The following is a 100,571-nucleotide window of genomic DNA, read 5'->3' as shown; positions in this document are numbered from 1 at the left end:
AGATCCGTACGACAATGCCGTAATAGAAAGCTTCTACAAAACGTTAAAACGTGAACTGATGCCGGAAACAAGGAGGTTTTCCAGTGAAAAGGAAGCACGAAATGCAATCTTTGAGTACATTGAAATGTTTTATAATACGAAAAGAATGCATTCAACACTAGGCTATATGAGCCCAGTGGAATATGAAAAAATCCATTCATAATGAATTGGTCTTAACTTCGTGTCAAGCAAACTGTGGAAAGTCCAAAGCGTCAGCTGCATCGGGAGATCGAGCTCATGCGGGGAATTCATGGGCTGCAATCTGTCGTGGTCGTGGATGAAGCTCACTTATTGGATCGTGAGATGCTGGAGGAAGTTCGCTTTCTACTGAATTTCAAGATGGATGCACAAAGCCCAATGGCTCTCATCCTTGTCGGACAAAGCGAACTTTGGGATCGCATTAACCTACAAGCTTATGCTGCAATTCGTCAACGCATCGATCTGCAATGCAAACTTCCGCATTACGACCGTGCCCAAACAGGAGCCTACATCGAGAGACACATGACTTATGCCGGTGCGGAACGGGACATCTTCACCGACGGAGCCATTGATGACATCTATCGTTTTTCTAGTGGAGCAGCTAGGCTAATCAACAAAGTATGCACTCATTGTTTGCTCTACGGAGCTCAAAACAAACACCGGATCATTGACGATCACATGGTCAAACGCGTCATTCAGGGAGAATTATCATAATTCTCCCTCTCGTATTCCAGAAGTGGTCAGATTAACCGTCAATAGCAGGACAACTCACGCCATCAACCCCCGGACATTATGCATTAACAGTAACACTATTACTTCTTAGGGTTTCATAAGTTTGTTCTAATCTATTAACTGTTTCAAGATTACTTATGAATTTCACGTATGAATTTGATGGCAAAACAATTACCTCCAAAGAGTGCGAAGATTTATTTATGGAAAGTATTATAAAAAGCAGGGGAAGCTATTAGGAACAGCATCCATAAGCAGTGTATGGTCAAACGGTTATCACTTAATAAAATGCGGATACTGTTCAGGTGCTTTGCGAATCTCCTGGGCTAATTGTTCATACTCACTTGTCAGTTTTATCGACCGAACTCTTTTGGCCTCTTGGTCACGAGGTTCGATAAAGCCTTCTTCCCGCCAACGGTTCACTTTCTCTCTGATGGATCGATCTGACATGCGTAGCAGTTCCCGCAATTCGCTGGTGGTCATGCTGTCTTGTTTAAAAGTGAGTTGGGCAAATACCATCCTCTGCTGCGGATCCAGCTTACGGATCAGTTCCGGTTCCACTTTCATCAACTGGGCTGATTTTTCCTGAACAATCGCAGCAGCTTCCTGAAATACTTCTGCCAAACCTTCAATAAAAAACTCCAGCCACGGAGTTAAATCAGCATCATGCCGGCCGAAGTAATAGTTGTGGTGAAGCCCTAATTGGAGTCTGCGATAATATTCTGCCAAATTCCTGTCATAAAAATTTTCAAGCACAAACAACCCCTTCAATCCAAATCCTCCACGGCGAAGAAGATACGTTGCCAACATTCGGGCAGTGCGGCCATTCCCGTCCATATATGGGTGGATAGTAAGAAATTGCCACATAAAAATACCTGCTTTGATTGGAACGGGGATTGCATAGCTTTCGGGAGAGTTCACCCATGCCACCAGATCTTCCATCAATGAAGGGACATCCTGCCATTCCGGAGGCAGATAAAATCCAGGAGCGTTTCGCCTGCCGACCTGATTTTGCTCTTTTCTGTATTCACTAATGCGGGGTCTGCGGCCATGCGAAATGCGAATGATGGCATGCAATTTTTTAATGAATTCTTCTGTAACAGGCAGCTGTCGCCTTTCCGCTTCATCTAGATATTCCAATGCCTTCATTAAGTTGTAAACTTCCAGTTCCTCATCTTGATTGCTGTTTTTATAAAGATACTTTCGCTTTTCCGCTTCATCGAGTGTATTCCCCTCGATCTTTGTTGAAAGAATAACTGTCTTTTCCATCGATTCTTTCTTTAATAAATCCAGTATGGATGCGGGTAATGGGAGCAGATCAACAACTGTGCAAGCACGTTGTATGTCCATAAGTTTACAAGCAATATGATTTGTAATGGAATATTTGGGTTTGAGCATCAAATCACCGCCCTTTTCTTAAATTATAACATTGCCGCTATTTTGCCGCAAATATATTTTATTCACTGTATCGCAGATGGAACGATAATGGGTTGACTAAATTGTAATTCCCATAAGCGGCAGAAAACCGTCCCGGCCGAACCGGTTATCGAACCGGATTGCTTGTCCACCCTCACCGCACAAACCGCCCGCTGCACACAAATCGCCCCGTTTCCTGACATCGGTTCGTGTTCACAACGTGTTAGCATTTTATACACCTATCCGACCAAACGGTCACAATATGGATAACGCTTTCCCGTCCGTCCGGCTACAATGTGAAGCAGAGCTATCCTTCAAAACGTATAGCGATGGAGGTCGGATTTTATGGCGTTCAAGATTGCCGATCCGCATTCAGGCGTCGACGGACCGCAGGGAGGCGCTGCGGAATGCGAAGTACGTATTTTGCACGATTCGCGTAGGCGGCCTGGAGGCGTTTGCGACCGACATTGACATTCCGCTGAAATACGGGGTCGACCAGTGCGTCGGGGATACGCTGGGCGCGGGCGGAATCATGTACGGACAGCGCGGCATCGCCGAGATGCTGAACATTTGCCGGGATATCCGCGAGGCGGCGGCCAAGGACGCGCTGCTGCTCAACTACGCGAATCCGATGGCGGTGCTGACGTGGGCGTGCAACCGGTACGGCGGCGTGCGCATGGTCGGGCTGTGCCACGACGTTCAGCACGGACACCGGCAGATCGCGGAAGTATACGGCCTAAGGCCCGAAGAAGTGGACATCGTCTGCGCGGGCATTAACCATCAGACATGGTATATTCAAATCCGCCACAACGGCGAGATTTGACGGAAGGGCCGCTCAAGGCGTTCGAAAAGCACAAGGACTTTAGCCGGACGGAAAAAGTGCGCATCGACATGCTTCGCCGCTTCGGCTATTACAGCACGGAGTCAAACGGGCACCTCAGCGAATACGTTCCGTGGTACCGCAAACGAGCGGACGAGATCCACGACTGGATCGATCCGGGCAGATGGATCAACGGGGAAACGGGCGGATACCTGCGCGTCTGCACGGAAGGACGCAACTGGTTCGAGACGGAGTTTCCGAATTGGCTGAACGATCCCGCGCTCAAGTACGAGGCTTCGCAGCGGAGCCATGAGCACGGCTCCTACATGATTGAAGCTTTGGAGACCGGACGCGTGTACCGCGGCCACTCCAATGTCGTCAACAACGGCGTCATCTCGAACTTGCCGGACGATGCCGTTATCGAAGCGCCGGGGTATGTCGACCGCAACGGCATTTCGATGCCGCTTGTCGGAGACTTGCCGCTCGGTCCGGCCGCCGTCTGCAACGCGAGCATTTCGGTGCAGCGCCTTGCGGTCGAAGCGGCGGTGCGGGGGGACGACAAGCTGCTGCGTCAGGCCTTTATGATGGACCCGCTTGTCGGCGCGGTCTGCAATCCGAAGGAAATTTGGCAAATGGTCAACGAGATGCTGGTCGCTCAGGAGGCGTGGCTGCCGCAATACGGCGAAGCGATCGCGGCCGCGAAGAAGCGGCTGGCCGAAGGGCCGCTGCTGCCGACGCGGGAAGGCTATCGGGGGGCGGCCAGACAGCAGGTCAAAACCGTCGAGGAAATGCGGGCCGACCGCAAGGCGGCGAACCGGAACGCGGGCGCATCGGACAAAGGCCAGGACCGCGCGAAAGCGCCCGCGCCCTGAATGGGTTTGCGTTGAAGCTTTGGGACGCTGCCGCAGGGCCTTGCCTTTGGCGGCGCCGGAAAGCCGGCCGCTTGCGCCGCCCGCACGGATCGCCCGGCAGCGCGATGCTTGGGGGCAAGAATGGTCAAGGACCGCTTACGTCCCGGGCGTGAAGTCGGTCCAACTGCCGCCCCCGTCCTTCGTGCCGAGGAGCAAGGCGGATTCGGGGCGCTCGGGATTAAGGGCGATGATCCATCCGGTCCGCGGGTCATGGAAATCGGCGTCCTGAACGCTGACAAGGCGCGGGTCCTGCAGTTTCGCAAAGTGGGTTCCGCCGTTGACCGTCTTCAACAAGCCGCCTTCGACGGGACCCGCGCCGACGCTCAACGGAACGTAACCGACGCGCGGATTGACGAATTCCAGCTTCACCGGATAGGGGCGGATGCCCGGAATCTTGTCGTTGCGCAGCTTCCACTTGCCGCCGCCGTTGTCCGTCGCATACAGCAGGGAGCCGTGCGTATCGGGATTCACAAACAGAACGAAGCCGTGCTTCCGATCCGGAAACCGGATGGCCGCAGGCGACCAGTCGCCGCTGAGGCGCGGCGCGTTGGCAAGCTTGACCCAGTGGCGGCCGCCGTCTTTCGTTTTCCATACGGCGGCCCGGCAGTCCGCATTCGCATCGGAAGGCACAAGTCCCGGATCGGGGCACTCGGTGCCGAGCCGGCCCGCGGCGTAGCCCGTCAAGGCGTCGACGAACGAAATGCGGTAAGGCGCCGCCTCCCCGGAATCCGAAACGGAGGCGTCCAGCCAGGTTTGTCCGCCGTCCGTCGTCTTGCCGATCGCGGACCGGACGCGGACGAAAGCCGTGTTTTCGTCGATCGCCTGGATTTCGTTGTTGGCCCCGGCTCTCCGGTCCGCAATCGACCACTGGCTCTTCCACGTTTTCCCGCCGTCGCTTGTATGCAAGATCGTCGTTCTTCCGCACAAGGCCGTCCCTGCGGCCATATTGCATTCGCTCGATCCGATCGCCCAGCCGTGCTTGCCGTCCGCAAAGGAAAATACCGCTTCCTGCAAGCCGGATTCGATCGGCGCGGAAGCCCACCGCTTGCCGCCGTCGGACGTACGCCATATTTGAGTGGTCGGGTCGTCCCCGATGGAGCCGGCAACCCAACCGTGCGCGGAATCGGCGAACTGGAGCTGCGTCAGCCGCACCGCCGGCGCAGCCGGGCGCTCCGGGGCGGAAGGCGCGGGCGAAGGCGTTTTGCCGGCCGCTTCGGCCGGGTTCCACATAAGCGCAAACGCGGTCAGCAACGAGCATAAACGTTGAATCATTTTTCATTTCCCCCTTCAGCAGAACGCTGGATTGGTTCGAAACGTATTCCAAGGTAGCATTTCCAATTTCTTCGTCATCTTCCCTTTTTTCGTTCTGGAAGGATTGACCGTTTTTAGAAGACGTGGTACATTGTAGTTACATCAATCAACGTTTTGCGGAAGCACCGCAATTTCCGATGAATCCTCGTCGGAGATTGCGGTTTTTTGCGTTTTCCGCGGGTTGAAGGGAGGGGCTGTTTTGCTGCGGTTGGTGATGGCTGTGCCCGACTCGCAATATGCGTCCAAGCTGTCGCGTTTTCTGCGCGAGAGCGAGCCGAGCTGGCGGATCGCGGCGTTTACGCAGGAGATTGCGCTCCTTCGGCATCTGGAGGAGGCGCCGGGAACGGAGCTGCTGCTTCTTCATTCCTCGTTTCTTCCGGCCATTCGGGCAAAAGCGGATGCCGGAGCCCTGCGCGGCCGGATCGTAGCGCTCGCGGAGCGGCCGGGCGAGGGCGAAGGGCTTCCGGAGGTGGCGATGTATCAGCCCATGTCCCGTCTGCTGACCGAACTGACGGAACACATGCACGGAGACGCCCGGAAGAGCGGCGAAGCTGCCGGAGGCGCGCCGTTGCTGACCGTGTTTTCGGCGGCCGGCGGCTGCGGGAAGACGGCGCTTGCCTTGAATATCGCACGGCAGGCCGGGGAACGGGGATACCGGGTTTTCTATTTGAACTTGGAGGCGCTGAACGCGACGGATTTGCTGCTTGGAACAGGGGAAGCGGACAGCCTGTCCCGTCTGCTGTACGCGCTGCGTACCCGTCCGGAGGATCGGGCGGCCGAGGAGCTGGAACGGCTCCGAAGAAGCGAAGGGCGGCTTCGGGCGGAATATTTCGACGCTCCCGACCATCCGGGCGAACGCCTTGCGATGACGGCGGAGCAGCTGCGGGAACTCATCGGCGCTCTGCGCGCGGACGGGCGTTACGATCTCATCGTAGCCGATACCGACAGCGGGTGCGGAGATTGGCATCTGGAGCTTCTGAACCTGAGCGCCCGGGTCGTCTGGATGGTCATGGACGATGCCCAGAGCCTGCGGAAGGCGGAGAAGCTGGCGCGGTACTGGATGGGCAAGCTTCCGATGGATGCGGGCTCCGTGTCGTTCGTGCTGAACAAGTTCTCCGGAGCGATGAAGAACGAATGGCGGCTGCCGGGGAAGGGGCCTGCGGGCGTATTGCCTTATGTTCCGCAGTGGAAGGCAATGGCCGGTCTTGAAGGGTGGTTCGCTTCCCCGGCGTTCAGCGGATCGGTCGACCGGCTGCTGGACGAATGGGGCTGGCCGCACCGCTTTTCATCCGAACTGCCTGCGGAAGGCGGTGGGCCTTATGCAAGCTTCGCCGCTGTCGGCCGCCGAGCTCGCTGAGCTTCGCGAAGCGGTGCGTTCCCGGCTTGCCTGGGACGCCGCCGTATCGGACGGCGAGCTGCGGGCGCTGATCGAACAGGAGCTGTTCCGCCATGCGCGCGCAAGAGAGATGACGTCGGCGGAAAGGGCGTCCGCGGTCAGCCGGCTTTTTCATTCGTTCCGGGGACTGGACGCGTTGCAGCCGCTGCTCGACGATCCGGACATTACGGAGATTATGATCAACGGGCACAGGGATATTTTCGTGGAGCGTTTCGGCGAGCTGAAGCCCGCCGGAATCGAATTCGAAAGCCGGGAAAGGCTGGAAGATCTCATCCAGGCGATGGTCGGCAGTGTCAACCGGATCGTCAACGAAGCGTCGCCGATCGTGGATGCCCGTCTGCCCGACGGTTCGAGGGTGCATGTCGTGCTGCCGCCGGTCTCGCTCACAGGTCCGATCGTCACGATCCGCCGTTTTCCCCGGCATCCTCCGTCGATGGACGAGCTGGTCGCGCGGGGCTCCGTTACGGAGGAGGCTGCGAAGCTGCTCCGGCAGCTGGTGGAAGCGAAATACAACATCTTCATCAGCGGCGGGACCGGCTCGGGGAAGACGACGTTTCTGAACGCGCTCGCCCAGTGGATTCCCGCGGACGAGCGGATTATTACGATCGAGGATGCGGCCGAGCTGCAGATTCGCGGCGTGCCCAATCTGGTCTCGCTGGAGACCCGCAACGCCAATACCGAAGGCAAAGGAAAGATCAGCATGCGGGAGTTGATCCGGGCTTCGCTGCGGATGCGACCGAACCGCATCATCGTGGGCGAGGTTCGCGGCGAGGAGGCGCTCGACATGCTGCAGGCGATGAATACCGGACATGAGGGAAGCTTGTCCACCGGCCACAGTAACGGCGCGCGCGACATGCTGTCGCGTCTGGAAACGATGGTGCTGGGCGGCGCGGATCTTCCGGTTCCGGTCGTTCGCCGCCAGATTGCGTCCGCGATCGATATCATGATCCATTTAAGCCGTTTTCGCGACCGTTCCCGCCGGGTAGCGGAAATCTGCGAGGTGGCGGGAATGGAGGATGGGGAGGTGCGGCTGCGCACGCTGTTTCGGCACGAGGAAGGAAAGGAGGGAAGCGGCGCCGCGGGAGGACGGCTGGAGCGGGTTTCTTCGCTGCAAAACGTGCGCAAGTTGCGTTTTGCCGGATTCGTGGAAGGAGGTTGACGGATGACCGATTACCGGGTTTACGTTCTGAGCCGTTCGCAGCGGCTCGCCGCGATTTGCTTCTGCGGCCTCTTCTGCTTTGCGGCCGTCTGGATGCTGTATCGTCAGCCGTATGTGGCGATCGCGGCTTCGGCAGCCGGGGCGTGGGGGCCGCGGCTTCTGCGGGAGCGGCTGCGAAGGCGGCGGCTGGAGCAGCTGCGCCGGCACTTCAAGGAAGCGTTGCACGCGCTTTCTTCGCTGCTGTCAGCGGGCCGTTCGGTCGAGAACGCATTTGCGGTGCTGGAGGAGGATGTGGCAATGCTGATCGGCAACCCGAATGCCGATATCCTGCGCGAGATCCGGACAATTGTCGTCCGCTTCCGCAACGGGGAGCCGCTTGAAGCCGCCTTTGCCGACTTCGCCGGGAGAAGCGGCTTGGAGGAGGTTCGCAACTTTGCGGAGGCTTTCCTGATCTGCAAGCGGTCGGGCGGCAATCTCGTGGAGGTCGTTCGCAAAACGGCCGGTTTGATCGGCGAAAAGATGGAAGTCGAACAGGAAATTTCGGTGCTTCTTGCGCAGAAGAAATTTGAGTCGAAGCTGATGATCGCGATGCCGTTCGCCTTTGTCGGCCTGCTTCATCTCATCGCGGGCGATTATATGTCCGCTCTTCATCAAGGAATCGGCTGGGTCGTGCTTACGGTTTGCCTGCTTCTCCTCGGTCTGGTCGGTTGGTGGATGCTGCGCATCGTGGATATCCGGATATGATGAAGGCGGCTGTTGGCGCAGGTTGGTTCGCGTTGGCCATCGGGTATCTCTGGATGTTCCGGCAAGCCTGGAAAACCAGAAACCGCAGCCTTAAATGGCATCCGCTCTTCAGCCCGATGAGCTGGCTGATGGAGCGCCCGGGCATATACCGGCGGCTGCGGGCCGTATTGCTGCGGCCGCAGGCGGCGCTTGCCGCGCTCCATGGCGGAATTTGCACAAGGGAGCGCTTGATCGGCTGGACGGCTGAAGCGTTGGGCCTGTCTTACGCGGTTTTGCTGTCCGCAGGTCTGCTTGGCCTCGTATCCGGGAGTCCCGAGCTGTTTCCGTTCGGAGCAGTTATCGCGTTATTGGTGCCGCTGCTTCGCTGGCAAGAGCTGCAAAAAAAGCTGGACCGGCATCGGCAGACAATTGTGCTGGAACTGCCGGAGCTGCTGAACCGGTTGCTGCTGATGGTCAACGCCGGAGAGAACGTCATGCGGGCGCTGGAGCGCTGCCTGCAGCGCCGGCAGGGCCCGGGGCAGATGCAGCATCCGCTGTACACGGAACTAAAGGCGGCGCTCGATGCGATCGGCCGCGGGGAGACGCTGGCGGCGGCGATGGAGGAATTCGGGCGGCGCTGCGCCGTTCCCGAAGCCAAGATGTTCGCTTCGACGCTGCTGGTCAACGCCCGGCGGGGAGGGGAGACGTTCGTCGCGTCGCTTCAAGAATTGTCCCGAACGCTATGGGAGAGGCGAAAGGCCGTCGCGCGAACGCTGGGCGAGCAGGCTTCCTCGCGCATGGCGTTTCCGCTGGTGCTCGTTTTTTTGCTGATTATGGTGCTGGTCGGAACGCCGGCCATGCTGTCGATGACCATTTAATCCATTATAGGAGGTTAAAAAGATGAATCTTACCCGACGCATGCAGCGCCTTGGCGCCAAGTGGTTTACGGCTTTTTGGAGAAACCAGGAAGGTCTGGGAACATTGGAAATCGTGCTTATTGCCGCGGTCATCATCGTGATCGTCGTTTTGTTCAGGGACCGAATTACGGATTTTCTCAACTCGCTATTCGACAAAGTGGAGACCAAGTCGGAAGATGTCTTCTCTTAAGCTCCGATTTGCTCCGTTGATCCGCCGTCTGCGGGACAATTCCGGCAGCTTCGCGCTGGAATCGTCCATGGTCATGCCCATCGTGCTGATGATGACGTTCCTTCTGTTGTTTTTCGCCATTTATATCGCCCAGGGCGCCATTATGTACTACAACGTCTCCATAGCGGGAGAACGGGCGGCATATAATTGGCCGAATTCGGCCAAAGACGTGCGGACGGGCGCATATCCGGCCGGACAATACGACGGGTTGTACTGGAGGCTTACGGATGACCGCGTTCTCTCCGGACTCTTCGGACTCGCCCTCGAATCGCCGGGCGCCGCTGTGGCGATTCCGGCAGCCGGCGGAGCGGAAGCGGGCGATCTTGCGGACCGCAAGCTGCTGGCGGCCGCCGGCACGATCGTCACCGCCTCCGCGGGCGAAATGCGGTACCGCCATTCCCTGGTCTGGAGGGAGATCGGCACCGAAGCGGCCAGCTCCGATGTTCCGGAGCCGCTTCGCCGCTTTAACGGTACGACAATCTTATCGGCGAAGGCCTCCGCCATCGTCGTCGAGCCGGCGGAATTTCTGCGGAATATCGATTTGCTGCGCTATTATGCGGCGAAGATGCGCAGCGCGGATGGCGGCGAGGCCGCTTACCGCGAGCAGGCCGCCGCCGTGCTGACCGGCGGGGCCGGCCGTTAACGGAAGGAGGATGCGGAAGTGGGTGACGAACGCAGGGGAAAGCGCGCCTTAAGGAGAAAACGCGCCGTAAGGCGAAAGCGCGCGGAGGGGGCCGTATCGATTTACTTTATCGCCGCGACGGCGGCCTTCGTGCTGCTGAACGGTCTGTTGATCGATTTTGCCAGAGTGGCGGCGTTCCGCAAGCAGGCGGAGCTCGCGGTGAAATCGGGCGCCCGTTCCGTTCTCTCTTCGTTCGATCCGGAAGTTTACGCCGGGTACGGTTTGTTCGTTCGCGGAGGCGACCGGGCCGACGCCTTGTTCCGCGAGACGCTGGAAGGCAATCTTGAGCAGGAAGGGCCGGGAGTTTTCCGGTTTCTGGACGTCAGATGGGAAAGCGCGGAGGTTACGGAAAGCCGGCCGCTTGCCTCGCATGAAGTGTTCAGGCGGCAGGTGCTGGAAGAGATGAAATACAAGGCTCCGATCGACTTGACGATCGAGCTCGCATCCCGTTTTCGCGGCATTGATGCCGCCATGGCGGAAACGAAGAAGACGGCGGACCTTCTCGAGCGGATGCGTCAAGCTTATGAACGCAGGGAAGCGGCGCTGGACGAAGTTCTGAAACGTCAGGCGGAGGCCGGAAGCAAGCTGGTAAACGCCATGGCAGGCTATGTTCCGGACCCTCCCGCCGCCTTGACGGGAACGAGGCCGGCCGGCGACGTGCGGGACATTGCCGATGCGGCGCTGATGTATCCCGATTATGTCGGCAAACGGCTGGAGGACGAGGCGCGAAGCCGGGCGCTTGCCGACGCCGTGGCGCAGTGGAACAGCCGCCAGGCTCAAGCCCGGCAGGAGGGCAAACCTTTTACCGAACCTTATCCGACCGGGGGGCCGATCCATTCGGCGGCGATCGGCGCTTACGAATCGGGGATGAGCAGGTTGGCCGCCTCGCTTCCGGATCGGATCCGTGACGGAGCCGACCAAGCGGCCGAAGCCTTGGCGGCCGCCCGAGAGGCGCTTGGCGAAGCGGAGGAAGCGAACCGGCAGATGCGGGAGATGGCGGCCGGCGCGCAGAACTCCGGGGACGAAGGAGATGCCGGACAGGGTTCGGTCGATGGCGGAATCGGAAAGGAACGCGAGCAAATGCTCCGGGATCTTCGCGAGTCCGCGAACGATTTGGTGCTGGACGGCGCTTTCTTCGGCGAATATGGGGCGGAGCTCGACAGGCAGTCCGAAGAGGCGGCGGAGACGGCGGATGCGGCGTCGCAATTCGGTCGTTCGGCCGCGGCGGCTTCGGGTTCGACCGGACTTGAAGAAGAGCTTCGAAGCGGGGCCGAACGTCTGCAGCGCGCCGGAGATTTGTATCGGAACCGGTACGGCGCTTCGGGATCCGTTCTTGAGGACAGGCGCGGAAAGCTTGGCGAGCATCGCGCCGCGGACGAGGAGCGCAAACGTCTGGAAAAGGAGGCCGAAACCGAGTGGTCGTCCGCAAACTCGTTGCTGCAGGCTTTGTCCGCAGCGGAAGGGACGGACGAAGAGAGGGAGGCGTTCCGGGAGCTTGATCGCCTTTACCAGGAAAATCTCGCCTGGAACAAAGCGGCGGATGAACAAACGGCGCCGCCGCGTCCGGATCGCGCGTCCCGGGGCCGGGACGAGGCGGTCGCCGCCTCAAAGGATTGGCTTGACGCTCTTGCCGTTGCGTCGGCGAATTGGCGGGATTCGCTCTACTTTGCCGAATACGCGGTTTCTCGCTTCTCCTATAGCGACCCCGCTGAAATCAAGGCATGGCTGAGCGGCGAGGCGGGAAGCGCGACGAGTCCCGATAAGCAGCAAGCCGAGTATATTTTGTATGGCTTGACCCATCCGAGCGGAAACATCGCGGCGGCTTACGGCGAAATTTTTATGTTTCGGCTGGCGATTCGAACAATGGAAGGATTGATCGAGTCCCGTTCGCTCGGGTCTCCGCTGCTTGTGCTGGCCGGAGCGCTGCTTTACGCGGTCAAACATGCGGTTGCCGATCTGCGGCATTTGTTGGATCAGGGGAAGATCGAACTGTCCAAATACGTGAAGGCGGACACGGTTTATTCCGATTATTTGCGCTTGTTTTTCCTGCTTCACGGCGGCTCTTCCGGCCAAACCGCCCGCACGATCGCCGTGATTGAGCATAATACGGGCATATCGCTGCAGGAGGCGTACACATATGTCAGCGGGGAGGGCGTTGCGTCGCTAAGGTTGTGGTTTTTTCCGGGATTGATCAAGGCGCTCGGGAAAACCGGAAGGCTGGGCGGAGAGGTGGCAGGGAACCGCTATGAAGCTGTTTTTACGGCGGATAACGCCTACCAGTGAACGGGCCTCGCGCGTGCGCGCTGCGGGGAGCATCACGCTGGAAGCCGCTCTCGTTATGCCGATCTTTATGCTGACGGTTGTGTTTCTCGTGTTTCTCATTCGGACCTCGGTCACGGCGATGGCGCTTCACGGAGCGCTGTCCCAGACCGTGAGGCAGGCCGCCGCGGCGTGGTACCCGATATCCCTGGCCGCCGACAAGGTGCGGTCCGAGCCCGTCTACAAACAAACGGAGACATGGTCCGCCAAGCTCGAGGACATCGGCCGGACGCTGTCCGAATACGGGGATCTTCTCCCTTCGCCGTTGTCGGAATGGGCCCGGCAGGCCGCTGACGGCTCGTGGTCGATCGAACAAACGGCCGCAAGAGCGGCGTTCGAAGAGTGGCTGAAAACGAGGCTGGACGGCGGCTTGCTGGACGAAGACCGCCTGCGGGTGGTCAAAGCGGAAATCCCTTCGGCCGAGCAACCGTCCGGCGCATTCATTACGGTGGAGGCGGAATACCGTCTTCCGTTCAAGGTTCCGTTTGTCGGCAGGACCCTTGTGCTGCGCCAATCGGCCAGGGAGCGGGCGTGGGTCGGCGGACAGCCGTCCGCCGCGAAGCTTGCCGAGGACGGTGAGCAGCCGAGCGCCTTGTCGTTCGTTTCGCTTTCGCCCAATCCGGTGGCAAGGGGTCGAAAGGCGACGCTGACGCTGCGGGCGGAACCGGGACAGACGGTCTATCTGACCGTGGTCTACAAGAGCGGGGAAAGCCAGGCGAGGAATCTTGGAATGGCAACGGCGGACGAGAGGGGCATCGTTTCATGGACCTGGCACGTTTCGGGCAACACGACGCCGGGCACATGGTTTTGGGAGGCAAAGTCCGAAGGCAGAGAGCCATTGACGCAGACGTTCGAGGTTGCGGCCAAATCGCAAGCGAACGGGGGCGGTTAGGCTTCCACGCCGCGAACGAGACGGAACGTACGAAAGGAGAGAATCGACGGTTGACGGGCTTCGAAATGATCACGATATCCGCGGCTGCGGCGCTTACCCTGATCGCCTGCTGGACCGACATTCGGCGCATGGAAATTCCGAACGGCCTGACCGTTCCGGCTGCCGTCTCCGGCCTGGTTTGCCATGGTCTGCTGCAAGGCTGGGAGGGTCTGGGTCGCTCCGCCGCAGGAGCGGCATTCGGCATGGCGCCGCTTTTGATCCTGTTTCTGCTGCGGGGGATCGGCGGGGGAGACGTCAAATGGTTTGCCGCTTACGGCGCTTGGATGGGATCGGTTCGCGCGCTGGAACTGGCCGTATGGTCGATTTTGTTCGCCGGAGGGATTGCGCTGCTGCTGATTCTGCTGAGGGCGCCCGGCTTGCGCAAAGGGTTCGGCGCCATCGCTTGGCCGTGGGGAAAGCACCCGCTTGAAGCGGGCAAAGGCGGGGCGAAGTTTCCGTTTATGCTGGCGGTGGGGCCCGCTTTTGCCGCCCTCATGTGGGGAGGATTCGGCTGAGCATGAGAAGGAGGGAAAGGCATGAACGGTTATAAGGTGAAATTCGAACAGGGACGCGGCCATCGGATGGTGCTGGAGGGCGATCCGCTGATCGGCGGGAAAGAGTTGGACTTGCTCCAAACGGATATGCTCCGCGCCTGCGATGTTCCCGGTTTGCTGAAGCTGGAAACGGAAGAGCTCGACGGAAAGATTGCCCTGCGCTATTCCCTGTTGGGGCGCCGCATGCTGTCGCAGGCCGTCCGGGCTTCCCGCTGGACGATGGCCGAGGCCGTATCCGCCCTGTGCCGCCTGGCCGACGTGCTGGAAAACGGCCGGGATTATATGCTGGATCAGGAGCGCTTCGTTTTGGACGACGATTTTATTTTTGTCGGCGAGGATTGGCATGATCTGTATTTTACCTATTTGCCGGTCTCAAGAAAGCCGGCAGGGGAAAGTTTCGCGTTTGCGCTTGAGCGGTTAATCGTGCGCTGGATGATGTACGTCGACGAACCGGACGGCTTGGCCATGCGGCACCTGTTGCGCATCGCGGGATCGGAGGATTTCTCGCCTGCGGCGCTTCGGCATTACGCCCGGGCGTACGCGGCGGCAGCCAACCCGATTGCAGGGCGTGAAGCGGGCGGATCGCGGGAAACGTCGTCCTCCCGATTCCGTTCGGCAGGCGGGAAGGAAGCCCGGGGATCCGGGATTGACGGTTCGCCGAAGACGGCGGTGCGATCTTCGGGGATGGGGAGCGCAGCAAGCAGACCGGAAGCCGCCTCCGATCCGTCTCCTCGTTCGGAAGCCGGCATCGAGCCGAAAAAGGCGATTCCGGCAAGGGCGTTTTCAAGGCCGAACGGGATCGAAAAAGAGGTTCCGGCCGATGGCGCGAGGACGGAAGGCGGCCTGCTGAGACGGATTCAGACGCCGGCAAACGATCCGCAAAGCCTGTCCGGTTTGTTGGGAGACGGCCGGGAGGAATGGGCCGTTCGGACAACGGAAAAGCCTCCGCTGTCTCTCGGAAGGCTGAGGACCTGCGTTGCGGCGGGCGCTTCGCTGCTGGCCGCCGCGGCCTGGCGGTTCGTCTATTTGCCTTCGCCGGATTCGCGCAACCTGGCGCTTTCGGCCGGAATTTCGCTCTGTATGGCCGGAGCCTGCGCGTATATGTGGAATGGAGGTTTTCTAGGGAAGAACAAGAACGCCCTGGCGCCGGAAGCTCCGGCTTCGTCAGGCCTTCCGGAGTACGATAAAGAGCTCGGCGTAAAGCCCGAACGCGAACGCGAGTTTTCTGCGCCGGAGGCCAAACCACGGTTTGCCGCTTTTTCGCCCGTATCGCCTGCACTGCCCATATCGCCTGCGTCGCCTATATCGTCTGCATCGTCCGTATCCGATCCGGATACGTCCTATTCGCATCGCGAAGCGGCGGACTATGGCTGGAGGAACGCTGCCAATAAGGAGGGAGAAGAATGGGGGGCGGAGAGCGCCGAAGCGTCCGGGCTGCGGACAAGCTGGCTGCCCGGAAGCGGAGCGGAGACCGCGTTGCTGTCCGATGCCGTCCGTCCGAACGACTCGAAGCCTTATTTGGAGACGGACAGCGGCGGACGCAAGGTCCGCATCGCGCTTCAAGGCTCTTCCCTGATCATCGGGAGGTCCGCCGAGATCGCGCAGCACGTGGACGAAACGCAAGGCGTATCGAGAGCCCACCTGGAACTGATCCGGCAGGCGGACGGATGGCGGGCGAAGGATCTGGGCTCGCGCAACGGCAGCTGGATCAACGGCAAGCCGATGGCGCCGTATGAACTGTACCCGCTAAAGAGCGGCGACAGCCTGCAAATCGCTTCGTCCGTCTACCGATACAACGAAATGTAGCCAACAATGAAATGCCTGGTATCCCCGGTACTTCTATTTGCTCCGTCAGCGCTCCGTCAGCGCTCCGTCAGCGTGTCAAATCGCGAAGCGCTTCGTCCAGACGCGGATAGGCGAACTGGAACCCGTGTTCGAGCGCCTTCAGCGGATAGGCGAGCTGTCCCGTGAGCACCAGATCCGCCCTTTCGCCGAGGAAGGCCCGCAGCAGTCCGGATGGAACGGGCAGCCAATGCGGACGGCGCATCACTTCGCCAAGCGTGCGGCCGAACGCGTCGTTGGTGACCGGGTCCGGGGCGACGGCGTTGACCGGCCCTTCGATCTCGGGCGTGTCGAGACAGAACAGGATGAGCGAAACGGCATCCTGCAGGTGAATCCATGGGAACCCTTGGGTTCCGTCGCCGATTCTGCCGCCGACGAGCAGCCGGTATGGCAGCCGAAGCAGCGGGAACGGGCCGCCCTTGCGGGCCAACACGAGACCGAGGCGAAGCTTTACGATTCGGTCCACGGGAATTTGGTCCGCCGCCTCCTCCCAGGCAACGACGACGCGTCCAAGATAATCCGCCGGATCGGCAGGGGAATTTTCGTCGAACAATTCTTCCTCGAACGATTCCGCCAATCGGGAGCCGGGCTGGCCGGACGTCCCCGTTGCCGTATGCGTTGCCGGCGTATACGCCGCCGTATGCGCCGCATTCCCCGTTGTTTCGGAAGCGGCCGGTTCGGCGTCCAGCGGGGAATCCGGCCGTGCCGCACGTTCGGCCCAAAGGTTCGAATCCGCAGGCCCGGTTTGGGCGTTCGAGCCCACAGGGCCGGATGCGAACCCAGCTTCTTGAGTGCGCCAGTCGTCCTGTCCGGCGCTATACACGGCATCCTCTGCGTTCGGATCGAAATCATCCGATACGGGATAGCTGTGTTCCCGCTCCGGAACGGAACCTCCGGCTGCCGGGCGGTTCGGCAGCCGCCCGTCCGTTTCCCCCGGAACGCTTCGGGTAAAGCCTTTCAGCCCGTTAGGGTAAACATGGCGGGTCGGTTCGGATTCGGCATGCGCCCGGGTACGGACCGAAGCCGATTCCGGGCTCGACGCCAGCGCCGAACGGGCGTCCCGAGCTTCGAAGGAGAACGGTTCCGGCGCTTCCGCCGCCGGCGAATCCGCCTTCCATGCTGCCGAATCGGCCTCGCCTCGGTCCGCTGCTCCGCGCGAAGCCCGTTCGGCCATCGCTTCGGCGCCGCCGCCGGCCGAAGGCGAATCCGGGACGGCGCTTGCCGCAGAAGTCGGTATGTAAGGCGTGGTCTTTCGTTTTGTCATCTTGCTGAACGAATGTCCGTACAGGGCGACAGCCGACGCGTTCACGACGACCTTCGGGGGAACGGTCATCTGTTTGACGATATCGGCAAGATGCATGGCCGTCTGCGTGCGCGAAACGAGAATCCGCCTTTTGGACTCTTCGTTCCAGCGCTGATTGATCGATTCCCCGGCCAAATTCACGATACCGTCCAATCCGTTCCAACGGGCGGGGTTTTTGGACAATTCTTCCCATGTTACATAGAGAAAGCCCGCGGCCGGGGCCGCAGGCATTTTTCGCGTTACAATCCAAACTTCGTCGCCGCGGGCCAGCATCGCGTCCGCGAGCGCCTTTCCGATAAAACCGGTACCGCCGCAAATCATGAACCGCATGACATGCGCTCCTTTGCTGTTATTGCTTGTCGATGGAGACGATCACGTTTTGCTTCACCTGTTCGCCGTTTGCATCCAACTTTTCTTCTTTATATTGGAATTTTACGGGAGTTCCTTGTTCCCAATCGGACAGCTTTTCCGCCGTTGCGGCGTCGATTTGGAACGGAGTCGGGCCGTTTTCCGTTTTGATTTCGATCGAGTGGCTGTCCATCAGCCCGATATATTCGCCGGTCGATTCGATCACTTCCGGGGTTTCCGCAGAAGGAGAAGCGCTCGGGCTCTCGGGAGCCGGCGTCACGCTTGCGGACGGGCTCGCAGACGGAGACTCGCTTGCCCCGGGGGCTCCGTTATTGTCTTTGCTGCACGCCGTCGCCAAAACCAAAGAAAGGACAGCTACACATAAAGCCAAATGTTTACCGAAACGTTTCATGCAAAAGCACCTCCAAAGTTAGTCAAAAGCCTGAGCTGTCATATTGCCCTCAAGAGGTTAGACGGCGGCAAAGCGCAAAGGTTTCGATATTTGTTTCATTACGTTCAGCCAACCGCCGGAATTACCGAAATTATTCCAAGAGGTGCTTGTAAGGCGAGTAGTCGATTTGGTTTTTTTCGAGAAATTTGATCAGGAACGAATGGTCCCGCTTGGGCGTGGCCAATATGTATCCTTCGATGCAGTGCGCTACCGTCACGCTCGAGGCGCCGCTTTCGACAGCCAACTGCCCGATGCGGGCGGCGATGGAATGCTTGGCGATATCGCGGAACGGGGCGGGTACCGGCTCGGTCAGCTTGTCCAGCAGGGCTTTCGTTTCCTCGGTCCAGAGCGGCCGGCTTTTTTCCACCCAGTAATTTTGCCAGTCCAGCTTCGACTTCCCGTCCTGCTTGGGCAGAACCTTGAGAAATTTGCGAAACATAAAAAATCCGCCTATGCTGATGAACACGACCAGCACGATCGTCCAAAATCCGATAAAATACATAAACCAATCGGGCGTGCCTTTCAATGCTCCTCACCTCTACGTAAACGCTCATCAAATCTTCATTTTGAAATTATAGCTCATTCCTAGATTTATTTCGACGTTCGCGCTACAATAGGGGATGATCCAAACGGACGCGCCCCGGCCGGATCGGGAACCCCGTTCCTTAAGGCACGGAGGCGGAGAGGAGCAACTCCATGCTTAAAATCGGTTCCCATGTATCTTTTTCGGACAAGGGCCTGCTGACCGCAGCCAAGGAGGCCATATCCTACGGCTCCAGCACATTTATGATTTATACCGGCGCTCCGCAGAACACGCGACGCAAGCCGATTGACAGCCTGTACATTCCCGAGGGCAAGAAGCTGATGGCGGAGGCCGACATCGGCGAAATCGTCGTTCACGCCCCCTACATCATCAACCTCGGTTCCTATAAGAACGAAACGTTCGAACTTGCGGTCAATTTCCTGCAAGAGGAAATTCGCCGCACGCACCACATCGGCGTCCGCAACATCGTCCTTCATCCGGGCGCTTATACCGACAAAGATCCGGAATACGGCATCCAACGCATCGCCGAAGGGTTGAACGAGGTGCTCGGCGCCACCAAGGATACGGACGTAAGCATCGCGCTGGAGACGATGGCCGGCAAAGGATCGGAGATCGGACGCACCTTCGAGGAGATCGCCGCCATTATCGAGCGCGTGGAGGACAACCGCCGGCTCGCCGTCTGCATGGACACTTGCCACATGCACGATGCGGGTTACGACGTCGTGAACGATTTTGACGGCGTGCTGCGCCAATTCGACGATATCGTCGGCCTGGACCGGCTGGCCGTCGTGCATATCAACGACAGCAAAAATCCGCAAGGATCGGCCAAAGACCGCCACGCTCCGATCGGCTCGGGCTGGATCGGGTTCGAGGCGATCGAAAGGATCGTGCATCACGAGGCGCTGCGGGACAAGCCGTTTATTCTGGAAACGCCCTGGATCGGGAAAATCAAGGACAAGGAGCGCCCGATGTACGAGGCGGAAATCGCGATGCTGCGCGGCAACGCCGAAGAGCGCTTCGGGGGCGCTTTCCTTGAGGACGTCGAGCGGCTTCACCACTTCTACGACAAGGAAGGCATCGTGCCCCGCCAGTATGTGCTCGGTACGTGGGAGCTGCTCAAGTCCGACGCCAAGGCGCGCAAAGCGGACCCGCGCGAACCGATGGAGCGGCTGTACGATTTGGCGGTCGAGCATCGCGTACTGTCGCCCGATTACAGCGAGGAAGAAATCAACCACCGCATCACCGTCAGCCTCGCGGGCAAAGAATGGTTGGCGAAAGTGTAACGGCAAGGTTGTAACGGCGAGGGTGTAAAGGCGAAGGCCCGTTCTACCCGTTTTAGGTGAAGGTTGGGTTTCAGCGAAGATCGAGCGAAGAGCGAGTTTCAACGAACCCGAGCGAAAATCGGGTTTCAGCAAATCTAAGCAATGATCGAGTTCTAGCGAAGCTCAAGCGAAGATTGAGTTTAGGCGAAGGCCAAGTTAACGGCGGAAGACCGGAACCGTTCGCCGTTCGACGGCATGTTTGGCAGAAAGGAAGCGAATGCATGAGTCTTAACGTCTATAAAGCGCAGGAGGCGCTGCGCAAGGAAGATAAGAACAACCGCGCGCGCATGCTGATCTCCTGTCCCGACCGCCCCGGCATCGTGGCGGCCGTCTCCCAATTTCTGTACGAGCAGGGCGCGAACATTGTTCAGTCCGACCAGTACACGATGAACCCCGAGGGCGGGATGTTTTTCATGCGGATCGAGTTCGACCTGAACGATCTGGAGCAAAAGCTTCCGTCGCTTCAGGAGGACTTTACCCGCGTCGCCGACCGCTTTGACATGCGCTGGAGCGTGTACCGCGCCAGCCGCCGCAAGCGCATCGCCGTGATGGTGTCCAAGGAAGACCACTGCCTGTTGGAATTGCTCTGGCAATGGCAAGCCGGCGATCTGGACGCCGACATCAGCATGGTGATCAGCAATCACGACATTATGCGGGGGCTGGTCGAGTCCTACGGCATTCCTTACCACCATATTCCGGTGACGCCGGAGACGAAGGAAGAAGCCGAGCGCAAGCAGCTGGAATTGACGGCCGCGGGCAAAATCGATCTGGTCGTGCTGGCCCGCTACATGCAAATCGTCACGCCGAAGTTTATCGAGCATTTCCCGAACCGGATCATCAACATTCACCATTCCTTCCTTCCGGCTTTCGTCGGCGGCAAGCCGTACCATCAGGCGTACGAGCGGGGCGTCAAGCTGATCGGAGCGACGGCGCACTACGTCACCGCCGAGCTGGACGCAGGGCCGATCATCGAGCAGGACGTTCAGCGGGTCAGCCACCGCAACGATGTCGACGAATTGAAGCGGATCGGCCGCCACATCGAGCGCATCGTACTGGCCCGCGCCGTCAAGTGGCATACGGAGGACCGTCTGGTCGTGTACCAGAACAAGACGGTCGCCTTCGTCTGAGCGCAAACGCCCATGTCCTCCCGCAGGCAGCAGACGGTCATCGAAGGCCGCGTGGCCTACGATGTGGAAAACGACGAATGGGTAATGTATATCGGCGACCGGTTCGTTTATATGGGAGACTTGTATGCCGCGGTCAACCGCCGGCTCGCGGAGCAGGGCCAGGTGCCGCTTCAAGCGGGCGACGAGCTGGAAGTGAGGCTCAGGCGGTAGCCGCCGCCCCAAGAATCCCGGGCCCAAGCGGGCCGCAAAGCCGGGCTTGTACGTACAACCCGTGGTAAAACCCGGAAACCCGTGGTACAATATGTGGGATTAACGTTCCCGCGCCCGGTTTGGGAATTTTGGTTTGCGTTTTATTTATCCATCGCGGACGAACAACGTCTTTGCGATATATAGAAGGAGGTCCATCCACAAGATGACTGCAAGCACCAAATCGATTGAACAATTATCCATTACGACCATCCGGACCTTGGCCATCGACGCGATCGAGAAAGCCAAATCCGGCCACCCGGGCATGCCGATGGGCGCGGCGCCGATGGGTTACCAATTGTTCGCCAAAACGATGACCCACAATCCGTCCAATCCGGAATGGATCAACCGGGACCGCTTCGTTCTGTCCGCAGGACACGGTTCGATGCTGCTTTATGCGCTGCTTCACCTGAGCGGCTACGACCTGCCGCTGGAAGAACTGAAAAATTTCCGCCAATGGGGCTCCCTCACGCCGGGGCATCCGGAATACGGCCATACGGCGGGCGTTGACGCGACGACGGGGCCGCTCGGCCAAGGGATTGCGATGGCGGTCGGCATGGCGATGGCCGAAGCTCAGCTTGCGGCTACATACAACCGCGACGGCTTCGAGCTGATCAACCACTGCACGTATTCCATTTGCGGCGACGGCGACCTGATGGAAGGCATCTCCTCCGAGGCCGCATCGCTGGCGGGCCACCTGAAGCTGGGCAAATTGATCGTGCTTTACGATTCCAACGACATCTCCCTTGACGGCGAGCTGAGCTTGTCGTTCTCGGAAAACGTCGCCAAACGCTTCGAAGGCTACAACTGGCAAGTGCTGCGCGTCGAAGACGGCAACGATCTGGACGCGCTGGCCAAGGCGATCGCCGCCGCGCAAGCGGAAAAGGACAAGCCGACGCTGATCGAAGTGAAGACGATTATCGGCTACGGTTCCCCGAACAAAGGCGGCAAAGGCGGCCACGCCGGCCCGCACGGCTCTCCGCTCGGCGCCGAGGAAGCGAAGCTGACGAAACAGTTCTACGGATGGGATCACGAAGAATTCCACGTGCCGGACGAAGTGCGCGCTCATTTCGCGGAAGTGAAGGCGCGCGGCGAGAAGGCGAACGCGGAATGGAACGAACTGTTCGCCAAATATAAATCGGCTTATCCGGAGCTGGCCGCTCAATTCGAGCGCGCGGTCAACCGCAAGCTGCCGGAAGGCTGGGACAAGGACCTGCCGGTGTACTCGCCGGAAGACAAGCCGCTCTCGACCCGCGTCGCATCGGGCAACGCGCTGAACGGCCTGGCGAAAAACGTTCCGCATCTCGTAGGCGGCTCCGCCGACCTGGAGAGCTCGACGATGACGCACCTGAAAGGTCTGCCCGTATACAAGGCAGGCCAATACGACGGCCGCAACATTTACTTTGGCGTACGGGAATTCGGCATGGCTGCGGCCATGAACGGCATCTCCCTGCACGGCGGCCTCAAGGTGTACGGCGGCACGTTCTTCGTCTTCACCGACTACCTGCGTCCTGCCGTCCGTCTCGCTGCGCTCATGAAGCAGCCGGTCGTCTACGTCCTGACGCACGACTCGATCGCGGTCGGCGAAGACGGTCCGACGCACGAGCCGATCGAGCAGCTCGCTTCGATCCGCGCGATGCCGGGCCTTACGGTCATCCGTCCGGCCGACGGCAACGAAACGTCCGCCGCATGGGCATATGCCGTGCAAAACAACGCCAACCCGGTTGCGCTTGTGCTCACCCGCCAAAACGTGCCGATTCTTGCAGGTACGGCGGAAAAAGCGCGCGAAGGCGTCGCCAAAGGCGGATACGTGTTGTCCGAAGCCGCTAACGGCAACCCGCAAGGCATCCTGATCGCGACGGGTTCGGAAGTGCAGCTGGCCGTCGCCGCGCAAAAAGCGCTTGCCGAACAAGGGGTGCATGTTCGCGTCGTCAGCCTGCCGAGCTGGGATCTGTTCGACAAGCAGCCGCAGGAATACAAGGACAGCGTTCTTCCGAAGTCGGTCAAAGCCCGTCTTGCGATCGAAATGGCTTCCCCGTTCGGTTGGGAACGTTATGTCGGAGATGGCGGCGCGATTCTCGGCATCTCCACCTTCGGCGCATCCGCGCCGGGAGACCGCGTGATCAAGGAATTCGGCTTCACCGTCGACAACGTGATCGCGCAATTCAAGAAGCTGCTGTAAGATCGGACAGCGCTGGAATTCCGGCCCCTGCACAGATCGTCAATCCGGCACAGCCGATCGCATGCGGAACGGTATGTGCACCGATGCGTGAACTGGCTGTACGCACCGATGCGCGGACTGGCTGGGCGGATTGGGTGCAGGGGCGATGTACAGACGGGTGAACCGCTAAGTTGGGACGGGTGAACGGTTTAGTTCCGTTTTTCGTTTAGTTGCAGGCGGCGGTTATGCGGACCGTCGTTCCGCTATTCGGCCGATTTGGGCTAATGAGCGAGAGTGTACGGACAGTGGTTCCGCTATTTGCTCATTCATCGGCCAATTTTGCGGATTTGCCCCCCATTAGCGGATCGTCTGTCCGGAAACCGGCGAAAATCGGGAAATTTGGGCAAATAGCGGATCGCAGGTCCGGCTTGATGGCCGGACCTGGGTTCTATCTAGCGGGGAGCGGGGCCTAACGGGAGAGCAGGTTCGGTTGGCGGCCCGGCCGATGGAAACGCCGGACCAACCCCCGTGCTTTGGCGGCCAACGAAATGGGAGTTCGGCCCGCCCGCGATTACACGAACAGGGAGACGATTATGTCGCAATTCGATAACGTAAGTGTCGTCAAGAAAGCCAATATTTACTTTGACGGCAAAGTCACGAGCCGCACCGTCAAGTTTGCGGACGGAAGCCACAAAACGCTGGGCATCATGCTGCCGGGCGAGTACGAATTCGGCACTTCGCAAACCGAAGTGATGGAGATTTTGGCCGGAGAGCTGAGCGTTCAGCTTCCGGGCAGCGAGGAATGGATTTCCATCTCGGGCAGCGGGGAGTTCACGGTTCCGGCCAATGCCAAATTCAAATTGAAGGTCGCGCAAACGACCGATTATATTTGCTCTTATCTGTAAGCTGGAAAATATGCAAGCTGAAAAAACCGTCCTCGAGGGGCAAAAACGCCTCCGGGACGGTTTTTTTGTTGCACTACTTGACGACTTTCGGAAGCTCGATCGTCACGGCGGTGCCTTCGTGCACCCGGCTTTCGATGCGCAGCGCCGCCTGTCTGTCGAACAGATGCTCCAGCCGTTTTTTCGTATTGGCCAGCCCGATGTGGCGCAGCCCGCTGTTTTTGCGCGTTTCGACTCTGTCCCAAATCGTGGCGAGCTGCTCCGGTTCGATGCCGACTCCGTCATCCTCGATCCGGATGACAAGGGTCCGCTCGCGCGCGGAAACGGACAGGCGGATGGTGCCGAACGCATCTTTCGGGCATATGCCGTGAAAAATCGCGTTTTCGATAAACGGCTGAATCAAATGGCGGGGAACGAGGCAATCGAGCGCTTCTTCGTCCACGTCCCGGACGACCTCGAACATGCCGGCGTACCGGTACGACTGGATTTCGATATAGTCCTGCAGCAGGCGCAATTCGTCGCGAAGCGGAATGAGCGACCCCGCCTCGCCGATTTTGCCGGCGTCCTGCAAAAGCCGGATAAGCGCGCCGGTCATGCGGACGATGTCGCGGTTGCCCTGCTTTTCGGCCATATACATGACGGCATTGAGCGTGTTGTAGACAAAATGCGGGTTCAACTGCGACAAGAGCAGCTCCAACTCCATCTCCCGCTTGTTTTTCTCGTAACGGATCGATTCCTCAAGGTGCGAACGAAGCTGATGCGTCATCCGGTTAAATCCCTGCCCCAGCTTTTCCAACTCGTCCCCCGTCCGGATCTCGACGGAAGCCTGCAGGTTGCCGCTCGAGACGATATTCATCGCATGGTACAGCCGCATGATCGGACGCGTAATGCGAAGAATCGCCGGCATCATGAGCAGCAGCGTCATAATGGTGCTTGTGACCGAAAAAACGCCGAGCAAATAAAGCACGAATTGGCCCCGTTCCATCAGCTTTTTTTGCGAGATGAAGGTTACAAGCTTCCAATGATTCGCGTTCGAGCGTTCGACCAGCAGATAGCCGTTCCGGACTTTGACGGCGCCTTCGCCCGGCTTTTCGCCGACGGCCCGGATCAACTCGTCCGAGGACATCGCCCCGGAGTCGTCCGGCTCTTTTTCGTACAGCACGGCTCCTCCCTCATGCAGCCAGATAAACCCTTCAAAGTCGCGGCTGCCGAAGTCGAGCAGGCTTTTGAAGTTTTCATAGTCGAGATTGACGATCAGCTCGCCGATTTTTTTCTCGGGCTGCTCGATGTCTCTTACGGAGACGATAAAGCTGATCATGGCGCCCGTTTGCGAGGCGTTGTTGGATACAAGCAAATCGTGAGGCTCGGAAAACGCATGATCTTGACCGGACCGCTTGTAATTCTGGTACCAGTCTTCCTTTAACCGCTCGGAGAAATAAAGATCGTTGACCGATTCGCTCCAGAACGCCCGTCCGTCCGGCAAAATAAGCGCAAAGCTGTGCACTTCCTTGCGGAGCCCCTTGTTGTTGTCCAAATAGTCCAGCGTATGCTTGAGAATGGCGAATTGATCGTACGTGTCCAAACGGTTGAACGTTTTGTAGAACGATTGCACCTGCCCGGAAATGATCAAATAAAAGGAAAACTTGGCGATATCGTCCGACATGTATTCGAGCTGTCTCATCGTCTGGGCGAGCCTGGTCTCGTCTTCGCGAAGCATCTGGCCGATGAGAATCGTGCGATAGTAATAATAGGTGAAGCCGGCCGACAACAGAAAGCTGACGGCTGCGACGACGGCAATCCGCTGCAAAATGACGGAACGAAGCCTTCTCATCAGGCGCGGACTCCATGCCGGTACTGGTGGGGAAGCAGACCGGTCACTTTTTTGAACACCTGGCTGAAATGCTGGGGCGAGCGGTAGCCGACCCTTGCGCACACATCCGTCATTTTGGCGTCCTCCCGGCTTAATATGCGCTTGGCCTGTTCGATTCGGATTTCGGTCAAATAGTCGTGAAACGTGCGGTCCATCTCCCGCTTGAACAGCTGATGCAGATAGGACGCGCTGATGCCGAGCGAATACGCCACGTCCTCGATGTTGATGTCCTCGTGATAGTGGTCCCCGATATAGCGGACCGCCTTCAGCAGCTTGCCGGACAGGTTGCGGTACGGGCTTGCGGCGGAGCAAACCCCGATGATCCAATCCGTCAGCCGGCTTCGGATTTCGTCGATATGGTACGCCGGTCCTCCGCGGCGCGGGTCCAGCGGATCTTCCGCGGGCAGCCCCTTGGCGGCCAACAGCTCGCTTGCGGCGGCGGTTGCGGTGCGAATCGTTTCGTGCAGGAGGGGCAGGTCCCAATACGGGCGGACGGACGAATCGAACAGCCTGTTGATAGCGCTTTCGATTTGGCCGGCGTCAAGCTGCCGGATCGTTTCGGCCAGTCGGGCCAGTTCGGCCAGCCGCGCTCCGCGCAGCGGCAGAGAGGAGCCATCCGCGTCGTTCAGCGGGAGATCGTCCGCGCACAGCAGCGCGTCTTTGCCGCAAAACACCGCATGGCGGGCGGCCGTTTCGACCCGATGCAAGGATCGGGACAGGGTGGAGAGGCCGTCATCGTGAAAAGAGTAAAAAAGCGAGAACGGGCGCCCGAAACGGCGTTTTAGCCGGGCTTGCAGCTTGGCGGCGAGCTCGCGGAACGATTCGCGCCTTGGGGCGGCGGTTTTCGCTTTCCGGGCGTACACGGCGATAAACCGGGCGCGATCGAGGGCGAATTCGCCGACCGGCGTCCATTCGGGATGATCGGCCAGCGGCAGAAGATCTTCCTCGGGCCAACTGAAGGCCGGCCCGTTCGCGGTTCCGCCGCCGGCGGGAGGAACCGGGGCGAAGGGCAAATCCTCCTGCATCAGCGCCACCGCAAACGGAGGGCGAAATTCGCCTTCGCTTTCGGCCAACGCCAACGCTTCGCTCTCCGCGAGCGCCTGTTTAAGCTGCCGGGCGCGCTCGATCCGGCGCTGCTTTTCATCCGTCTGCCAGGCTTCCTTCGCCTTTTGCAGCGCTTGCAGCAAATGGTCCCGGTCCATTTCGTGCTTGATCAGATAGCCGGACACGTTCCCCAGGGCAATCGCTTGCCGCGCGCAGTCGAAGTCTTCATACGCGCTCATAATGATGAATTTGACGCCAAGCTTGCGTTCGGACGCGGCGCGGATCAAATCAAGTCCGTCCATAACCGGCATGCGGATATCCGCGATCACGATTTGCGGCCGGATTTCCTCGCACAGCCGCAAAGCGCTTTTTCCGTTCGTCGCCGTCGCCGCGATCTCGTACCCGTGACGGCTCCATTCGAGCAGGTTGCCGACACGCTCCAACGCGATGCGTTCGTCGTCCACCAGCATGACCTTCATGCGGTTCCCCCTCCCGCGCGTTCATGGTGTGTGTAGTCCAAATTATAACGCAGCGGGGGGGAAAGGAATCAAGCGTCTGTGCAGAAAGCCGACCAAAAGTGCAGAATTCCGTTATTTACGGGAGGATGCAAGCAGCGATATGCTTTGAAAGCGGATACATCAAAATGGTGGAAAGCGAGGGTTTACGATGAGCAAATCCGGTGGAACCAAACGAATCGTTGTCGCGCTCGTCCTTTGCCTGCTGGCCGCGCTGATCGCGGCTTGCGGAGGAGGAAATTCGGGAGGCGCAAACCCGAGCGCATCCGGGGGGACCGGACCGAACGCGTCCGGGGGAGGCGCCGATACCGGAGGGACGGGCGGCGGAAGCGGAGCGGAAGCCGGCTCCGGCGGGGACGAACAATTAAAGGGCGAATTCGTGCTGTGGACCTGGGAGCCCGAGCACCCGACGGCATTGGCCGCTTTCAACAAGAAATACCCGAACATCAAGATGAAGCGGGTGAATGTGGCGGCGGAGGACGTTCCGAAAAAGCTGCAGACGACGATCGCCTCCGGAGGCGAACTGCCGGATGTCATCCGGATCGAGAGAGGGCAGAAAGCGAAAATCTTCGATATGGGCATTCTGGAAGATTTGAGCGCGGCGCCGTACAACGCGGACACATCGCTGCTGTTCGATTACGACATCCCGGCCTTTTCCGTAGACGGCAAGCTGGTCGCGATCCCGGACGATATGAGCGTTGCCGGACTTGCCTTTATCAAGCCGCTGGCCAAAGAATACTTCGGAACGGACGATCCGGAAGAAATGGAGAAGATGTTTACAAGCTGGGACGTCTTCATCGAGAAGGGGAAAGAGGTCGTTCAGAAAAGCGGCGGCAAGGTCAAAATGTTCCCGAGCCTCGGCGATGTGAACGATATTTTGAAAGGGCAGCGTCCCGAGCCGTACTTCGACGGAAACAAGCTGAACGTGTCCGCGCTCGAAAGCGTCTTGTCCGCGCTGGTGAAGTTCCGCGATGCCGGCATCGTGGATAAGCTCGACCAATGGACGCCGGCATGGAACGCTGCGTTCGGCGGAGACAAATACATCTTTGCCGAGTGCCCGGTCTGGATGCCGCAATACGTCATCGGCCCGAACGACAAAAAAGACGACCGGTGGGCGCTGATGGTTCCGCCCGGCGGCGGCATCGTCAGAGGCGGGTCCTCGCACGGCATTCCGAAGGGCGCCAAAAACGCCGAACTGGCCTGGAAATGGATCGAGTTCACCTCCATGTCGCAGGAGGGCGCCGAAGCGCAGAAAACGGACGGGGTATTTACGCACTACAAAAAAGCGTACGAGGATCCGTCCTTTACGAACTGGACGTGGCGGAACTTCGGCAGCCAAGATATCGGCGAGAAATTCTTCGTGGACATCTCCGCGACGACGAAGGATATGCCGGAGAACATCAACGACACGTATCTCGACGAGGCGATGAGCATCGTGCTGCAGACGCTGGCGAAGGACAGCTCCTTCGGCCTCGAGCAGGCGATGGACCGGATCAAAAAAGAATTGAAGGCAAAAGCGCCTGACATTACCTGGTGAGCATCATGAATGCCGCAAAAAAAAGATGGGTGCCGTATGCGTTTCTCTCGCCGTACCTGCTGTTTTATTTGGCCTTCGGCCTGTTCCCGATCGTGTTCTCGTTTTATGTCAGCCTGACGAGCTGGGACGGCATCGGCGACAAAACGTTTGTCGGCCTGGACAATTACAAATTTCTCTTTAACCCGGATTCGTACTTCTTCAAATCGGTCGGCAATACGCTGCTGTTTGTCGTCCTGACGCTGCCTGTGCAAATCGCGCTCGGCCTGGTCATCGCAACGCTGCTGTACAGCCGCTGGGTGAAATGGAGAGGCTTGTTTCAGCTGATCAATTTTTTGCCGTACATCGTGACGCCGGTTGCGGTCGGGTTGATGTTCAATCTGCTGTTCGACTGGCAGGCCGGCTTCGTGAACAAAGTGCTGCTGAAGCTGGGCCTCGTCGACGAAGGCATCTACTGGCTCGGCGAGCCGCTGTATGCGCGTATGGTCATCGTGCTGATGCTCATTTGGAAAGGCTTCGGCTATACGATGGTCTTTTACCTGGCGGGCCTGGCCAACGTTCCGAAGGATCTGCACGAGGCGGCGCAGGTGGACGGAGCGAGCGGGCTGCGCACCTTTTTCTCGATCACGCTCCCGCTTCTGAAGCCGGTGACGGTGTTTATCGTCATCACGGGCATCATCGGCGGCTTTCAGCTGCTGGAGGAGCCGATGCTGCTGCTGACCGGCTCGGGCATGGGCTCCAGCGTCGCGGTGATCGGCGGACCGGAACGCTGCTGCCTCACGACCGTGTGGAACATGTACGACACTGCGTACGGCAGCACGACCCGCTACGGGCTCGGCGCGGCGATCGCCTACGGGCTCTGCGTGATCATCGCCGTTTTCTCCTTTGTCGGCGCCCGATTTTACAGGGGGGATTCCGAATGAGCCCTGCGCTGAAAAAGACGCTCGCCACGCTGGCGATTGCGGTGCTGTCGATCTTTTCGCTGCTGCCCTTTTACATTATGACGATCATGGGCACGTACCAAAACGAGGATTTGTTTACGAAAATCGTGCTCGTTCCCGGGTCGTATCTGCTCGAAAATCTCAAGACGGTCGCGGCAAGCCGGTTCGATCTCGTCTACTTGAACAGCCTGATCGTGTCGCTTTCCAGCACGGTGCTGTCCGTGTTCGTGAGCGCGTGCGCCGGTTTCGCCTTTGCGAAGCATGAGTTCAAGCACAAAAACAAAATTTTCTCGTTCGTGCTGCTGACGATGATGATTCCGGGCCAGCTCGGGATCGTCGCTTACGTCATCGAGATGCGTTACCTGCAGCTGTCCGGCACGCTGCTTCCGCTCATTTTGCCCTGGGTGGCCAACGCGTTCGGGGTGTACTGGATGACGCAGTTTATCCGCTCGGCCGTGCCGACGGAAGTGCTGGAAAGCGCGAAGATCGACGGCTGCTCGGATATCGGGATTTTCTTCCGGATGGTGATTCCCTTCATCTATCCGGCCATCACGACGCTTTCGCTGCTGGTGTTTCTGTGGTCCTGGAACAATTACCTGCTGCCGCTCATTATCATCAACAAGCCGGAGCTGTATACGATCCCGCTCGGCATCACCTCGCTCGGCGACGCGTACCGGACGGATTTGGCCGCGCAGATTCTCGGCCTTACGCTGGGCACGCTGCCGGTGCTCGTGCTGTTCGCGTTCGGGTCCAAAAGCTTTATTCGCGGCTTGACGGCGGGGTCGGTCAAAGGTTAAGGCGCAGGCTTCGGCGGCGAGAGCGTCCGAAATTGGAAGCGTCCGCGCGGCGGGGTGCCGCATCTCGCCGCGCGGTTTGAGGAGCGATCATATGGCAAAATCGATTCGGCTCGAACGTTTGAGACTCGGCGTCTGTTATTATCCCGAGCATTGGCCGGAGCGCATGTGGGAAGACGACTTCCGCCGCATGCGCGAAATGAACCTGTCGGTGATCCGCGTGGGCGAATTCGCCTGGTCGATTTTCGAACCGGAGGAAGGCCGCTTTCAATTCGGCCTGTTCGACCGGGCGCTCGATCTGGCGTACAAGCACGGCTTGCAGGTCATCATGGGCACGCCGACCGCAACGCCGCCGGCGTGGCTGACGCACCGCTATCCCGAGACGCTGAACGTGTCGCAGCAGGGCGTCGTCTACCGGCACGGCGCGCGCCGGCACTACAACTACAGCAGCCCGAAGTACCGCGAGCTGTCGGCCCGGATCGTAAGGCGGTTGGCGGAGCGTTACGGCCGCCATCCCGCCGTCATCGGCTGGCAGATCGACAACGAGCTGAACTGCGAAATCGACGTCTTCTATTCCGAGGCCGACCACGCCGCGTTCCGCTCCTGGCTGAAGGCGAAATACGGGAGTCTGGAGGCGCTGAACCGGGCGTGGGGAACGGTGTTCTGGAACCAAACCTATACGGAATGGGAACAGGTTCATCTGACCCGTCCGACCGTTTCCGACAGTCCGAATCCGCACCAGGCGCTGGACGAGAAGCGGTTTATTTCCGACAATGCGATTTCGTTTGCGAAGCTGCAGGCGGATATCATCCGCGAGCTTGCGCCGGACCATTGGGTGACGACGAACGGGGTGTTCGGCCATCTGGACAGCCATGCGATGACCGACGCGCTGCTGGATTTTATGTCCTACGATTCCTACCCCCAGTTCGCCTCGATTTTTCCGGACGACGGCGATGAGCCGCTGCTGCTGGAGCGGGCGTGGAGCCTGAATTTGGCGGGCGTGCGCTCGATTTCTCCGAACTTCTGCGTGATGGAGCAGCAATCGGGGCCGGGCGGCTGGGTGAACCGGATCGAAATGCCCGCGCCGCGCCCGGGACAAATGCGGCTGTGGACGTACCAGTCGATCCTGCACGGCGCCGACATGCTGCTCTTCTTCCGGTGGCGGACGGCGACGGTCGGGACGGAAATCTATTGGCACGGCATCAACGACTGGCACAACCGGCCGAACCGCAGGGTGCGCGAAGCCGAACAAATCGGCCGGGAACTGGCTTCGATCGGCGGGGCGATCGCCGGCACGAAATACGCGGCGGAGGTCGCGATCATCCGCGATTACGACAACCTGTGGGACGGCGAGCTCGACAGATGGCACGGGCCGCTAAGCCGGATGAGCGTCCGCTCGTGGTTCAAGCGGCTGCAGTACCGGCACATTCCGGCCGATGTCGTTTATTTGCGCAAGAGCACGACGCTCGAGGATTTGAAGCCGTACAAAGTCCTCATCTATCCCCATCCGGCCATCCTGACGGACGAGACGGGGAGGCTGCTCGCCCGGTACGTCGAACAGGGAGGGCGAATCGTGTTCGGCGCGCGGACCGGGTACAAGAACGAGCACGGCCATTGCGCAATGCGGCCGCTGCCGGGGCCCGCGGCGGAGCTGTGCGGCGTCACGGTGGAGGATTTCACGCTCGTCGCGGGCACCGTGCAGGCGCCGTTGCTGCGCTGGAACGGAGAAGCGGAGCAGCCGTCCATGCGCGCGGAAGGGTTCAACGATATTTTGCAGGTGAACGATCCGGCGGTGAAGGTGGAGGCTTATTACGCCTCCGACTATTACGCGGGCAAGCCTGCGCTGACCGTGCGGAAAGCCGGCAAGGGCGAAGCGTGGTACTTCGGCGCGGCGTTCAGCGAGCAGGCGGCGGACAGGATGATCGACCGTCTGGGCATTCGGTCGCCCGCGGCGGATTGGGCGGAGCTGCCCGCGGGAGTCGAGTTCGGCATCCGCTCGTCGGGCGATACGGATTATGCGTTTCTGCTCAACTACGGCGCGGAAGCGGTCAAGGTGAACGTGCTTCGGCCGGCCGGCGATCTGCTCGAAGGAGGAAGCGTTCAAGGGGAACTGCTTGTTCCGCCGTACGGGGTGAAGATTTTGGCCCGGCGGAAAATATAGGGCGCAACGGCCGGTCGGCGTTCGGGTTTCGACCGGCTCCCCGGTTTCGGGGCGATCCGGGATAAGGCGATGTTGGATTTTGGGAGTTTGCACGTTTCGGTAGGAGATGAATGTTGGGTTTGCGAGTTTTGGGCGATCCGAGATAAAGCCATGTTGGATTTTATGCAGGATATTTGCTTTTTCCATCGCTTGCGGTACCCTATGTTGGAAATGATCCAATGGAATTTCCTCGTCGGATGGCTTATCCCGCTTAAGCGGATCAAAGGATTGGAAATATCCAACATAGGTGTGCTTCAGGCGCCTAAACGCTCGATTCTATTGGATCATTTCCAATGTAGACGCCTATGCCGCTCCAGCATTTCGCCTATATCGCCTCAAGCATAGGAGCCGATGCCGTTTCCCCGGGGCATCCAGATGCCCATAGCATACTTACGGTCCATAGCCCCCATGGCCCTCAGCAAATCCCCGACCCACCGCGTTTAATCTAAACGGGCCTGTCCTGACGAGGTTGTCCCCAAAGTCCGTTTTGGATTTCGAAGCCCCGCTTTGGGTGCAAAAAAATGAACCTCCGACCTGCGCTTTTACAGTGGCTTGGGAGGTTCATTCGTTCTTATGCGGGGGCTAGCTTTTTGGGTATCGCCTTGATGAGCCAGTCCCTTCGTCGGTTACGCTCGCTTATGGGCCGCCCCGTTAGCATACGTACAGCATTATTCCCCGATCCGTCTGCCGATCCACGATTCGTACACGCGCGCGAGCGCGGCGAGGTCCTCATCCCCGTAGCCGGCCGCCTGGCCCGTTTGGAACAGGCTTTTGGCCGCTTCCAGCATCGGCGTCGGCACGCCGAGCCCGTCGGTCAGCGCCGACGACAGCTTCAAATCCTTCAGCATCAGGGCGAGCGAAAACTGGACGCTGAAGTCGTGACCGATTATTTTCCGGCCTTTGAGCTCGGCCTGCTTGCTCGCCGCGCCGCCGCCCTGCACCACCTTCAGGAACGATTCGGCGTCGATGCCCGCTTTGGCGGCGATCGCCATCCCTTCGATCAGGCCGGCGGCGTTGATGCCGACGATCGTATTATGCGCCAGCTTGGCCGCCGCGCCGCTGCCGTTCTCGCCCATGTGCAGCACCTCGCGTCCCATGGCGAGCAGCAGCTCGCGCTGCGCCTCGACCGTTTCCTTGTCGCCCCCGACCATAAACAGCAGCGTGCCGTCGATGGCGGCCGGCTTGCTGCCCGTTACCGGCGCGTCGAGAAACCGGACCGACTTCTCCGCAAGCTCGGATGCGATCCGCCTTGCCAGGCTCGGCGAAATCGTGCTGCTGTCGATGACGGTCGAGCCCGGACGGATGCCGGCCGCGATGCCGTTTTGTCCGAAATAGATCTCTTCGACCGCCTGGTCGTTGCTGACCATCGTGACGACGACGTCGGAGGCTTGCGCAAGTTCCAGCGGCGTCTTTGCAACGAGCGCCCCAAGCGCCGCAAGCTCGTCCGCTTTCCCGGGAGTGCGGTTGTAGACGGTAACCTCGTAGCCTTTGCGCAGCAGGTTCGCCGCCATAGGCTTGCCCATAATCCCCAAACCGATAAAACCGATTTTGCTCATGCACGAAACCTCCATTTCTCTCGTTATCATCTTTGTATCACATTTGGATGAGGATGGGAACTTATACATGAAGAGTTGATGAAACTCGTTCGTACAAGCTTGTGCCGCGGCAGGTTTTTGAGTATTCTAAAGCTACGCGCAAGAGAGCATGCCGATAGTGAGTGAAGGGAGATACGTGAAAAAATGAGCGCTACGATTCGTTTGGACTATTCCAAAGCGCTGCAGTTCGTCGGCCAAAACGAAATCGACAACCTCGCCCCTGCCGTCCGCCTGGCGCATGAGCAGCTACATAACGGCACCGGCGCCGGTTCCGATTTCCTTGGGTGGATCAACCTGCCGTTCGATTACGACAAGGAGGAATTCGCCCGCATTCAAGCGGCCGCGAAGAAAATCCAGTCGGATTCGGACGCGCTGGTCGTCATCGGCATCGGCGGGTCCTATCTGGGCGCGCGCGCCGCGATCGAAATGCTGTCGCATTCGTTCTACAACACGCTCAGCAAAGAGCAGCGCAAGACGCCGCAAATTTTCTTTGCCGGCAACAACATCAGCTCGACCTACGTCGCCCACCTGCTCCAGGTGCTCGAAGGCAAGGATTGGTCGATCAATGTCATCTCCAAATCCGGCACGACGACGGAGCCGGCGATTGCCTTCCGCATTTTCCGCGATGCGCTGGAGAAGAAATACGGCAAGGAAGAGGCGCGGAAACGCATTTACGCCACGACCGACAAGGCGCGCGGCGCCCTGAAGAAGCTGGCGACCGAGGAAGGCTACGAATCGTTCGTCATTCCGGACGACGTGGGCGGACGCTACTCCGTGCTGACGGCTGTCGGACTGCTGCCCATCGCGACCGCCGGCATCGACATCGAAGAGATCATGCAGGGCGCGCAGGAAGCGGCCAAGCTTTACAATAACCCGAATGTGCATGAAAACCCGGCCTACCAATACGCGGCGATCCGCAACGCGCTTTACCGCAAAGGCAAGACGGTCGAGATTCTCGTCAACTACGAGCCGGGCCTGCATTTCGTCTCCGAATGGTGGAAGCAGCTGTACGGGGAAAGCGAAGGCAAAGACTTCAAAGGCATTTACCCGGCATCGGTCGACTTCTCCACGGACTTGCACTCGATGGGGCAGTTCATCCAGGAAGGCAACCGGATCATCTTCGAAACGGTGCTGCAAGTGGGCGAAGTGCCGGAGCAAATTACGATCGAAAGCGATCCGGCCGATCTGGACGGCCTGAACTTCCTGGCGGGCAAAACGCTCGATTTCGTCAACAAGAAAGCGTTCGAAGGCACGCTGCTGGCGCACACGGACGGCCAAGTGCCGAACCTGGTCGTTCATCTTCCGGACATGACCCCGCGCACGTTCGGCAAGCTCGTGTATTTCTTCGAAATCGCGTGCGGCGTGAGCGGCTACCTGCTCGGCGTCAATCCGTTCGACCAGCCGGGCGTCGAAGCTTACAAGAAAAACATGTTCGCGCTGCTCGGCAAGCCGGGCTACGAAGCCGAGAAGAAGGCGCTGGAAGCGCGGCTGTAAAACCGTATCGGTTGATCGTACAACGCAACCGGATTTGTCCGGGCGCTGTCGTTAAGTTCCGTTCGCACCCGTTTTGGGGCGGGCGGAACTTTTTTTTGGCGGAGTCCGATCATGTTATACCTAAAAAAGCGAAAAAAGACCTATTTTGGTTTTTCTATAATTATTTATATTATCCATATACCGTTATTAAACGGAGTGTCCAAAAACGATTAGCATGAGGCATTTTGGCTAAACGCGCTGTCCTTTCTGTTCTCCGCTCTGTTGACCCTAAACATTCAAGTCCCCGTCTCGGAAAAGCGCGCCGTCCAAACGAAAATCAAGCGTCAAATGAGCGAAACGTACGCGATCGTTCGATCCTCTTCATTCGTTAAGGTGATGATCATTCTTTCCGCACTATGGCCTATTGGAGGCGGGGCGGTTAACGTATTGTTAAGCGTCTATTCCTTTGACATTTTTCATGCCGGCAATCAAGGAGTCGGGATTTTATACGCCTCACTGGGATTGGGCTTCATTTTGGGAGGAGGATTGACCCCGTACCTGTCCCGCTGGATATTGCCTGCCGCAGCCGTCGGGTTTGTCGTCGAGGGGATTGCCCATCTGCTTGTAAGCCAGTCGCCCAATTTGACTTTTGCTTCTCTTTTTCTCCTCATAGCCACCGTAGGCGCAAGCGTGGGAAATGCGAGCACCAATACGTTGGTGATGCATACCATCGACCGTAACCTTCATGGACGCATGTTCGGTCTATTTTCGACTTTGCGAAACTCCATCTTAGGCGCCACCATGTTCCTCTCCGGATTGTTGTTGGAAGTGATGTCTCCGCGTTTTTTAGGTTTGATAGCCGGCCTGTTGATCGCTGTTATTGCCGCGGTATTCGGCTTTTTTCTGGTGAAAAGCAAACCCGTAACCCAGCACCGTTCAAGCGCATCGCATCTTCTTTGAAAAAACGGCGGATTTAGGCCGAAACGCCCCGTATTCACGGGATCAGCCCGTACGGCATACGTGCGCTGAAGATGCGCAGCGCTCAGCTCCCGCGACCCGAAGCAGGCGGCGCGGTCGAAGCCCGCAAGACCAGCTCGGGCTCGAGCACGACCGTTTCGGCGCTTCCCGCGTCGTCCTCCCGTCCGCCCGGCCCCGCCTCGATCATGTCGAGCAGCTTGCGGGCGAGCGTCGCGGCCATGGTCGAAATATCGACGCCGACCGCCGTGACCGGCACTTCCAGATTGTCCATCTGCGGGATGTGGTCGAAGGCGACAAGCGACACCTCTTCGGGGATGCGAATATGCAGCTCGGCGGCGGCGCGCAAAATTCCCCTCGTCAGATCGTAGCTTCCTCCGAACAGCGCGGTCGGACGATCCGGAGACTGCAGCAGCGCTTTGGCCGCGAGATAGCCGTCGTGAAACTCCATTCCGGATGTCGTCACGACCGTTTGCTCCGAAGCGGCCTCGCCGATCAGGCTGCGCAGCTCTTCGAGAAAGGCGGACGCCTTTTCCTCCTGGAGCGGGTCGCGGACATTCGGCCTCCCGATATACGCCATGCTGCGGTGGCCCAGTTCGAACAAATGGCGGACGCCAAGCCGCACCGCTTTTTTGCGGTTGATGTCCAGCGTGGGAAAAACCGACCGCACTGCGTTTCCGTAGCAAAGCACCGGGATGCCCCTCGCTACGGCGGAATTGATCTGCGGTTCGGCCCGCTCCGAAAACAGCAGGATCGCGTCGACCTGGAACCGGCGGAACGTCTCGATCGCCGAATCGGCCCGGTTGATGGACAACAGCGTGGCGTACCCGCTTTTCTCCAATTCCGCATTGATCAGCGTGATGAGAGAGGACAGCGTCGTGCGCTCGACGGAAGGCCAGACGACGCCGATGACGCCGCTGCGCTTGGAGACGAGCCGCCGGGCCGCGATATTCGGCTGGTAGCCCATGTCCTTGGCGATCGCGAGAATTTTCGCCTTGGTCTTCTCATGCACGAGCGGGCTGTTCCGGAGCGCTTTGGACACGGTGGAAAAACTTACGCCGGCGCGCTCGGCGATGTCTTTGATCGTAACGGACAAAGGCCGCCACCTCCGCAAACGAATTGAACGACATAAACGAAACGGGAACCGATCCGTCGGGAAGATTTGCCCAAACGGAGCCGGCTATCTCCAAACGGGCTGCCGGCCGCTGCGGTTAACAACGTTGTTATTATCCTTATCTTATACGATCGTATCATGAAAAGGAAGTCGATTTTCATTTTGCGTATCCTATGGACACGGGAGAGGGTTTCGGCTATGATGGCAATAACAACGTTGTTATTTAGTGCTTTTCACCATGCGGCAATTGGGGGATGGACATGAATTTATTTGATCTTCGAGGTACGGTATCGGTCGTGATCGGCGGCAACGGCGTGCTTGGCGGCGCCATGTCGGAAGCGCTTGCGGCAGCCGGTTCGAAAGTCGCCGTCGTCGGACGGGATATGGACAAAGCCGAAGCGGTCCGCAACCGGATCGCCGAAGCCGGCGGGGAAGCGGTCTGCATCCGCGCCGACGCGACGCGCGAGGAAGACCTGCGCGAGACGCTTCGCCGCGTGTTGGAGTGGGGCGGCCGCGTCGATACGGTCGTTCACTGTGCGGGAATGAACAGCTCGACCCCGTTTTTCGAACTGAAGATGGAAGAATGGGACCGGATTATGGACGTCAACCTGAAAAGCGCGGTCCTGACCGCGCAAATATTCGGCAAACGGCTGATCGATCAGGGCGAGGGAGGCTCCATCATCAACATTTCATCGGTGTCGTCCGACCCGCCTCTGTCCAAGGTGTTTACGTATTCCGCTTCCAAGGCGGGCATCAACAGCATCACGAAATTTCTCGCGCGCGAGTTCGCTCCGCACAACGTTCGGGTGAATGCGATTATTCCGGGCTTTTTTCCGGCCGAGCAAAACCGTAAAATCCTGTCTCCCGAACGGGTGCAGTCGATTATGAACCATACGCCGATGGGCCGGTTCGGCAAACCGGAGGAGCTGCAAGGCGCGGTCATTTATCTCGCTTCCGCCAAAGCGTCCTCGTTCGTAACGGGAACGACGCTGCGGGTGGACGGCGGATTTGGAGCGATGACGATATGAGCGATATTTTGACCAAATTGCTGGAAGGCATCCCGATTCCGCGCATGGTGCGCATCCGCCAGAAATTTCCCGACGACAAGCTCGCGGACCCGATCGGCGAATTGGCGGAGAAGCTGCGCGCCGCGCCGTGCGCCGCCGTCAAGCCGGGACAGAAGGTGGCGGTGGCCGTCGGAAGCCGGGGCATCAACCGGATTGACGAGCTGACGAAAGCGGTCATCGACGATTTGAAGCGGCAGGGCGCCGAGCCGTTTATCGTGCCGTGCATGGGCAGCCACGGGGGCGCGACGGCCGAAGGGCAGAAGGAAGTGCTTGCGCATCTCGGCATCGACGAGCAGCGGATGGGCGTTCCCGTTCGCTCCTCGATGGAGGTCGTGCTGCTCGACCGGCTGCCGAACGGACTGCCGGTATACTGCGATGCCATCGCCGCCAAGGAGGCGGACGTCATCGTCGTCATCAACCGGATCAAGCCGCATACGGCATTCCGGGGCAAAGTCGAGAGCGGGCTGCTCAAGATGATCTCGATCGGGCTCGGCAAGCAAAAGGGCGCGGAAGCGTGCCATCAGCTCGGGTTCAAATATATGGCGGAAAACGTGCCCGCGATGGCCCAGGTGATGATCGAAAAGCTGCCGATCCGCTACGGCGTCGCCGTTGTGGAGAACGCGTACGACCAAATCTGCCGGGTCGAAGTCATCGCCGCGGAGGAGATGCTGGAAAAGGAGCCTCCGCTGCTGGAGGAAGCGAAATCCCGGCTTCCGAAAATTCTGTTTCCCCAGATCGACGTGCTGGTGATCGATTATATCGGCAAAAACATCAGCGGCGACGGGGCCGACCCGAACATTACCGGCCGCTATCCGACGCCTTACGCCTATGGCGGGCCCGAGGTGAACAAGATGGTCGTGCTCGATTTGACGCCGGAATCGAAAGGCAATGCGAACGGCGTCGGCACCGCGGACTTTACGACGCAGCGGCTCGTGGACAAAACCGACTGGCCGGGCACGTACGCGAACGGCCTGACCTCGACGGTGTGCGCCCCGACGAAGCAGGCGACGACGCTGCCCAATGACCGGGAGGCGATCAAGGCCGCGGTCAAAACGTGCAACATTCTCGACTACACCCAGTGCAAACTCGTTCGGATCCGCGATACGCTGCACCTCGGCGAAATCGAGATATCGGAAGCGCTGCTGCCCGAGGCGCTGAAGCATCCGCAGATCGAAGTGCTGGAAGGACCGTACGAGTGGAGCTTTGACGAGGAAGGATATTTGCCGAAATGAACGATCGGACATCATGCGTATTAGCCGTCGATATCGGTACGACAAGCACAAAGACGCTGGCCATCGATCCCGAAGGAAGGGTGCTGGCCGGCCGCTCGGCGGAATATCCGCTGCATACGCCGAAGCCCGGATACGCGGAGCAGGACCCGGAGGAAATCTTCGCGGCGGTGCTGCGGACGGTCCGCGGGGTGGTCGACGACGCGGAGCTGAAGCCGGAGCAGGTGCTGTGCGTTTCGTTCAGCTCCGCGATGCACAGCCTCATCGCGATCGATGAGGACGGGCGTCCGCTTACGCCCAGCATCACGTTCGCGGATCAGCGGAGCGCGGAGCAGGCGGAACGGCTGAATGCGGACGGCACGGGGCTGGACGTGTACCTGCGGACCGGAACGCCCGTGCATCCGATGTCTCCGCTCGTCAAGCTGATCTGGATGCGGGAGCGGGAGCCGGAGCTGCTCGCGAAGGCGAAGAAATGGCTGGGCATCAAGGAATATGTGCTGTACCGCCTTTTCGGCCGCTGCGTCGTCGATTATTCGATCGCAAGCGCCACGGGCTTGTTCAACCTGCGGGAGCTGAACTGGGACGAGGGAGCGCTGAAGCTGGCCGGCATCGGCGCCGACCGGCTGCCCGAGCCCGTGCCGACGACGTATAAGCTGACCGGCTTGAAAACGGACTTCGCGGAACGGATGGGGCTGTCGCCCGACACGCCGTTTGTAACCGGCGCATCGGACGGCGTGCTCGCCAACCTCGGCATCGGCGCCGCCGCGCCGGGGCTGTTCGGCGTCACGATCGGCACGAGCAGCGCCGTTCGCGCCATGGTGGACGCGCCGTCGCTTGATCCGAAGGGACGCCTCTTCTGCTACGCCTTGACGGAGAACCGCTGGATCGTCGGCGGCGCGTCCAACAACGGCGGCATCGTAGCGCAGTGGGCGGCCGAGCGCCTGTATCCCGGAAAGCCGATGGAAGCGGTCATTCCGCTGACCGAATCGGTGCCGCCCGGCGCGAACGGCCTGCTGATGATGCCGTTGCTGTCCGGAGAGCGGGCGCCGTTCTGGGACGCGAACGCCAGGGGCATGTGGTTCGGGCTGAAGCTGGCTCACAGGGAGCAGCACATGCTCAAGGCCGGGCTGGAAGGGGTATTGTTCCAAGTCCGCGCCATTCAGTCGCTGCTCGAGGAGCGCGCCGGAAAGCCGACCCGTCTGCTCGCGTCGGGGGGCTTTGCCCGGTCGGCGTCCTGGTGCCAGATGGCGGCCGATCTGCTCGGGACGCCCGTTGCGGTGCCCGAGATCATCGAAAGCTCGGGGCTTGGCGCGGCTCAGCTCGGCTATTATGCGCTGGAGGACGCCAAAGGTCCGCTGCTTCGGTGGGAGAGCGCCAAGGCGCAAGTCTTCGAACCGAATCCGGAGCGGGCCGCGGTTTACAACGAGCTTTTCCCGATTTATCTCGGATTGTATGACAAGCTCAAAGACAGCATGAAGGACCTTTCCGGCTTTGAACGGCGGCAAGCGATCCGTGGCTGATGGAGAAGGGAGCGGTGTCCGGTGTCGCAAGCGGTGGAAAAATACGAAAAGCTTAAGGCCATTCTGACCGAAATGGAATCGGTGGTGGTGGCGTTCTCCGGCGGGGTGGACAGCACCTTTTTGCTCAAAGCGGCGATCGATACGCTTGGCCGCGAGCGGGTGCTGGCGGTCACGGCGGATTCGGAAACGTATCCGTCCGAGGAACTCGCGGAAGCGCGCCGGCTTGCCAAGCTGCTCGACGCTCCGCACGAAGTGATCGAAACGTCGGAACTCGACATTCCCGGGTACAAGGAGAACAACGGGAACCGCTGCTATTTCTGCAAAAAAAGCCTGTTCGAGCATCTGGAGCCGTATGTGCGCGGGGGACGCTACCGATTTATCGCTTACGGGCTGATCGCCGACGACATGAACGAGCACCGTCCCGGCATCCGGGCGGCTCGCGAGTACGGCGCGCGCGGACCGTTGCAGGAAGCGGGGCTTTATAAGGAGGAAATCCGCGAACTGTCCCGGCAAATGGGCTTGCCGACCTGGGATAAGCCGTCGTTTGCCTGCCTGTCCTCCCGGATTGCCTACGGGGAAACGATTACGCTCGAGAAGCTGACCCGCGTCGGCCGGGCGGAGCGTTACATCCGGTCGCTGGGCATCCGGCAGGTGCGGGTACGATCGCACGGCGACGTCGCGCGCATCGAGGTCGAGCCCAAGGATATGGCGCTTCTTGTCGAGCGCGGAGCCGACATCGCCCGAGAGCTCCGGGAGATCGGCTATACGCATGTGGCGATGGATTTGGAGGGCTATGCCAGCGGCAGCATGAACCGGGCATTGGAGCGTGCGAAAGCGTGAACGGCGGATTCGAAGACATGGAGTTCTGCAAGCTGGATGTGGCAAGAGAGCAGCGAACCGGGCATCCCGAGGTCGTGTTTGGACCGGGCAAAACGGCGGAGCAGGCCGCCGCGATCTTCAAGCGGCTTGTGCAGAAGCACGGCCGCGCGCTGCTGACGCGCGCGTCGGCGGAGATGGCGGAAGCGGTTCTTGCGGCCGTGCCCGAAGCGAAGCATGATCCGCGTTCGGGGCTCATCGTGTACGGCGCGGCGGACCGGCGGCTGCCCGGGAAGGTGGCCGTGCTGACCGGAGGCACCGCGGACATTCCCGTCGCGGAGGAAGCGGCGGGCACGGCCGAGTGGATGGGCTGCGAGGTGGACCGCATCTACGATGTCGGCGTTGCGGGCATCGACCGGCTGCTCGCGCATCGCGACCGCGTCCGGGCCGCGAACGTCGTCATCGTCGTGGCCGGGATGGAAGGCGCGCTCGCCAGCGTAGTCGGCGGCATGGTGCGCCGGCCCGTCATCGCCGTGCCGACTTCGGTCGGCTACGGGGCGCATTTTCAGGGGCTGACGCCGCTGCTGTCGATGCTGACTTCCTGCGCGGCGGGGGTGTCGGTCGTCAACATCGACAACGGCTTCGGCGCGGGCTACAACGCGGCGATGATTCAACAACTGGCGGCGGAGGCGGCAACATGACCGAAGCGAAGAAAATACGCAAAACCTTGTATCTGGACTGCTTCTCCGGCATCGCCGGGGACATGACGCTGGCGGCGCTCGTCGATTTGGGCGCCGATCCGGCCTATATCGAGTCGGAGCTGCGGCGGCTGCCGCTCGACCCGTTCCGGATGGCGTTCGTGCCGACCGTCCGCCGGGGAATTTCCGCCAAACTGCTCAAGCTGACGTTCCCGGAACGCGATACCCCCCAAGGGCACGCGGAAGGGCACGTCCATCGGCGCGAGTCCGAACAAGGCCGGCACGAGCGCGGTCATGCGCATCCGAGCCACGATCATCTTCATGTGCACGATCACGCGCATACGCATGAACACCCTCACGCGCATGAACACCCTCACGCGCATGAACACCCTCACGCGCATGACCACGCTCGCGCGCACCAGCACGATCACGAGCACGGCCATGGGCACGCACATACGCATGGCCACCCGCATTCGCACGGCCACGAGCATGATCATCACCACGAGCATCGCAAAGCGGCGGATATTCTCGCCATGATCGAGGCCTCCGACCTGCCGGCCCGCGTGAAGGAGCGCAGCGCGAAGGTGTTCGAACGGATTGCCGAGGCGGAGGGGAAAATCCACGGCATCGCGCCGTCGGAGGTCCATTTCCATGAAGTCGGAGCGATGGACTCGATTATCGACATCATCGGCGTTTGCCTGGCGCTCGAGAATCTGGGCGTCGACGACATCGTCGTCTCCCCGATTCCGACCGGCATGGGCAAGGTGCGGATCGCGCACGGGCTGTACCCGGTTCCGGCTCCGGCTACGGCCGAGCTTCTGCGCGGCATTCCGCTGGCGTCGATGCCGGCCAACGCCGAGCTGACGACGCCGACCGGCGCGGGCATCGCGAAGGCGCTCGCTTCCGGCTTCGGACCGATTCCCGAAGGGACGATCGACCGCATCGGCTATGGAGCCGGGAACAAGGACTTCGAATTCCCGAATGTGCTCCGGGCGATTCTGCTCCATCGCGAGCTTCCGTCCGCGCCGGGAGAGCGGGTCGTCGTGCTGGAAGCGCAAATCGACGATTCGAGCGGCGAAACGATGGGCTATGCGATGGAGCGCCTGCTTGCATCCGGCGCGCTCGACGTATATTACACGCCGGTATATATGAAGAAAAACCGTCCGGGCGTGCTTGCGACCGTCGTTTGCCTGCCTGAGGACGCGGCGGCCTGCGAAGCGACGCTGCTTGCCGAGACATCCACCTTCGGCGTCCGCAGAAGCGAACGAACGCGCCGCATGCTGGACCGCAAATGGCAGACGGTCGAGACGCCCTACGGCCGGGTCCGCGTCAAGCTGGGCTACGAGAACGGAGAGCTGGTCCAGGCTTCGCCGGAATTCGAAGATGCCGCCCAAGCCGCAAGGCTTCACGGCGTGCCGCTTCAAACCGTCTACCGGGAGGCTTTGAGGCGAATCGGCGAGTCTTTTAACCGGGATTAAATATTAAGGATGACGGGCGCAAGGCGGCCGAGAGATCGATAGGGGAAATCCTTCGATCGGCCGCTTTTGCCGCATCAATATAACAACGTTGTTATCATGAAAGGAGCGTAAAGAAAAATGAAAGCGCAATCCATCATCGAACGGCTGGCCGCAGGCCAGGTACACGTTTATCCCCGTTCCAGGCACGAATCCGAAGGAACCCGCGTGCAGATGATCAAGGCGGAGGGACGCAAATATCTCGTCGCGGAGGGAAGCGGCAAGCTGTACGACGAGCTGCGCGGCGAAGAGGCGGACGGCGTCAAGCTGTGCGAGCTTTCGCACGAGAACCGGCTTGTGCTCAACCGCCATTTTCCGTTTACCGTACCGCAGGCTTTCGGCAAGCAGAGCGCGACCATCGGGCTCGGGGATCGCCTCGGCATCGCAGGTCCCGGCCATGTGCAAACGGTGAGAGGACGCGCCATCCATCCCATTTTGGCTCAGCAAAGCATACGCGAACTTGCGCTTACCGGACGCGACTACAAGCAGGTGATCGACGCGGCGGCCTATGCCGTTTTCCAGGAAGGGTATACCGAAGGCTATGGGGCGGACGGCGACCATCTGAAAAAGGAAGAAGACATCCGCATGGCCCTCGATCTCGGGTTTACGATGCTGACGCTGGACTGCTCCGAGCAGATCGACAACGAAGCCGCCCAGGCCGGCGAATCGGAAGTGAAGCGGAAATACGAAGAGTTGCCGGAATCCGTGCGCAGCCACTATGAAGCGAAATATTTGGACAAAACGTTCCAGGTCGGTCCGCACGCCATTCATTTCGACGCCGCAACGCTGATGCGGGATGTGCTCGTCTATCGCGAAGCGATTCAGTTCATGATTTATATTTACGAAAAATATATTCAAACCGCAGGCCGCGCCGTCGACTTCGAAATTTCGATCGACGAGACGCTGACGCCGACCGCGCCGGGCTCGCATTTTCTGGTCGCTTCGGAGCTCATCGGCAAAAACGTCGATATCTTCAGCATGGCCCCGCGGTTTATCGGCGAATTCCAGAAGGGGATCGACTATATCGGCGATATCGCCCAATTCGAGCGCGAACTGGCCGTTCACGCCGCGATTGCGGATCGTTTCGGCTATAAGCTGAGCATCCATTCGGGCAGCGACAAATTCAGCGTGTTCGCGCTTGTCGGCCGCTATACGAACGGGCGGTTCCACGTCAAGACGGCGGGCACGAACTGGCTGGAGGCGGTGCGGATCGTCGCCAAGACGAATCCGGGCCTGTACCGCCGCATGCATCAGTATGCGCTCGAGCATTTTGAAGAGGCGACCGCTTATTACCATGTCACGACCAATCTGAACAACATCCGCCCGCTTGCCGACGTGTCCGACGAGGAGCTGCCTTCGTACATGAACGAGAACGACGCGCGCCAGCTTCTCCATATCACCTACGGCCTGTTGCTGCAGGCGAAAAAGGACGACGGTTCGAGCCTGTTCCGCGACGAGTTTTTCCGGACGCTCAGCGAGCGCGAGGAAGATTACGAGGCCGCGCTGCGAAGCCATATCGGCAAGCATCTGGACCTGCTCGGCGTGAAATAATCAGAAAAAGGAGCCCGAAGCGCCGTTCCGACGGCCGCGGGTTCCTTTTTTAACGGTTCGCCCGACGCCCCCGGCATCGCTCCGTCAACGGGAAGCCGTCCGCTCCGCCAACGCTGGCGGAAGCTTCTTGCCCGGCGCTATGTCGCCGTCCTGCCCCGAGTCTCCCGGAATTGTCCGGGGGTGACGCCTTCCTGCTTGCGGAACGAGCGGATAAAATTTTGCGAATTGTTGTAGCGCAGCCGCGCCGCGATGTCCTTGATCGGCATCTCGGTTTCGGCGAGCCATTTTTTGGCCATCTGAAACCGGTAGGCGGTCAGGTATTCGCTGAACGAACGCCCCGTCTCCTTGCGGAAAACGCTGCTCAGGTAATTGGGATTGTAGTGCAGCTTGGCGGCGCATTCCTCCAGCGTCAGGTCGGTATCGTAGTACCGGTGGACCAGGTCGATGATTTTCTCGGAAATATTGGCGTATTGCGCGTCCTGCCGGTCGCGGAAGATGCGGAGCACCGGGTGAACGACGGAGGTCCAGAACCAGTCCTCGATTTCCGTCGGCGTGTTCAACTCCAGCAGGTCTTCGAAAAGCGAGCCTCGCTCCGGGTGGATCAGGTTGACGGAAATGCCCGATTCCTGCATGACGACAAGCAGGTTGTTCAGCAGCCGCGTGAGCGGAATTTGGCACTCGCGGGGCGAGGTTTCGGCCGCGAACACCTGCGCGAGAAATTGATGCAGCAGCTCTTTCGCCTTGTCCTTGTCCGCCAGCTTCATCGCTTCGATCAGCTCGTTTTCGCTCTGATACGGGTAGTGCAGATGAAGGACATGCTTGCCCGCGTTCAGGTGCTCGTATTGAACGATGATGCCGCCGCCCAGCTTGAGCCGCTGGCGAAGCGCTTCCAATCCTTCACGGTAGGCGTCGGACAGACCTGCGAGCCGGCGAAACGGCAGGCTGATGCCGATGCTGACGGTCAGCTTCAGCACATCGTGGATTTTCCGCTGGAGCTCTTCCGTGAGCGCGTACGTATCGGCTTTGAAATCGTTCGTCGGACCGGGCGCGCCGCCGACCGTCAGCACAACGGTATGCTCGATGGTAACCGGCGCCAGACGCCGCTCGGCCGGGATGATTTCTTCGGTCATGTTTTGAACGGCGAACAGCAGAAGCTCCAAGTCGCGTTTCTCGTAACCGGTCTGCTCCAGCGAGTCGATCTGCAGCGTCAGCACCGCCTTCAGTTCCCAGCTCCGGATGCGTTCGCCGTAGCCGAACCGCTCCAGCTGCTCGCCGAGCTCGCTAAGCTTGACGCCGCCCTGATAGGCCTTCATCAAATAAAAACCGGACACCTGATTCAGATGCCGGTGAACTTCCTGTTCGAGCCGGGACTTGGACTGAAACAAGTTCCGCACCTGTTCGCCGATAACCTGGAATTCGTCGCTGCGCCCTTTTTTTCCGGCTGTCATGCCGGTGTCGAGCTGCCGCAGCAGCTGCTGAACGGGCGTATACATCCGCCGGGAACCGGTCCAGGCAATCGCCAGCATCAGGAGCAGCATAAACAGGCAGACAAACAGCGTGTACATGCCGATTTTGTCCGATTCCTTGGTCAAGCTGCGGATCGACGTGAACGACAGGTAGGTCCAGTTGTTGTAGGGCGAACGGAAGTAAGTGACCGTATACGCCTGCTGTTCCATTTTCGTCCGGAACTGCCCGCTGTCGCCGGTCAATTTGTCCGTTTGCTTCAGCCCTGCCGCTTCCAGCGTCTGCCCGATCATTCCGGGGTCCGGGTGCAGCAGCAGCCGTCCGTCGTCTCCGACGACCATCAGCCGGTCGTCCTGCTCCCCGTCGCTTTGCAGGAAGTCCTGAAGGCTGCAGGCCGGAATATTGGCGAGGGCGAGGCCGCTTTTCTCCAGGCCGCTGACCGGCAGCTTTTTGAGCAGGCTGATGCTGTATCGGCAAGGCGGGCTGCCGGCGTTTTCTTCGCTGTAGAACCAGTCCGAAGGGTTCAGCATCCAGGCGCTGTCGCCGGGAGCGTCGATCAGTTTCGCCAATGCGTCGTGATGAGCGTATTCGTCGAACCGGTAAAGCCCCGAATTTTTGACCATCCAGTTATGATTGCGGTTGATCAGAATCACATCTTCCAGCCGCGTATCGAACGATTGCATATGACGAAGTTCGTTTCTCAGGTTGTCATATAAAATGAAATCGGTTTCAGAAAGCGGGTTGCTCATGGCCCGTTTCAGAACGGTCGAGTTCAGCACCTGATTCAGCGTGTGGTTGACAGTGACCAGGATTTGCTCTACATTGGCATTAATTTGAACCAATAACTGCATTTTCCCTTTGTTGACGTGGCTTTGGATCTCTCCGGACGATGTCGCGTAAGAGAAGATGCCGATGAACAGCACCGGAAGCGTGCTCAGCAGAAAACCGAAAACGGTCAGCCTGGTCAAAAAGCTGTAGGAGCGCATCAGCAGCCACACCTTGCCTCGGATAGATGATAATCTGATTGTACGCCAAGCGATTCCCCTTGAACAATAATCATCTCGTAAGCTCATAATCATTACGTCACATGACGGCCTTACACAACGAATCGGGAGAGGATTTCGGATGATCAAATTTCGGCACCTGGCGGTGATGCCGCTGATCGGCTTGCTGCTTGTCTCCTGCAGCCTTGCGACGACGACCGGCGCCGGTTCGGCGCCGGAGGACCGGACGGCGCTGACGGTGATGGCGCCGCTGCATTTTCCGCAAAAGCCGTCCGAGACCCTGATCAAGGCGATCGAAGAAGGCACCGGAACGGAGCTGGATATCGAGTGGGTGCCGGACGGCATCTATACCGACAAGATGAACACCGCGCTGACGACGGGAACCCTGAAGAAGGCGACGTTTGTCAAATATACGGACTACATGTTTATGAAGAGCGCGATCCGTTCGGGCGCGTTCTGGGAAATCGGTCCTTATCTGGACGGGTATCCGAATCTGAGGCGGCTGAATGCGAACATTTTGAAGCAGACGGCGCTGGACGGCAAAATCTACGGCCTGTACACCGAACGCCCGTCTTCCAGACAAGGGGTGATCCTCCGCGAAGATTGGCTGGAAAACCTCGGCCTGAAGGAACCGCGCACGATCGACGAGCTGTACGAAGTGATGCGCAGGTTCGCGAAGGACGATCCGGACGGCAACGGGATCGACGATACGTACGGCCTTACCGACCGCAACGATCTCGTGTTCGGCGCTTTCAAGACGCTCGGCTCCTACTTCGGCACGCCCAACAACTGGGGCGTCGAGGGGCACCGGCTTGTTCCGGAGTTCGAGACGCAGGCGTACATCGACACGATGAATTTTATGAAACGGTTGTACGACGAGAAAATCGTGAATCCCGATTTCGCCGTGACCAGCAAGGAGGTACAGCGCGATATGCTCATCCGCGGCAAAGCGGGCGTCTACATCGGCAGCATGACCGACGTGCAGCGGCTGTCGGACGAAGCGGCGGCGATCGATCCGTCGGCGCGGTTTACGGTCGTCAACCGGATCGAGGGCCCGTACGGATACCGCATATGGTCCATTCCCAATTATAACGGGCTGTACCTGTTCTCCAAGAAAGCGATCAAAACCGAGGAGGAATTAAAGCGGATTTTGGGCTTTTTCGACCGGACGATGGATGCGGATATCGCCAACCTGATGAAATACGGCCTGGAAGGCCGCCATTATATTCGCAAAGGGCAGCAGGTGGTGCTGCCGAAGGAAAGCACGCGGCTTAGGGTCATGGAAGTGAACGCGCTGTATACGCTGATGATCGCCGATTTGAGCAATCCGAACCTGATGAAGATCGCGGAGCAGGAGCCGCTGACGGAAAAGGCGGAACGGCTCAGCGCCGACAACGAGAAATTCATCGTGAAGGACCCGACGGTCAATCTCGAATCCGTCACCTACGACGAGCGGAATGCCGAGCTGAACAAAATCATCTCCGACGCTACCTACCATTATATATTGGGCAAACTCGACGTGGCGGGCTTTAAGCGCGAGATCGAGCGCTGGAAGCAGAGCGGCGGCAACCGGATCATCGAGGAATTTACGCAAGCCTATTTCGGACCGGCGTCATAAAGTCAAAATAATGGCAAAAAAGGTAGAAATAACATTACGCGGCCTTCTCCCGGATGTGTTACGGTCAAAATGGGAAGGCTGCCCTTCCACTTTTTTAGGAAAGGAAGTGAAAGCGCTTACTGATGGCGGGCTCGCTTTTTTGCGGCGTTGTTCGGAGAAAGTCGCGGAACCTGTTTGTCCCATAACGAGAGGAGGTTCATGACGAATGAAACGCTTGACAAGGAACGTGCTTTTGCTTGTCCTGGCCGTTGTTTTGACCGCAGGTGCGGGAGCCGTCCCCGCCGGCGCCTCGGCGGTCACGATCGACAACGGCATTCAGTTCAAGGACACGAGCGGCAACCCCGTGCAGGCCCACGGCGGCGGCATCATCAAGGTCGGCGGCTATTACTACTGGTTCGGGGAAAATAGGGACGGCGTCAACTACGTGTCCGTCTATCGCTCGGCCGACTTGAAAAACTGGGAATTCCGCGCGCACGTGCTGAGCAAATCGTCGGCTCCGGAGCTGGCGACCGCCAATATCGAACGGCCCAAAGTGCTTTACAATGCCGCGACCGGCAAATACGTCATGTGGATGCACAAGGAAAACGGCTCCGACTATTCCGAGGCGAGAGTCGCCGTCGCCTCGGCCAGCAACGTGGAGGGGCCGTACACGTATCACGGCAGCTTCCGTCCGCTGGGCTACGATTCGCGGGACATGACGGTTTACAACGACGGCGGAACGGCTTATCTGGTCTCGGCCACCAGGGTCAATGCGGATCTCAACATTTACCGGCTGACCTCCGATTTTCTCGGCGTCGACTCGCTCGTCCAGACGCTGTGGACCGGCCAGTACCGCGAAGCGCCGGCGCTGTTCAAGCGCGGCGGCACCTACTTCCTGATCACGTCCGGCGCTACCGGCTGGACGCCCAACCAGGCCAAATACGCCGTCGCAACGAGCATCGAGGGCGCGTGGAGCGGCCTGAGCAATCTGGGGAACGCCAATACGTTCAACTCTCAATCCACATTTGTGCTCCCGATCGAGGGCTCCTCTACGACCTCTTATCTGTACATGGGCGACCGGTGGGCCGGAGCGTGGGGCGGGGCGGTGAACACGTCCGAATACGTCTGGCTGCCGCTGTCGTTTCCGACCGCCACGTCCCTATCGATGAACTGGGCGGACCGGCTTACCGTCGATACCGCAACCGGAACGCTGACCGGCATCGAAAGCCCTCCCGTCAATTCGTCTTCCTGGTACAAGATCATCAACCGCAACAGTTCGAAGCTGCTCGGCGTCGCCGGCGGCTCGACGGACGACGGCGCCCAGATCGAGCAGTGGACCGACGGGTCCTGGACAAGCCAGCATTGGCAGTTTATCGACGCGGGCGGCCGTTATTACAAAATCAAAAACCGCAACAGCGGCAAATTGATGGACATCTCCGGCGGTTCCACGGCCGACGGGGCGAACAACATCCAGTATGCCGACAACGGCGGATACAACCAGCAGTTCCGCATTCTAAGCGCCGGAGGCGGCTACTTCAAGATCATGAACGTCAAGAGCCGGAAGGTGCTGGATATCGTCGACGCTTCAACCGACAACGGCGCCGATTCGATCCAGCGGACGGATACCGGCGCGACGAGCCAACAGTATTCGTTCGTGACCGCCAACTAAGCGCAGGCGGCTGTCCGGGGGAACATCCCGGGCGGTCGTTTTTTTCTGCGCGGCCGCGGCCAACAACTCACCCTCGTTCAAACAAGCTGGCCCGTGGGGCCGCTCGGAGCGATGTAGGGTACTAGGCGGACTACATGGCGGCGGAGCATCGCGGCTGTAGGCGATGTAGGGTACTGGGCGGACTACATGGCGGTGGAGCACCGAGGCTGTGAGCGATGTAGGGTACTGGGCGGACTACATGGCGGTGGAGGATTGCGACTGTAGGCGATGTAGGGTACTGGGCGGATTACATCCCGCGTTTGGCGGAGTCGGCCGACGGGGCGGCTTGCCGCAAGGTGTCATCCAAACCGGGAATAATCCTTTTCTCACAACCGACCAGTCAAAGGCGCAATCTGAGCCTCGGATTGTATACGAAATCGCTTTCAGCGGTGTAGTGTTCAAATTGCAAGCGCTGTAAGCGTCAGAAATTCAATATCCAAATTGGAGGTCAGAGAGGAAAATGAAAAGGAAGTCTTTCCCCACGGCACTAAGCGCCTTGACCGCCCTTGCCTTGCTGCTGTCGGCTTGTTCCGGCGGCGGCAACAACGCTTCGTCGCAGGAGCCGAACGCTTCGCCGCAACCGGGCAGTCCCGGCGCCAGCGCGGAAGCGCCCAAGGACGAGAAGCCGACGGAAATTACGATCATGCTGCCGCTGAACATCGCGGAGACGCCGCCCGACCGCATCAAGAACGAAGTCGAAAAGCTGACCAATACGAAGCTGACGTACCAGTTTTTCCCCGCGGACACCTACGAAGAAAAGCTGAACTCGGCCTTTGCGACCGGATCGCTGCCGCAGGTTACCTATTTGAAGAACGCCACGACTTTCCTGCAGATGAGGGAGGCGATCAAGGACGGACAGTTTTGGGAGATCGGGCCTTATCTCAGCGAGTTTCCGAACCTGAGCAAGCTGAAGCCGGAAATCTTGGACAACACGAAGGTGGAAGGCAAGCTGTATTCGCTCTACGTCGGCCGTCCGCTCGCACGGCAAGGCATCATCTACCGCAAGGACTGGGCGGACAAGTTGAACCTTCAGCCGCCGAAAAACACGGATGAGCTATTTGAAATGGCGAAAGCGTTTACGGAGAAAGACCCGGACGGAAACCATCAAAAGGACACCATCGGCATCGTCGACCGCAACGAGCTGGTATACGGCGCGTTCAAAACCGTCTCGTCCTGGTTCGGGACGCCGAACAATTGGGGCGAAAAAGACGGCCGGCTTCAGCCGGAGTTTATGTTCCCGCAATATATCGATACGATGGATTTCTTCAAAAAGCTGCGCGACAACGGCTACATCAACCAGGACTTCGCGGCGACAAGCAAAACCGACGCGGTCAAGCTGTTTACGAGCGGCAAGGCGGGCATCTACATCGGCGGTTCGATGCAGGATATCGACTCGCTGAACAAGGATTTGATCAAGAACGTGCCGGACGCCGTTCTCGACGCGCACAGCATGGTTGCCGGACCCGACGGCCAGTACCGCCAATGGATGATTCCGGGCTACAACAACGTGGTCCTGTTCCCGAAATCGGCCATCAAGGACGAAGCCGAGCTGAAGAAGATTCTGGCCTTCTTCGACAAGATGATGACGCCGGAAGTCGCCAATCTCATGTTCTGGGGCATCGAAGGCGTTCACTATACGGTGGTCGACGGTAAAGCGAAAGTCGCGGACGACAAGGAACTGGTGGAACGCGAGGTCAAAGGCTACAAAGACAGCGTCATCGGCGAAGCCGAAACGAACGGCATGTACAACAGCCTGAACGAGCTGCCCGGCCGGATTCACGCCGAGGAGCTGATCATCGAGAACGAGAAGGTCGGCGTCAAGGACCCGACGGCCGCGCTCGATTCGCCGACCTACGCGGAGAAAGGCGTCGAGCTTCAGCAAATCGTGACGGACGCGACCTACCAATATATTTACGGGCAAATCGATAAAGCCGGCTTCGAGAAAGCGATCGAGAGGTGGAAAAAAGAAGGCGGCGATAAGATCATCGAAGAATTCAACGCGGCGTATAAGCAGCAGCAGGGCTCCTGATCGACGCAAACGCCCCGCGAAGCATCTCCTTGCTTCGGGCACGCCGAAACGCCGCCCGCAAGGAGATGCTTTTCCTTAACGCCGGTTGCGAAGCTTCGCAGCGGTTCGCGTTAACCTGAACGACACGGAAGGATGTGGAGCTATGGAGGAAACGGCTGCGGTCCGTCCGCAAGAGGTTTCCGTGCACTCGACGAGCGAGCTGCGGAAGCGCTTGTGGAGGAACCGATGGATATACGTCATGCTTCTTCCCGGCATTTTGTATTTTCTCATTTTCAAATATATTCCGATGTTCGGGCTTGTCATCTCCTTTCAGGACTACAAGCCGTTCAAGGGCATCACCGGAAGCGAATGGGTGGGGTTCGCGCATTTCGAGCGCCTTTTTACCCATCCGGATTTCTGGAAAATCCTTTCGAATACGCTGATACTGTTCGGCCTGAACCTGCTGTTCTATTTTCCCGTGCCGATCGTGCTCGCGCTCATGCTGAACGAGGTCAGAAGCGCCTTCTTCAAGCGGCTGTTCCAGACGCTCGTTTACCTTCCCCACTTCATGTCGTGGGTGATCATCGTCTCGATCAGCTATGTCATGCTGACGATGGACGGCGGCATCATCAACGAGCTGCTGGTCAAATTGGGCTTTTCCAAAATCAATTTCCTGCTCTCCCCCGAATGGTTCAGACCCACTTATATCCTTCAGGTGATCTGGCGCGAAGCGGGATGGGGAACGATCATTTATCTGGCGGCCATCGCCTCGATCGATCCCGGATTGTACGAAGCGGCGCGGATGGACGGGGCCGGACGCTTGCGGCAAATCTGGCACATCACGCTGCCCGCGATCCGAAGCGTCATTATCGTCCTCCTGATTCTGAAAATTGGCGATGTGCTGGAGCTTGGCTTCGAGCATGTGTACCTGCTGCTCAATTCTATGAACCGCAACGTCGCTGAAATTATCGATACGTACGTCTACACGACCGGGCTTCGCCAAATGCAATTCAGCTACAGCGCCGCCGTCGGCTTCTTCAAATCGGCGGTCGGGCTGGTGCTTGTCATGCTCGCCAACAGGCTGGCCAAAAAATTCGGCGAGGAAGGCATCTATTAAAGCCAAAGGGAGGGGAAACCGATGGTAGAGGACCGTTCGTTTGCCGGCCGATTGTTTTCGATGGTCAATTTTGCGCTGCTGGCCCTTGTCGCGCTCGTCACCGTGCTCCCGTTCATCCATGTCGTGGCGGGCTCGTTTACGACGAACGCGGAGCTTGCCGCCAAAAAATTCATTCTCATCCCGACCGTGTGGAGCTTGGACGCGTATCGGTTTATTTTTTCGACCAGCACCCTTTTCCGCGCCATGACGGTCTCCATCGGCACCACGCTGGTTGGAACGCTGCTCAGCATGCTCTTGACATCCCTCATGGCGTACGGGCTCTCGCGCCGGGATTTGGACGGACGCCGCGTCCTTATGTTTCTGGTCGTGTTCACGATGCTGTTCAACGGCGGCATGATTCCGACGTTTCTGGTCGTCAAGGAGCTCGGATTGATCGACACCTATGCGGCGCTCATTTTGCCGTCGGCGATCGCCGCGTTTAACCTGATTATTTTGAAAAACTTTTTTCAAAACATTCCCGACGGCCTCGAAGAGTCGGCGAAAATCGACGGCTGCAGCGATTTCGGCATTCTGTTCCGCATCGTGCTGCCGCTTTCGATGCCGGCCATCGCCACCATTTCGCTGTTTTACGCGGTGACGTACTGGAACACCTACATGAGCGCCATCCTTTATTTGAACAAAAGCGAGATGTGGCCGATCCAGGTGCTGCTGCGCCAAATCGTCGTGCTCGCCAGCGGCATGGATTACAGCTCGAGCCTGGACTCCGAGGTGCCGCCTCCGGAACAATCCGTCAAAATGGCGGTGATCGTCGTGGCGACGTTGCCGATATTACTCGTGTATCCGTTTTTGCAAAAACATTTTGCCAAAGGCGCCATGCTGGGTTCGATCAAAGGATAGCGGGGGGATGAAGAATGACGGCGAAAAACGGCGGAGAAGAGCGGACGCCGATCGGGTGGGCCGAGGCGGCCTGCGAGGCGATCATGAGCGAATACGCGCCTGGCGAGCTGCCTCCGGCGCACCGCTGGCACTACCATCAGGGCGTCTTCCTCTGCGGGATGGAAATGCTGCTGGAGGAGACCGGAGACGAACGGTACGAAGCGTATATCCGCGGTTATGCGGACGACTTGATCGACGAATTCGGGAATCTGGTTTTCGCCCGGGACGAGCTGGACGCGATTCAGGCCGGACTGCTGCTGTTCCGGCTGCACAGGCGGACGGGCCTCGACAAGTACCGGATTGCCGCGGGCAAGCTGCGCAGCCTGTTCGACACGCTGAACCGGACGAGCGAAGGCGGCTTCTGGCATAAGGACAAGTATCCTTATCAGATGTGGCTGGACGGGCTGTACATGGGCGGCGTGTTCGCGCTCAAGTACGCGAACGCCTATGGGGACGAAGGGCTGCGCGGCATGGTGCTGCTGCAGGAACGGCTGATGCGGAGGCATATGCGGGACGAGGCGACGGGACTTCTGTTTCATGCCTGGGACGAGAGACGGCGCATGCCTTGGGCCGACGCCGCCACCGGTTGCTCGCCGGAGCTGTGGGGAAGGTCGCTCGGCTGGTATGGCCTGGCGCTGTCCCAGTTTATCGACTTGCTCCCTGCGCATATGCCGGAGCGGAATGAGCTTATGGAGGCGCAGCGGGATTTCCTGCTGGCGCTGCTTCGCTATCAGGACGAGAGCGGATTATGGTACCAGGTCGTGGACAAAGGGGGCAGGCCGGACAATTGGCTGGAAACCTCCTGCACCTGCCTGTTCGTCTACGCGCTGGCCAGCGCCGTTCGCCAAGGCGTGCTGGGCGCAGAACATACGGAAGCGGCGCTCCGGGCCTACCGCGGACTGCTCGCAAGGGTGCGCGAGGATGCGAAAGGGCGGTTCGTGCTCCCCGGCATCTGCATCGGCACTTCGGCGGGGGACTATGAGAACTACGTGACCCGGCCGACGAGCAGCAACGATCTGCACGGCGTGGGCGCGTTCGTCATGGCGTGCGTGGAGCTGCATAAACTCGGCATGCGCAGAGCCGAATAAACTAGGCGTGCGGGGGGCGGACGGACGTGCGGCGCATGCGGCGAACGGACGGGATCGATCCCTCCTTTGCTTGGAAATAGGCGAATCGCAGGCCGAAACGCAGTCCAAGATAAGGAGAGAGACGCAGCCAGACAAATGAAAGGAACCCGTCATGCGCAGAACGCTTTTGTACCGGATTTCGCTGCTTACGCTCGCCCTCATGGTTCTGGCCGGCCTGTCCGCCGCCTGGTGGCATGACCTTTTCGACAACCGATTCGCGAATGCCCGCAAAAGCAGACCGCTCGCGAGGGTGGAGCCGTCGGCCCCTATCGCAAGCGAATACGACCTGATCGTCGCGGGCACCGATCCCGAAGGCATCGCCGCGGCGCTGTCCGCCGCCCGAAGCGGATTGCGCGTGCTGCTGGCGGACGGACGGGGACGCACGATGCTGGGCGGGCTCTTGACCTGCGGCGGGCTGAACATGCTGGACTTGAATTACGCTCCGGAGCAGCCGCGTTTTCTCAAAACCGTCGTCGGTCCCCGGTTTCTGAACAAAGGGATTTTTCAGGAGTGGTACGGCATGGTGGAAGGAAGCTCGTTCGACACGACGACGGCGGCCAACGCCTTCTACAAGCTGGTCCGGGACGAGCCCGGCATCGACTTGCTGATGCGGGTGAAGAATTGGAAGCCGTTGACCCGGCGCGCCGGCGGGCGGATTCAGGTAACGGGCATGGAACTGGTCCGCGAGGACGGTTCGGTGCTTAGGGTGCGCGCCGGCGCCGTGATCGACGCGACCCAGGACGGCGACATTGCCGCCGCCGCAGGAGCCGCCTTCACGTTCGGACGGGAGGATATCGGCGAGAAAAACGGGATGATGGCGTCGACGCTCGTGTTCAACATGAGCGGCGTCACGCAGGAAAGATGGGAGAAGCTGGGCAGCCACCCCGATGCGGGCATGGATCGGATGAGCATATGGGGCTACAAAGACGCCGCCCGCTACAACCCGAGCGACCCCTCCAAGGTGCGGCTGCGCGGCCTGAACATCGGACGGCAGAACGACGGCACGATTCTGATCAATGCGATGCAGCTGTTCGGCGTCAATCCGCTCGATCCCGGTTCCGTCCGGCGCGGGCTTGCCGTCGGGCGGCGCGAGGCTCCGCGCATCGCCGAATTTCTGAAGACGACGTTTCCGGAGTTCAAGGATCTGAAGTACGCCGGAACGGCGTCCGAGCTTTATATCCGCGAGTCCCGCCACCTGATCGGCGAATACCGGTTGACGCTGGCGGACGTGATGGAAAACCGCAGCCATGAAGACGATATCGCGTACGGTTCTTACCCGATCGATATTCAGAGTACGGGACGGGATTCGCAGGGAACGGTGCTGATGAAGCCGGGCCAGTACGGCGTACCTTTCCGCTGCCTCGTTCCGCAAGGAATCGACGGTCTGCTAGTCGTCGGCCGCTCGGCCAGCTACGATACGATCCCGCACGGCAGCGCCAGAGTCGTTCCCCTCGGCATGGCGACCGGACAAGCCGCGGGCGCGGCGGCGAAGGTGGCGCTTGACCGCGGCGTCACCTTCCGGGAACTGTCCCGATCGCCCGCGCTAGTCGCCGAACTGCGGAGGCTGCTCGTCGAGCAGGGCGTGGACTTAACGGTCCCGAAGCTCCCCGTTCCGGACTATATGCGGCATCAGCAGTACAGGGGGCTGTTGGCCGCGGCCAGCATGAACCTCGCGTACGGGGGCGTGCGCAACGACGGCTGGAAGCTGGATAGCAAAACGAACGTCCGGCGCTTCTGCTACGCCATCCGCCGCATCCGGCATCTGCACCCGGAACGCTTCCGCGGCGGCATGCCCGTCCCGCTTAGCGGCATCGCCGAGCCGGCGAAGCAGCCGCTGACGCTTGACGATGCCGCCTGCATCCTCCTCCGGGCGGCGGATGGCGCCGGTGCCGTCGCCTGCGGCGACGCGCTAGGCGAGCTGCTTCGCCGCGGCTGGTTGACCCGGCCGTCGCTGGACACCATCGCCGACCGCAGCAGCCTGACGAACGGCGACACATACATGCTGATTCGGGACTTTGCCGAAAAAGCGTTAGGCCTTCGATTTGGATGAAGCCATTCGGATGACGGCTTCCGCCAAAACGAACAGAAGCGGGATGGCGCCGTAGACGCCGACCGTGTAGCCGGCCGGATACCCGAGCCCGAGCCCGCGATGGAAAACGGAAGCGATGAGATGGATGAAAAGATTCGTGAAGCAAAAAGTGTAGCTTCGGATCATCCATTTCCGGTGCCGGTCCGCTTGCTTCTTCTTGATTTTGACCAACGCGGCAACGGTCATACACGGCCAAATGATATTCAGCGCGTTAAACGCTATGCCGACCGCTTTTCCTCCCGTTGCGTAAGGCGCCATATATCCGGATGTGATGACGACGATCAGGACGGAAATCAGATAGACATAGCCGTTGATCCGATGAAACGTTCGGCGCTGCACGCGAATCCGGCTCGTTGCGGCCCGGCACCGAATCATTGCAGCTCTTCCAGCAGGAAAGCGAGCCGGAACCGAAGGGAATCGTTCGGATCGCGGAGGCTGCGGCCGGTGAGCTTTTCAAATTTGGCCATGCGGTAAGCGACCGTGTTGCGGTGAATAAACATTTGCTTGGCGGTTTCCGCGATCTGGCATTGCGTTTCCAGAAACACCCGGGCCGTATTCAGCAGCTCTTCCCGTTCCCCGGCGTCGATGTCCGCAAGCCCCCGGAACGTTTCCTTGTAAAAGTCGCGGCGCGCTTCCCCGGGAATCATCTGAAGCAGCTCGATCACTTCCTTCGCGCGATAGATCTGGACAAACCGCGTTTGCTTCGACTGGTAGCCCAGGCGCAGGGCGTTCAGCGCCTCCTTAAACGCATTCGGCAGGTGCGTCGGCTGTTCCACCGGGTTGCCGATACCGAATGACAGCGAAATTTGTTCGGACCGGTAAAGCTTCTCCTGGAAATCGGCCAGCAGGCGCGGCAGCGGGACGCCGTCCGGATGCAGCCCGCTCTTCCGCTTCACAAGCAGCACGAACAGCTCTTTTTTGTTAAAAATCGCATACTGCAGCCCGTGCCCGGACAGCGCCGATTTCAGCGATTCGTAGATATCGTCCCGCTTGTTGAACAGGCTGTCTTCGGCTTCCCCGGCGGCGTCGTCCGTTTTCCCCACGATCAAATGGCAAGGAAACAATTCGTGCAGCCCGTAGCGCTTCCCCAAATGCAGCATTTCCTCCGCCGAAGCAAACCGCCCTTCCACCAGATTTTCAAAAAACTCGTTCTTGAACCGGCGCGACCGCTCCTTGACGGCCTGCTGCTTCATCAGCTCGAACCCGATGACGTTGGCGGCTTGCTCGATGGCCAACCGCGGCAGAGGCGACCCGTCGATCCGCGCGTCCACCAAAATCAGAAAAAACGTCATCCTAGGCAGTTGGATACGGTAAAAAAACACTTCGGCGCGTTCGTCCTCGTTGGCGGAAAAAAAGCAGGAGCTGACCGTCTGGTCGTCCGCGCCGTGAAGCCCGGACATCATGGCCTGCGTCTGTTTCCGAAGCTGCTCGCAGACGGGCTCCGCCAGCGGCTTGGAGGAGAAGATCGCTTCGTAGCGGTGGTTCATGAGCAGAACCGTTCCCTCGACGACCCGGGACAGCGAGTCGATGACGGAAGCGATTCCTTTGCCCTGCATAATCATGCGGGAAAAATCGCGGTGCAGGGCGATCGCGTAATTCAGCTCCTCGTTGTGCTTTTCCATAATGCAGCTGAGCGAAGCTTGCAGCAGCTCGCCAAGGGAGGGCTCAAGCGCAAGCTCGATAAGCGGAAAGTCGAGCGCGTCGGCGAGCTCGAATACGCTGTCCGGGATTTTTTGCAAAAACCGCTTGGTTTTGATGCCGAGTCCCGCGCACCCGCTGTCGGCCATTTGCCGGACCAGCTTCAGCAGCTCTTCCGGTTTCTCGCGAATCGCGTAAGCCGTCGTCAGCAGCAGCTCGTTCGGTTTCAAAAAGTGAATGATATCGGGGGCGTCCATCATATTGACCGATTTAACCTGACGAGACAATCCTCTCTTGCCGGCCAGGACGCGAACGTTCCGGTATGCCGGCAGCCGCAGCAGTTCAACCAACTGCATAAGCCCACCCCTTTTTATGTAATAAAAAATTACACGAAATAAACTTTTACAATAAAATTATGCCCGAAAACGTGACGTTGTGCAATAAACACAATACAATATGGCAATTTTGTGCGATGTTTATATTGTAATGAACGCGGTATGTGATAATATGTAACCAACGGTATCTAATGATGTTAAATAAATTGACAAAATTCCATTGGGGGTGGGAGACATGCATTTGGCCGTGGAGAACGTCGAGAAAGGCTACGCCGATAAACGGGTTTTGAAAAACGTCAGCTTCGGCGTCGACGCTCATGAATTCATTTGCATACTCGGCCACAGCGGCTGCGGCAAATCCACATTGCTCAACCTGGTCGCCGGATTTTTGCAGCCGGACAGAGGGTCCGTAACGGTGAACGGAATTCCGGTCAAGGGACCTTCCAAGTCGCGGGGAGTCGTTTTTCAGGACCACGCCCTGTTTCCTTGGTATAACGTGCTCGACAATATCGCCTTCGGCCCCTCCGTGCAGGGCAAAAGCAAAGCGGAGGCGCGGGAGATCGCGCGCAAATATTTGAAGCTGGTCGGATTGGAGGAATACGCGGACAGCTACCCGGACCAGCTCTCCGGAGGCATGAAGCAGCGGGTGGGCATCGCGAGGGCGCTGGCCAGCGAGCCCGATCTGCTGCTGATGGATGAGCCGTTCGGCGCGCTGGACATTCTGACCCGGGAAATGATGCAGAAAGAGCTGCTGCGCATTTGGCTGGAATTAAAGATTTCCATCCTGTTCATCACGCACAGCGTCAGCGAAGCGGTGTACCTGGCCGACCGCATCCTGGTGATGAAGGACGGGTACGTGGCGGAAACGTTCCGGGTGACGATGGACCGTCCGCGCGACATCGCTCATCCCGAGTACGCCGAGCTCGTTCGGCGCATCCAAAAAATGTTGACGGACGATCAAGGAGAGGGGATTCATGACTAGACCGGCATCATCCGCAGCGCCGCAGGGCGCGGCGATCGCCGAGGGCGGGAAAGCGGCGGTCCGCAGGCCGTTTCGCTGGAAGGACCGGATGGGACTCGTTCCGATCGCCGTGTTTCTGCTCGTTTGGGAAATCGTCAGCACCTTGAACGAGTCGTACGAATATTTCAATCCGATTTTTCTGCCGGCCCCGTCCGACGTGGTGAAGGAAATGTGGTACTTGGGGCAGACGGGCCTCATTACGGAAAGCATCGCGGCCAGCACGGTCCGGATTTTGCTGGGCTTTTTGATCGGCTTGGTTTCGGCCATCGCCGTCGGCGTCCTCATGAACAAATATGCCCGGGTCGAATACTGGCTGAGCCCGATTCTGAACCTGCTCGGACCGATTCCCGCGCTGGCTTTGCTGCCGATTTTCATTATCTGGTTCGGCATCGGTGAAGTGCCCAAAGTGCTGCTGATCGCCTGGACGACGTTCGTGCCGGTGCTGACCAACACGCTTGACGGGCTCAAGTCGGTCAATCCGACGCTCATTCGCTCGGCGCTCAGCCTGGGGGCCAAGGAGCGGCACATTTTCTTCAAAGTCGTTTTCCCTTCCGCGATCCCCAGTATTTTCGTCGGCGCGCAAGTCAGCCTGGGATTGGGCTTTTCGTCGCTGATCGTTTCCGAGATGATGGGGGCCAAATCCGGGCTGGGCTATATCATCGTGGACGCCCGCAACTACTTCAAGATGAGCAACATGTTTGTTGCGATCGTGCTGATCGGCCTGGAATTCAGCCTCTTCTCCTATCTGCTGAAGCTGCTTGAAAGGAGGCTGGTGAACTGGCGCCAAAACGGAGTTCGAAGTGCGGTCGAGAAGTAACAGGATAAACGGACGAATGGGATAACACAACATGTTCAAGCGGAGGTCATCCAGATGAAAAAGAGAACGTGGACGAAGTGGACGGGAACGATGCTGCTTGCACTGTCGATGGCATTAGTGTCGGCGTGCGGATCGAATCAAAATGCGGAAAGCGGCGGGGCAAGCGGCGGGTCGGACAGCGCGCCTTCCTCTTCCGCGACGGCGCCGGCATCGGGCGGCGAAGCGGCCGGAGACGGCGGGATCGAACTGAAGAGCTTTACGCTGGTCGGCGTTCGCGACGCCCAAATTTCCTCGCAGCAAATCATCGCGGACAAATTGGGCTACTTCAAAGACGAAGGGCTCGACGTCACGAACCAATTGATCGAAAGCGGGCCGGACATCGGGCCGATGGTGGCGGGAGGCAGCGCGCCGATCAGCATTCAAACGAACTTTATGGACATCATCCTCACGTCCAACAACGTGGGCGTCAAGATCGTCGCGCCGCTGGCGCAAATTGCCGGGACGCAGGCGGTCGTCGGCGCGAAAGACCTGAACCTGACCCGCGCCAAAGATCTGGAAGGCAAAACGATCGGCGTGCCGAGCGGCGCGGACGTGGTCATTGCCATCAACAATATGGCCAAGGAGCTTGGCGTTGACGCGAGCAAGATCAAGTACGTCAATCTCGCGCCGAGCGACGCGGTAACCGCGCTGGAAAAAGGCGACATCGACGCGATGGCGGCTTGGGAACCGTTCATCACGAAGGCGATTCAAGGCGGAGGCAAGTTCCTGTTCAGCGGCACGAAATCCGAGCTGCCGGACAAAAAGGGCGACGTGAACTGGATGAGCGTGCATACGACGCTGCAAGTGACCGACGATTTTCTGGAGAAAAACCCGAATACGATCAAAGCCGTGCTTCGCGCGCTGAAACGGGCGACCGACTACATCAACGAAAACCGCGAGGAAGCGATCAAAATTCTCGCGCCCGAGCTTCATCTGACGGAAGCGGAGCTGACGGAGATCATGAACCGCAACGTGTACAGCATGGAAGTGAACGACAACTACGTGAACGACAGCAACGGCGAGGCGGTCGGCAATTACATGAAGAGCGTCGGCAACATCAAGGCGCTGGTCGATCCGAAAAGCTATCACGATTTGAGCCTGCTGAAAGAGGTCGCGCCGGAGCTTGTCAAGGCGGAATTTTAATCGAGCGGCTGTCCGGTCCCGGGGCGCAGGACCCCGGGATCGCTGTTTACCGGGGCGCGGACGGACCGCACGGGGGAGGAATTCGGAATGGGAGCCACATTCGAGCTGCTGATCCAAGGCGGACGGGTCGTATTCGGCGACCGCGTCGAACAGGCGGACATCGGCATCAGGGAAGGGGTCATCGCGGCGATCGGGAAGCTGCCGGCCGAAGAAGCGGAGTCGGTGCTTCGGGCGGACGGGCATGTCGTCGTTCCCGGCATGATCGATGTCCACGTTCACTTTAACGAGCCGGGATTGGAGGATTGGGAAGGCATCCCGACCGGTTCGGCCGCTTTGGCGGCGGGGGGATGCACCGCTTATTTCGACATGCCGCTCAACGGCCTGCCTCCGACGACGACGTTGGCGGCGGTCGAGCAGAAGAAACGGCTGTTGGCCGGGCGGTCCAACGCGGACTACGCGCTGTGGGGCGGCCTTGTTCCCGGCAACCTGGAGGAGCTGGCCCCGATGGCGGAAGCCGGCGTGATCGGGTTCAAGGCGTTCATGTCGGCTGCCGGCGGCAAGCAGGAAGGGGCTTTCCGCGAAGTGGACGATACGGAGCTGTACCGCGGCATGCAGGAGATCGCCCGGCTCGGCAAAATCCTTGCGCTGCATGCCGAAAGCGAAGCGGTGATCCGGGCGCTTGCCGCGGATAAGGCGCGGCGCGGGCTTTCCGGTCCGGCCGATTATGCGCGGACCCGGCCGGTGTATGCCGAGCTGGAAGCGGTGCGGCGCGCGCTGTTCTTTGCGGAGCAAACCGGATGCGCGCTTCACTTCGTCCACATCAGCAGTCCGGAGGCGGTAAGGGAGATCGGCGCGGCCAAGCGGGCCGGCCTTGACGTTACGCTGGAAACGTGCCCCCACTATCTGACGCTGACGGAAGAGGCGCTGGAGGAGATCGGACCGGTTGCCAAATGCGCTCCGCCCCTGCGTACCCGCAAGGAGCTGGAAGGCTTGTGGCAGGCAATCGCGCAAGGCGAGATCGACATGATCAGTTCCGATCACTCTCCCTGTCCGCCGGATTGGAAAGCGTCGGACGACTGGTTTGAAATTTGGGGCGGCATCGCCGCGGCGCAAAACTCGCTGGAGCTGGTGCTCGGAGAAGGACATAGGGTTCGCGGGCTCGAGCTGCCGCTGCTTTGCAGGCTGCTGTCCGCCAACCCCGCGCGACGGTTCGGGCTCGCTCCCTGCAAAGGGGAAATCGCCGTCGGCGCGGACGCCGACGTGGCGGTCGTCGAATTTGCCCCGTACGTTCTGCGAAGGGAGCATCTGTACGACCGGCACAAGCAAAACGTTTATATCGGAAAAACGATGCACTGCCGCGTACGGCAAACCGTTCTGCGCGGAACCGTCGTGTACGACCTGCGGAAGGGCATTGTCCGGCCGGCGGAAGGCAGGCTGCTTGCGCCCCTGCCGAAGGGCGGTTAAGGCCGGCGGCCGATGCAACGCGAAAGGGAACGCGAAAGGGGGAGATTGGAATGTCCGAAAAACGATTGCCGGCAGTGCCCATTTCCGATTCGGACCGCTCCCGTTTTGCGGCGGACATCGCGGATGCGGTCGAATGGCTGGCCGGGTTCGGCGCGGACGAATCGGGAGGGGTTACGCGGCTTCTGTACGGCAAGGCATGGTGCGCCGCCCAGAAGGCGTTGGCCGACAGGATGGCCGCCGGCGGCCTAAGTCCGTATTATGACGATTGCGGCAATTTGTTCGGCCGTTTGCAGGGACGGGACCCGGACGCGGCGCCGCTTCTGACGGGCTCCCATGTGGACACCGTGGTTTGCGGCGGCAAGCTGGACGGGGCGTACGGCATTTTGGCGGGCATGATTGCGCTCGAGTTCTTGCGTGACAAGTTCGGGCCGCCGCTGCGAACGATTGAAGTCGTGTCGCTGTGCGAAGAAGAAGGCAGCCGGTTCCCGTTAACCTACTGGGGATCGGGCAACATTTGCGGCAAATACGATATTGCGGCCGTGCCGCCCGTTTGCGATAAGGACGGCGTTTCGCTAAAGGAAGCGATGGAAGCCGCCGGATTCGGAAAGGGCGCATACCGCCCACCGCGCAGGGAGAAGCTGGCGGGGTTTATCGAATTGCATATCGAGCAGGGCTCCGTCCTGGAGCGGGAGAAGCTCTCGCTGGGGATCGTGGAGGGCATCGTCGGGCAGCGGCGGTTCACGGTCCGCGTCGGGGGCGTCGCCAACCACGCCGGGACGACGCCGATGGCCGGACGCCAAGACGCCATGGCCGGAGCGGCCGAAATGATCTCGTGGCTGGAGAAGGGAGCGCTGCTCGGCGGCGGCGGCCTGGTCGCCACGACCGGAAAGCTGGAGGTGCTTCCCAATGTGGCGAATGTCATCGCGGGCGAGGTGACGTTTACCGTTGACGTCCGCGACAAGGACGAGGAAGAGCTTGACCGGTTCTGCGGCCTTTTCCGGCGGGCGTTTGCGGAGATTGCAGCGAGGAGGAAGCTCACCGTCGGCTTCGACGAATGGATGAACGCGGCTCCGATCCGGATGGACGCGGACATGAACAGGACGATGGCGTCCATCTGCGACGCGCATGCGTATGCCTACCGCACGATGTACAGCGGGGCGGGCCACGATGCGCAGGTGTTTCAGGCGGTCTGCCCGACGACGATGCTGTTCGTGCCGAGCCGGGCGGGCGTCAGCCATTCCCCGGCCGAGTACAGCGAGCCCGAGCATCTGGCGGACGGCATCGCGGCGCTTGCGGAATGGTTGTTTCTGTACGGGTACAAGGAGGGATTCCGATGAAAAAATATCAAGACCTCGCTCCTTCTCAGCGCACCATCATGACGCCGGGCCCGGTCGAAGCGGACCCGCGCGTGCTGCGGGCGATGGCGACGCCGATTCTCGGCCAGTTCGATCCCGAGTTCACCGGGCTGATGAACGAGACGATGGAGATGCTCCGGGAGGTGTTCCAAACGGCGAACGCGCAGGCTTTTCCGGTGGACGGAACGTCGCGCTCCGGGATCGAGGCGGTAATGGTCAGCCTCATCGCGCCCGGCGATAAGGTGCTGGTGCCGATTTTCGGCCGGTTCGGCCATCTGCTTGTGGAAATCGCGGAGCGGTGCGGCGCGGAAGTGATTACGATGGACCGGGAATGGGGCACCGTCTTCGATCCGGAAGAGGTCATCGCCAAAATCCGGCAGGTGCGCCCGCACGTCGTCGCGATCGTTCACGGCGAAACGTCGACGGGCCGGATGCAGCCGCTTAGGGACATCGGCAAGGCGTGCCGGGAGCACGACGCCTTGTTCGTCGTGGACGTCGTGGCCACGATCGGGGGCGTGGACGTGAAGACGGACGAATGGTACATCGACGCCGCCATCGGCGGAACGCAGAAAAATTTGTCCGTCCCGTCCGGCATGGCTCCGATCACCTTCAATGCGCGGGCGGAGCAAAAGATCAATTCCCGCAAGCGGGTCGAGCGCGGCATCCGCAATCCGGCGATGGACGCCGAGCGGCCGGGACGGACGATTCAAAGCAACTATTTCGACCTGAGCCAACTGATCGACTATTGGGGGCCGCGGCGGCTCAACCATCATACCGAAGCGACCTCGATGCTGTACGCGCTCAGGGAAGGCCTGCGCATCGTATTGGAGGAAGGGCTTGAAGAGCGGTTCGCGCGCCACCGGCTTCACGAGCGGGCGCTTGTCGCCGGCCTTCGGGCGATGGGCCTTACGCTGTTCGGGGATCCCGCCTGCAAGCTGCCCGTCGTTACCTGCGTGAACATCCCCGAGGGGATTGACGGCGAATCGGTCCGGGACATGCTGCTCAGGCAGTTCAGCGTCGAAATCGCCAGCTCCTTCGGTCCGCTCGCCGGCAAAATATGGCGCATCGGCACGATGGGCTACAGCTGCCGAAAAAACAACGTGCTCCATACGCTGGGCGCGCTGGAAGCGGCGCTGATCCGCCACAACGCCAAGATCGACGCCGGCAAAGCCGTGCAGGCCGCTCTGGACGTCTATATGGAAGCTTAGGATGGAAGTTTGGGGAAGTTTAGATGGAATTTTAGGATGGAAGCTTAGGCGGGACCTAAATGAAAAATCCCATCAGGATTCAAAAGGGGGATGCTTGTGGCCGATCGTTTCGGAGCTTATTATGACCGGCATGTGACGGTGCCGCCGAAGGGAGAAGGAGCGTTAAGCGGCCTTACCTTCGCGGTCAAAGACGTTTTTGCCGTCAAGGGACACCGCAATGCCGCAGGGAATCCGGACTGGCTCCGCACCCACGAACCCGCGGCGGCGAATGCGCACGCGATCGACCGGCTGCTGGAGCAAGGCGCGCGGTTGTCCGGCGTTACGCATACGGACGAGCTGATGTACGACCTGAACGGAGTCAACGCCCATTACGGAACGCCGGTCAATCCGAAGGCTCCGGACCGCATACCCGGCGGCTCCTCCAGCGGTTCGGCCGTCGCCGTCGCCGCCGGCGAAGCCGACTTCGCGCTCGGCACCGATACCGGGGGCTCGGTCCGCATTCCGTCGTCGTACTGCGGCATTTACGGCTTTCGTCCGTCCCACGGGGCCGTCTCCGCGGAAGGCGTCATTCCATTGGCGCCGAGCTTTGACACCGTGGGCTGGATGGCGAGGTACCCGGGCACGCTGCTGGCCGTCGGCCGGGCGCTGTTGCCGCGGCAGCCGTCGGAGCCGCCTTTCGGCCGGCTGCTTGTGCCCGAAGACGTCTGGGCGGCCGCCGGCGTCTCCGCCGAAGCGCTGCGTCCGTTCGTTCCGGCGGTCGAGCGGGCGGTCGGCCCGGCGGAACGCGTGATGCTGGCCGGCGAAGGCGGGCCGGAGCGCTGGATGGACGCGTTCCGCATTTTGCAAGGCCGGGAAATCTGGCGTACGCACGGGGAATGGATCGAGCGGACGAAGCCGGAATTCGGCGGCGGCATCGCCGAACGGTTCCGCTGGACCGCCACGCTGACGGAAGACGACCGTAGGCCCGCCGCCGCCGTTCGGGACCGGGTTCGGGAACAGATGATCGAGCTGCTGGGGCGGGACGGCCTGCTCGTCATCCCCACCGCTCCGGGACCGGCGCCGCGGCTGGAACTGGCGCGCGAGCAGCTTGAAGCGTTCCGGTTTAAGACGCTTCTGCTGTGCTGCATCGCCGGCCTTGCCGGACTGCCGCAGGTGACGCTTCCGTTCGGCTCCGCGGACGGCGCGCCCGTCGGGCTTTCCCTGATCGCGGGAAGCGGGCGCGATCTGGCGCTGCTGGAGCTTGCGGAGCGGCTTGGCGCAGCGCGTCCAGGCGCCTGACGGCTCTGCGGCGCAAGCCCGCCGCAGCGGCGGGCTTGCGCCGCAGTGGCGGGTCTGGGGCAAGCTTGCCCTGCAGCGGCGGGCCCGCGTCAGTCATGCGCTGCAGTGTCGGGACTACTGCAGGCGGCCGAGCGGCTGTGCCAGTACACTGCATTGCTCCCAGGCTTGGTGCTCCACCGCCATGTAGTCCGCCCAGCGGTACAGCCCCTTAAATCTGGAGTGCGGCTCTTGATGGATACGGCTCTTGCCGATCCCTTGACGCTCCAACGTGAGCGGGTATCGGCCGGGGCCGTTTTGCGATTGGGGTTCGGCCGTCCGCAACCCCGTCCACAACCTCGTTCGTCCGGGAACATCGGACCACCGTTCCGTTATACGGCCCAAAGACCGCTGAAATCGAGAAACTTCGGACACAGGTTCCGCTAATCACGCAAAACTTGCGCCTTTTTACGGTTTTCCGGGGGTTTAACGGATCTCCTGTCCGCAACCATTCGTTTTTCCTGCTAAATGGCCTTCATAACGGATTGTCTGTCCATTACCTGCCATCTTCCCTGCGCCTGCACCCTCCCGTGCAACCGCCCCTGCCCCATATACTTGCGTTCCTGCACGCCTCATGAACCGTATTTCTAACATACCTGTGCTCCGCATTCCCTGCCCATGCTAACGTCCCGTGCACCCGCACTGGATCGGCCAATCACTCGAACAGGCGAATGAAATCATCGAACCTTTCCGCCTGAAGAGAAGTCTGCCTGCATGAACGCCATTCGGCGTTTTTCCTGTATAATAGAACTTGCGCGCGCACGAGCTTGATGTAGACTTCGTGCTTGATGTAGACTTACATGCTTTGTGTAGACCAACTCGCTATATGACATCTGCACAATTGTGTGTGACAAAACTTTGAGTTAAAACCTGCGCGCACGATTTGGAACTACGCGCTTTGTGCAGACTAGCACACTTTTATGCATATCTTACATGCTTTATAGACTACGCCAGGCAGCAGGATGAAAGGAAGAATCGCATGCTTCTCAAATACGCAACGGTACGAGATTACGGCAGCTCCGAAATCGTGATCAAAAAATCGCGTTTTATCGGCCATGCGCGGCCGGTGGAGAGCGAGGAGGAAGCGGTGGCGTTCATCGAATCGATCAAGAAGCAGCATTGGAATGCCACGCACAACTGCTCCGCCTATGTGGTCGGAGAGCGGGACGAATTTCAGAAGGCGCTGGACGACGGGGAGCCGAGCGGGACGGCCGGCAAGCCGATCCTGGAAGTGATCAAGAACCGGGGGTTGAAAAATACGGCGGTCGTCGTCACCCGCTACTTCGGCGGCATCCTGCTGGGCGCGGGCGGACTGGTGCGGGCGTACACGGACGGCGCGGTGGCCGGCATCGACGCGGCGGGGCCGATCGTGAAGGTGCTCCACCGGGAAGTGGTCGTCGATGTCGATTACACGTGGTACGGCAAGCTGGAAAACGAACTGCGCCAAAGAGGCACCCGGCTCGGCGACATTTCCTTTACCGATCGGGTACGCATCGTTTGTTGGCCGGAAGTTCCCGAAGCGGAGCGCTTCGTGGCCTGGATGACCGACTTGACGCAGGGCCGGGCGCAGATTTCGACCGGGGAGGACCGATACTTCATCGAAGGGGAATAAAGGAGCCGGCTTCGAAAATCCGGCTTTGGCCAATCAGCCTTTGATCCCCTTTATAAAATAATGCCGTTCCCGCGGCCCGTCGAACTCGCAAAAGTAAATCCCTTGCCAGCGGCCGAGCAGCAGCCTGCCTTCGGACACGATAACGGTCTGGGACGTGCCCGTTGTGATCGCCTTCAAATGCGAAGCGGTGTTGCCTTCGGCGTGCCGGTACTTCGGATGTTCCCACGGAAAAACTTCGTCGAGCCGCATCAGCACGTCCCGCTTTACGTCGGGATCGGCATTTTCGTTGATGGCGATGCCGGCGGTGGTGTGCGGGCAATAGACGATCACGATCCCGTCGCTGAGGCCGAAGCGGCTGACGGCGGCGGCAACCGTTCTGGTGATGTCGATCATCTCGTCGCGCCGGGATGTGCGCAGTTGTTCGCGGTGCAGCATTCGGACAATCTCTCCTTCGACATTTTACCCACGATTATAACGGATCGTTTCGGCTCGGCATAGCCCTTTCCGTTCGATCGGCGCCCCTTTTGTCCCATAAACGGTACTTTTTGCTCATAAACGGTACTTATGAAATAAATCAATTTCGCTCATATTTTACGGATTTTTCGCCAAATGACATTGACGGGAGAAGCGCTCATCTGCTACATTAACAATACCTACTATTTTCATAGGAATTATGTTCGGCTCATATCCCGGGAGGTTTCGCATACGTGACTAACATGCTGCGCAGCCGATGGTGGAGCTGGGGTTTCCGCAGCGCCGTCATGCTCTATTTTGTCCTGCTTATCGTTTTTCCGATTTTGGGCATTTACGGACAATCGTTGTCCGATGGCTGGAACGCGTTCGTTCACAACCTGACCGAACCGATCGCCTGGAAGGCCGTGATGCTGACGGTCAAGCTCGCCCTGATCGCCACCGCCGTCAATGTGCTGATCGGGACGATGGCGGCCTGGGTGCTGATCCGTTACCGGTTCCCCGGCAGAAGTTTCCTCAACAGCCTGGTCGATCTGCCGTTCGCGCTTCCGACCGCCGTCGTCGGGCTGATGATCCTGCTGCTGCTCGGTCCGAGAAGCTGGGTCGGCCAAGGCGCGGAGCAGCTCGGCTTTACGATTTTGTTTCACGAGCCGGCCATCGTCGTTGCGATGGTATTTGTCACGTTTCCGTTCGTGATTCGCGCGATCCAGCCGCTGCTCGAGGAGCTGGACCCCTCCGAGGAGGAGGCTTCCTATACGCTTGGCGCGTCGAAGGCCAAGACGTTTTTTCGGGTGATTCTCCCGTCTATGGTGCCGGGCATCGTCAGCGGCGCGATGCTGGTCTTCTCCCGCTCGCTGGCCGAATTCGGCGCCGTCGTCCTTGTGGCGGGCAATATTCCCGCCAAGACGCTTGTGGCGTCGGTCTATATTTTCGGAGAAATCGAAAGCGACAATCCGGCGGGAGCCGCCGCCGTCTCCGTGCTGCTGCTTACCTTTTCCTTTGTCATTCTATGGATCGTAAACTACATGCAGACCCGGAGGACAAACGGATGAGGCGGCTTTGGATCGGATTAACCTATATCGTGTTCGGTTTGCTGCTGATCGTGCCGGTCGTCCGGATCGCCGCGGGCGCCTGGGAAGAAGGCTGGCGCGGCTTCGCGGCGGGATTGACCCGGCCCGAAGCGCTTCACGCGCTGATGATGACCGGCATTATCGCCGTCGCCGTTACGCTGATCAATACGCTGTTCGGCGTCATGCTTGCGGTCTATCTCGTTCGCGCGAAGTGGCTGCGGCCGCAGCTCAAACGGCTGCTCAACAGCATTGTCGACCTTCCGTTTGCCGTATCGCCGATTATCGGCGGCCTCATGATCGTCCTGCTGCTCGGGCCCGAGACGACGCTTGGCGCGCTGCTCGGCCGAATGGGCGTCGACATCGTCTACGCGCTGCCCGGCATGCTCATCGCGACGCTGTTTGTCACCTTCCCGCTCGTCATCCGGGAGGTTATGCCGGTGCTGCAGGAGATCGGAACGCAGCAGGAGGAGGCGGCTCATATGCTCGGCGCTTATCCGTGGACCACGTTTTGGCGGGTCACGTGGCCGTCGATCCGCTGGAGCGTCGTCTACGGCGTCGTGCTGACCGTCTCGCGCTGTTTGGGCGAATTCGGCGCCGTGCTCGTCGTGTCGGGCAATATTTTGTTCAAAACCCAGACGGCGACGACGCTCGTTTACCAGGATGTCGAAAACTTCAATTTGACGGAAGCCAATTCGGTTGCGCTTGTGCTCGCGGCGGCCTCGATCGGCCTGCTGCTGTTTATGGAGTGGGCCAAGTCGCGAAATTCCGCCGGCAGGCACGGATGAGCGCAAGGGAGCAGCCGGCAACGGATCAAAATACCGACGAGAAGATCATCGAAAGGGTGCAAGGGCCATGCATGTGGAGGTTCGCGGGTTAAACAAAAAGTTCGGCGAGTTTCAGGCAGTTACCGATGTCCACTTTACGATTGAAAAAGGGCAGCTGATCGGCTTGCTGGGACCTTCGGGCGGCGGCAAAACGTCCATCCTTCGCATGCTGGCCGGTCTGGAACAGCCGGACTCGGGCGATATTTTGTTTCACGGGCAACGGGTCAACGATTTGCCTCCGCAGGAGCGCGGCATCGGCTTCGTGTTTCAGAACTATGCCCTGTTCAAACATATGACGGTCGCGGAAAACATCGCGTTCGGCCTGCAGGTCAAGAAATGGCCCAAAGCGAAAATCAAAGCCCGCGTGGACGAACTGGTTGAACTGACCGGCCTGGCCGGGTTCGAAAAGCGGTATCCGCACCAGCTTTCGGGCGGCCAGCGGCAGCGGGTGGCGTTCGCGCGCGCGCTCGCCCCGGAGCCGCAGCTGCTGCTGCTTGACGAGCCGTTTGCGGCGATCGACGCCAAAATCCGCCACGAGCTGCGCTCCTGGCTGCGGGAAATGATCGACCGGCTCGGCATCACGTCCATCTTCGTCACGCACGACCAGGACGAGGCGATCGAGGTCGCGGACGAGATCATGATCATCAACAAAGGCCGTCTCGAACAGAAGGGCACGCCCTGGGAAATTTACAAGGACCCGAAGACGCCGTTTGTGGCGAGCTTTATCGGGGAATCCACCGTCATCGAGAACATCGCCTCGCTTCGCGGTTTCGAGGACGTCTCCGCCTGGCCGGGAACGCGGGCGCTTATTCGCCCGGAATACATCGAAGTCGGCTTTAAAGAGGATTTCACCCAACTGCTGTCCGCGACCGAAAAAGGCCGCGTCAGCCATGTCCATTTTCGCGGGAGCGAGTGGCTGGTCGAAGTGGAGGTCGGCGAGAACAAGCTGGTCACCTACCGCTCTCTGGAGAAAGACGTGCTTCGCGAGGGGGACGAGGTGCTGGTGCTCGTGCACAGAGCCTACTTGTTTAACGATAACGACAGCTGGGTCATGGAAAACAAACTGAAGGCAGGCCCGATCGCGTTCGAAATTTGACCGGCGGATCGGCAGCGGGAGCCTACGCAGGCATCGCAGGGAGGAAAAGGAATGAAACCGGGAAGCCGCAAACCTTTACGATACCGGATCACCGGACTTGCGGGTTGGGGCATTTTGCTGCTGCTGGCGGGTACGGTCGCCGGATGCGGCGGAAATGCGCAGCCTTCCGCGGACCATTCATCGTCCGCCAAGGGCTCCGGGACAAGCGTGACGCTTGTGGTGGGCGCCTATTCCGTAGCGAAGGATGCGCTGCAGGAAATTATGCCCCTTTTCCGGGAAGAGTGGAAAGCGAAAACCGGCCAGGACGTCAAGTTCCAGGAGTCGTACGAAGCGTCCGGCACGCAGGCCCGCTCGATCGCAGGGGGCTTCGAGGCCGATGTGGCCGTTCTGTCCATGGAAGGCGATATGGACAAAATCGTAAAGGCGGGATTTCTGCGCTCCGATTGGAAAAACGATACGGACGGCGGCATGATTACGCGATCGATCGTGGTGATGGGGACGCGGCCCGGCAATCCGCTCGGCATCGACGATTTCGACGATTTGGCCCGCCCGGGCGTCAAAGTGCTGTACCCGAATCCGAAAACGTCCGGGGGGGCGCAATGGGACATTAACGCCTTGTACGGCTACGGGCTGAAGGAATCGGAGGCGAAGACGGGCGTCAAAGACCCCGAATACGCGAAGCGGTTTCTTAAGGCTGTGCATCGAAATATCGAATCGATGGACAAGAGCGGCCGCGCATCGATGGCGGCCTTCGAATACGGCGTCGGCGACGTCATCGTCACCTATGAGAACGAGCTGCTCGCCCGGATCGCGCAGGGCGTCGATTACGACGTCGTGACGCCGAGCCGGACGATTCTCATCGAGAATCCGGCGGCTGTCGTCGACGTCAATGCCGACCGCCACGGCGTCCGGGAAGCCGCCGACGCGTTTGTCGCCTTTCTGCACGGCGAGAAGGCGCAGGAAGTGTTCGCCCGGCACGGTTTCCGCCCGGTTCGGCCCGAGGTGGAGGCGAAGTGGCGGGAACGCTTTCCGCAGCCGAAGGACTTGTTCGACATCCATTACCTGGGCGGATGGGAAGAGGTGCGCAAGACGCTCTACTCCAGCCGCGGCGTCTGGTACCAGGTGCTGGCGGGAATTTGAATACGGAACGGACGAGGAGCTGCCGAAGACGGCCGCTCCTTTCTTGGTTTCCCGGACGCCTAATTCGGCCGAACCTCTTCATGGGGGAGGCCTTTTGTTTTTAACCGCACGCTGAGCGACAGCTCGTCCTCTCCCCCGACCGCCAATACCGTTTCGCCGATGGCATATGCCGTCTCTTTTACCTGAACGGAGCTGACCATCCGGAGCAAGAACAGCAATTGCTCGACGTCCGAATACCGGCTCTCGTAAACCGCGCCTTCCGGCAAATGCCAAACGACCTTCATGTTCTCGGCTCCTTTTCGCGGGATTGCCTGCGCCGGTGGCGCATTTCCAAATACAGCGTCACCAAGGGACACGGGGCGATAATGATCCAAAACCAATAGGGAGCGTCTAACATGGAGAAAATCTCTCCTTATTGAAAATATTTCAATATACCCTATTTTAACTTGAAAATATATCATAAAACAACTTCTATTTTGAAAATTCTTCAACATTATATGGACCGGAAATCAAATCTTTTATACTGTGTTTTATAAGGGGGGATACCGATGGCCGACACGTTCGGGAAGCGCTTGAAGCAGGCGCGGCATCAGAAACGATTGACCCAGAACGAGGTGGCGGACAAGCTGGGAATCGATTTTACGACGATTTCGAAATACGAGAACAACAAATCCCAACCGGATAACGATATTTTGCGGGAGATGGCTTCGCTGTACGAGGTTTCGCTGGACTGGCTGCTGCTGGGGGAACAAAACGGCAAAGGCGGCGAAGGAGCCGGCAACCGCATTTATGTGAACGGCGTTCAGGAAAATCTGACCGACGAGGAAGCGAGGTATCTGCTCGACAGTCTGGAGATGTTCCGGCTGCTGAAAGAGAAGCGCAAGCGCGAGGAGAAGCGCAACTCGCAAAGCGAAGGCGAAGCGGACGAATGAGCTTTCCGCGCTTCACGGATACTGAAACGTAAGGCATGCTTCGACGTATTCATGATAGATCGGTCTTAACCCTAACCTTTATTTCCTATCTTCAGGAGGTTGTCCTTTGCCTAAGCCGAATTCGATCCGCGTCGCCCAGCTTCTGCTGGTTTTCAAGCTGGCCATGTTTGCCTTTATTCTGGCCGTCTCCCTGCTTTTGCTCGTCGTCCCCGACGGGGCCTGGAGCGGCTGGACCGATTACAAGACCCGGACGCTGCACTCGATGTTCGGGATTGCGCCGGAGGAGTACGAGGCGAAGCATTTCTGGCTTGTGGCCGTGAACCTTGCGCCTTTGCTGTTGGCGCTTGTCCTGACGCTCGTTTCGATCGCCAAGAAAAAACGGATGCTGTCGATTTTGCTCGCCCTTCTCGTTTTCTGGCTTTCCTCGAGCAATCCGGTCCAACTGCTGTTGTCGCTGGTCATCGTCGTATTGCTCCTGTTGCGCTCGTCCCGCCTTTACTTCGAAGGCGGCCAATCGGCTTCGCCCGCAGCGGCCGCGCCGGTTGAAACCGCGGGCGGGGCTGAGGAGGTCGCGGAGGACGCCAAGACCCGGGAGCCGGAGGAAGCCGGCAGTCAGGACGAGCTGCCGGAGATTCGGCAGACCGCCGATTCCGAGCGGAAGCCGAAGGCGGACCCGGCGATCGAAATTCGCGACGCCGGTCCGGAGGACGCGCAAGCGCTGCATGCCGTCACGCTGGCCGCGTTTGAGGAATACCGGGCTGCCGTTCCGCCCTCGAGCGCGCTTGAGGAAACGGAATCGCAAATTCGCGAAGCGCTGGCCGAACAGCGGGAATTCGCCGGCATCTTGTACGAGGACGGAAATCCGGTCGGCGCGGTCCGGTACCGCTTTGAGGACCATGCGATCGTCTTTTTCCGGCTTGCCGTCGTCCCTTCCCGCCGCAAGCGCGGATATGCCCGCAAGCTGGTCGAATGGGTCGAGCTCAAGGGAAGAACGAAGGGCGTCAGGATCAGCCGATGCAAGGTTCGACAGTCGATACATAAAAAGATGTTTTTGTTTGAAAACATGGGCTACGAGATCGCGGATCAGGAATTGGCCATACGTCCTGCGGGAACCGTCAAATTTTTTACGCTGGAAAAAAATCTCGAGCCGAAATGACCGGATCTTCGCCGGCTTTTCGCCTTATTTGCAAAAAAGCCCTCGCGCGTGCCGCACAGCGGCGCCGCGGGGGCTTTTTTGCGGGCGATTACGCCTTCAACACGAATTTCTCCAGCACGTGCCGGACGCCGTCTTCGTTGTTGCTGAGGGTGACGTAGTCGGCGATTTCCCGAAGAGCGGGCACCGCATTGGCCATCGCTACGCCGAGTCCGGCGGCTTCGATCATCTCGCGGTCGTTCCAGGCGTCGCCGATGGCGATGGTCTGCTCCATCGGGATGCCGTAGTGGCTTGCCAAAAAACGGAGCGCATGGCCTTTGGTGCCTTCGCGGTGGATGAATTCCAAATAATTCGGCTTCGACGTCGTGACGTGAACGTCTTCGCCGACGAGCGGCCGCAGGATGGGGGCGAGCTCTTGCAGCCGCTCCGGCGCGTCAATGATCATCAGTTTGGTATGATGGCCTTCCGGCAAGCGGTCGAACTCCGGCTCAACGTTGTACGGAATGTTCGACTGTTTGGCGTAAGCGACCAGCTTCTCCCCGTCGTCGAAGGCGTACAGCCGGTCGTTGATATACGTTTGCAGATAAAGGCCGTGTTCGCGGGTATATTCATACAGCAGACGCGCCGTCTCCTTCGGCACGAACCGTTCGTAGAGCACCTGCGAATCGAGCAGATTGCGGATCAGCGAACCTTGGTACGTGATAATCGGGACATTGATGCCCACCTGCTCGGCCACCTGCTTCGCGGATGCGAACATGCGTCCCGTCGCGATCGTAAGATGGACGCCCTGGGCGATCGCCTTCGCCATCGCCGCTTTCGTCGCTTCGCTTACGCTTAAATCGTCTCTCAATAGCGTGTCGTCCAAATCCATCGCCACAAGTTTGTATTCCGTCATGTCCGGTTTCTCTCCTTTTCCTTTGTACGTCTGTCCTCCGATTGTAACGAAACGGCCGATTGCGGCACAAGGCTCTTTTGCAACAAAACGGAAGAATATCCGAAAACTATGTAAAATAAGTTCTCCCGTACAGACTCGCCATGGATACGTTAACCGCATCCGCCGCGCCCAAATGATTCGTTAAGCCGATCTGTCAAAGCACGCTGTCCTTGTCGCCATCCAGAACGAGCAAGACATCCTCTTGGACCAGATTGACGATAGTCGGATTAACGAACAAAAAAAGAACGTTTTCATCATTGAAAACGTAGGTATCGAACAAATTTTTAACTGTGTCATGATAAGCGTCAAAGGGGTTGAAGTACGCATAGAGAACCCCGGTATCGATGAGTATGCTCTCCTCCGGCTCGAAGCCGCTAAACCCCGGAGCATAGTTTCGTTTGCCTTATCACTATAATAGCATACTTACGGCAGCGCCATAAGTGTTTTTGCAATCAGAAAATGCTCCGTTTTGCCGCGAAAAATGACTTCGATCACGGCTGCACCGAGCCGGCTTTCCCACCATTGGGTTGCTGAAAATCCCCTTGTTCGCCCGTCCGCCCTCAGCCCGTCCTCTTGTTCAGCCAGGCGAGGATGGTTTCAAACACCCGCTCGCGTTCAGCCTCGTTATGCAGCTCATGCTTGAAGCCGGGCCACTCTTTGAACGTGCACAGAGGTCCGGCCTTGCGCGCAAAGCGGGCGCTGGATTCGAAGGAGGTGACCTTGTCGTCGCCGCCGTGCATGAGCAGCAGCGGCACCGTCAATTCGTCCGCGTGCTCGAGCGCCCACAAGCCGGCTCTGCGCACGCCGAAGAAGAAGCTTGCGGTGATCTGGCCGTGTCCGAGCGGATCCTCGCGCAGTTGGCGGATCATGTCCGGATCGGAGGTGAGCCGCTCGGGAATCAGCGGACGGTTGTTGGTGAAGGTAGGCCGGATCCGTTCCAGCATTCTGCCGACGACGACGTTCAAAGGCGGGGGATTGAACGCAAGCGTCAGCCAAGGGCTCGTGACGATCGCGCCCGCGACCTTCGGCTTGCGGCGGAGCAGATAGTTCAGCACGATGTTTCCGCCCATGCTGTGCCCGTACAGAAACAACGGACGCCCCGGGTACTGCGCTTCGGCATCGCGAAGCATAAAATCCACGCCTTCAAGCAGCGCTTCGTAAGAGGGGGTATGCCCGCGTTGCCCGTCCGAACGGCCGTGTCCGCGCTGATCGAATCCATAAACGGCATACCCCGCCTCCGTCAGCATGCCGGCGACATGCGAGTAGCGCCCCGTGTGCTCGCCCATGCCGTGAACGATGGCGACAACGCCGCGCGCGGCGCCGTCCGGCGTCCACTCGCAGGCGAACAAGCGGACTCCGTCGCTTAGGCGCCACTCGAATGTACGGTAATTCATCGGCTGTTCCTCCTCCCGATCCGTTTCTTTTGCCTGCGGCTTCCGACGGGTCTCTTTCCGTTGTAGCTTACTTTTCCGTTTTTTGCAATTGGCAAGCGGTTGCGCTCGTCCTCCCGGAGATCCTTTACAAAAACAGCCAATCCGTATAAGGAGATGCCAAAATGATGCGCCGGAAAGCCCCTGCAATCATGGTAAAATGGATCATAAACGGTTAGTAAACGCTTCCGCTGCGGAGGGATTCGAGTGGCAAAACTGGTTTTTCCAAGCGATTTCGTATGGGGGACTGCGACGGCGTCCTACCAAATCGAAGGGGCGGTACGCGAAGGGGGAAGAGGACCTTCGATCTGGGACACCTTTTCGCATACGCCGGGCAAAGTGGCGAACAACGACAACGGCGATGTGGCTTGCGACAGCTACCACCGCTACGAGGAGGATGTCGCGCTGCTTAAGAAGCTGGGCGTTAATGCGTACCGGTTCTCGATCGCCTGGCCCCGCATTTTTCCGAAAGGGACGGGCCAAGTCAACCCGGAAGGGCTCGATTATTACCATCGGGTCCTCGACGCGCTGATCGCGTCCGGCATTGAGCCGTGCGTGACGCTGTACCACTGGGATTTGCCGCAGGCGCTTCAGGACAAGGGAGGCTGGGCGAACCGGGAAACGATCGACGCGTTCGTAAACTATGCGGAGACGGTGTTCAAAGCGTTCGACGGGAAAGTGAAACAGTGGATCACGTTCAACGAAACGTGGTGCGTCTCGTTCCTCTCGAACTATTTGGGCGTGCACGCTCCCGGCTATACGGATCTCGGACTTGCCGTCAAGGTCGCCCATCACTGCCTGGTCGCGCACGGCGAGGCGGTGAAGAAGTTCCGCGCCCTCGGCATCCGGGGCGAAATCGGCACGACGCACAACCTGAACTGGATCGAGCCCTATTCGACGCGCAAGGAAGACGTGGAAGCGGCGCGGCGGATGCGGGCATGGAACAACGAATGGTTTATGGAGCCGACGTTCAAAGGCACGTATCCCGCGTTTATGGTCGACTGGTTCCGGGCCAAAGGCGCCGAAATTCCGATTCGGGCGGGCGATATGGAGACGATTGCCCAGCCGATCGATTTCATCGGCGTGAACTACTACAGCGGAGGTTTCGGCCGCTACAAGCAGGGCGCAGGCTTGTTCGACGGGGAAGAGGTGCAGATCGGCTTCGACAAGACGTTTATGGATTGGAACGTCTATCCGGACGGGCTGTACAAGGTGCTGTCCTGGGTGCGGGAGGAGTACGGGGACACGCCGATCTACATTACCGAGAACGGCGCCTGCTACGAGGACGAGCTCACCGAAGACAAACGGGTGCACGACGCGAAGCGTATCGATTATTTCCGCAAGCACTTCATCCAGTGCCATCGTCTGATCGAATCCGGCGTGCCGCTCAAAGGCTATTTTGCCTGGTCCCTGCTCGACAACTTCGAATGGGCGGAAGGGTACCGCAAGCGTTTCGGCATCGTTTACACCGATTACAACACGCTGGAGCGCCATCCGAAAGACAGCTATTATTTCATCCGGGACGTGATCGCAAGCGGCGGTTTGGAGGTTTGATTTCGGCGCAGGAGAAGGGCGGCCGGCGGCGTTTCTTGGTTATCCGCCCCGTTATCCGTTACAATAGAGAAAACGCATCTCTTGAAAAGAGGGTAACGTGATATGAACGTCGTGCTGGCGACGCTGAACGCCAAATATATTCATACTTCCCTGGCCCTGCGGGTGCTCAAAGCCTACTGCCAGGACGAATTCGATATCGGGCTCGCCGAATATACGATCAAAGACCCGCCGATGGCGATCGTCTCCGATCTGTACAGCCGGAAGCCCGACGTGATCGGCTTCTCCTGCTATATTTGGAATATCGAAGAGACGATCACGGTTATCGACATGCTTCGCAAAGTGCTGCCCGATGTCGCGATCGTGCTCGGCGGTCCGGAAGTCTCTTACGACACCGATTACTGGATGCGGAGGCTTCCGGCCGTCGATTTTATCGTCATGGGAGAGGGCGAGGAGACGCTGCGCGATCTGCTGCGGGAGCTGTCGGGCGACCGGAAGTTTCACTTCGTGTTCGGGCTCGCGTACCGCAAAGACGGCGAGGTGGTCATCAACCCGGGCCGTCCGAAGCTCGATTTGAACGCGCTGCCTTCGCCGCACCGTTTTCCCGAGGATTTGCCTTCGCTCGGCAACCGCATCGTGTATTTCGAGACGAGCCGCGGCTGTCCGTTCAGCTGCCAATTTTGTCTTTCCAGCATTGAGGTGGGCGTACGCTATTTCGATATCGAAAAAGTCAAGTCCGATTTGCTGTACCTGATCGAGAACGGGGCGAAGCTGATCAAGTTCGTGGACCGAACATTCAACATCAAGCGCGACTATGCGATGGAGATATTCCGGTTTCTGATCGACCACCACAACGGATGCGTGTTCCAATTCGAGATTACCGCCGACATCATGCGTCCGGAGGTGCTCGATTTTCTTGCGGAGCATGCCCCGCCCGGCATCTTCCGCTTCGAGATCGGGGTGCAGTCGACGAACGATCCGACCAATCTGGCCGTCAAGCGCCGGCAAAACTGGTCCAAGCTCGTGCGCACGGTGACGAAGGTGAAGGAAAGCGGCAAAATCGCCCAGCACCTCGACCTGATCGCCGGACTTCCGCACGAGGACTATGACACGTTCCGCAAAACGTTTAACGACGTATTCGCGCTCCGGCCGGAGGAACTGCAGCTCGGATTCTTGAAAATGCTGCGCGGCACCGGGCTAAGGATCGACGCGGAAAAATACGGTTACGTCTACATGGATCGCGCGCCGTACGAGATATTGGGCAACGACATCCTGCCGTTCTCCGACATCGTCCGGATCAAACGGGTGGAGGACGTGCTGGAGAAATACTGGAATGCGCACCGGATGGACCGCACGATCGAGTATTTGATCGGACAGACCTACCCGTCTCCTTTTGACTTTTTTCAGCGGTTTGGGGATTATTGGGAGGCGCGCGGCTGGCAGCGGATCGGCCATCAGCTGGAGGACCTGTTCCTGCGCCTGTGGTCGTTTCTGAAGGACGACGACAATCCCGCTTTGGACCGCGAAGCGACGCTGGGATTGCTCAAAATCGATTATTTCCTCCAGCACAAATACAAACCCCGCAAAATCTGGTGGGAGAACCGGTTGGACAAGGAAGCATGGTCCTCAGCGCTGAAGAAGGCGGCGGAGCTTTTGGGCATGGATCAACGGGAACTGGCCAAAAAAGCGGTTTTGGAGCATCTTCCGTTCGATTATGCGGTCTGGTCGGAGGAGAAGCGGATCGACCGGAGGAACGGCACGCTGCTCGTGGTCCTGTACGGCGGGGAGGACGGTCCGCCGCAGCTGTTTGCGCTGCCTGAGCGCGCGGAGAAGAGTCTTCCGGCGAAATCCGGAGCGGTGTAACCGGCTGTTTTTCGGGCGCGGCACCCTTGCAGCGGAGCGAGAGCGCGGAGCATTCATCATTTATATGGAAATAGGAGAGGGGCAACGACGCATGGTATACTTGGCGAACGAGAATCGCTACGAAGGCATGAAATACAACCGCTGCGGACGCTCCGGGTTGAAGCTGCCGGCCATTTCGCTTGGCCTGTGGCACAACTTCGGCGGAACGGACAAATTCGAGAACGGGCGCGCCATTGTCAGACGGGCGTTCGATCTGGGCATCACGCATTTCGACCTGGCGAACAACTACGGGCCGCCTCCGGGATCGGCGGAAGAAAATTTCGGCCGCCTGCTGGCCACCGACCTGAAGCCGTATCGCGACGAGCTCGTCATCTCGACGAAGGCCGGCTACTACATGTGGCCCGGACCGTACGGAGATTGGGGTTCCCGCAAATATCTCGTGTCCAGTCTCGACCAAAGCCTGAAGCGGTTGGGGCTGGATTACGTGGATATCTTCTACCATCACCGCCCCGATCCGGAAACGCCGCTTGAGGAGACGATGGCTGCCCTCGATCATATCGTGCGTTCCGGCAAAGCGCTGTACGTCGGCATCTCCAACTACAACGCCGAAGATACGGCAAAAGCGATTCGGATTCTGAAGGATCTGGGCACGCCGCTGCTGATCCACCAGCCGCGCTACAGCATGTTCGACCGGTGGGTCGAGAACGGGCTGCTCGACGTGCTGGAGGAAAACGGCGTCGGCTCCATCGCGTTTTCGCCGTTGGAGCAAGGTCTGCTGACGAACAAATACCTGAAGGGCATTCCGGAAGATTCCCGTGCGGCGGGCGCTTCCGTGTTCCTGAGCAAGGACAGCATTACGCCGGACAAGCTGGACAAGGTCAGACGGCTGAACGATCTGGCGGCGGAAAGAGGCCAGTCGCTGGCGCAGATGGCGCTGGCCTGGGTGCTGCGCGGGGGCCGCGTCACGACGGTGCTGATCGGCGCAAGCCGCGTAGAGCAGATCGACGACAACGTCGCGACGGTCAACCGCCTCGATTTTACGGAAGAGGAACTGCAGCGGATCGAAGAGATTTTGCGCGGATAAAGAAGCGGATAGCTCGCACAATATTCCATCAAATGCGGGAGCTTAGAAGCATCCGGGCCGCCGGACCGGATGAGCGGGGCTGCAGCTGCTATAAAAGCAACTGCAAAGCCCGTTTTCGCCCGTCTCCCCGATTTAATTGCCGAAAAAGCAATAAAATCGGGGAGACGGCCCGCCAGACCGGATGAGCGGGGCTGCAGTTGCTATAAAAGCAACTGCAAAGCCCGTTTTCGTGCGTCTCCCCGATTTAATTGCCGAAAAAGCAATAAAATTAGGCATCCGGGCCGCCGGACCGGATGAGCGGAACTGTGATTTCGATGTATTGCGGTATCGAACAAAACCGAAATGGGATTGTGCAGAAATAACCTCTGCACGATCCCTTTTTGGTTTGTTTAACGGCTTCATCCGGTTGACCGTGCTGCCTCTAAAGCAGAATTCCTTCCTTTAAGACAGCCTCTTTCTTGCCATTCGTTCTTAAGCCCGGCTTCGGTTTCGTCCAGCGCCGGACGGGACCGGATATGCTACCGGTCCTTGTAGATTTCCCGCATCACGTGCCCGAGTTCCGGCACGATCAGCCGGGTCATGGCGAGCTTTACCGCTCCGGTCGAGCCGGGCATCGAGAAGACGGCCTTCCGCCCGATCGTGCCGGCGATGGCGCGCGACAGAATGGCCGCCGGACCGATGTCTTCGGTGAAGCTGAGGAAGCGGAAAATTTCGCCGAATCCCGGCATCTCCTTATCCAGCAGGCTTTGAACCGCTTCGTAGGTCGTGTCGCGCGCAGCGATTCCCGTGCCGCCGTTCAGCAAAATCGCCTCGACCTCCGGATCGTCCGCCGCTTGGCGGATCGCGCTTGCGATGCGGTCGAACTCGTCGGGCACGATGATTCGGCCGGCGACCCGATGGCCGCCGCTTTCGAGCAGGTCGCGAATCAGCGCCCCGCTTTTGTCCGTTTCCAGGGTGCGCGTGTCGGATACGGTAATGATGAGACAGGAGACGGTGGCGGGCGCTTCGCTGCGATGTTGTTCGGTAGACGTGGACATGGGACGGACTCCTTTGGATCCAAAAGAATGCCGACAAGCCTTCGCCATGTCAGGACGGCTTGGCGGACGGGGCCGGCTAGCTGCGGACTTCCCCGGTTTTGGTCTCTCGCTTTTTCACTTTATCGCTTTATCGCAACGCTGCCGGTTCTTCTTCCGCTTGGCCATTCGGGGAGGGCTCTTTCCCATCCCGGGCGCGCGTTCGGATCAGGCGGTCGGTCGCGGCCGGAACAAGCAAAGTCAGCGCGTAGGCCACCGTCATCCAGATCGTGTACGCGATGAGCTGTCCGTCGTCTAGATCGGAAAAGACGAGGCCGCGATTCCAGATGGCGGCGGCATTCAGCGGCAGGCCGATCGCGGCGGCCCAATAGCCGAGCCGGGTGGCCGAGCCCTTTTGGGGGAACAGCCGCAGCCGCACGATCAGCGAAAGGCCGACGAGCACAAACAGCGTCAGCGCCTCGAGCAGAAACAGGGAGGCGCCGAAATGAGGATCGTCCGTTCCGACCAGCACCCAATCCCCGAAAAGCATGAAAAACAGCGTGACGACGACCCACATGGCGAGGCCGATTCCCGGCAACACCAACGCCTTAAGCATCCTTTATCGACTCCCTTCCCGCGCAATCGAGCGAAACCATCCCCTGCAGGCGTTGCGGTCGCCATCGTTTTTCCGGATTAAGGAAGACGGCTGCGCAGCACGGTCATTTTTCCGTCGAGCGTGTACGATCCCAGGTTGGCCGGAAGCAGGAAGCAGTCGCCCGCTTTGGCGGCCAGCGACTCGCCGGACCAGCGGATCGAGCCGGCGCCTTCGGCCACAATCAGGACGACGAAGCTGGACGGATCGGTGGAAAGCGCCCAGGGGCCGTCCACGACGCCCTTGTCCGTCGTAAAATACGGAGAAGTCGCCAGATTCAGCCATTCTCCCGGTTTCGCCCCGCTGGTGTCCATTCTTGTCGCGCCGGCGCCCTCATAGGCGATGACGTTGAGCGAATCCTCGATATGAAGCTCCCGCGGCTTCCCGTCGAGTCCCGGCCGGTTGTAGTCGTACAGACGGTAAGTCGTGTCGGAGTTTTGCTGGATTTCGGCCACCAGCACGCCGGAGCACAGCGCATGCACGGTCCCTGCGGGGATGTAGAACGTGTCGCCCGCTTTGACCGGCACCTCCTGGAGCGTGTCCATGATGCGGTTTTCCGCGATGGCTTGCTCGAGCGCCTTGCGGTCGACGCCGGGCTTCAGGCCGTAGATGATCTTCGCGCCCGGCTTTGCGTCCAGCACGTACCACATTTCCGTTTTGCCCAGCTCCCCTTTCGGCAGCCGTTCATAACTGTCGTTCGGGTGCACCTGAACGGACAAATCGTCGTTGCAGTCCAGCAGCTTGATCAGCAGGGGGAAGCGGCCGTTGGCGGACAAAGCGCCTTGCTTGCCGAACCATTCGGGCCCTACGGTTTCGCGGACTTCGTCCAGCCCCTTCCCGGCCAGCTCGCCGTTGAGCACGTGCGACACGCCGTTCGGATGATCGGCGATCATCCAGCCTTCGCCGATATGGCCTTCCGGCACGTCGAAGCCGAAGCGCTCCAGCGCCCGTCCGCCCCAGACGCGTTCTTTGAATTCGGGCTTAAATTGCAAGGGATACGGTTTAATCGTCATGTTGGTTGTCCTCCTTTGTGTGAAAAAATCCGGAAACGGCCGCAACGGCGCCGCGTTTTTCCAGCGCAAGCAAATACGGCGCAGCCGGTTTCTGAGGCATGCGGTAGAGGGCAAGCTGGGCCCGGGAGGCCGGCAGCGCCGTCATCCAGCGCTCAACCTCCCGCGCTTCCTCGTCGCCGCCTTCATGCCCGGGATACACGACGGCCGTAAGCACGCCGCCGGGCGCCAGAAGCTCGAGCGCCGTTTCCATCGCCGGGATCGTCGTGTCCGGCCGCGTGATGATGGAGCGGTCCGTATCCGCTCCGGGCAGAAAACCGAGGTTAAACATAACGGCGCGGACATGGCCCCGGTGGCGGCTTGCGACCAGTTCGCCCATTCGCTCGTGCCCGGCGCGCAGCAACAGCACCGGGGCCAGACCGTTCTCCTTGGCCGTTAAGCGGGCGGGCTCCCGGCGCGCCGCCGGCATTTGGCCGCCGCCGGAGGCGGCTTCCGCCCGCACGGCATCCCTGCAGCCGCCGTCAGGCGCCCGCGTCAGCACGACCGCGCCTTCGGCCGCGAGTCTGTTCCGCGTGCGCGTAAGCGCGGCTTCCTGGATGTCGAAGGCGTACACGAACCCGCGCGGGCCGACGGTTCGGGCGAGAAACAGCGTGTCGACGCCTCCGCCCGCCGTCGCGTCGACGGCGACGGCGCCCGGTCCCGCGCGTTCCGCGACCCAGCGCTGAGCCATGCCGAGCACGGACAGGAAGCCCATCGCTCAGCGCCCCTTCCAGCGCTTGCCCTGCCAGCTGTTGCGGCGGGCCAGCTCGGCGTCGATCGCGTTCAGCACTTCCCATTTCCGCAAGCTCCACATCGGGCCGATCAGCAGCTCGCGCGGAGCGTCTCCCGTGAGCCGGTGAACGATCATGTCCGGCGGCAGCATTTCCAGCGTGTCGACGACCAAATTGACGTATTCGTCCTGTTCCAGAAACCGCACAAGGCCTTCGCGCCACTGCCGAACCATCGGCGTCTTGCGCATGAGATGAAGCAGGTGGATTTTGATGCCCTGCACGTCCATTTCCGCCACCTGCCGCCCCGTTTCGAGCATCATCTCGCGCGTCTCGCCGGGCAGCCCGTAAATGATATGGGCGCAGACGCGAATGCCCCTCTCGCGCAGCCGCCGGACCGCATCCAGGTAACAGGCGGTGTCGTGGGCGCGGTTAATGAGTTTGGAAGTCGATTCGTGCACCGTCTGGAGCCCCATCTCGAGCCACAAATAAGTTCTTTCGTTCAGCTCCGCCAAATAATTAACCACATCATCCGGCAGACAATCAGGACGCGTGGCGATCGACAAGCCGACGACGCCCGGCTGCTGCAAAATGACTTCGTAATATTCCTTGAGCGTAGCAAGCGGAGCGTACGTGTTCGTATATGCCTGAAAGTAGCCGATGTACTTCGCTTCCGGCCATTTCCGATGCTGGCGGTCCCGCACCGTATTAAACTGCGTGACGAGATCGTCGCGGCGGCTGCCCGCAAAATCGCCGGAGCCGCGCGCGCTGCAGAACGTGCAGCCGCCCGCGGCGATCGTGCCGTCCCGGTTCGGGCATGTAAATCCCGCATCCAGCATAACCTTGAATACTTTCGTTCCGAACGTCTGCCGCATTTCGTAATTCCAGGTGTGAAACCTTTTCCCGGCCCATTCAAGCGGCAAGCCGTAAGATTCCGTTTCGATCGTTTGCATAGGCTTTGCTTCTCCTTGCCTCCATTCGCTTTCTCCATTGTACCGGAAAATCGGTCTCGTGGCGAGAACGGGGAGGACAGGGCGGCCGGGACGGCTCCCGTTTAAGGCCGGCCGGTTCCGGTTCCGCCGCCGAAGTTCGGCAACGGACCGCGGGCTGCGTTGCGGCGGCTGCAGGATTGCTTCGTTTCCGTACTGGTTTGATTTATCTTTTTTAGGAAATACTGATGTCGGGCTCCGAAAATGCAGATGCGGATATTTTGCAAAATAAAGCGATTTCATCTTGATATACCTTACATGATGTGTTATATTAAAAGTGCGCCAAATCAACAAAAATAGCTGACATCGCCCTCTAATTCCAGTACTGCATGCTGCTCCGTCACAAGGGGCATTCGCCCCGCAATGCAATTTGGAGAAAGCGAGAGGTGAGGATCATGACTTCCAACGTGAAGATCCCGCAAGGGGACGATACGGTAAAGGTTGAGCTGACCGTCAAGGAAGTGATGGCGCTTACGGGCATCAAGTTCCACAACAACCACTCCGTGGAAGTGTCCGCCAAGAGAAAGCTTCAAGAGGCGCTCGACATTCAGTACGAAATCGAAGAAGCGAAACCGCTGAATTGAGCCGCCGGTTCGTCCGTTGAGCTTGCCGTCAAATCCGGCGCCGACGGAAGCGCAACCGTACCCGTCAGGCTGCCGACGGGCGCAATCCGGCCGCATGAGAGGAAAGACCGCCGAGTCCGGCAACGGGCGCGGCTTTTTTTTGTTTACCAGATTCGCCGGGACAAATCTGCGGGAATTTGCGGTCGAAGCGCCTAAAAAGCAACCGGATTATGTTGCGGGATCGGCGATAGGTTCAAGCCCGCGCCGGCTCCTTACGATTCTCTTTACAATTGAGTGCGGATTGGGCAAAATAGGTGACGATGCTTGAGGCCGGACAAGGAATGCGGCGGAAGCCGCCGGAGACCCGGACGAAGGGATAGCGGGAGGACAAGGTATGAGACTGCGTGGCAGGAAAAATATAAGAGAGAGTCTGGAGGCGCAGCCGGATTTGGTCGTGCTGGAGCCGCGGGCGCTGAGAGGAAAATGGCGCGAGTTTTTCGGCAACGACCGTCCGATTCACGCCGAACTCGGCATGGGCAAAGGCCGTTTTATCAGCACGATGAGCACGAACCATCCCGAAATCAACTACATCGGAATGGACATGTACGACGAACTGCTCCGGCGCGGGAGCGAAAAGGCGAGGGCGGCCTGGCGGGAAAAGGGTTCGGACCGCGTGCCGAATCTGGCGCTTGTCCGCGGCAACGTGGAATATTTGGAGGAAATGTTCGCGCCCGGCGAGCTGGAGCGGATCTATTTGAATTTCAGCGATCCGTGGCCGAAAAAAAAGCATGCGCGGCGCCGGTTGACGCATCCGCGGATGCTGGAAAAATACAAGGCCGTCCTGAACGAACGCGGCGAGATCCATTTCAAGACCGACTCGCTGACGCTGTTCGAATACTCGCTCAACAGCTTTTCGGATTGCGGGATCCAGATGCGCAACATTTCGCTGCATTTGCACAGGGAAGGTCTCCGCGAAGACTTGGTGCTGACCGAATACGAAGAGAAGTTCGTCGGGCTCGGGCAGCCGATCTACCGGCTGGAAGCGCTGATCGGCGAGCAAGCGATCGCGGACAACGCGGCCCGCGTCGCCGCCGAACGTGCCGCCGAGCGCAAACCGAAGCCCAGGCAAACGGCTTCCGGGGAACAAGAAGCGAACGATTGACATGCCGATACAGGCTGCTCCGGGCGCGGCTTTATGCCGACTGTCCCGAGGGCGGCCTTTTTTTCGCAAAGCACGCCTTACGCACGGAAGCCCTTTCGGGAGAAACGCTTGTTGACTTTCGTCCGCCATGACGTACCATTAAGGTAAAAGAATAATCGAAATATTGAAACGGACGCACAAGTATAAAGAACGACCGATAATCCACACTAACGTCAACCAGCGGCAATACATTTTTTTCTATAGAAAAGGAGGCTGCGCAATGAGAGACGTTTTGAACAAGGCCGTATCATTGGGAATAGGGCTGGCCGTGGCCAGCAAGGAACAGGTGGAAAAGATCGTCGACGAACTGGTCAAAAAAGGAGAAATGAGTCGGCCGGAATCGCTTGCTTTCGTCGATGAATGGTTGAAAAAGGGCGAAGAGTCCCGGCAAAAAATCGAAGCGTTCATTCAGGAACGCGTCCAGGCGGCGCTTGGCGAGCGGAACTGGGCGACGAAGGAGGATATCGAGCGGCTGGAGCGCCGCTTGGACGAACTGCTTGCAAGCCGCGAACAGAACGAAAACCGCGATAAGAACGAAAACGGATAACCACGCGCAAACCTCGACCGGCGGAACGGCGGAAACGCGCCTTGGGGGAGGAAGGGTATGAACGTAGGCAGAAAAATCCGTCATCTCAAGCGCTACCGCGAAATTGTGTCGGCATTTGTGCGCTACGGCTTCGGCTACATCGTCAAAGACCTGGGGCTTGCGCAAGGGCTGCCTTACCAGGAGGTCTGGAGCGGAGAAGGCCGGGACGCGCAAAAACACTCGATAGGGCTCAGGATACGGCTTTTTCTCGAAGAGCTGGGACCGACCTTCGTCAAGCTGGGGCAGCTTGCCAGCACGCGGGCCGATCTTCTGCCGGCCGAAATCATCGCGGAGCTTTCCCGGCTGCAGGACGACGTGCCGGCTTTTTCGTTCTCGGAAGTCAGGAGCATTATCGAACAGGAATTCGGGGCGTCCGTGGAAGACTTGTTTGCGGAGATGAGCGCGACGCCGATCGCCGCCGCTTCGATCGGGCAAGTTCACTATGCCGTGCTGAAGGACGGGACGGCCGTAGCCGTCAAAATTCAGCGTCCGCATATCCGCGCGCGCATCGAAACCGATCTGGAAATATTGAACGGACTTTGCGCGTTGGCGGAAAAACGGCTGGACTGGGCCCGAAGATACCGGGTAAGCGAAATGATGGAAGAACTCGGCTCCGCGCTGCGTGCCGAGCTCAATTACGGCCGCGAAGCGAGCAACGCGGAAAAATTCGCGCTGCTCAGCTCCAGCTTGCCGTACATCCGCATTCCGCGCGTCTACCGGAATTTGTCCTCCGGCAAAGTGCTGACGATGGAATTTCTGGAGGGCATCCGCTTGAACGAGCGGGACAAACTCGACCGGAACGGCATTTCGCGAAAGCAGGTCGCCGAGCGTTTCACAACGGCCATGCTGCATCAGATCTTGGTGGACGGCTTTTTCCACGCCGATCCTCACCCCGGCAACGCGCTCGTGCTGCCGGGAGGGGAACTGGCCTTTTTGGATTTCGGGATGGTCGGCAGGCTGGCGCCGGAGGCGAAGACGCACTTTGCCTCCTTCGTAATCGCTTTGCGCAACCAGAGCACGGACGGCATTATCCGGGCGATCGAGCGGCTTGGCCTCATCCCCGAAGATGCGGATCGGGCTTCCCTTCGCTCGGACGTTGAAGAGCTGCGGGAGGAGTACTACCGGGTGCCGTTCAGCCAGATCAGCATCGCCGACGCGGTCAAAAAGCTGATGGCGCTGGCGTACCGCCACCGCATCCGCATTCCGGCCGATTTGACGCTGCTGGGCAAGGCTCTGATGACGACGGAAGGCGTCGTGTCAGCGCTGGATTCCGACTTCAGCATTATGGACGCCGCCGAACCGTTCGGCCGCAAGCTGGTTGCGGAGCGGCTCAATCCTTGGATCCTCGTCAGGCAATGGGCCCGCAATCTGCCCGAATACGCCGACCTGCTGTCGGATGTTCCCGGCAGGCTCAGGGAACTGCTGACGCTTGCGCGCCAAGGGAAGATCAAGCTCGAGCTGTCGTTGCCGGAAGGGGAATTGGAACGGCTGCTCAGGAAGCTGGACCGCGTCGGCAACCGGCTGTCGTTCAGCATCGTGCTGCTGTCGTTCAGCATTATGATGGCCGGGCTGATCATCGGCTCGTCCATGGGGCACGAGTACACGCTGCTGTGGAAAATCCCGGCCGTGGAAATCGGTTTTACCGTCGCGGCGCTCATGTTTATGTGGCTTATTTATTCGATTTTCCGCTCGGGGCGGTTTTAGCGCGGGGAGGGCGTCTTTGCGCGAACGCCATGGCCGCGGATCGGGAAAGTACGGTTGCCCGAACGGCCGCCCGAGCCGGTCAGCCGATCAGTTTGCACATGAGCAGCGCGGTCGAAGAGCCGAGCAGCGCTCCCGCGGCGGTGTCGCTTGGATAGTGAAGGCCGAAGTAAATACGGGACAGCGCGACGCCGATGCCGACGAGCAGCAGCAGCGGAAACGCGGACGGCAAGGCGATCATCCACGGGGTCAGCATCGCAAACGCCGCGGTCGTATGGCCGGAAGGGAACGAGGGGTCCTGAAGAGGCCGTCTTCCCGTTTTGGCCTGCGGATACACCTGGTACGGCCGAAGACGGGGCATGCTGCGCTTGGCGACGGCAACCGGAAGATGGCTTAACGCGACGGCGGCCAGCGCCTGCCAGCCGGCCGCGCTCCATGGCTGCGGCATGAACAGGCCCGCGATCAGCGATATGCCCAGGCTGAACGTCGCGCCTCCGAGCAACGAGAGAAAGGTAAACAGCAAATTGCACACTCTGCGGTTCCAACGGATATTGACGTACAGGAAAAGGGGACCTTCCCACTCATGGAGCCTGTCGTAAAAACGCATCATGCATTCGTCCCTCCCGTAATCGCGTTCCGGATGCCGCCGGCTTGCGGCAAGCGCCCGAACGTTGTACCCCCATCATAATTCAGAAACGTTACGGTCGTATAAAGCCGCTATAACCTTTCTGTAAACCCGGCGGGAAATCCTGCCGGGTTTTACGTTCCGCTGATTCCCCGCTAACGTTCGCAGGGTACGATACGGAAAAAGAGGAGGCGAAGCGGTTATGGCGGAAATCCGATTGGCCTTGTTCACGGATACCTATGCGCCGGACGTGAACGGCGTGGCCAAAACGCTGGCGCGTTGGGTCGATTATTTGCGGAAGCGGGGCGTACCGGTCCGGGTGTTTGCCCCATCGCCGCCGAGGCGGGCGGAAAGCGCGGCGGGAACGGCGGAACGGCTGGCGAGCATCCCTTTTTTTCTGTATCCCGAATGCCGCGTGAGCGTGCCGATGTCCCCGGCGGCGGAGCGCAAGCTCCTCGAATTCCGGCCGACCGTCGTCCACGTGGCGACGCCGTTCGGCGTCGGATGGGCCGGAAGGCATCTTGCCCTCAAGCACGGCATCCCCCTTGTCGCTTCGCATCATACGCATTTCGTTCGGTATTTGCCGTTTTACAATCTGCAATGGATGGGTAAGCTTTTATGGAGATATTTGCACTGGTTCCATCGGCCATGCCGGAAAATCTACGTTCCGTCCCGGTCGGTACTGGAGGAGTGCCGCGGATACGGATGGAAACGGCTGGAGATTTGGAGCCGGGGCGTCGATACGTCGGTCTTTTTCCGGGACGCGGATCGCGAAAAATTAAGAAAAAAAAGAAACTTTCCGCCTTCCCGTTTCGTCATATTGTATGCGGGAAGAATCGCGCCGGAGAAACAGCCGGACGTTGCGGTCGAGGCGGCCGCCCGTTTCGCCTTGCGTTCCGGAGCCGATGCCGAACTGGTGCTGGCCGGAGACGGGCCGTCCGCCGCCGAAATCGGTCAGCTCGCCGCAAGCCGGGGCGTGCGTGCGCGGATGCTCGGCGCGGTGCCTCAGGCGGAACTGCGAAGATGGATGTCGGCGGCCGACGCCATGCTGTTTCCCTCCCCGACGGAGACGTTCGGCAATGTCGTGCTGGAGGCGATGGCCTGCGGGCTCCCCGTGATCGGAGCGCGCGCGGGCGCGGTTCCGGATCTGCTCCGGGACGGCGAGACCGGTTTGCTGTGCGGGGCGGGGGATGCGGACGCATTTGCCGCCGCGCTGGGCCGGCTGCACGAAAGCCGCGAGCTGCGGGCGAAGCTCGGCGACGCCGCGCTTGCGGAAGCGTCCGGAAGGTCGTGGGACGAGGTGTTCGACCGGCTGTTGGCCAGCGTAACGGACGCCTGCCGGCACACGCCCGGCGCGACGGCGAAAGTTCGTTCCTAAGCGCCGGTTTGGGGTAGAACGGTGTCGCCGAAGCGGGACTGCGGAAACAAAACGCGCGGAAGAAGCCGGATTCGGCTGATTAACGGAGGAAATCTGGCGTAACGGTTTACTGAGCTCGCCAGAGAGCCGCAAGGCGCGGCAGGGGACCGAGAATGGCGGTTATTGCTTTTTGACTAAAGTTTAGGAACCGACGACAATCAGTTTTGTGTTTTTTAGAGAGAGAACAAAAAGCGGCGGCATCATGGCCCACCAAGAGCGCGTCGCGCGTAAAACAAAGAAAGACGCGAAAAAGGAAAACGCGAAGAAAAATGGGGTCTTAGGGGGTCCAACCGAATATGTGGAACACTTTGCTTTTGATCGCTCAAGGGTTGTTTTTCGTGCTTGGCACGTACCAGATTTTTCTGTCCTTGTTTGCCTGGAAACGGAAAAGGGAAAAAATCGAGCACCCGCCCGTCAAGTCCTTTGCGGTTCTGGTCGCCGCCCATAACGAGGAAAAAGTCATCGGAGCGCTTCTGGAAAACCTGCTCAAGATGGACTATCCGCGGGAACTGTACGATATTTTCGTCATTTGCGACAACTGTACGGACAGCACGGCGGATATTGTCCGCAGCTATCCCGGCGTTTACGCCTGCGAACGGGTCAATCCGAACGAGCGAGGCAAAGGCTACGCCATCGAGTGGATGCTGAAGAAGCTCTGGAAGCATCCGCGGCAGTATGACGGAGTCGTCATGTTCGACGCCGACAATCTCGTGGCGACGGACTTCCTGAAGTACATGAACGAGGACCTGATCAACGGCTACCGCGTGATCCAAGGCTACCTCGATACCAAGAATCCGCACGATTCCTGGGTTAGCGCGGCCAACGGCATCAACTACTGGTTCTGCAACCGCCTTTGGCAGCTGCCGCGCTTTAATCTGGGGCTGGCGAACTTCCTCGGCGGCACCGGCATGTGCTTCGAGACGAAACTGCTCAAAGAGATGGGCTGGGGCGCGACGAGTCTGGTCGAAGACCTGGAGTTTACGATTCGCTGCATTCAGCGCAATATTTATCCGAAGTTCAACTTCGACGCGAGAGTATACGACGAGAAGCCGATCACCTTCCGCGCTTCGGCCCGCCAGCGGCTGCGCTGGATGCAGGGGCACTTCGACGTGGCGCGCCATTACATGCTGCCGACGCTGTGGCAGGGCATCAAGGAGCGCAGTTGGACGAAGATCGACGCGGCGATTTATGTTTTTAATGCCTACAACTTCCTGTTCGGGTTTACGCTGACCGGCATCCTGTGGTTCGACCAGCTGCTTCCGGGCGAACCGCATTTCGATTCGATCTATGCCGTCGCTCCGGCGTGGCTGTCGATTCCGGTCGCCCTGTACATGTATCTTCAGGCCCCGATTGCGATGATGCTGGAGAAAGTGCCGTGGAAGCTGTACTTCCGGCTGATCACGTTCCCGATCTTCTCCCTGTCGTGGTGGCCGATTACCGTGTACGCCTTCTTCACGCAAAACAACAAGACGTGGAGCCATACCGAGCATACGCGCGTTCTCCGGCTCGACGAGGTGCAGGGCAAGCAAATGTAAAGCCAGCCATTGACAACATCTAGTCAAGGTGGTATATTATCTAAGCGACAAATGATCATGATGCTCGCTCAAGCAGAAGCGCCCGCTTCTCACCTGACCGATTTCGATCGGCTGGTACGCGTAGCCAACGTCCGGAACGATAACGGATTTTACATCCGCTTTTTGCCGGCATAACGTTTGCAACGGAATGTGGGTCTTCTGGGCCCGCATTTTTTGTTTTGCTCATGACAACCAGTCGAATCTGGAGGTGGAACATATCAGCAGGGATCATCAAATCAATGAGGAAATCCGGGCGAAGGAAGTCCGGCTTATCGGCCCGGACGGCGAGCAGATCGGCATCAAGCCGCTCCGCGAAGCTTTGCAAATCGCTTACGACGCCAATCTCGATCTTGTGAACATCGCTCCGCAGGCAAAGCCGCCGGTTTGCCGCATCATGGACTACGGCAAATTCCGCTACGAGCAGCAGAAGAAAGAGAAGGAAGCTCGGAAGAATCAAAAGATTGTCGACCTGAAAGAGGTTTGGTTCCGCTCGAATATCGAGGAGCACGATTTCCAGACCAAATTCCGCAATGTCGTGAAGTTTTTGAAGGAAGGCGACAAAGTGAAGTGCTCCGTGCGCTTCCGCGGCCGCGAAATCGCCCATGCCAATATCGGCCAGAAAATTCTGGAGCGCGTAGCGAACGAAGCGGGCGACATCTGCGTCGTCGAACGCGTGCCGAAGCTCGAGGGCCGCAGCATGATTATGATCTTGGCTCCGAAGAGCCACTGATGACAGGAGGAACAACCGATGCCTAAGATGAAAACCCACAGCAGTCTGAAAGACCGCTTCAAAATTACCGGTACGGGCAAAGTAAAACGCTTCAAGGCGTACAAAAACCATCTGCTCGCCCACAAGTCCGGCCGTCAAAAACGCGTGCTGTCCACCCAGCCGCTCGTTGCCCAAGGCGACATTCGCCGCATGCAGCAACAACTGGCCAATCTGAAGTAAGCCTGCGATTGGGCTTCAAACGCATTATTCATTCTTACCGGGAGGTAATGGCAAATGGCAAGAGTCAAAGGCGGATTCGTAACGCGCCGCCGTCGCAATAGAGTGTTGAAACTGGCAAAAGGTTACTGGGGCGCGAAGCATCGCCTGTTCAAGAAAGCTAACGAACAGGTTATGAAGTCGCTCCTGTACGCATACCGCGACCGCCGTCAAACGAAACGCAACTTCCGCAAGTTGTGGATCGTGCGGATCAACGCGGCAGCCCGTCAAAACGGCTTGTCCTACAGCAAGCTGATGCACGGCCTGAAGCTCGCGGGCATCGAAGTGAACCGCAAGATGCTGGCCGATCTGGCCGTCAACGACATCAACGCGTTCAACTCGCTTGCAGGCGTCGCAAAATCGAAAATCAACGCGTAATCGCGCGCGATTCTTTTTCGCTTGGAGAGCCATCGTCTCCGGCCGGTTTCGGCTGGGGGCGGTGGCTTTTTGTGTTGGACACGGGCGTTGGCCACGCTCGCGCGTGAGGAGCGACCCGAGCCGCTGGCGCGCCATCTGCTGATGGACCGCAAGGGCGTTATCCACACGCGCGCGTGAGGAGCGACAGCCTAGCTTCAAATCCTTTATGCGGCAAGGGCTTAAGGGCTCGTTTTCGCGAACCCTGATTTTATTATAAAAGGAATAGACGGATATTTATATCCAAAATGCGGAAAACCCAGCCGCGGCAAGGGGTGCGAATCTCCCGGGAAGTTCATGCGCGCTTGGCATTCGCACTCCGTTAAAGTAAGCGTCAAACCCAATACGCTTTCATCATGCCCGGAAGCTGCGGAAAGATGAGTGCAGGACTATAAAAACGGGGATTCCTCTGGTTGGACGGGTGATCGAGAATACAGCTTGAACTGGTGGAGAACTGTCAAGAAGCCCACCCAGTACCCTACATCGCCGCCAGCCGCGGTGCTTAACCATCAAGAAGTCCGCCCAGTACCCTACATCGCCGCCAGCCGCGGTGCTCAACCGTCAAGAAGTCCGCCCAGTACCCTACATCGCCGCCAGCCGCGGTGCTCAACCGTCAAGAAGTCCGCCCAGTACCCTACATCGCCGCCCGTCGCGGTGCTTAGCCATCAAGTAGTCCGCCCAGTACCCTACATCGCCTCTAGTCACGGTGCTCAACCGTCAAGAAGCCCGCCCAGTACCCTACATCGCCGCCAGCCGCGGTGCTTAACCATCAAGAAGTCCGCCCAGTACCCTACATCGCCGCCAGCCGCGGTGCTCAACCGTCAAGAAGTCCGCCCAGTACCCTACATCGCCGCCAGCCGCAATGTTTACCCGCCCATCTCTCTACGGGGATAACGGCGGTAATGCCAACGTCAACAACCCCCGCCTTGTTGTCCAGGTGAGGGCTGTTTCACGCTTATCCATTACACATTCGCGCAAAACGGTAATCCCTTAGCCCTTTTTGGCCGGGCAGGGCAAGGGTACAAGTCGGCCAGGGGTCGTTTACATACGTTGTAGGAAAGCGATAAAGCCATGGGCATAGGCAACGAAGAGACTTCCCTAAGGCTTTTTATCGCGGAAAGGAGGTTTTCCATGTCCCGCGTCACCCGAGAGCAAGCCCTTAAATTGGTGGGTCGGTACGTTTATGCTATGCGGAAGGACGGCTCCGTCGTCAGCGGCAAGCTCGTACGCGTCAGCGGCAACAAGTTGGTGCTTGAAAAACCGAAAGGGAAAGCGGTGCATACGAAGGCGTTTATTCCGCTTGTGCTGTTCGACCTGCTGGCCATCGGAACTCAGCCGTTCGGCTTCGGCGGGTTCGGCCCATTCGGCTTTGGCGGTTTCGGCTTTGACGGGTTTTGGTAATCGCCGACTAGGTCAATGCGTTTGCGAAGCCGGCTCTCACGGGCCGGCTTCGCTTATTTGTACGCCCAGCATGGACGTCATCTTTAGGGTGAAAGTCCCGAGCGGGGGCTGGCGAGCGCCTACCGTAGCCAAGGGCAAGGGTGTCCGTCGTGAGGCGGAATCTGAAGGAAGCCGGAGGCAAATGCACGGGCCAAGGTACACGAACCCAATTGGAGGCAGGGTTAGTCGGATGAGTTGCCAAAACACAACGAAATCCAAAGCCGCCAAGGGCTAGTCCTGTAGACTTGGGTGGTCGCGGGCAGACAGATGACGTTCTTA

Annotated in this window: 87 protein-coding genes and 2 pseudogenes; 66 read left to right on the top strand and 23 right to left on the bottom strand. The window is 59.4% G+C overall.

Going from position 1 to position 100,571, the window contains the following annotated elements; all coding sequences use genetic code 11:
• On the top strand, positions 1 to 202 hold a 202-nt coding region (locus F560_RS25020; protein WP_019005843.1), incomplete at its 5' end, for an IS3 family transposase.
• Positions 203 to 276: 74 nt separating this feature from the next.
• Positions 277 to 732, top strand: coding sequence for an ExeA family protein (locus F560_RS23075; RefSeq protein ID WP_019005842.1), 456 nt, complete (start codon positions 277 to 279; stop codon positions 730 to 732).
• A 291-nt stretch (positions 733 to 1,023) separates the two neighbouring features.
• Here the strand turns inward: F560_RS23075 and F560_RS0111270 are convergent, their stop codons facing one another.
• Complete coding sequence (locus F560_RS0111270) at positions 1,024 to 2,145, bottom strand: Fic family protein (RefSeq protein WP_019005841.1); 1,122 nt, start codon at positions 2,143 to 2,145, stop codon at positions 1,024 to 1,026.
• A gap of 376 nt (positions 2,146 to 2,521) precedes the next feature.
• Between F560_RS0111270 and melA the strand changes: the two are divergent.
• A pseudogene (melA, locus tag F560_RS24190) lies at positions 2,522 to 3,855 on the top strand (alpha-galactosidase); the annotation flags it as partial.
• Between the two features lie 135 nt (positions 3,856 to 3,990).
• Here melA and F560_RS0111260 read toward each other — a convergent pair.
• A complete protein-coding gene (locus F560_RS0111260) occupies positions 3,991 to 5,166 on the bottom strand; it encodes a WD40/YVTN/BNR-like repeat-containing protein (protein WP_019005840.1) in 1,176 nt (391 codons plus the stop codon).
• A gap of 238 nt (positions 5,167 to 5,404) precedes the next feature.
• On the opposite strand from F560_RS0111260, the gene F560_RS0111255 reads away from it, so the two are divergent.
• The 10 genes from F560_RS0111255 to F560_RS0111210 are packed head-to-tail and all read left to right on the top strand — an operon-like array spanning position 5,405 to position 15,921.
• Positions 5,405 to 6,562, top strand: a complete 1,158-nt coding sequence (locus F560_RS0111255; RefSeq protein WP_019005839.1) for a P-loop NTPase family protein — start codon at positions 5,405 to 5,407, stop codon at positions 6,560 to 6,562.
• A complete protein-coding gene (locus F560_RS0111250; RefSeq protein WP_019005838.1) occupies positions 6,525 to 7,760 on the top strand; it encodes a TadA family conjugal transfer-associated ATPase in 1,236 nt (411 codons plus the stop codon). Before F560_RS0111255 ends, F560_RS0111250 begins: the two co-directional genes overlap by 38 nt.
• A gap of 3 nt (positions 7,761 to 7,763) precedes the next feature.
• Positions 7,764 to 8,504: a type II secretion system F family protein gene (locus F560_RS0111245; protein ID WP_019005837.1), complete on the top strand. Its 741-nt coding sequence runs from the start codon at positions 7,764 to 7,766 to the stop codon at positions 8,502 to 8,504.
• Positions 8,501 to 9,361, top strand: a complete 861-nt coding sequence (locus tag F560_RS23065) for a type II secretion system F family protein (protein WP_019005836.1) — start codon at positions 8,501 to 8,503, stop codon at positions 9,359 to 9,361. The genes F560_RS0111245 and F560_RS23065 overlap by 4 nt, the downstream gene beginning before the upstream one ends.
• 22 nt (positions 9,362 to 9,383) lie before the next feature.
• Complete coding sequence (locus F560_RS0111235) at positions 9,384 to 9,590, top strand: Flp1 family type IVb pilin (RefSeq protein WP_019005835.1); 207 nt, start codon at positions 9,384 to 9,386, stop codon at positions 9,588 to 9,590.
• Positions 9,577 to 10,272 (top strand): hypothetical protein, encoded by a 696-nt coding sequence (locus F560_RS23060; RefSeq protein ID WP_019005834.1) that lies wholly within the window; start codon positions 9,577 to 9,579, stop codon positions 10,270 to 10,272. The genes F560_RS0111235 and F560_RS23060 overlap by 14 nt, the downstream gene beginning before the upstream one ends.
• 18 nt (positions 10,273 to 10,290) lie before the next feature.
• Entirely contained in the window at positions 10,291 to 12,594 is a 2,304-nt protein-coding gene (locus tag F560_RS0111225; protein ID WP_019005833.1) for a hypothetical protein, read from the top strand.
• A complete protein-coding gene (locus F560_RS25945) occupies positions 12,557 to 13,522 on the top strand; it encodes a TadE family protein (RefSeq protein WP_169449899.1) in 966 nt (321 codons plus the stop codon). The genes F560_RS0111225 and F560_RS25945 overlap by 38 nt, the downstream gene beginning before the upstream one ends.
• Before the next feature lie 50 nt (positions 13,523 to 13,572).
• Positions 13,573 to 14,076, top strand: a complete 504-nt coding sequence (locus tag F560_RS0111215) for an A24 family peptidase (RefSeq protein ID WP_019005831.1) — start codon at positions 13,573 to 13,575, stop codon at positions 14,074 to 14,076.
• Positions 14,077 to 14,097: 21 nt separating this feature from the next.
• On the top strand, positions 14,098 to 15,921 hold the full coding sequence (locus tag F560_RS0111210; protein WP_019005830.1) for a DUF6382 and FHA domain-containing protein: 1,824 nt from the start codon (positions 14,098 to 14,100) through the stop codon (positions 15,919 to 15,921).
• A gap of 67 nt (positions 15,922 to 15,988) precedes the next feature.
• On the opposite strand, the gene F560_RS24620 is transcribed toward F560_RS0111210, so the two are convergent.
• From F560_RS24620 to F560_RS0111190, 3 genes are all read right to left on the bottom strand, one after another.
• The gene (locus F560_RS24620) at positions 15,989 to 17,590 is read right to left on the bottom strand and encodes a DUF1731 domain-containing protein (protein ID WP_019005829.1); all 1,602 of its coding nucleotides are present in this window, start codon (positions 17,588 to 17,590) and stop codon (positions 15,989 to 15,991) included.
• A gap of 19 nt (positions 17,591 to 17,609) precedes the next feature.
• Positions 17,610 to 18,020 carry a hypothetical protein gene (locus tag F560_RS25565; RefSeq protein WP_156828956.1) on the bottom strand — a complete coding sequence of 137 codons (411 nt, stop codon included), beginning with the start codon at positions 18,018 to 18,020 and terminating at the stop codon, positions 17,610 to 17,612.
• Positions 18,021 to 18,150: 130 nt separating this feature from the next.
• Entirely contained in the window at positions 18,151 to 18,561 is a 411-nt protein-coding gene (locus tag F560_RS0111190; protein WP_083932064.1) for a DUF2621 family protein, read from the bottom strand.
• Between the two features lie 194 nt (positions 18,562 to 18,755).
• On the opposite strand from F560_RS0111190, the gene F560_RS0111185 reads away from it, so the two are divergent.
• The 5 genes from F560_RS0111185 to ppnP all read left to right on the top strand — a co-directional run bounded on the left by F560_RS0111185 (position 18,756) and on the right by ppnP (position 24,364).
• Positions 18,756 to 19,886 carry a deoxyribonuclease IV gene (locus F560_RS0111185; RefSeq protein ID WP_019005826.1) on the top strand — a complete coding sequence of 377 codons (1,131 nt, stop codon included), beginning with the start codon at positions 18,756 to 18,758 and terminating at the stop codon, positions 19,884 to 19,886.
• A gap of 260 nt (positions 19,887 to 20,146) precedes the next feature.
• Positions 20,147 to 21,052, top strand: a complete 906-nt coding sequence (gene purU / locus F560_RS0111180) for a formyltetrahydrofolate deformylase (RefSeq protein WP_019005825.1) — start codon at positions 20,147 to 20,149, stop codon at positions 21,050 to 21,052.
• Between the two features lie 12 nt (positions 21,053 to 21,064).
• Positions 21,065 to 21,262 carry a hypothetical protein gene (locus F560_RS0111175; protein ID WP_019005824.1) on the top strand — a complete coding sequence of 66 codons (198 nt, stop codon included), beginning with the start codon at positions 21,065 to 21,067 and terminating at the stop codon, positions 21,260 to 21,262.
• A 202-nt stretch (positions 21,263 to 21,464) separates the two neighbouring features.
• Positions 21,465 to 23,480 (top strand): transketolase, encoded by a 2,016-nt coding sequence (tkt, locus tag F560_RS0111170; RefSeq protein ID WP_019005823.1) that lies wholly within the window; start codon positions 21,465 to 21,467, stop codon positions 23,478 to 23,480.
• A 572-nt stretch (positions 23,481 to 24,052) separates the two neighbouring features.
• On the top strand, positions 24,053 to 24,364 hold the full coding sequence (gene ppnP, locus F560_RS0111165) for a pyrimidine/purine nucleoside phosphorylase (RefSeq protein ID WP_026298226.1): 312 nt from the start codon (positions 24,053 to 24,055) through the stop codon (positions 24,362 to 24,364).
• A 73-nt stretch (positions 24,365 to 24,437) separates the two neighbouring features.
• Here the strand turns inward: ppnP and F560_RS0111160 are convergent, their stop codons facing one another.
• Together F560_RS0111160 and F560_RS0111155 are read right to left on the bottom strand one after the other, a co-directional pair.
• Positions 24,438 to 26,192: a sensor histidine kinase gene (locus F560_RS0111160; protein WP_019005821.1), complete on the bottom strand. Its 1,755-nt coding sequence runs from the start codon at positions 26,190 to 26,192 to the stop codon at positions 24,438 to 24,440.
• Complete coding sequence (locus tag F560_RS0111155; protein WP_019005820.1) at positions 26,192 to 27,754, bottom strand: response regulator transcription factor; 1,563 nt, start codon at positions 27,752 to 27,754, stop codon at positions 26,192 to 26,194. The genes F560_RS0111160 and F560_RS0111155 overlap by 1 nt, the downstream gene beginning before the upstream one ends.
• Before the next feature lie 187 nt (positions 27,755 to 27,941).
• Between F560_RS0111155 and F560_RS0111150 the strand changes: the two genes are divergently transcribed.
• The 4 genes from F560_RS0111150 to F560_RS0111135 all read left to right on the top strand — a co-directional run bounded on the left by F560_RS0111150 (position 27,942) and on the right by F560_RS0111135 (position 33,220).
• On the top strand, positions 27,942 to 29,327 hold the full coding sequence (locus F560_RS0111150) for an ABC transporter substrate-binding protein (protein WP_019005819.1): 1,386 nt from the start codon (positions 27,942 to 27,944) through the stop codon (positions 29,325 to 29,327).
• Positions 29,328 to 29,332: 5 nt separating this feature from the next.
• Positions 29,333 to 30,247 (top strand): carbohydrate ABC transporter permease, encoded by a 915-nt coding sequence (locus tag F560_RS0111145; RefSeq protein ID WP_020621279.1) that lies wholly within the window; start codon positions 29,333 to 29,335, stop codon positions 30,245 to 30,247.
• The gene (locus F560_RS0111140) at positions 30,244 to 31,062 is read left to right on the top strand and encodes a carbohydrate ABC transporter permease (RefSeq protein WP_019005817.1); all 819 of its coding nucleotides are present in this window, start codon (positions 30,244 to 30,246) and stop codon (positions 31,060 to 31,062) included. Before F560_RS0111145 ends, F560_RS0111140 begins: the two co-directional genes overlap by 4 nt.
• Before the next feature lie 91 nt (positions 31,063 to 31,153).
• Positions 31,154 to 33,220 carry a beta-galactosidase gene (locus tag F560_RS0111135; RefSeq protein ID WP_019005816.1) on the top strand — a complete coding sequence of 689 codons (2,067 nt, stop codon included), beginning with the start codon at positions 31,154 to 31,156 and terminating at the stop codon, positions 33,218 to 33,220.
• A 707-nt stretch (positions 33,221 to 33,927) separates the two neighbouring features.
• Here the strand turns inward: F560_RS0111135 and F560_RS0111130 are convergent.
• Positions 33,928 to 34,815, bottom strand: a complete 888-nt coding sequence (locus F560_RS0111130) for an NAD(P)-dependent oxidoreductase (protein WP_019005815.1) — start codon at positions 34,813 to 34,815, stop codon at positions 33,928 to 33,930.
• 183 nt (positions 34,816 to 34,998) lie between these two features.
• Between F560_RS0111130 and F560_RS0111125 the strand changes: the two genes are divergently transcribed.
• Together F560_RS0111125 and F560_RS24185 are read left to right on the top strand one after the other, a co-directional pair.
• Positions 34,999 to 36,348: a glucose-6-phosphate isomerase gene (locus tag F560_RS0111125; protein ID WP_019005814.1), complete on the top strand. Its 1,350-nt coding sequence runs from the start codon at positions 34,999 to 35,001 to the stop codon at positions 36,346 to 36,348.
• 231 nt (positions 36,349 to 36,579) lie between these two features.
• A pseudogene (locus F560_RS24185) lies at positions 36,580 to 37,287 on the top strand (MFS transporter); the annotation flags it as partial.
• Between the two features lie 82 nt (positions 37,288 to 37,369).
• Here the strand turns inward: F560_RS24185 and F560_RS0111115 are convergent.
• Positions 37,370 to 38,398 carry a LacI family DNA-binding transcriptional regulator gene (locus F560_RS0111115; protein ID WP_019005812.1) on the bottom strand — a complete coding sequence of 343 codons (1,029 nt, stop codon included), beginning with the start codon at positions 38,396 to 38,398 and terminating at the stop codon, positions 37,370 to 37,372.
• Positions 38,399 to 38,676: 278 nt separating this feature from the next.
• Between F560_RS0111115 and F560_RS0111110 the strand changes: the two genes are divergently transcribed.
• The 7 genes from F560_RS0111110 (at position 38,677) to F560_RS0111080 (ending at position 46,811) form a co-directional block, all read left to right on the top strand.
• Complete coding sequence (locus F560_RS0111110; RefSeq protein WP_019005811.1) at positions 38,677 to 39,444, top strand: SDR family oxidoreductase; 768 nt, start codon at positions 38,677 to 38,679, stop codon at positions 39,442 to 39,444.
• Positions 39,441 to 40,715, top strand: a complete 1,275-nt coding sequence (locus F560_RS0111105; RefSeq protein ID WP_019005810.1) for a nickel pincer cofactor-dependent isomerase, group 22 — start codon at positions 39,441 to 39,443, stop codon at positions 40,713 to 40,715. Before F560_RS0111110 ends, F560_RS0111105 begins: the two co-directional genes overlap by 4 nt.
• Entirely contained in the window at positions 40,712 to 42,232 is a 1,521-nt protein-coding gene (locus tag F560_RS0111100) for a gluconokinase (protein WP_019005809.1), read from the top strand. The genes F560_RS0111105 and F560_RS0111100 overlap by 4 nt, the downstream gene beginning before the upstream one ends.
• 72 nt (positions 42,233 to 42,304) lie before the next feature.
• Entirely contained in the window at positions 42,305 to 43,072 is a 768-nt protein-coding gene (gene larE / locus F560_RS0111095; protein ID WP_051088322.1) for an ATP-dependent sacrificial sulfur transferase LarE, read from the top strand.
• Entirely contained in the window at positions 43,069 to 43,749 is a 681-nt protein-coding gene (larB, locus tag F560_RS0111090) for a nickel pincer cofactor biosynthesis protein LarB (RefSeq protein WP_019005807.1), read from the top strand. Before larE ends, larB begins: the two co-directional genes overlap by 4 nt.
• On the top strand, positions 43,746 to 45,224 hold the full coding sequence (gene larC / locus F560_RS0111085) for a nickel pincer cofactor biosynthesis protein LarC (RefSeq protein WP_019005806.1): 1,479 nt from the start codon (positions 43,746 to 43,748) through the stop codon (positions 45,222 to 45,224). The genes larB and larC overlap by 4 nt, the downstream gene beginning before the upstream one ends.
• 117 nt (positions 45,225 to 45,341) lie before the next feature.
• Entirely contained in the window at positions 45,342 to 46,811 is a 1,470-nt protein-coding gene (locus F560_RS0111080) for a tagaturonate epimerase family protein (protein WP_019005805.1), read from the top strand.
• A 137-nt stretch (positions 46,812 to 46,948) separates the two neighbouring features.
• On the opposite strand, the gene F560_RS0111075 is transcribed toward F560_RS0111080, so the two are convergent.
• The gene (locus tag F560_RS0111075) at positions 46,949 to 49,261 is read right to left on the bottom strand and encodes a helix-turn-helix domain-containing protein (protein ID WP_019005804.1); all 2,313 of its coding nucleotides are present in this window, start codon (positions 49,259 to 49,261) and stop codon (positions 46,949 to 46,951) included.
• A 139-nt stretch (positions 49,262 to 49,400) separates the two neighbouring features.
• Between F560_RS0111075 and F560_RS0111070 the strand changes: the two genes are divergently transcribed.
• The 7 genes from F560_RS0111070 (at position 49,401) to F560_RS0111040 (ending at position 59,822) form a co-directional block, all read left to right on the top strand.
• On the top strand, positions 49,401 to 50,897 hold the full coding sequence (locus F560_RS0111070; RefSeq protein ID WP_019005803.1) for an extracellular solute-binding protein: 1,497 nt from the start codon (positions 49,401 to 49,403) through the stop codon (positions 50,895 to 50,897).
• A gap of 205 nt (positions 50,898 to 51,102) precedes the next feature.
• Positions 51,103 to 52,545 carry an RICIN domain-containing protein gene (locus F560_RS0111065; protein WP_019005802.1) on the top strand — a complete coding sequence of 481 codons (1,443 nt, stop codon included), beginning with the start codon at positions 51,103 to 51,105 and terminating at the stop codon, positions 52,543 to 52,545.
• A 499-nt stretch (positions 52,546 to 53,044) separates the two neighbouring features.
• The gene (locus F560_RS0111060; protein WP_026298225.1) at positions 53,045 to 54,613 is read left to right on the top strand and encodes an extracellular solute-binding protein; all 1,569 of its coding nucleotides are present in this window, start codon (positions 53,045 to 53,047) and stop codon (positions 54,611 to 54,613) included.
• 142 nt (positions 54,614 to 54,755) lie between these two features.
• Complete coding sequence (locus F560_RS0111055) at positions 54,756 to 55,709, top strand: ABC transporter permease (RefSeq protein WP_019005800.1); 954 nt, start codon at positions 54,756 to 54,758, stop codon at positions 55,707 to 55,709.
• A 21-nt stretch (positions 55,710 to 55,730) separates the two neighbouring features.
• The gene (locus F560_RS0111050) at positions 55,731 to 56,606 is read left to right on the top strand and encodes a carbohydrate ABC transporter permease (RefSeq protein WP_019005799.1); all 876 of its coding nucleotides are present in this window, start codon (positions 55,731 to 55,733) and stop codon (positions 56,604 to 56,606) included.
• A gap of 14 nt (positions 56,607 to 56,620) precedes the next feature.
• Complete coding sequence (locus F560_RS0111045) at positions 56,621 to 57,733, top strand: glycoside hydrolase family 88/105 protein (protein WP_019005798.1); 1,113 nt, start codon at positions 56,621 to 56,623, stop codon at positions 57,731 to 57,733.
• A gap of 151 nt (positions 57,734 to 57,884) precedes the next feature.
• Positions 57,885 to 59,822 carry an FAD-dependent oxidoreductase gene (locus F560_RS0111040; protein WP_019005797.1) on the top strand — a complete coding sequence of 646 codons (1,938 nt, stop codon included), beginning with the start codon at positions 57,885 to 57,887 and terminating at the stop codon, positions 59,820 to 59,822.
• Here F560_RS0111040 and F560_RS23040 read toward each other — a convergent pair.
• Both F560_RS23040 and F560_RS0111030 read right to left on the bottom strand, forming a co-directional pair.
• Positions 59,802 to 60,236: a DUF2306 domain-containing protein gene (locus F560_RS23040; protein ID WP_019005796.1), complete on the bottom strand. Its 435-nt coding sequence runs from the start codon at positions 60,234 to 60,236 to the stop codon at positions 59,802 to 59,804. The two genes, F560_RS0111040 and F560_RS23040, sit on opposite strands and share 21 nt — an antisense overlap.
• Positions 60,233 to 61,855 carry a PucR family transcriptional regulator gene (locus tag F560_RS0111030; RefSeq protein ID WP_019005795.1) on the bottom strand — a complete coding sequence of 541 codons (1,623 nt, stop codon included), beginning with the start codon at positions 61,853 to 61,855 and terminating at the stop codon, positions 60,233 to 60,235. Before F560_RS0111030 ends, F560_RS23040 begins: the two co-directional genes overlap by 4 nt.
• Positions 61,856 to 62,069: 214 nt before the next feature.
• Between F560_RS0111030 and F560_RS0111025 the strand changes: the two genes are divergently transcribed.
• The 7 genes from F560_RS0111025 (at position 62,070) to F560_RS0110995 (ending at position 70,159) form a co-directional block, all read left to right on the top strand.
• Complete coding sequence (locus F560_RS0111025; protein ID WP_019005794.1) at positions 62,070 to 62,816, top strand: ABC transporter ATP-binding protein; 747 nt, start codon at positions 62,070 to 62,072, stop codon at positions 62,814 to 62,816.
• Complete coding sequence (locus F560_RS0111020) at positions 62,809 to 63,672, top strand: ABC transporter permease (protein ID WP_019005793.1); 864 nt, start codon at positions 62,809 to 62,811, stop codon at positions 63,670 to 63,672. Before F560_RS0111025 ends, F560_RS0111020 begins: the two co-directional genes overlap by 8 nt.
• 54 nt (positions 63,673 to 63,726) lie before the next feature.
• The gene (locus F560_RS0111015; protein ID WP_019005792.1) at positions 63,727 to 64,854 is read left to right on the top strand and encodes an ABC transporter substrate-binding protein; all 1,128 of its coding nucleotides are present in this window, start codon (positions 63,727 to 63,729) and stop codon (positions 64,852 to 64,854) included.
• Between the two features lie 87 nt (positions 64,855 to 64,941).
• The gene (gene allB, locus F560_RS0111010; RefSeq protein ID WP_019005791.1) at positions 64,942 to 66,318 is read left to right on the top strand and encodes an allantoinase AllB; all 1,377 of its coding nucleotides are present in this window, start codon (positions 64,942 to 64,944) and stop codon (positions 66,316 to 66,318) included.
• Positions 66,319 to 66,368: 50 nt separating this feature from the next.
• Entirely contained in the window at positions 66,369 to 67,655 is a 1,287-nt protein-coding gene (locus tag F560_RS0111005; RefSeq protein WP_019005790.1) for a M20 family metallo-hydrolase, read from the top strand.
• Positions 67,652 to 68,881: a pyridoxal-phosphate-dependent aminotransferase family protein gene (locus F560_RS0111000; RefSeq protein ID WP_019005789.1), complete on the top strand. Its 1,230-nt coding sequence runs from the start codon at positions 67,652 to 67,654 to the stop codon at positions 68,879 to 68,881. The genes F560_RS0111005 and F560_RS0111000 overlap by 4 nt, the downstream gene beginning before the upstream one ends.
• A gap of 96 nt (positions 68,882 to 68,977) precedes the next feature.
• Positions 68,978 to 70,159, top strand: a complete 1,182-nt coding sequence (locus F560_RS0110995) for an amidase (protein ID WP_019005788.1) — start codon at positions 68,978 to 68,980, stop codon at positions 70,157 to 70,159.
• Between the two features lie 114 nt (positions 70,160 to 70,273).
• Here the strand turns inward: F560_RS0110995 and F560_RS0110990 are convergent, their stop codons facing one another.
• Complete coding sequence (locus F560_RS0110990) at positions 70,274 to 70,492, bottom strand: hypothetical protein (RefSeq protein WP_156828955.1); 219 nt, start codon at positions 70,490 to 70,492, stop codon at positions 70,274 to 70,276.
• Positions 70,493 to 71,174: 682 nt separating this feature from the next.
• Here F560_RS0110990 and F560_RS0110985 point away from each other — a divergent pair.
• Positions 71,175 to 71,807 carry a YigZ family protein gene (locus F560_RS0110985; protein ID WP_019005786.1) on the top strand — a complete coding sequence of 211 codons (633 nt, stop codon included), beginning with the start codon at positions 71,175 to 71,177 and terminating at the stop codon, positions 71,805 to 71,807.
• Between the two features lie 33 nt (positions 71,808 to 71,840).
• Here the strand turns inward: F560_RS0110985 and F560_RS0110980 are convergent, their stop codons facing one another.
• Positions 71,841 to 72,242 carry a secondary thiamine-phosphate synthase enzyme YjbQ gene (locus F560_RS0110980; RefSeq protein WP_019005785.1) on the bottom strand — a complete coding sequence of 134 codons (402 nt, stop codon included), beginning with the start codon at positions 72,240 to 72,242 and terminating at the stop codon, positions 71,841 to 71,843.
• A 281-nt stretch (positions 72,243 to 72,523) separates the two neighbouring features.
• Here F560_RS0110980 and cysT point away from each other — a divergent pair, with 281 nt between their 5' ends.
• The 4 genes from cysT to F560_RS0110960 all read left to right on the top strand — a co-directional run bounded on the left by cysT (position 72,524) and on the right by F560_RS0110960 (position 76,408).
• Positions 72,524 to 73,330, top strand: coding sequence for a sulfate ABC transporter permease subunit CysT (gene cysT, locus F560_RS0110975; RefSeq protein ID WP_019005784.1), 807 nt, complete (start codon positions 72,524 to 72,526; stop codon positions 73,328 to 73,330).
• Entirely contained in the window at positions 73,327 to 74,133 is an 807-nt protein-coding gene (locus F560_RS0110970) for a sulfate ABC transporter permease subunit (RefSeq protein WP_019005783.1), read from the top strand. Before cysT ends, F560_RS0110970 begins: the two co-directional genes overlap by 4 nt.
• Positions 74,134 to 74,200: 67 nt before the next feature.
• Complete coding sequence (locus tag F560_RS0110965; protein WP_019005782.1) at positions 74,201 to 75,268, top strand: sulfate/molybdate ABC transporter ATP-binding protein; 1,068 nt, start codon at positions 74,201 to 74,203, stop codon at positions 75,266 to 75,268.
• A 51-nt stretch (positions 75,269 to 75,319) separates the two neighbouring features.
• Positions 75,320 to 76,408: a sulfate ABC transporter substrate-binding protein gene (locus F560_RS0110960; RefSeq protein WP_019005781.1), complete on the top strand. Its 1,089-nt coding sequence runs from the start codon at positions 75,320 to 75,322 to the stop codon at positions 76,406 to 76,408.
• Between the two features lie 59 nt (positions 76,409 to 76,467).
• Here F560_RS0110960 and F560_RS0110955 read toward each other — a convergent pair whose 3' ends face one another.
• Positions 76,468 to 76,692 carry a hypothetical protein gene (locus F560_RS0110955; protein WP_019005780.1) on the bottom strand — a complete coding sequence of 75 codons (225 nt, stop codon included), beginning with the start codon at positions 76,690 to 76,692 and terminating at the stop codon, positions 76,468 to 76,470.
• Between the two features lie 264 nt (positions 76,693 to 76,956).
• On the opposite strand from F560_RS0110955, the gene F560_RS24615 reads away from it, so the two are divergent.
• The gene (locus F560_RS24615) at positions 76,957 to 77,340 is read left to right on the top strand and encodes a helix-turn-helix domain-containing protein (RefSeq protein WP_019005778.1); all 384 of its coding nucleotides are present in this window, start codon (positions 76,957 to 76,959) and stop codon (positions 77,338 to 77,340) included.
• Positions 77,341 to 77,446: 106 nt separating this feature from the next.
• The gene (locus F560_RS24610) at positions 77,447 to 78,496 is read left to right on the top strand and encodes a GNAT family N-acetyltransferase (protein ID WP_019005777.1); all 1,050 of its coding nucleotides are present in this window, start codon (positions 77,447 to 77,449) and stop codon (positions 78,494 to 78,496) included.
• An 88-nt stretch (positions 78,497 to 78,584) separates the two neighbouring features.
• Here the strand turns inward: F560_RS24610 and F560_RS0110935 are convergent, their stop codons facing one another.
• Positions 78,585 to 79,388 (bottom strand): Cof-type HAD-IIB family hydrolase, encoded by an 804-nt coding sequence (locus F560_RS0110935; RefSeq protein WP_019005776.1) that lies wholly within the window; start codon positions 79,386 to 79,388, stop codon positions 78,585 to 78,587.
• Between the two features lie 599 nt (positions 79,389 to 79,987).
• Positions 79,988 to 80,821 (bottom strand): alpha/beta hydrolase, encoded by an 834-nt coding sequence (locus F560_RS0110925; RefSeq protein ID WP_019005774.1) that lies wholly within the window; start codon positions 80,819 to 80,821, stop codon positions 79,988 to 79,990.
• 243 nt (positions 80,822 to 81,064) lie between these two features.
• Here F560_RS0110925 and F560_RS0110915 point away from each other — a divergent pair, with 243 nt between their 5' ends.
• The 4 genes from F560_RS0110915 (at position 81,065) to F560_RS25560 (ending at position 85,800) form a co-directional block, all read left to right on the top strand.
• Positions 81,065 to 82,411: a GH1 family beta-glucosidase gene (locus F560_RS0110915; RefSeq protein WP_019005773.1), complete on the top strand. Its 1,347-nt coding sequence runs from the start codon at positions 81,065 to 81,067 to the stop codon at positions 82,409 to 82,411.
• A 102-nt stretch (positions 82,412 to 82,513) separates the two neighbouring features.
• Positions 82,514 to 84,271, top strand: coding sequence for a B12-binding domain-containing radical SAM protein (locus F560_RS0110910; RefSeq protein WP_019005772.1), 1,758 nt, complete (start codon positions 82,514 to 82,516; stop codon positions 84,269 to 84,271).
• A 91-nt stretch (positions 84,272 to 84,362) separates the two neighbouring features.
• Positions 84,363 to 85,355 carry an L-glyceraldehyde 3-phosphate reductase gene (mgrA, locus tag F560_RS0110905; protein WP_019005771.1) on the top strand — a complete coding sequence of 331 codons (993 nt, stop codon included), beginning with the start codon at positions 84,363 to 84,365 and terminating at the stop codon, positions 85,353 to 85,355.
• 181 nt (positions 85,356 to 85,536) lie between these two features.
• Positions 85,537 to 85,800 (top strand): hypothetical protein, encoded by a 264-nt coding sequence (locus F560_RS25560; protein ID WP_156828954.1) that lies wholly within the window; start codon positions 85,537 to 85,539, stop codon positions 85,798 to 85,800.
• 73 nt (positions 85,801 to 85,873) lie between these two features.
• Here the strand turns inward: F560_RS25560 and F560_RS0110900 are convergent, their stop codons facing one another.
• The 5 genes from F560_RS0110900 to mnmL all read right to left on the bottom strand — a co-directional run bounded on the left by F560_RS0110900 (position 85,874) and on the right by mnmL (position 89,750).
• Complete coding sequence (locus F560_RS0110900; RefSeq protein ID WP_019005770.1) at positions 85,874 to 86,392, bottom strand: MogA/MoaB family molybdenum cofactor biosynthesis protein; 519 nt, start codon at positions 86,390 to 86,392, stop codon at positions 85,874 to 85,876.
• A gap of 127 nt (positions 86,393 to 86,519) precedes the next feature.
• Positions 86,520 to 86,984 (bottom strand): hypothetical protein, encoded by a 465-nt coding sequence (locus tag F560_RS23030; protein WP_019005769.1) that lies wholly within the window; start codon positions 86,982 to 86,984, stop codon positions 86,520 to 86,522.
• Between the two features lie 77 nt (positions 86,985 to 87,061).
• Complete coding sequence (locus tag F560_RS0110890) at positions 87,062 to 88,033, bottom strand: type I phosphomannose isomerase catalytic subunit (protein ID WP_019005768.1); 972 nt, start codon at positions 88,031 to 88,033, stop codon at positions 87,062 to 87,064.
• The gene (locus tag F560_RS0110885; RefSeq protein WP_019005767.1) at positions 88,023 to 88,784 is read right to left on the bottom strand and encodes a tRNA (mnm(5)s(2)U34)-methyltransferase; all 762 of its coding nucleotides are present in this window, start codon (positions 88,782 to 88,784) and stop codon (positions 88,023 to 88,025) included. Before F560_RS0110885 ends, F560_RS0110890 begins: the two co-directional genes overlap by 11 nt.
• Positions 88,785 to 88,787: 3 nt before the next feature.
• Positions 88,788 to 89,750, bottom strand: a complete 963-nt coding sequence (gene mnmL, locus F560_RS0110880) for a tRNA modification radical SAM protein MnmL/YtqA (protein WP_019005766.1) — start codon at positions 89,748 to 89,750, stop codon at positions 88,788 to 88,790.
• A 431-nt stretch (positions 89,751 to 90,181) separates the two neighbouring features.
• Between mnmL and F560_RS0110875 the strand changes: the two genes are divergently transcribed.
• The 4 genes from F560_RS0110875 to F560_RS0110860 all read left to right on the top strand — a co-directional run bounded on the left by F560_RS0110875 (position 90,182) and on the right by F560_RS0110860 (position 93,840).
• Complete coding sequence (locus F560_RS0110875; protein ID WP_019005765.1) at positions 90,182 to 90,370, top strand: hypothetical protein; 189 nt, start codon at positions 90,182 to 90,184, stop codon at positions 90,368 to 90,370.
• 373 nt (positions 90,371 to 90,743) lie between these two features.
• Positions 90,744 to 91,511, top strand: a complete 768-nt coding sequence (gene trmB, locus F560_RS0110870) for a tRNA (guanosine(46)-N7)-methyltransferase TrmB (protein ID WP_033396009.1) — start codon at positions 90,744 to 90,746, stop codon at positions 91,509 to 91,511.
• Between the two features lie 259 nt (positions 91,512 to 91,770).
• The gene (locus F560_RS0110865; protein ID WP_019005763.1) at positions 91,771 to 92,097 is read left to right on the top strand and encodes a phasin family protein; all 327 of its coding nucleotides are present in this window, start codon (positions 91,771 to 91,773) and stop codon (positions 92,095 to 92,097) included.
• Between the two features lie 57 nt (positions 92,098 to 92,154).
• The gene (locus tag F560_RS0110860; protein ID WP_019005762.1) at positions 92,155 to 93,840 is read left to right on the top strand and encodes an ABC1 kinase family protein; all 1,686 of its coding nucleotides are present in this window, start codon (positions 92,155 to 92,157) and stop codon (positions 93,838 to 93,840) included.
• Between the two features lie 79 nt (positions 93,841 to 93,919).
• On the opposite strand, the gene F560_RS0110855 is transcribed toward F560_RS0110860, so the two are convergent.
• Entirely contained in the window at positions 93,920 to 94,447 is a 528-nt protein-coding gene (locus tag F560_RS0110855) for a phosphatase PAP2 family protein (RefSeq protein WP_019005761.1), read from the bottom strand.
• A gap of 217 nt (positions 94,448 to 94,664) precedes the next feature.
• Here F560_RS0110855 and F560_RS0110850 point away from each other — a divergent pair, with 217 nt between their 5' ends.
• From F560_RS0110850 to F560_RS0110820, 6 genes are all read left to right on the top strand, one after another.
• Positions 94,665 to 95,840, top strand: coding sequence for a glycosyltransferase family 4 protein (locus F560_RS0110850; RefSeq protein WP_019005760.1), 1,176 nt, complete (start codon positions 94,665 to 94,667; stop codon positions 95,838 to 95,840).
• A gap of 335 nt (positions 95,841 to 96,175) precedes the next feature.
• Positions 96,176 to 97,414 carry a glycosyltransferase family 2 protein gene (locus tag F560_RS0110845; protein WP_019005759.1) on the top strand — a complete coding sequence of 413 codons (1,239 nt, stop codon included), beginning with the start codon at positions 96,176 to 96,178 and terminating at the stop codon, positions 97,412 to 97,414.
• A gap of 187 nt (positions 97,415 to 97,601) precedes the next feature.
• Complete coding sequence (gene infC / locus F560_RS0110835; RefSeq protein ID WP_019005757.1) at positions 97,602 to 98,183, top strand: translation initiation factor IF-3; 582 nt, start codon at positions 97,602 to 97,604, stop codon at positions 98,181 to 98,183.
• Between the two features lie 18 nt (positions 98,184 to 98,201).
• Entirely contained in the window at positions 98,202 to 98,402 is a 201-nt protein-coding gene (gene rpmI, locus F560_RS0110830) for a 50S ribosomal protein L35 (RefSeq protein ID WP_019005756.1), read from the top strand.
• 54 nt (positions 98,403 to 98,456) lie between these two features.
• Positions 98,457 to 98,816, top strand: a complete 360-nt coding sequence (gene rplT, locus F560_RS0110825; protein WP_019005755.1) for a 50S ribosomal protein L20 — start codon at positions 98,457 to 98,459, stop codon at positions 98,814 to 98,816.
• 1,167 nt (positions 98,817 to 99,983) lie between these two features.
• On the top strand, positions 99,984 to 100,253 hold the full coding sequence (locus F560_RS0110820; protein ID WP_019005754.1) for a hypothetical protein: 270 nt from the start codon (positions 99,984 to 99,986) through the stop codon (positions 100,251 to 100,253).
• The last annotated feature ends 318 nt before the right edge of the window (positions 100,254 to 100,571 follow it).

The sequence above is a fragment of the Cohnella laeviribosi DSM 21336 genome, from assembly GCF_000378425.1.
In the GTDB taxonomy this organism is placed as follows: Bacteria; Bacillota; Bacilli; order Paenibacillales; family Paenibacillaceae; genus Cohnella; species Cohnella laeviribosi.
Note: the sequence above shows the minus strand (reverse complement) of the source record. Positions and strands in the feature narration are given on the sequence as shown.

Bases quoted from the DNA above. Each gene is read 5' to 3' on its own strand.
- F560_RS23075 (WP_019005842.1), top strand. From the start codon at position 277: ATGCGGGGAATTCATGGGCTGCAATCTGTCGTGGTCGTGGATGAAGCT.
- F560_RS0111270 (WP_019005841.1), bottom strand. From the start codon at position 2,145: ATGCTCAAACCCAAATATTCCATTACAAATCATATTGCTTGTAAACTT.
- F560_RS0111260 (WP_019005840.1), bottom strand. From the start codon at position 5,166: ATGATTCAACGTTTATGCTCGTTGCTGACCGCGTTTGCGCTTATGTGG.
- F560_RS0111250 (WP_019005838.1), top strand. From the start codon at position 6,525: ATGCAAGCTTCGCCGCTGTCGGCCGCCGAGCTCGCTGAGCTTCGCGAA.
- F560_RS0111245 (WP_019005837.1), top strand. From the start codon at position 7,764: ATGACCGATTACCGGGTTTACGTTCTGAGCCGTTCGCAGCGGCTCGCC.
- F560_RS23065 (WP_019005836.1), top strand. From the start codon at position 8,501: ATGATGAAGGCGGCTGTTGGCGCAGGTTGGTTCGCGTTGGCCATCGGG.
- F560_RS0111235 (WP_019005835.1), top strand. From the start codon at position 9,384: ATGAATCTTACCCGACGCATGCAGCGCCTTGGCGCCAAGTGGTTTACG.
- F560_RS23060 (WP_019005834.1), top strand. From the start codon at position 9,577: ATGTCTTCTCTTAAGCTCCGATTTGCTCCGTTGATCCGCCGTCTGCGG.
- F560_RS25945 (WP_169449899.1), top strand. From the start codon at position 12,557: ATGAAGCTGTTTTTACGGCGGATAACGCCTACCAGTGAACGGGCCTCG.
- F560_RS0111210 (WP_019005830.1), top strand. From the start codon at position 14,098: ATGAACGGTTATAAGGTGAAATTCGAACAGGGACGCGGCCATCGGATG.
- F560_RS24620 (WP_019005829.1), bottom strand. From the start codon at position 17,590: ATGCGGTTCATGATTTGCGGCGGTACCGGTTTTATCGGAAAGGCGCTC.
- F560_RS25565 (WP_156828956.1), bottom strand. From the start codon at position 18,020: ATGAAACGTTTCGGTAAACATTTGGCTTTATGTGTAGCTGTCCTTTCT.
- F560_RS0111190 (WP_083932064.1), bottom strand. From the start codon at position 18,561: ATGTATTTTATCGGATTTTGGACGATCGTGCTGGTCGTGTTCATCAGC.
- F560_RS0111185 (WP_019005826.1), top strand. From the start codon at position 18,756: ATGCTTAAAATCGGTTCCCATGTATCTTTTTCGGACAAGGGCCTGCTG.
- purU (WP_019005825.1), top strand. From the start codon at position 20,147: ATGAGTCTTAACGTCTATAAAGCGCAGGAGGCGCTGCGCAAGGAAGAT.
- F560_RS0111175 (WP_019005824.1), top strand. From the start codon at position 21,065: ATGTCCTCCCGCAGGCAGCAGACGGTCATCGAAGGCCGCGTGGCCTAC.
- tkt (WP_019005823.1), top strand. From the start codon at position 21,465: ATGACTGCAAGCACCAAATCGATTGAACAATTATCCATTACGACCATC.
- ppnP (WP_026298226.1), top strand. From the start codon at position 24,053: ATGTCGCAATTCGATAACGTAAGTGTCGTCAAGAAAGCCAATATTTAC.
- F560_RS0111160 (WP_019005821.1), bottom strand. From the start codon at position 26,192: ATGAGAAGGCTTCGTTCCGTCATTTTGCAGCGGATTGCCGTCGTCGCA.
- F560_RS0111155 (WP_019005820.1), bottom strand. From the start codon at position 27,754: ATGAAGGTCATGCTGGTGGACGACGAACGCATCGCGTTGGAGCGTGTC.
- F560_RS0111150 (WP_019005819.1), top strand. From the start codon at position 27,942: ATGAGCAAATCCGGTGGAACCAAACGAATCGTTGTCGCGCTCGTCCTT.
- F560_RS0111145 (WP_020621279.1), top strand. From the start codon at position 29,333: ATGAATGCCGCAAAAAAAAGATGGGTGCCGTATGCGTTTCTCTCGCCG.
- F560_RS0111140 (WP_019005817.1), top strand. From the start codon at position 30,244: ATGAGCCCTGCGCTGAAAAAGACGCTCGCCACGCTGGCGATTGCGGTG.
- F560_RS0111135 (WP_019005816.1), top strand. From the start codon at position 31,154: ATGGCAAAATCGATTCGGCTCGAACGTTTGAGACTCGGCGTCTGTTAT.
- F560_RS0111130 (WP_019005815.1), bottom strand. From the start codon at position 34,815: ATGAGCAAAATCGGTTTTATCGGTTTGGGGATTATGGGCAAGCCTATG.
- F560_RS0111125 (WP_019005814.1), top strand. From the start codon at position 34,999: ATGAGCGCTACGATTCGTTTGGACTATTCCAAAGCGCTGCAGTTCGTC.
- F560_RS0111110 (WP_019005811.1), top strand. From the start codon at position 38,677: ATGAATTTATTTGATCTTCGAGGTACGGTATCGGTCGTGATCGGCGGC.
- F560_RS0111105 (WP_019005810.1), top strand. From the start codon at position 39,441: ATGAGCGATATTTTGACCAAATTGCTGGAAGGCATCCCGATTCCGCGC.
- F560_RS0111100 (WP_019005809.1), top strand. From the start codon at position 40,712: ATGAACGATCGGACATCATGCGTATTAGCCGTCGATATCGGTACGACA.
- larE (WP_051088322.1), top strand. From the start codon at position 42,305: ATGGAATCGGTGGTGGTGGCGTTCTCCGGCGGGGTGGACAGCACCTTT.
- larC (WP_019005806.1), top strand. From the start codon at position 43,746: ATGACCGAAGCGAAGAAAATACGCAAAACCTTGTATCTGGACTGCTTC.
- F560_RS0111080 (WP_019005805.1), top strand. From the start codon at position 45,342: ATGAAAGCGCAATCCATCATCGAACGGCTGGCCGCAGGCCAGGTACAC.
- F560_RS0111075 (WP_019005804.1), bottom strand. From the start codon at position 49,261: ATGCGCTCCTACAGCTTTTTGACCAGGCTGACCGTTTTCGGTTTTCTG.
- F560_RS0111070 (WP_019005803.1), top strand. From the start codon at position 49,401: ATGATCAAATTTCGGCACCTGGCGGTGATGCCGCTGATCGGCTTGCTG.
- F560_RS0111065 (WP_019005802.1), top strand. From the start codon at position 51,103: ATGAAACGCTTGACAAGGAACGTGCTTTTGCTTGTCCTGGCCGTTGTT.
- F560_RS0111060 (WP_026298225.1), top strand. From the start codon at position 53,045: ATGAAAAGGAAGTCTTTCCCCACGGCACTAAGCGCCTTGACCGCCCTT.
- F560_RS0111055 (WP_019005800.1), top strand. From the start codon at position 54,756: ATGGAGGAAACGGCTGCGGTCCGTCCGCAAGAGGTTTCCGTGCACTCG.
- F560_RS0111050 (WP_019005799.1), top strand. From the start codon at position 55,731: ATGGTAGAGGACCGTTCGTTTGCCGGCCGATTGTTTTCGATGGTCAAT.
- F560_RS0111045 (WP_019005798.1), top strand. From the start codon at position 56,621: ATGACGGCGAAAAACGGCGGAGAAGAGCGGACGCCGATCGGGTGGGCC.
- F560_RS0111040 (WP_019005797.1), top strand. From the start codon at position 57,885: ATGCGCAGAACGCTTTTGTACCGGATTTCGCTGCTTACGCTCGCCCTC.
- F560_RS23040 (WP_019005796.1), bottom strand. From the start codon at position 60,236: ATGATTCGGTGCCGGGCCGCAACGAGCCGGATTCGCGTGCAGCGCCGA.
- F560_RS0111030 (WP_019005795.1), bottom strand. From the start codon at position 61,855: ATGCAGTTGGTTGAACTGCTGCGGCTGCCGGCATACCGGAACGTTCGC.
- F560_RS0111025 (WP_019005794.1), top strand. From the start codon at position 62,070: ATGCATTTGGCCGTGGAGAACGTCGAGAAAGGCTACGCCGATAAACGG.
- F560_RS0111020 (WP_019005793.1), top strand. From the start codon at position 62,809: ATGACTAGACCGGCATCATCCGCAGCGCCGCAGGGCGCGGCGATCGCC.
- F560_RS0111015 (WP_019005792.1), top strand. From the start codon at position 63,727: ATGAAAAAGAGAACGTGGACGAAGTGGACGGGAACGATGCTGCTTGCA.
- allB (WP_019005791.1), top strand. From the start codon at position 64,942: ATGGGAGCCACATTCGAGCTGCTGATCCAAGGCGGACGGGTCGTATTC.
- F560_RS0111005 (WP_019005790.1), top strand. From the start codon at position 66,369: ATGTCCGAAAAACGATTGCCGGCAGTGCCCATTTCCGATTCGGACCGC.
- F560_RS0111000 (WP_019005789.1), top strand. From the start codon at position 67,652: ATGAAAAAATATCAAGACCTCGCTCCTTCTCAGCGCACCATCATGACG.
- F560_RS0110985 (WP_019005786.1), top strand. From the start codon at position 71,175: ATGCTTCTCAAATACGCAACGGTACGAGATTACGGCAGCTCCGAAATC.
- F560_RS0110980 (WP_019005785.1), bottom strand. From the start codon at position 72,242: ATGCTGCACCGCGAACAACTGCGCACATCCCGGCGCGACGAGATGATC.
- cysT (WP_019005784.1), top strand. From the start codon at position 72,524: ATGCTGCGCAGCCGATGGTGGAGCTGGGGTTTCCGCAGCGCCGTCATG.
- F560_RS0110970 (WP_019005783.1), top strand. From the start codon at position 73,327: ATGAGGCGGCTTTGGATCGGATTAACCTATATCGTGTTCGGTTTGCTG.
- F560_RS0110965 (WP_019005782.1), top strand. From the start codon at position 74,201: ATGCATGTGGAGGTTCGCGGGTTAAACAAAAAGTTCGGCGAGTTTCAG.
- F560_RS0110960 (WP_019005781.1), top strand. From the start codon at position 75,320: ATGAAACCGGGAAGCCGCAAACCTTTACGATACCGGATCACCGGACTT.
- F560_RS0110955 (WP_019005780.1), bottom strand. From the start codon at position 76,692: ATGAAGGTCGTTTGGCATTTGCCGGAAGGCGCGGTTTACGAGAGCCGG.
- F560_RS24615 (WP_019005778.1), top strand. From the start codon at position 76,957: ATGGCCGACACGTTCGGGAAGCGCTTGAAGCAGGCGCGGCATCAGAAA.
- F560_RS0110935 (WP_019005776.1), bottom strand. From the start codon at position 79,388: ATGACGGAATACAAACTTGTGGCGATGGATTTGGACGACACGCTATTG.
- F560_RS0110925 (WP_019005774.1), bottom strand. From the start codon at position 80,821: ATGAATTACCGTACATTCGAGTGGCGCCTAAGCGACGGAGTCCGCTTG.
- F560_RS0110910 (WP_019005772.1), top strand. From the start codon at position 82,514: ATGAACGTCGTGCTGGCGACGCTGAACGCCAAATATATTCATACTTCC.
- mgrA (WP_019005771.1), top strand. From the start codon at position 84,363: ATGGTATACTTGGCGAACGAGAATCGCTACGAAGGCATGAAATACAAC.
- F560_RS25560 (WP_156828954.1), top strand. From the start codon at position 85,537: ATGAGCGGGGCTGCAGTTGCTATAAAAGCAACTGCAAAGCCCGTTTTC.
- F560_RS0110900 (WP_019005770.1), bottom strand. From the start codon at position 86,392: ATGTCCACGTCTACCGAACAACATCGCAGCGAAGCGCCCGCCACCGTC.
- F560_RS23030 (WP_019005769.1), bottom strand. From the start codon at position 86,984: ATGCTTAAGGCGTTGGTGTTGCCGGGAATCGGCCTCGCCATGTGGGTC.
- F560_RS0110890 (WP_019005768.1), bottom strand. From the start codon at position 88,033: ATGACGATTAAACCGTATCCCTTGCAATTTAAGCCCGAATTCAAAGAA.
- F560_RS0110885 (WP_019005767.1), bottom strand. From the start codon at position 88,784: ATGGGCTTCCTGTCCGTGCTCGGCATGGCTCAGCGCTGGGTCGCGGAA.
- mnmL (WP_019005766.1), bottom strand. From the start codon at position 89,750: ATGCAAACGATCGAAACGGAATCTTACGGCTTGCCGCTTGAATGGGCC.
- F560_RS0110875 (WP_019005765.1), top strand. From the start codon at position 90,182: ATGACTTCCAACGTGAAGATCCCGCAAGGGGACGATACGGTAAAGGTT.
- trmB (WP_033396009.1), top strand. From the start codon at position 90,744: ATGAGACTGCGTGGCAGGAAAAATATAAGAGAGAGTCTGGAGGCGCAG.
- F560_RS0110865 (WP_019005763.1), top strand. From the start codon at position 91,771: ATGAGAGACGTTTTGAACAAGGCCGTATCATTGGGAATAGGGCTGGCC.
- F560_RS0110860 (WP_019005762.1), top strand. From the start codon at position 92,155: ATGAACGTAGGCAGAAAAATCCGTCATCTCAAGCGCTACCGCGAAATT.
- F560_RS0110855 (WP_019005761.1), bottom strand. From the start codon at position 94,447: ATGATGCGTTTTTACGACAGGCTCCATGAGTGGGAAGGTCCCCTTTTC.
- F560_RS0110850 (WP_019005760.1), top strand. From the start codon at position 94,665: ATGGCGGAAATCCGATTGGCCTTGTTCACGGATACCTATGCGCCGGAC.
- F560_RS0110845 (WP_019005759.1), top strand. From the start codon at position 96,176: ATGTGGAACACTTTGCTTTTGATCGCTCAAGGGTTGTTTTTCGTGCTT.
- infC (WP_019005757.1), top strand. From the start codon at position 97,602: ATGTGGGTCTTCTGGGCCCGCATTTTTTGTTTTGCTCATGACAACCAG.
- rpmI (WP_019005756.1), top strand. From the start codon at position 98,202: ATGCCTAAGATGAAAACCCACAGCAGTCTGAAAGACCGCTTCAAAATT.
- rplT (WP_019005755.1), top strand. From the start codon at position 98,457: ATGGCAAGAGTCAAAGGCGGATTCGTAACGCGCCGCCGTCGCAATAGA.
- F560_RS0110820 (WP_019005754.1), top strand. From the start codon at position 99,984: ATGTCCCGCGTCACCCGAGAGCAAGCCCTTAAATTGGTGGGTCGGTAC.